The sequence below is a fragment of the Gordonia sp. NPDC062954 genome (genome assembly GCF_044543825.1).
Taxonomy (GTDB): Bacteria; Actinomycetota; Actinomycetes; order Mycobacteriales; family Mycobacteriaceae; genus Gordonia; species Gordonia tangerina.
This window is the reverse complement of sequence record NZ_JBITWL010000003.1, coordinates 57,672-170,699: the sequence shown is the minus strand read 5'-3', so window position 1 is coordinate 170,699 and position 113,028 is coordinate 57,672. Positions and strand designations below refer to the sequence as shown.

Genomic DNA, 113,028 nt, shown 5'->3' with positions numbered 1-113,028 from the left:
TCAGCTCGACCAACGTGGCGATCAGGGTGGGGATATTGCCGGCGCGGGTCGCGTCGCGCAGACGGGCGACGTCGACAGGAGCAAGACTGCGTTCGGTGACACTCGACATAAGCAATACTAACCATGGTTAGTTTAATCCCGTCAAGCATGAGGATTTGCGCAAACAGACACCTTGACACCACCAGTATCGCCGTGTCAGTGTGATCCGCATCATGCTAACTGCGGTTAGTGCAATCAAGACAAGGAGAGCTGCGGATGGAACTCAGTGACGCAATGCGGTCGACCGGGACGTGCCGCTACTTCAGCGACGAGTACGTCTCCGACGAGGTGCTGTACCAGGCGTTCGACAACGCCAGGTTCGGCCCGCAGGGTGGCAACCGACAGCCGGTGCGGTGGGTGGCCGTGCGTGACGCGGAGACCAAGAAGCGGCTCGCGGAGCTCTATCTCCCCTACTGGGAGGGTTACTACGCGGCGGTGATCGAGGGCAGCAAGGCGGTGGGCGCAGTGCCCGCGACGGTGCAGTCGGCCAACAATTTCGCACACAATCTGGCCGATGTGCCGGTGATGATCGTCGTGTGCGCGGAGGCCGAAGGTCTGCATCCGACCGATCATGAGCTCGGACGCCTCTCCGTGGTCGGCGGGGCGTCGATTTATCCGACAGTCCAGAACCTGACTCTCGCCCTGCGTGAGCAGGGCGTCGCATCGGCACTGACCACCCTTCTGTGCGCCGAGGAACCGGCCGTCAAGGAACTGCTCAACATCCCGGACGGCTACATCACCGCCGCGCACATCGCCGTGGGATATCCACGGGATGGTTTCCCGCGCAAGCTCACTCGGACGCCAGTCGAGGAAATCGCCTTCCTGGACCGGTTCGACACCCCGATGTTCGCATGAGCGCGCCCACGCGGGAACCGGTGCGCGGGCTATCGAAGGTACAGACGTCCCCGCTCGGTCGGGCGACGATCGGTGACCAACTTCGCCGACTCGCGCAGACGCAGGGAAGAAAGCCGGCAATCATCGCCTACTCCGCCGACGGTTCCCGGCATGTCACGACCTACGGCGAGCTGAACAGGCGGGCCAACCGCTTCGCGAACGCACTCACGAACCTGGGCGTCGGGCGCGGCGACGGGGTCGCGGTGATGAGCCGTAACCGTGTGGAGTCGGTGATCGCCTACTACGGGGCACTCAAGATCGGCGCGTACTACTCGGGCATCAGCGCGCTGTTCGGTGAACGTGAGATCGCGCAGCAGGTCAATCACCTCAGACCTGCCGTACTCGTGGTCGCCGCCGAGCACGCGACGGTGGCCGGACCTGTCGCCGAACACGCCGATTCACGGGTGATCGTCGTGGGCGATGCACCCGCGACGACCTGGCCGACCTTTGACGCCGTGCTGGCCGACTCCCCTGATGACGAGCCGGTCGCCGACGTCGACGAGCACGATCTCGCCATGATCGTCTACACATCCGGCACCGAATCCACACCGAAGGGTGTGGAGATCGCGCATCGTAACTACCTCATCTCCACCGCGCCGGCCTACACATGGGGGCTGCGTTGCCTTCCCGACGACGTGTGGCTCTACGTGATGCCGTTCCACACGATCGCAGGGATCGGTTCGCTGACTTCGCTGACGCTACTCGGCGCCACCCTGGTACTGCCCGCATCGGTGGATCCCGGAACGTCACTGAGACTGATTCGCGACGAGTCCATCTCGGTGCTCGCGCAGACACCGACGTTCTTCATCGCACTGGCGAACCACGAGGAATTCGGTCCGCATACCGTCGGGACCGTGCGTCGCTGCCTCACCTACGGCGGTCAGGTGTCGCCGTTCGCCATCGACGCGTGGGCAGATGCGACACCCGAATCGGTGTGGGGCACCTACTGGGGTCAGTCCGAACTCACCCAGTTGGGTTCGGTTGGCTGGTTCAAGCGGCTCGAAGATGTGCCCGACAACGACCCGACCTGGATCGGGAAGCCGGTGGGCCACCTGGAGATCCGCGTGGTGGACGCCAACGGCGACGACTCCGTGGAGGGCGAACTGCTGTGCCGGACGCCATCGGTGATGCTCGGCTACCACAAGGACCCCGAACGCACCGCCGACGCGCTGGCCGACGGTTGGGTGCACACCGGCGACATTGTCCGGGTCGATGACGATGGCAACCTCTTCTTCCGCGATCGTCGCAAGGACATGATCAAGACAGGCGGATTCAACGTGTCGTCGCAGGAGGTCGAGCGAACACTGCAGGGCCATCCTGACGTTCTGCGTGCGGCTGTCGTCGGTCTGCCCGACGACTACTGGTCTGAGGCAGTCACCGCGTTCATTGTGTTGCAGGACGGGGCGAGCACCACCGCTGACGATCTTCGGCAGTACTGTCGAAACGATCTGGCTTCCTACAAGATCCCCAAGACAGTGCACCTCGTGTCTGAGTTGCCCACCGATCCGCAGGGGAAATTGCTCAAGCGGGAGCTGCGCAGACAGTTCGGAAAGGGTTGATGGGCATGGATTCGGGTGCCGATCCGGCGCCGTCGCTCGACGAGGCCGACGCACCGGTACCCGCGCGTGGCACACGCACCCGGGTGCGTCGGGACGAGATCGTCACGGCCGCCGCCGAGTATTTCGCCGAACACGGCTACAGCAACGCCGGAATGCGCGACATCGCGCAGGCGGTCGGGATCAAGGGTGCGAGTCTGTACAACCACTTTCATTCGAAAGAGGAGATCCTGTACGCCATCGCGTTGCAGATGACCAAGGACCCGCAGGAGCATCTGCTGGTCCTCGACGCGGAGGGCTCACCCGCACAACGTCTGACCGCGTTGATCGAGGTCCATGTGCGTCATCTCGCCACACATCGTGTGGAGCATCTGGTGAGTCTGCGGGAACTGTCGGCATTGTCACCCGAACACCGGGTGGTGGTCACCGACTACCGCAAGTACTACCAGCGCCGGGTGCGCGACGTGATCGCTGCCGGCGCCCGCGCCGGCCAATTCGAGGTTCGTGATGCCGGACAGTCGGCGATCGCGGTGCTCGATCTGATGAACGGCATCAGCTGGTGGCTGCGCGACGACCAGGACGTCGACCAGCTCGTCGCCGACTATGTTGATTTCGCGATCCGGGGCATCTTGCATCACGACGGATCCGTGCGATGAGCGGACCGTTGAGTGGTGTGCGCGTCGTTGAGATGATGGGACTCGGACCGACCCCACACTCATGCATGATGCTGGCCGATCTCGGCGCCGACGTCGTTCAGATCCGACGGCCCGGCGGGTCGACCGCCCCGGATGGTGTCGCCGATGCCGACGCGGGAATGTGGCGGGGCCGGCGGGTCGTCGAGGCCGACCTCAAGAACGCCGATGACATTTCACTGGTGCGGGAGTTGATCGGCGCAGCGGATGTGCTTGTCGAAGGGTATCGGCCGGGTGTGATGGAACGGCTGGGTCTGGGTCCCGACGATTTGTTGGCGGTTGCGCCGCAGTTGATCTATGCGCGGATGACCGGCTGGGGGCAGTCCGGCTCATATGCGGCGGCCGCTGGCCACGACATCAACTACCTGGCCGTCACCGGGCTCCTGGATGCGATGGGGCCGGCCGACCGCCCACCGCTTCCGCCGCTGTCGCTGGTGGCCGACTTCGGCGGCGGTTCGATGTTCCTGGTTGTCGGAGTACTTGCGGCACTGCATGAGCGGCAGACTTCCAGTCGAGGTCAGGTCATCGATGTGGCCATGACCGACGGCGCGGGTGTCCTCGGTGCATTGCAGTGGTCGTGGAAAGCCGCGGGCCGCTGGGTGGATCGGGCCGAGGGCAATCTGCTCGACGGGTCCGCACCGTTCTACACCACGTACGCCTGCGCGGACGGCGGATACATGGCAGTCGGCGCTCTGGAAGACGTCTTCTGGCAGCGCCTGATCGATACCCTCGAGGTGCACGATCCGCCGGACCGGTGGGATCGTGCGCGGTGGTCGGAACTCACGCAGACACTGGCCGCGCGCTTCGCCTCCCGAACCCGCGCCGAATGGGAAACGGTATTCGGCAGCGTCGACGCCTGTGTCACACCGGTTCTCGACTTCGACGAGGCCGCGAAGCATCCGTATGCGGTGCAGCGCGAGAGTTACGTCGAGGTCGAGGGCATGACGCAGCCGGCGCCGGCACCGCGGTTCTCTCGCTCTGTGTCGGGGACGCCGCAGGCCGCGACAAACACGGATGTGACAGCGGTGCTGGACGAGTGGCAGCCGCCTGCGGGAGGTCGGCGCTAGAACGGCGGCGGGCCGGCGTCGGTGACGCGTTTGCGGTTTCGGGCGCGTTCGGCGCGTCTGCGGGCGTGTTTGTTCGCCACCCGTGTGTTGACGCGGGTGCTGCGTTCGATCGTGGAGCCGGTGTGTGGGGGTGGAGCCTGCGCGGGTGCGGTGAACCGGATACGGCGCAGCCCAGGGAACAGATCTTCCTGGGTTTCGGCTTCGCCGGGCAACACCAGGCCTTCGGGGGTGATGTATTCGGTGACCAGCCGCCCGTCGGCATCACGCCACTGATCATCGACCCAGTCGCCGAAGGTCTTCAACAAGTGCCCGGGACGACATTTCGCGTTCAACCCGACCTCAGTGGTCTGCCCACCGTTGTGCGGACAGGCGTGGTCGTACTCATCGACATGGTCGAGGTCGCCACGCCACGCCGAGGTCAGGCATCCCGGTTCGGTGCAATAGCCATCGCGCAGCCGGATGAAGGTGTCCAACGCCGCCGACGGCCGATACGGATCCGACGGCAGATGCGCCGGCAACGTGAACGTGCCATCGGGCTCCGGTTCGATCGTGGGCGGCACCAGATAGGAGACCCTGGTGTCCGCACGCGCGGCGATGTCGCGCACATGCTCGCCCGAGATCACACCATGGCCATCCATGAAACCGGCATGGTTCGCCATCCCTTTCACGGTGGCCTCGTCGGCGACGACGTGGAGGACGGCCTTGCAGTCCACCGGCGGCACCACCCCGGGCTCCGGGATGACCGCGGTGCAGTCGTCACTACCGCAGTCGCATTCGAACGCGGTGCCCGACAGCAGGCAGAACATCGCATCGGATTGTCGTTGCGGCTTGGTGCGCGGATCGTGTTCACACACACTGTCGGCCAATGCGGCGACCGCGGCGGCGGCGATGCGTACGTTCTCCGCCGACATCACCCCGGTGATCTCGGCGGTGCCGTCCTCGCGCGGGTGGGTCCACATCCGGCGGTCATCAAGGGCCTGCTGTCGACGTTCACGCACCGCGTCGGGGTCATGACGAAACACGATGCGGTCTATCATGTCGCGGAACCTGGCTTTGCTCCACGTCCCGCGTTTGGTGCGTAGTGTTCGGGCGATGTCGGCATCCACGAGCGGTGCCGCTGATGATTCGGCCAGCAGGTCGGTACGGCTGACCGCCTTCTGCGCGTGCCACGGCCCGATCACGCCGTCACGCAAACATTCCGACACCTCCGGCAACCGGTCCCGCAACGCGACCGCATCATTGAGCAGTGTTTCCGCGGCGCCACGAGACGTTCCGCGTAGCTTGGCGATACGTGCCGCAGCGCCCGCGAAGCCATCCACCACGAAACCGTCGGTGTCTTCACGCGCAGCGACCATCCGGTCGTAAAGCACGGCCACCGAACGATATTCGGCGTACGCGAGATAGGCACGGCCGCGGTCAAGCTCGGCCATCCCCAACAGCAAGTCGTTGGTCGGGTCCTCATCCGGGTAGGCCGCATCCACACCACCGAGAAAGTCACGCGGCAACTGCGGCCACGGCGACGGCGAGGACAACACGGACGACACGAAAGACCCCTCACGGACTCGACAACTACCCGATGCAGGATCTTCTTCGATATGCCACCCACCGTGATCAACCCGGCCCCGAGACCGGATTCAGCGAGTTCGCGCCCACCCGTTTCGCATCAACTCATCCTGCTGCAACCAAGCTACGACACAGCACCGACAAGATTTGGTCACCACAGGTCAGGAACACTTTCAAGCCCTGTTTCCGACTGGCGATATCACGACATCACACCATCAGCTGCGCTGCGATCGTGCCACCCAGCTCCCAGCACGCCTCACGGTCATCCTTGGTGGGCTTCTCCGACACCACGACGGTCTCGGCTGACTTCACCCAGCCAAGTCCGGTGGTGATCGACTCGATAGCCTTCTCGGCGCCCTCGGTCCCCTGGTTGCCATGCAGGTAGCACCCGAACGGTCGCCCCTTGGTGGAGTCGAGGATCTGGTAGTAGCAGGTGTCGAAAGCGTGCTTGAGCGCACCACTCATATAGCCGAGATTCGCCGGGGTACCGAGAATGTATCCGTCAGCTGCCAGCATGTCGGCCGCAGTAACCGAGAGTGCCGCTCGCCGAATGACTTCCACACCTTCGATCCCAGGATCGGTGGCACCGGAGACGACGGCCTCGAACATCTCCTGGCAATGCGGCGACGGGGTGTGATGGACGATCAGCAGCGTGGTCACTCTTCCCCCTTATATTGCGCGACAGCACGTTTCATCATCTCGCGCGCCCGGCCGCGGTCGCCGGCGTAGTCGTAGGCGCGGGCGATCCGATACGTGCTGTGCCAGTCGGTGGGATCGGCCTCCCATTCCTGTTTGATCTGCGCGAACAGGTCGTCGGCGGCGTCCCGTTCGATTCGACCGGACGGACGCCGTGGGAGATCGCTGACGTCGAGTTCACGGCCCTCCGCGGCCATGATCCGCGCCAACTTCTGGTGTTCGATACCGGCACGCAAGGTGGCGAAGATCAGCCATGCACCGATGAACGGCAGGATCAGCACACCGATACCCACGCCGATGCCGGCGACGGTGCCCGACGAGATGAGGTCGAATCCACGCTGACCGAGGATCACGAAGTACACGACAAGTGCGATGACGAGGAACCCGATCATCCAGACAATGGGTCGCGCGTCGCGGCGGGCGGGGTCGGCTGCCATGACTATTCGCCCTAGAGATCCATCAGTTCTTCCAGCCCCACGGTGAGCCCTGGACGCTTACCGACCTCCCGCACGCCGAGCAAGACTCCGGGTGCGAAGGACGACCGGTCCATCGAGTCGTGTCGGATGGTGAGCGTCTCCCCCTCGGTGCCGAGCAGCACCTCCTGATGGGCGACGAGACCGGCCAGGCGGACCGCATGTACATGCACATCGTCGACTACTCCGCCACGGGCACCCTCGAGTTCCTCGGTGGTGGCGTCGGGGCTCGGCCCCAGACCGGCCTTCTGCCGGGCCTCACCGATCAGCTTCGCTGTGCGATACGCAGTCCCCGACGGCGCGTCGGCCTTGTGCGGGTGGTGTAGTTCGATGACCTCGACCGAGTCGTAGAACCGTGCCGCTTGAGCCGCGAAGCGCATCGACAGCACGGCACCGATCGCGAAGTTCGGTGCGATGAGCACGCCGACTCCCGGATTGTCGCCGAGCCAGCCGCGCACCTGATCGAGGCGTTCTTCGGTGAATCCGGTGGTGCCCACCACTGCGTGAATCCCGTTGTTGATCAGGAACTCCAGGTTTCCCATCACTGCGCTCGGGTGCGTGAAATCGACGACCACGGACGTGTCAGCCGCGGTGAAGGCATCCAAGGACTCACCCTTGTCCACGCCGACGGTATACGTCAGATCATCGGCGGACTCGACCGCCGCGACGATCGCCTGCCCCACCTTGCCGGCACTACCAAGGACCCCGACCCGGATTCCGCTCGCCATCTCTTCCCTCTCATCGTCCGTCGACCTGTCAGTGTAGTTGTCGCCGCCTGCCCGACCGGCGTCCGTCACCGTCCCCGCCTGGTGGAGCGTCAGAAGATCGGAGCTCCGCCACGACGGTGTTCGAACACCAGCGATGTCGTGGTGCCGGCGACCTCCCGGCGCGAGTTGAGCATCTCGACGAACTGCCGCAGCGCCTCGGTGTCCGCGGTGGCCACATGGAGCAGGTAGTCGTCGGTACCCGCGAGGAAGAAGACGTCGATCACCTCGTCATGGCGCTCGATCTCACCGACGAAGTGACGGATCTCGCCGCGTGCGTCGGATTGCAGACTGACCGCCACCATCGCGCGTAGGGGCCGTCCGACCGCGGCGGGATCCACATCGGCGAAGAACCCGCGAATCACACCGAGATCGACGAGCCGCCGCAGTCGACCGTGGCAGGTGGACGCCGCGATACCCGCGCGCACCGCGAGTTCGCTGTTGGGCATCCGGGCGTCGGTCTGCAACAGACGCAGCAGGGTGCGGTCGATGTCGTCGAGCTGCGGATCACCGGATCGAACATCCTTCGGCTGGGCCACCATCACCTGACCTCATTTCGGAGAATTGACGATATTAACCCACCATAGAGAATTATCTGCACAGATGTTGTGTCATTTCCGACGTTCCTTCACTCTGATGACACACCAGATCGCGCCCCACCACTGACCAGGAGATCCCCATGCGCGTCGGCATCCCCACCGAAATCAAGAACAACGAGTACCGCGTCGCCATCACCCCGGCAGGCGTGGCCGAGCTGCACAATCGCGGTCACGACGTGGTGATCCAGGCCGGCGCGGGCGAAGGCTCGTCCATCCACGACAACGACTTCAAAGAAGCCGGAGCCCAGATCCTGTCGACCGCCGAACAGGTGTGGGAACAGGCCGACCTGCTGCTCAAGGTCAAGGAACCGATCGCTGCCGAGTACCCTCTGCTCCGCGAGGGCCAGACACTGTTCACCTACCTGCACCTCGCCGCCAGCCGTCCGTGCACCGAAGCACTGCTGGAGTCGAAGACGACGTCAATCGCCTATGAGACCGTGCGCGCCGCCGACGGTTCGTTGCCGCTGCTCGCCCCGATGAGTGAGGTCGCCGGGCGACTGGCACCGCAGGTGGGTGCCTACCATCTGATGCGCTCGGAAGGTGGCCGAGGTGTCCTGATGGGCGGCGTGCCCGGCACCGAGCCGGCGAATGTCGTCGTGATCGGCGGTGGCGTCAGCGGTGTCAATGCCGCGACCATCGCCGTGGGTATGGGTGCTCAGGTCACTGTGTTCGACGTGGACATCGCCAAGCTCCGCGCGATCGACGCGCGCTTCGCCGGTCGGGTGCACACCCGGTACAGCACCGCGCTGGCACTGGCCGAGGCGGTCCGTGAGGCCGACCTCGTCATCGGTGCCGTGCTCGTGCCCGGCGCGAAGGCCCCCGTGCTGGTCTCCAACAGCCTGGTCGCCGAGATGAAGGCAGGTGCCGTGCTCGTCGACATCGCGATCGATCAGGGCGGGTGCTTCGAAGACTCACGACCCACCACGCACGACGACCCGACCTTCACCGTCCACGACGCCGTCTTCTACTGCGTCGCGAACATGCCGGGCACAGTCGCGCGCACCTCCACCCTGGCGCTTACCGGCGCAACGCTGCCGCACGTGCTGCGTCTGGCCGACAAAGGGTGGGAACAGGCATGCTCCGACGACCCCGCGTTGGCATCGGGACTCAGCACCCACAACGGCAAGCTGTTCACGCCCGAGGTGGGCGCAGCGCTGGACCTGCCGGTTGCCGCATCGCCGTTCTGACATCCGGCGGTGGCCGGCGATCGCGTCGGCCACCCCGCCGTTGGCCAACGGACCCACCCGTCGGCGGTCGCCTCGGCCACCCCGCCGTCAGCCAACAGACCCGCCCGTCGATGGTCGAGTAGTCACGAGCCGCTAGGCGAGGGACGTATCGAGACCACTTGTCCCGCAAGTAACCTGGTCTCGATACGCGGGCTCGCCTAGCGGCTCGCCCGCTACTCGACCAGCGAATCGGCGCCGCCGACGTTTAACACTCGACCAGCGAATCGGCGCCGCCGACGTTTAACACCCGACCAGCGAATCGGCGCCACCGACGTTCAACACCCGACCAGCGAATTGTGCACCGACGTTCAACACCCGACCAGCGAATTGTGCACCGACGTTCGACACTCGACCAGCGATTTGTTGCAGCGACCTCGGGCAGCAGTAATCGGATGGCGCCGAATCGGGATGCCTCAGAAGCGGATCGTCGTGGTCCCGCGTCGGCGTGCACGGTAGGTGAACCGCCGCTCGGTGATGTCGCCGTGGCCATCGGCGCCCACTCGCAACACGGTCGACGCGCGCGTGCCGTAGCCGCGCACGTCGATGAACATCGGCGAGAGGTCACGTTCGCGCTCGATTGGCACTCCTGTGCTGGGCAGAGCGTCGTCGGCCGGGCGATGGCGGTCGGCAAGCAACTCGAGATACGGATCGACGGACTCCGGATCATCGAGCAGTAACTCCGACAACGCATCCCGCCCACGGTCGACCTTGGGCCAGTGACTGTCGAGCAAACCGTTGGACAATCCGTGAACGCCGTCGGGAACCTGCTGTAGCCGGGGCCGCGGCCAGTTCGTCGCCCACCAGAACTCCTCGGAATCGCCGATCAACACGTTCACCGGCGCATAATCCTGTGCACGGGTGAGGAGTTCGCCGGCGAACTCTCCCGGGCTCATCGCACCAAGCAGGAACTGCACCGGCAGTTCCCCACGCGATCTCGGACCGGTAGCGGGTATCCCGTCGCGAACATTGGTGACCATGGCCACGCGGGAAGGGGTCTCGGCGTTGACGCCCATCCAGGTGCCGCCCGCCTCCCCGTCACGACCTCCGATGATCGGTGCGTCCGGCCATCGCGACAACGCCCGGGTGCGTCGCGCGTGGAACTCGTCCCGGTTGGCCGCGACCACCAGTGGCGTGTCGGGCAGGACGTTCCAGCCGAACAGGATCAGGCACATGACAGCTCAGTCGGCGACCGGTAGATAGTGGCTCATGTTGGTCATCTTGCGCTGTACACCGGCGATCTCGCGAACCGCCTGCGCAACGAGGCTGCGATCGAGCGGCGAGAGTCGTTTCATGTCCAGGGTGTCGCCCACCGGCTCGCCACGATCGAACTGCGCCACCTGGTAGGTGAGGCGCACCCGTTGCAGCACGTCGAACACCTCGACGAGTTCGGACGCCTGCGCTTCGCTGAGCATCGTGCTGCCTGCCGCCGCACGCAGCCGCGCACGGGTGTCGAGTTCGGTGGCTCCCACGCTGAGCGCCGCCCAACGCGCAATGTTCACCAGCGGGGTGAGAGCGTGCTCCTTGATCTCGAAGGTATCTGCCCGACGGGTCAACACATCGCGCATAGACCGCAACCGGGCCTTGTACGACAATGCTTCGGCCAGCAGCAATCCCACTGTGCCGGGATGGTTGCGGAGCTCGGCGAACAACCCACCGAGCGCGTCTGCGCCCAACTCTCCCCAGATCGGCCGACTGTCCAGCAGCAAGGAGGTGAAGATCATGCCCTTGTTCTCCAGCGGCGCCTGCACCCAGCCCTGCGCAGCAGATCGCCACTGCGACCGGGTGCGAGCAAACAAGGGCTTGGATGCGATGGCACCGTTCTCGTCGATCCGGCGCCCTGCACCCAGGAGTACCTCGTTGACCTCACCGAATGCGAGTCGGTAGGAATCGATCTGCTCATCGGGGACGGCGTCGTCGAGTGCCACGGCGGAGTCGATGTCGGAGGTGAGAACCGGCTCACGCCGGGCGTTGCTGCCCAAGGACAGCCAGGTGAGCGCGCCGGGGTCGAGTTCCGGGTGCCGCTCGAGTACCAGGTCCAGCGCCCGCCGGACCACGGCGTCGTGGATCAGCGCGCCGATCGCGGTCACCTCGTGAACGGGTTGTTCCCGTCGCACCATGTCGGCCATCAGATACGGGATACGACGTGCACGGGCCGTCAGATCGCCGATATTGCCTGCCCGGGACACCTGCGCACGCAGTGACATTCCCGGTCCTGCCGGGGCCGCGATGAAGTCGACCGCGGCCACCACCCCGACCACTGCGCCGGCGGGATCCACCACCGGCATGGCCGTCAGATCGCGGTCGAACAACACGGTGAGCGCGTCCACCGCAGCGGTGCCCTGAGGCACCACCGGAACCGGCCCGGCGACCAGTTCACCGACTGGCGTGTCGATGTCTCGACCGACCGCGACGACCCCGGCCCGAATGTCGGCGTCGGTGAGCAATCCGTACGTGCCTCCGGTCAGCGGGATCACAAGATGATCCTGGCCTCGCTCGGTCATCAACGCCGCTGCCTCACGAACGGGCATGTCTGCTGAACCGATGACCGGCCGGGTGACCAGCAGATCGTCGACGATTCCCGGGCCGGAACCACTTCGATCGCGTCGACGTGCGACGGTGAGCTTGTTGCCCGATGCGCGATCCGGATCGGACACGGCGTATTCCCTCCCTGACTCGACGAATCTCATTGCTCAGATTAGCCGTGAGACGCGCGTGACCCGCCACCCGCAATCGGGTGACGGGTCACGCTGTGTGTCCGATGATCAGGCGTCGGCGGTGGCGTCTGCCTTCTCGTCGCTCGTGGCGGCGTCAGACTTGGCCTCGTCGTCGACCGGCACCAGGCTGATCTTGCCGCGGTCGTCGATGTCGGCGATCTCCACACGGAGCTTGGAGCCAACGTTGACGACGTCCTCGACCTTGTTGATCCGCTTGCCCTTGCCGAGCTTCGAGATGTGCACCAGGCCGTCGCGACCCGGCAGCAGCGACACGAACGCACCGAAGGCGGTGGTCTTGACGACCGTGCCCAGGAACCGCTCGCCCACCTTGGGCAGCTGCGGGTTGGCGATGGAGTTGACCTTGTCGATCGCGGCCTGCGCGGACTCGCCGTCGGAGGCACCGATGAACACGGTGCCGTCATCCTCGATGGAGATGTTGGCGCCGGTGTCCTCGGTGATGCCGTTGATCGTCTTGCCCTTCGGGCCGATCAGCTCACCGATCTTGTCCATCGGGATCTTGATGGTCGTGATGCGCGGTGCGTACGGGCTCATCTCGTCCGGCTCGTCGATGGCCTCGGCCATCACGTCGAGGATGGTCAGCCGGGCGTCCTTGGCCTGGCCGAGGGCACCCGCAAGCACCTTCGACGGGATCCCGTCGAGCTTGGTGTCGAGCTGCAGCGCGGTCACGAAATCCTTCGTGCCGGCCACCTTGAAGTCCATGTCGCCGAAGGCATCCTCGGCACCGAGGATGTCGGTCAGCGCCACATAGCGGGTTTCGCCGTCGACGGTGTCGGACACCAGACCCATCGCGATACCGGCGACCGGAGCCTTCAGCGGCACGCCGGCGTTCAGCAGCGCCATGGTCGACGCACAAACCGAACCCATCGAGGTGGAACCGTTGGAGCCCAACGCCTCCGAGACCTGACGGATGGCGTAGGGGAACTCCTCGACGCTCGGGATCACCGGCACCAGGGCACGCTCGGCGAGGGCACCGTGGCCGATCTCGCGACGCTTCGGCGAACCGACACGACCGGTCTCACCGGTCGAATACGGCGGGAAGTTGTAGTGGTGCATGTAACGCTTGGACGTCTCGGGTCCGAGCGAGTCGATCTGCTGCGCCATCTTGACCATGTCGAGGGTGGTCACGCCCAGGATCTGGGTCTCACCGCGCTCGAACAGGGCACTACCGTGTGCGCGCGGGATCACCGCGACCTCGGCCGACAGCGACCGGATGTCGGTGATGCCACGGCCGTCGATCCGGAAGTGGTCGGTCAGGATGCGCTGACGCACCAGCTTCTTGGTGAGCGAGCGGTAGGCCGCACCGATCTCCTTTTCGCGGCCCTCGAACTGCTCGCCGAGCTGGGCGAGGATGTCCGCCTTGAGCTCGTCGGTCTTGTCGTCGCGCTCCTGCTTGCCCGCGATGGTGAGGATTTCCGAGAGACGATCCGAACCGGCGGCGGCGACGGCGTCGTAGGCGTCCTGCGCATACGGCGGGAACAGCGGGAACTCGCCGGTCTCCTTGGCCGCCTCGGCTGCGAGCGACTTCTGTGCCTCGCAGAGGCGTGCGATGAACGGCTTGGCGGCCTCGAGTCCCTCGGCGACAATCGCCTCGGTCGGTGCCTGCGCACCACCGGCGATGATGTCGATGACGTTCTCGGTGGCCTCCGCCTCGACCATCATGATCGCGACGTCGGCGCTGTCTCCTTCACCGGAGACGATCCGCCCCGCGACGACCATGTCGAACACGGCACCCTCGAGCTGTTCGACGGTCGGGAACGCAACCCACTGACCGGCCTTGTTCTCCTCGGTCGGGATCAACGCAACGCGCACGCCGCCGACCGGCCCCGAGAACGGCAGTCCGGCGAGCTGGGTGGACGCCGATGCCGCGTTGATCGCGACGACATCGTAGAGGTCCTTGGGATCGAGCGACATGACCGTCACGACGACCTGGATCTCGTTGCGCAGGCCGTCGACGAACGACGGACGCAGCGGACGGTCGATGAGGCGGCAGGTCAGGATGGCGTCGGTGGAGGGGCGTCCCTCGCGACGGAAGAACGAGCCGGGGATGCGGCCCGCGGCGTACATGCGCTCCTCGACGTCGACGGTCAGCGGGAAGAAGTCGAAGTGTTCCTTCGGCTGCTTGGATGCCGCGGTCGTCGAGAGCAGCATGGTCTCGTCGTCGAGGTAGGCGGTGACGGAGCCGGCGGCCTGCAAGGCAAGGCGGCCGGTCTCGAAACGGATGGTGCGGGTGCCGAAGCTCCCGTTGTCGATGACGGCGGTCGCTTCGGTGATCGAGTCGTCATAGTCGGCGTCGGTGTCGACGCCGGGGGTGGTCACATCTGACATGTGGTCGGAAGAATCCCTTCGTGTAGCCACCGGTGACCGGCGGCCGGTTGGTCGGATGCGGATCAGCTCTTCGCCGAACCCACCACACGCTGCGGTGCGCGTGCACCACAGAGGTGGCGACGTCTGCGACAGCAGAGTCGACCCGGAACGGAGCCATGAGAGAAGTGCCGGTCGTGCGGATGCGCATCCGAAGCGCATCCTGAAGTAGCGCAGACGGCCTTCGATCGAAGCGGCCGGAATCAGGTCGGAACAGGTTCCGGCGGCCACTACCGAGGACCGATCTGCTCGAGTGTCACGTCCAGCAGGACTTCACGGCAACGATCAGTGGTCAGCCTATCATTACGGGCTGGCCTGCAGAAACGACTCGGCCGCCCCCGGGGATGCGGAGGCGGCCGATCATCGGAGAATCGTCGATCAGCGACGCAGACCCAGACGCTCGATCAGCGAACGGTAGCGGTTGATGTCGACCTTCGCGACGTACTTCAACAGACGGCGACGGCGACCCACCAGCAGCAGCAGACCACGACGGCTGTGGTGATCGTGCTTGTGCGTCTTGAGGTGCTCGGTCAGATCGGTGATGCGCTTGGTGAGCAACGCGACCTGCGCCTCGGGCGAACCGGTGTCGGTCTCGTGCAGCCCGTACTCGGCGAGGACGTCCTTCTTTTCGGCGGCAGTCAGTGCCATGGAGATACTCCTGGATTCTCAGTCCCGCGTTCTTCGGTTACCGCCGGACACCTACCCAGGTACCACGACAGTCGGCGCGCCACCGCGGACCGCAGCAACGCCGACCGATGACTTTACCAGCGCAAACGAACGCGGCCAAAATCGCCGACGGTCAACCCCGCTCGGCCAGCACCCGACGGGTGTCCTCGACGTCGGTGGCGATGGCGGTGATCAGGTCTGCCACGTCGGGGTAGTTCTCCATCCCGCGCAGTCGGCCCACGAAGTCGATCGCGACGTGCTGCCCGTAGAGGTCGGCGCTCTTGTCGAGGACGAACGCCTCGACCGTCCGGGTCCGACCCGAGAAGGTCGGGTTGGTCCCCACCGACACCGCGGCCTGATACCGCTGTCCCGGCTCGACCTGTCCGACGACGGGTCCGACCCCCAACACCGAGAACCACGCGGCATACACCCCATCGGCGGGAATGGCCGCGTACATCGGCGGGGCGACGTTGGCGGTCGGAAATCCGAGCTCTCGACCGCGTCCGTCGCCGCGCACCACAACGCCTTCCACTCGGTGCGGACGTCCGAGCGCCTCGGCAGCGGCCTCGACGTCGCCGGCCGCGACACACGAACGGATGTAGGTCGACGAGAAGGTCACCGCATGCTCACCGAACAACGAGATGGCCTGCACCTCGAACCCGAACATCTGCCCGAGCTCGGCGAGTTTGGTGACGTCGCCGGCCGCCTTCTTACCGAAGGTGAAATTGTCGCCGACCACGACATCAGCCGCGTGCAGGGTCTCGACCAGGATGTCGTGGGCGAAGTCCTTGGGGGAACGCGACGCCAGTTCCGGCGTGAACGGCATGACGCAGAAGACGTCGATGCCGAGCTGTTCGGCCAGCTCCGCCCGCCGGGTCAGCGTGGTGAGCTGCGGCGGATGCGTGCCGGGCCGCACCACCTCGGCCGGGTGCGGGTCGAAGGTCATCAGCACGGCGGGCACGCCGCGTTCTTTCGCCGCTGTGGTCGCGGCATGGATCAACTGGGCATGGCCGCGGTGCACTCCGTCGAACACACCGATCGTGACCACGCATCTACCCCAGTCCGCGGGGATGTCCTCGAGACCTCGCCAACGCAACACGCGCACCAGCCTACGGCCCGCCGCGACGACAAACCACATCCGGCCGTCGGTGGTGAACAGCGTGTTTCACCGGACCTCGGATGGTTGAACGCAGCGGGAACTGCCGACGACGCGACGGCTGCTGTCGCCGGCCGGGCGGGCACACCCTAAGCTCGAAGAATGCCCCAGTCCCGCGCGGCCCGAGCCGACATGCCCGCATCGGGCGGAGATGTCGACGCCCGAATCACGTCGGCCGAGCGACCGGTGACCGAACTGTCCAATGTCACCCAGGACTACCTGAAAGTCATCTGGACGCTTCAGGAGTGGGCAGACGTGAAGGTCACCACCAAGATGCTCGCCGAACGTCTCGGGGTGTCGGCATCGACTGCATCGGAGGCCATTCGCAAACTCGCCGATCAGGGTCTGGTGTCGCACGAACGGTACGGGTCGGTCACCCTCACCGACGAGGGGCAGTCCGCGGCGGTGCTGATGGTCCGCCGACATCGACTCATCGAGACCTTCCTGGTGCGCGAACTCGGCTACGGCTGGGATGAGGTGCACGACGAAGCCGAGGTGCTCGAGCACGCGGTATCGGACCGGCTGATGTCCCGGTTGGACGCGAAACTCGGCTTCCCCAGTCGGGATCCGCACGGCGATCCGATCCCGGCCCTCGACGGTTCGGTGCCCAGCCCGGACGCCAGGCTGCTCTCCGAGCTCGAGGTCGACGAATCGGGCACGGTGGCACGGATCTCCGACGACGACCCGGAGATGCTGCGCTACTTCGACGAGGTCGGGGTCGCCCTGGACCGCGTGGTCACGGTCGTGGAGAAACGACCGTTCGCCGGCACGATTTCGATCTCGGTGGACGGCAGCGAGCAGATCGACCTCGGTGACATCGCCGCCCGGGCGATCTTTTTGGTGACGCCGCCGTGATCGTGGGGCGGTCGCTGACCCCGGGGTCAGCGTAGCGTCGCCGGCCGCACCACCATCACCGAACTGGCGCGGCGCCCCTTCTCCTGTACGAGTGCGATAGCCCGACCGTCCGGGTCGATCACCACGTAGGTCTCCTTGCGGCCGATCGGGGTCAACCATCGCCCCTGACTGATCGACTCCGCTTCGTCGGCATCGATGTCGCGGTGCGGGAAGGACAGTTTCGCAGCCTCATCGATCGTCAGCGACAGACCGGGGCCTTCGCTCAGCATCTCCAGCGTGCGAGCGTTCTCGAGAGTGAACGGCCCGACGGCCGTGCGGCGCAGCGCCGTCAGGTGGCCGCCGACCTCCAGTGCGGAACCGAGATCGCGGGCCAGCGAGCGGATGTAGGTGCCGGCCGAACAATCGACCTCGACATCCACATCGACGAAGCCGTCGTCGGTTCGCCGGATGCCGACGATGTCGAACCTGCTGACCGTCACCGGCCGGGCCGCGAGATCGAACTCCGCGCCGGTACGCACCAGGCTGTGTGCGCGTCTGCCGTCGACCTTGATCGCACTGACCCGGGCCGGAATCTGTTCGATGTCACCGGTCAGAGCCGCGATGCCGGCGGCGATCTCGTTGTCGGTCAGATGTGCCGCATCAACACGCGAGATCGTCTCGCCCTCACGATCGTCGGTGTCGGTGGCCGCACCGAGCCGCATGGTCGCCACGTAGGACTTGGTGGTCAGCGAAAGCAGTCCCAGCAGCTTGGTGGCCCGTTCGATACCCACCACCAGCACGCCGGTGGCCATCGGGTCGAGCGTGCCGGCGTGTCCGACCCGCCTGGTGTTGAACAGCTTTCGGCATCTCGACACGACATCGTGGCTGGTCATGCCGGGGTCTTTGTCGACGACGATCAGGCCGGCGTTCTCAATCGATGCATCGGCCATGTCAGAGGTGCGCAATCGTCGTCGTGATGAGTCCCTGGTCGATCAACCATCGTCCGCGCAGTTCCACCAGCGGCGCCCCACCATCGACCGCGGCTGGGTCGATGAGGATTGCCGAAGTGAACGTGCCGGCCCGTTCGGACGTCTGGTCAAACGTGATGTGGGCGTCCTCGAAACCGAGCCACCGCTGCGTCAGCGGGAACCACGCCTTGTAGGTGGCCTCCTTGGCGCAGAACAGCAACCGATCCCAGTGCACTCCGGCCGGGCGGGTGGCGAGCACCGCACGTTCGGCCTCCAGGCTGGTGTGCTCGAGAACTCCGGCGGGCAGGCGATCGTGTGGTTCGGCGTCGATACCGAGAGACCGGACCTGCAGCGCGTAGGCGACCACGGCCGCCCGATATCCGTCGCAGTGGGTCAGACTTCCCACGACCCGGTCGGGCCAGACCGGCATCCCGCGCTCACCGCGCATGATGGGAGCGGGTTCGATTCCCAACTGCCCCATGGCCTGTCGCGCACAGTACCGCGCGGTGGTGAACTCGCGCCGCCGCTTCTCCACGGCCCGTTCGATCAGGGACCGTTCGGCGGGCAGCGGTTCGATGCCCGGTGGGTCCTCGAACGCCTCGGCCGCGGCGACACCGCTCGGCACGAGCTGTTCGATCATCTGTCGCCCTCCTGGGGACGTGTGGTGGGTCGTGCGGCCCGACGCTCGCGCCGCTCGGCGATGCGGCGCGCGAACTCGGCGGCGCGTTGCTCGTAGTCCGGCGGCAGTTCGAACCGTGCGCCGTGACCGGGCAGGTCGTCCTCGGTGAGCCCTGGGTCCGGAATGATCGGCCGCAGCAAGGGATCCGGTAGCCCGCGGCGCTTCCATTCGCGCGGATACCCGACCGACACCTCTTCGAAGCGTACGCCGTCGTACCAGGTGGTCCGCGGGATGTGCAGATGGCCGTACACGCAGCACGCGGCGTTGTACCGGGTGTGCCAGTCGGCAGTGAGTTCGCTTCCGCACCAGAGCGCGAACTCCGGGTACATCAGGGCGTCGGTGGGTTCCCGACGCAACGGCCAATGGTTGATCAGCACAGTGGGTTCGGCGGTATCCAGTGCATCGAGGCGCCGGCGCGTCGACTCGATGCGCGCCCGACCCCACGCATCGCGGGTGGGGAACGGCTCCGGCGAGAGCAAGAACTCGTCAGTGGCGACGACGTTTCGTTCGCGGGCCAACGCCAGCGCGGTCAGCGTGGTGGTGGTGCCCTCGGGACGGAAGGTGTAGTCGTAGAGCAGGAACATCGGCACCACCCGAACGCCCGGCGATCCGTCGCCGGGGTCGAACAACGGGTAGATGTCCTCCGGCGTCACGACACCGATGTCTCGGCAGGCCTGCACCAGATAGTCGTAGCGCGCGACGCCGAAGATCTGCAGCGGGTCCTTCGCGGTGGTGTAGAGCTCGTGGTTGCCCGGCACCCACACTACGGTGTGAAACCTCGTTCGCAGCCGCCGCAACGTGTCGATGATGTCATCGGTGCGTTCGGCGACATCGCCCGCGACGATCAGCCAGTCATCACTGCTCTGCGGCCGGATCTGGTCGACGATGTGCTCGTTGCCCCGATGCGCGACATGGAGGTCACTGATCGCCCACAACGTCGCCATCCGTTCAGCCTAACGATGTGGCCGCGGTCACCTCGGAGCAGCCCGACCGCCGCGCCTCGGTCAGCGGACCGGCGCCCCGGGGAGTGCGGACTTCTCGTAGGTGAGCACACCGTCGGGCTCGGTGACGTACTCGCCGACGCAGCGTCCCGTGATGGCCGCGACCGTGACGTCCCAGATCTTGGGGTCGAACGGTTCGAAGGTGTGCTCGAGCCCGAGCGCCGGCAGCGACTCGTTGGCCGGGATCGGAGTGACCCGGCACTGACCTCCGTCGAGGTGGCCGTCGACCCACTCGCGGGCGCTGCGGACGCCGTAGTACTGCGTGGAGCCCGGGGTGTCGTCGCCTTCGTTCAAAGCTGTCAAGAATGGGGTTCCAGGGCACACCTCGGGGGCGGCCGGTTGGCCACAGGCGCCCGGCGAGCCGTACTGCGGGCTGCCGAACGCGAGGTAGGTGGACACCTTCTGGTGTCCACCCATCTCCTTGAGATACAGGCGGGAGCTGACACCGCCGATGCTGTGACCGACCAAGGCGACCTGGACCCCGGGATGCTCGCGGTGAAGTCTGTCCACCGCGGCGCCGATCTGCTTCGCCTCGGCGGTCATGTCGGCGCCCGGGAGGTCGAGGACCGTGGTGGGATATCCGCGCGCCGTCAGGTTCTGGGCCATCGGCTGATACGGCAGGGCCCCGAGGTACTGCCCCGGGACGATCAGGACGTGCGTCGTCGCAGCCGGCGCGGCGCCGGCCGGAACGGCGCCGGCCGGAACGGCGCCGGCCGGAACGGCGCCGGTGGACAGACACATCGCGAACACGCCGCACACGACGGCGACGAGGAATCGGATCGACATGAGGTAAGGGTAACCGAAGCCGCGGCACGAACTTACCCTTTGGTCAGGTCTGCATGCCCGTGCGGCGCCAATCACCCGATCGCACACGATGGGCGACGGCGACCAACCGGAGAACCATGAACACCACCAGGCCGCTCCAGATGCCGGCGAGACCCCAATCGAACACCAGCGACAACCAGATCAGTGGCAGGAATCCGCCGAGCGCAGCGGCCAGCGTGGCAGTGCGCAGGAATCGGGCGTCACCCGCCCCGAGGAGCACCCCGTCGAGCGCGAACACGACGCCCGCGATGGGCAACATCGCGACGAAGAACCACCACGGCGTCTCGATCGCGTCGAGGATCGCCGGGTCCGAGGTGAACAGCCGCGGGATCAGTGCCGCGCCGAGCGCGAAGACCGCCGCCGCTGCGCCGGCCGCGGCCACCGACACCACGGTCACGCGACGCGCCGTACCCACCGCGGAGCCGACGGCTCCCGCACCCAGCGCAGCCCCCACCAGCGACTGCGCGGCGATGGCGAGCGAGTCGAGAAACAGCGACATGAACTCCCACAGTTGCAGCACCACCTGGTGGGCCGCGACGGCGTGAACGCCGAACCGTGCTGCCACCGCGGCAGCGGAGAGGAAACACACCTGGAAGGACAGACTGCGCAGCACCAGATCCCGCGCCATCACCAGTTGCGCCCCGATCACCCGTCGATCCGGGGCGATCCGTGGCGTGTCCGACCGACGGACCGCACGAACCACCCGGATGGCGAACAGCAGCCCCGTCAGGCCCTGTCCCACCAGGTTCGCCACGGCGCTCCCAGGCAGGCCCATCCGGGGAAACGGGCCGACACCGTGGGTCAGACCGACCACCAACACCGCCGCCACCGACAGCCCGACCACGACGTAGACAACCGGTCGCCGGGTGTCCTGCACCCCACGCATCCAGCCGTTGCCGGCCATCGACAACAGGATCAGCGGAACGCCGAACATGGCGATCCGCAGCCAGCCGGCCCCGTCGGCGACGACCTGTTGCGAATCCGCCGAGCCGGTACCGACGAGCACCCGCATCACCACCGGCGCCAGTGGGTACATCACCGCCACCAGCGCAACACCGACTCCGAGCGCGATCCAGCTCGCCTGTACCCCTTCGGATATCGCACCCGATCGGTCGCCTGCGCCGAATCGACGGGCCGACCGCGCGGTGGTTCCGTAGGAGAGAAAGGTGAGCTGGGTGCTGATCACCGACAGCACCAACGTTCCCACACCGAGCGCAGCCAGTTCGTTGCCGCCGAGGCGACCGACCACGGCGAGGTCGAGAAGCAGATACAGCGGCGGCGCGATGAGTACCGCCAGCGCCGACACGGTGAGCACCGCGATGCGCCGACCGCTCGGCGTCGACGGCGGCACGCTCGTGACGTCCGACTCTCTCAGAGGGACTCCACCAGTCGCGCGACGACGGCGTCGGCGGTGCCGGTGTCGCTGTATCCCGATGCGTGCCGATGGCCACCACCACCGCGTGCCGCGACGATAGGAACGAGGTCCACGGCGCGTTTGGATCGCAGCGACACGGCCCATTCTCCGGGCGCGGTCTCTTTGAAGACTGCGGCGACCTCGGCCTCGACGGCCGTGCGCACGATGTCGATGACGCTCTCGGATTCCTCCCAGCTCATCGCGGAGAGGACGTCGTGACCCACCACCGCATAGACGATCCCCTCGCCGTTGCAGGCGTGCGGGTCGAGACGCGCGGTCGCGAGCACCTGCGACACCAGGGAGAACCAGGCGAACGGGTGACTGTCGATCAGTGCGCGGCTCCACGCCCGTCCGTCGACTCCGGCGTCGAGCAGCCGTGCGGCCACCCGGAACGACTCGGGTCGGGCCCAGCGGAACGAGCCGGTGTCGGTGACGATGCCCGCGTAGAGGCAGGTGGCGATGTCGACGTCGAGTTCGACACCGAGTTCGTCGAGCACCGCCAACACCAACACAGCGGTACAGTCTGCCGCCGGATCGATCAGGTCGTGGTCGCCGAACCCGTTGTTGGAGGCATGGTGATCGATTGTCACCGAGCACTCCGCAGCCGAGAACACCGGCGCCAGCCCATCGAGCCGCCCCAGGCTGGCTGCGTCCACCGACACCACCACCGGATGCCCCACCACCTCGGCCGCCGGCACGAGCAGCTTGCTACCGGGAAGCTCGCCCAATACCGCCGGCAATGCCACGGTGTCGGGAAACGCGACCTCCACCTCGGTGCCGAGGTGGGTCAGTGCCAACCCCAGCGCCAGCCCGCTGCCGATGGTGTCCGCGTCCGGGCGCACGTGGCAGAGGATTGTCACGGCGGATACCCCGGTGAGAGCACCGGCGACCGCCGTGCTGGTCGCGGCCGTCACTCCGGCGAACCGTCCTCGTCGCCGGGCTCGTCGTCGCGGCTGCGGTAGGGGTCGGCCTCACCCGCGGGGGTCGCGGTCGCCGCCTGACGCGCCACCAGCTCATCGTTGGCGCGGGCGCGCGCCACCAGTTCCTCCATTTGACGCGCCGCATCGGGCACGGTGTCGAGCGCGAAGGTCAGCGTCGGGGTGAACCGAACGCCGGTGCCCGCACCGACTTTGGATCGCAGAATGCCGGTGGCCTTGGCCAAGCCGGCTGCAGCGGCGTCGTAGTCCGGTTCGGCGTCTATGGATTCGCCCATCACGGTGTAGAAGATCGTCGCGTCGTGCAGATCGTTGGTGACACGTGCGTCGGTGATGGTCACGTGTGCGAGCCGCGGATCCTTGATCTCGGTGCCGATCGCCGAGGCGACGATCGACGAGATGCGCTTCGCCAAGCGGGCGGCTCGTGCCGAATCAACCATGATGGTCCTTTCCACTGGGAAACTACTCCCCTTCGGTCCGCGCGCGCAGCGGCACGCGGACCGAAGGGGAGGTGGGTTGTCGCGGCGGACTCAGTCGCGCGGCTTCTCCTGCAATTCGTAACTCTCGATGACGTCGTCGACCTTGATGTCGCTGTAGGTGAGCGTGAGACCACATTCGTAGCCTTCGCGGACCTCGGTCGCGTCATCCTTCTCGCGCCGCAGAGAGGCGATCGACAGGTTCTCGGCGATCACCACGTTGTCGCGGAGCAGGCGGGCCTTGGCATTACGCCGCATGATGCCCGACTGGACCAGACAGCCGGCGATGTTGCCGACCTTCGACGACTTGAAGATGGCCCGGATCTCGGCGCGGCCGAGCTCCACCTCTTCGTAGATCGGCTTGAGCATGCCCTTGAGCGCGCTCTCGATCTCGTCGATGGCCTGGTAGATGACCGAGTAGTACCGGATGTCGACGCCCTCGCGGTTGGCCAGCTCGGTGGCCTTGCCCTCCGCACGCACGTTGAACCCGATGATGATCGCGTCCGACGCCGCCGCGAGGTTGACGTTGGTCTCGGTGACACCACCGACACCGCGGTCGATGACCCGCAGCGAGACCTCATCGCCCATGTCGATCCCCAGCAACGCCTCTTCGAGCGCCTCGACGGTACCCGAGTTGTCGCCCTTGAGGATGAGGTTGAGCTGGCTGGTCTCCTTGAGCGCCGAATCCAGGTCTTCCAGACTGATCCGCTTACGGCTGCGCGCGGCCAGCGCATTGCGCTTGCGCGCGTTGCGCCGGTCGGCGATCTGCCGGGCGGTGCGGTCCTCTTCGACGACGAGCAGGTTGTCGCCCGCGCCGGGCACCGAGGTGAATCCGATGACCTGGACCGGACGCGACGGTAGCGCCTCGGCGACGTCGTCGCCGTGCTCGTCGACCATGCGGCGGACACGTCCGTAGGCGTCACCCGCGACGATCGAGTCGCCGACCTTGAGGGTGCCGCGCTGCACGAGCACGGTCGCCACCGGTCCGCGACCACGGTCGAGGTGTGCCTCGATCGCGACACCCTGGGCGTCCATGTCCGGGTTGGCCCGCAGATCCAGCGAGGCATCCGCGGTCAGCAGGACCGCTTCGAGCAGCGCGTCGATGTTGTCGCCCTGCTTGGCCGAGATGTCGACGAACATGGTCTCGCCGCCGTACTCCTCGGGGATCAGGCCGTACTCGGTCAGCTGACCGCGGATCTTGGCCGGGTCGGCGCCTTCCTTGTCGATCTTGTTGACCGCGACCACGATCGGCACGTCGGCCGCCTGGGCGTGGTTGACCGCCTCCACCGTCTGCGGCATGACGCCGTCGTCGGCCGCGACCACGAGGATCGCAATGTCGGTGGCCTTCGCGCCACGGGCACGCATGGCGGTGAACGCCTCGTGACCCGGGGTGTCGATGAACGTGATCAGACGATCGTCCCCGTTGAGGTGGGTGTTCACCTGGTAAGCGCCGATGTGCTGGGTGATGCCACCGGCCTCCGCCTCACGGACATTGGCCTTGCGCACGGTGTCGAGCAGTCGGGTCTTGCCGTGGTCGACGTGACCCATGACGGTGACCACCGGCGGACGCTGCTCGAGATCCTCTTCGCCGCCCTCGTCCTCGCCGTAGGACAGATCGAAGCTCTCCAGGAGCTCGCGATCCTCGTCTTCGGGGCTGACGACCTGGACGGTGTAGTTCATCTCCGAGCCGAGCAGCTCCAGCGTCTCGTCGTTGACCGACTCGGTCGCCGTGACCATCTCGCCGAGGTTGAACAACGCCTGGACCAGCGATGCCGGGTTGGCATCGATTTTGTCGGCGAAGTCCGACAGCGAGGCACCACGAGCGAGACGGATGGTCTCGCCGTTGCCGCGCGGCAGCCGAACGCCACCGACGGCCGGAGCCTGCATGTTCTCGTACTCGGCGCGTTTTGCCCGCTTCGACTTGCGTCCTCTGCGCGGGGCACCGCCGGGACGACCGAACGCACCCGCGGCACCGCCGCGACCGCGACCGCCGCCGCCACCTGGGCGTCCGCGGAAACCGCCGGGCGCGCCGCCGCCACCGCCGGGGCCGCCACGGAAGCCGCCGCCTCCGCCGCCGCCACCACGGCCGCCACCACCGCCGGGTCCGCCGCGACCGGGACGTCCGGCGTCCGGACGCGCCGCACGGCTCGGCATCGCGCCCGGGCTCGGGCGTGGGGGCATGCTACCGGGGCTGGGACGGGGTCCGCCCTGACCGGGAGCGGGACGACCGCCACCCTGACCTGGGCGTCCACCGGCCCCGGGCCGACCGCCGCCGGGACGCGGGCCACCCTGCCCCGGACCGGGACGAGGACCCTGCGGCCGTGGAGCGGGCGCCGGCGCGGATGAGTACGGGTTGTTGCCGACACGCGGTGCGCGCGGGCCGGGCTTGGGACCGGGACGCGGGCCGGGTCGGGCCGCGGGAGCGCTGCCGGCGTCTTTCGCGGCCGGAGCTTCCGGCTTGGGAGCCGGGGCGGGCTTCGGCTTCGCCGGGGACGGCGTGGGGGCCGGGGCCGGAGACGGAGTCGACGACGGGGCCGGGGTGGCGTCGGCCGCCGCGGCCGGGGACGGGCCCGGGGTCGGTGCGCCGGGCTTGGGGCCGGGCCGTGCCGGTCCGGGTTTGGCGCCGGAGCCGTTGGCGCCGGGCTTGGGTGCACCGCCGGGCTTGGGCGCCGACTTGGCGCCTTCCTTGGACCCGGAGGACTTGGGGAATGATTCGCGGAGTCGACGGGCCACTGGGGCCTCCACCGTCGACGACGCAGATTTGACGAACTCGCCTTGCTCCTTCAGTCGCTCGAGCACCTGCTTGCTCGTCACGCCGAGTTCTTTGGCCAGTTCATGCACGCGGGCCTTGCCTGCCACTGCTCTCCTCACTTGTGAGGTCGAGCGGGCTGCCCGCTACGACCTCGGTTTACGTCCGATACGCGCTCATCGTGGGTACTTCACGGTGTGCTCATAGTCTTCTGCTACCTGTTCCGGCCGCGACGGCCATCTTCTTCGGTGATCTCGCCGATCGCTTCGGCGAGGTCGTCGGGGTCCACGGTCAGACCGGGGACCCGTAGCGCCGAGGGAAACGCCTTGCGTCGCACCGCGGCGGTCACACAGTCCCTCCGCGGGTGCAACCAGGCACCTCGTCCCGGCATGGTTCGCGCGAGGTCCACAACCAGTTGTGACGTGTTGTCGTCCTGTCGGACGGCAACCCGGACCAGATCGGCTGCTTCGGCGCGCTTGCGACAGCCGACACACATCCGGACCGGCCCGAGGTGGGCGAAACCGTCCTGCTCGCTTCGATCCGGGGGTGGCGTCAACAGTCTTCGCTGAACCATCGATCAGTCTAGCGCGCCGTAGGTGTTCTCGGACAACCGGCTGCTCAGTCGGCGTGCGACAGGCCCGGACGGCCGCTGTGCGCGGTCGGCGGCGCCGGATCGGCGTCAGAGCGGATGTCGATCCGCCAGCCGGTGAGCCGGGCGGCGAGTCGAGCGTTCTGGCCTTCCTTGCCGATCGCCAGAGACAACTGATAGTCGGGTACGACGACTCGTGCGGCCTTGGCGGCGAGGTCGACGACCTCGACCGAGACAACCTTCGCCGGCGACAATGCATTCCCGACGAACACCCCCGGGTCGCTGTCGTAGTCGATGATGTCGATCTTCTCGCCGGCCAGTTCGCTCATCACGTTGCGGACCCGCTGCCCCATCGGTCCGATGCACGCGCCCTTGGCGTTGAGTCCGCTCACGCCGGTGTGCACCGCGATCTTCGAGCGATGTCCGGCCTCCCGGGCGACAGCGACGATCTCCACCGATCCGTCCTCGATTTCCGGGACCTCGAGCGAGAACAACTTGCGCACCAGATTCGGGTGCGTGCGCGACAACGTGATCTGCGGCCCACGCGGTCCACGAGAAACGCCCACGACGTAGCACTTGATGCGGTCGCCGTGCTCGTACGTCTCGCCCGGCACCTGCTCGGCGGTCGGGATGACCCCCTCGGCGCTGTTCGCGTCGCTGCCGATCTGCACCACGATCATCCCGCGGGCGTTGGCGCGGGCGTCCGCCTGCACGACGCCACCGACGATCTCACCCTCGTGGGTGGCGAAGTCGCCGAAGTTCTTCTCGTTCTCCGCGTCGCGGAGGCGCTGCAGGATCACCTGACGTGCGGTGGTGGCGGCGATCCGGCCGAAACCCTCCGGGGTGTCGTCCCACTCGTGGACCACATCGCCGTTGTCGTCGAGCTCCTGCGCGAGCACCCGCACCGCACCGGTCTTGCGATTCACGTCGATGCGGGCGTGCGGCGCGAAGCCGTCGGTGTGCCGGTAGGCCGTCAGCAGGGCGGTCTCGATCGCGGTGATCACCGTCTCGATGGAGATGCCCTTGTCGGCCTCGATCATGCGCAGCGCATTGATGTCGATGTTCATCTGGCAGTTCTCCTATTCATTTGTGGCTCCTATTCACTTGTCTGGGCTGTTCACTTGTCTGGGCTGTTCACTTGTCTGGGCCGTCCGCTTGCGTTCGGGCGTTCTGTTGTCCGATTTGATTGTGCGCAGTTACACGCGATTTGTGAATGCGTCGGTGGTGGTGTGTCCGCTCAGGGCGCCTGGCGACGCCGCGCGATTTCGTCGGCCTCGAGGCCACACAGCTCTAGTTCGGCGGAACTCGGGCGGGAGAAGTCCACGCCCACCACGGCGTTGGTCACCGACTCCAGCATCACCCGCAGGGCACTCAGGCGACCACGGTTGTTGACGACGATCTCCACCGCGTCCTCATCGACCGATCCGACCCGACCATCGAGGTGCGCCGGGGCACCGGCGGCGTCGACGTAGTCAACCGACACCTTGCGGCCGGTGGCGCGCCGCCAATGCCGGGGCAGGGTGAGGGGGCGGTCCACACCGGGCGAGGTGACCTCGAGCACGTAGGCGGCGTCAGCGGTCTCGGGCGCCGCGTCGAGAACGTCGGAGATCTGTCGACTGAGGTCGGCGAGGACGTCGAGTTCGCCGCCACCATCGCGGTCGACGACGATGCTGACGTCGGTCCGGCCGGTGGAGCCGGTGACATGTACATCCTCGAGGTCGAAGCCCTCGGCGGTGACGACCGATTCGACGAGTCGGTGCACCTGTTCGGCGGTGAGCGGCACAAGCGCCTCCTCGTCTTCAGTTGTCGCGACGATGCTGTGGACTGATGGTCACGGCGGTGATGGACCGCTCGTGTGCAGTGGCCCATCGTAGACCATCGTGATGGCACCGACGACCAGCCGACCGGCTCGTGCTCGAAAGCGGGAAGTCTGCTGGCATCATGTCTCGCGTGACCACACCCCTCCCCCGCCGTTCGGTCCTGCGCGGCAGTCTGGTCGTCGTAGCCGGAGGTGTCGCGACATCCATGGTGGCGGCCTGCGACCGAGGCCCGACTGCCGATCAGATCACCGCCGCCGCCCTGGCACCGCTCGCCGATGCTGCGCTGGCCGATCAGGCTGCCGCGCAGGCATTGGCTCCGCAGGTGCCGGAGTACAGCAATGCCCTCGGGGTGGTCGCGAACCAACGCGGTGAGCACGCCCAGGCCCTGCGCGAGGAGATCACCCGTCTCGACGAACGCACCGCCGCACGCCTCGGCACGGCGGGAGCTGCAGGATCGGGGTCGACGCCGGGGACTCCGACGTCGGGGACGGCCCCGGCTCCGTCGGCGCCTGTTCCGACCGTCTCCACGGTTGCCGGGATGCGCGGGCTGCTACAGCAATCGGCACGCACCTCCGCGGACGCGACGGTGTCATTGAACGGTTACCCGGCCGGTCTTGCCGGCGCGATCAGCGCCTCTGTGACAAGCATGGTGGAGGTGCAGCTCGCATGACCGCCACGACTGACGCACTCGCTGCCGCCGTCGATGCCGAGGACGCCGCGATCTTCACCTACGGAGTGTCGACCGCCTACGTTTCCACCGCGCGGCGTTCGATGGTGGCGGAATACGTTGCTGCGCATCGTGTTCGACGGAATGAACTGGTAGCCGCGCTGACGGCCGCGGGCGTGGCCGCACCACAAGCGGCCGCCGGCTACACACTGCCGGTGGATGTCGATGATTCGGTGACGGCGGTCCAGGCGCTCCTCGCCGCCGAAGTCGACTGCACGGTCGCCTATCGCGCGCTCATCGAGCAGAGCGAGGATGCCACGGCGCGCCGCACGGGACTCGACGGACTCACCGAATCATCGGTGCGCGCGGCCAATTGGCGTGTAGCACTGCGTGAATCACCGGTCACCGTCCCCTTCCCCGGACGCGCCGGCTGATCCGGATGAAGGCTCGGGCCACCCACGACGCGCACCCGCTGCGCATCCGCGCATGTCGCGACGTGCGCGGATGCCGATCGCGTGCGCGGATCGATCCGTTGTCGGCGATCACCTGACCCGGCGACCGCGCCCCCGGCCTACCGGGCAGCCTCGGTCACCCGTGTCACGGCGTCGTCGACCGGCACCTCGGTGGCCTCCCCGGTGAAGCGGTCGCGGATCTCGATGGTGCCGTTGGCATATCCGCGGCCAACCACGACGACCACGGGCATCCCGAGCAGTTCGGCGTCCTTGAACTTCACGCCCGGCGAGGCCTTGCGATCGTCGAGCAGCACCGACAACCCTGCCGCGTCGAGATCCTCGGCCAACTGGTGGGCGCCGGCGATGGCGGCCTCGTCCTTGTTTGCGATCACGAGGTGGACCGCGAAGGGTGCCACCGACCGAGGCCACCGCAGGCCCTTTTCGTCGTGGCACTGTTCGGCGATCACGGCGACCAGGCGCGAGACCCCGACGCCGTAAGAGCCCATGGTGAGGCGCACCGGTTTTCCGCTCTCGCCCAGCACATCCACCTCGAAGGCATCGGTGTACTTCTGACCGAGCTGGAAGATGTGGCCGATCTCGATGCCCTTGGCCGAGACCAGCGGCCCCTTGCCGTCCGGAGACGGGTCCCCGTCGCGGACCTCGGCTGCCTCGATCGTGCCGTCCGGGGTGAAGTCGCGTCCGGCGACGAGGTTCACGAAGTGCTTGCCAGGCTGGTCGGCGCCGGTGATCCAGGAGGTGCCGTCCACCACCCGCGGGTCAACCAGGAAACGGACGCCGTTGGCCGCCAGTGCCTTCGGTCCTATGTATCCCTTCACGAGAAACGGGTTCGCGGCGAAATCCTCGTCGGAGAGGATCTCCACCTCGGCCGGTTCGAGCGCCGCCTCGAGACGCTTCATGTCGACCTCACGGTCGCCGGGCACACCGATACCGGTGATCTCCCAGTCGCCGCCCGGTTGGCGCACCTTGACCAACACGTTCTTCAAAGTGTCGTGTCCGCCGAACGTGCCGTCCAGAGTGGCGTTGGCCCACCGCACGAGTGAGTCGATGGTCGGGGTGTCCGGGGTGTTGTGGACCTCGGCCTCCGGCAGACCCTCGAACGGGATCGGTTCGGGAGCCGGGGTGACCACCGCTTCCACATTGGCGGCGTACCCGGATTCCACACACCGGACGAAGGTGTCCTCGCCCACCTCGCTCTCGGCGAGGAACTCCTCGGACGCGCTGCCGCCCATCGCCCCGGAGGTGGCCGCGACGATGACGTAGTCGACCTCCAGGCGCCGGAAGATTTTCTGATACGCCTCCCGGTGGGCGGTGTAGGCCTTCTTCAACCCGTCGTCGTCGAGGTCGAACGAATAGGCGTCCTTCATGACGAACTCGCGCCCACGCAGGATGCCGGCACGGGGCCGCTCCTCGTCGCGGTACTTCGTCTGCACCTGATACAGGATCACCGGCAGATCTTTGTAGGAGGAGTACTCCCCCTTGACCAACTGCGCGAACAGCTCCTCGTGGGTGGGTCCGAGAAGCATGTCGGCGCCCTTGCGGTCCTTGAGCCGGAACAGGTTGTCGCCGTATTCGGTCCATCGCCCGGTGGATTCGTAAGGGTCGCGCGGCAGCAGCGCCGGCAGCAGGATCTCCTGCGCCCCGATGGCGTCCATCTCCTCGCGCACCACCTGCTCGACAGCGCGCAGCACCCGCAGACCCAGCGGCAGCCAGCTGTACACCCCGGGCGCCGCTCGGCGGACATAGCCGGCCCGGACGAGGAGTTTGTGGCTGGGGACCTCCGCGTCGGCCGGGTCATCACGGAGTGTGCGCAGGAACAGCGTCGACATGCGAGTGATCACAGGTGACCAGCTTAGACGTGCCGATCTGCGGCTCGTTATGGTGTTGCGGTGCTCGTCATCCTCCCTCCCTCCGAGACCAAATCCGACGGTGGGCGTGGTGCGCCGCTCGACCTGGACACCCTGGTGTTTCCGGAGCTCAATCCCATCCGCAAACGCATCGCCGAGTCGCTCGTCGAGTTGTCGGCAGATCTCGACGCCAGCCGAGCCGCCCTCGGGTTGGGCCGTACCCAGCTGGCGGAGGTGGACCGCAACGCGGATCTGTGGCTCGCCCCCACCCGACCGGCGATCGAGCGCTACACGGGGGTGCTCTACGACGCACTCGACCACGGTGCCATGACCCGCGCACAGAAGACCAAAGCCGGCGAACGCCTCGCCATCGGTTCGGCATTGTTCGGCGTGGTCCGTGCCAGCGACATGATTCCGGCGTACCGGCTGTCGGGCGGCTCCAAGTTGCCCGGCATGTCGACGCTGGCGTCGGTCTGGAAGCCGGAGTTGTCGAACAGTCTCGCCGCTGTGGACGACTTCATCGTCGACCTACGGTCCGGGGTGTATCAGCAACTCGGCCCGGTTCGCGACGCCGTCACCGCCACCGTGGTGACCGAGGCCGCCGACGGCAGCCGGAAAGTGGTCAGCCACTTCAACAAGCACTACAAAGGGCTGATGGCCCGCGCCCTGGTGCACACTCGCCGAAACGTGCGAGACGTCGACGGTCTCGCCGCCGTGTTGTCCGACGCGGGCCAGCGGGTCGAGATCGAGGGCTCCGAGCAGATCGTGGTTATCACCGACTGACCGCAGCACTCCGCCGCCGGGCCAGCGGCCTCAGTGCTGGGTGCGCTCGTCGACGTCGAGGTTGGCGTTGGCGGCTTCCTGCGCCGCCTGACCTTCGGCCACTTCCTCCGGGGTGAACCGCATGAACAGCACCACCACGGCGGCGAGCACTGCGATCCCGGCGCAGCAGGCGAAGGCGAGACCGTAGCCGCTGGCCTGCGCGGCGAGTTCGGTCGGGTTCATCTCCTCGACGGGCCGGGTGGTGCCACCCTCCGACAGCGCCCGCGAGGTGACTGCGGCGCCCACGGCCACCAGACCGATCGCACCACCGAGGTTCTGCGCCACCTGGGCGAGCGCGGTCAGCGGGCCGATCTCGGTGGGGCCCACTCCGGCGACGACCGACAGGGTCAGCGGGATGACGGCGAAGCCGACACCGAAACCGATCACCACCACGGGCAGGCCGATGCTCGGGAAGTATCCGGGACTGCCGGTGGCGATCGACGATGCGTACAGGCAGCCGGCCAGGATGATCGCGCCACCGAGCAACACCAGCCACCGAGGCTGGATGATCAGCGCCAGCTTCGAGGCGATGGCGGCCGCGATGCCGAGGCCGAACGCGAAGGGCACCACGGCCATCCCGCTCTGGATCGGCGAGTACTTGAGAATGCCCTGCAGATACAGCGAGATGAACACCGCCATGCACATCATGATCATGCTGGCGAAGAAGATCGCGACGAGCGCGGCGACACGGCTGCGATTGTCGAACAACACAAACGGCAGGATCGGATTGGCGGCCTGTCGTTCGACGATGACGAAGGCGGTCAGGGCGAGGCCACCGAGAATGAACGATCCCACCACCAGCGGGCGCGCCCACCCGTCGGGTCCCTCGTTGACCGCCAGCACCAGCAAGGTGCAGCCGAGTGTGCCGAGGATCGCGCCGGGAATGTCGAGCGACAACCGCTCACCCTGCGACTCGCGCAGTACCGCGACCGCACCGACGGCGACGAGCACCCCGATGGGCACGTTGATGAGGAACACCAGCCGCCACGACACCTGGGTGAGGACGCCACCGAGAATGAGTCCGGCGACCGAGCCGACGCCGGTCATCGCCGCATAGATGGCGAACGCCTGACTGCGCGCCTTTCCGGGTGCGAAGGTGGTCGCGACCAGCGCCATCGCCGTCGGCGCGGCGATCGCCGCCGAGGCCCCCTGCAAGGCGCGCCCGACGATGAGACTGGCCTCGTTCCATGCGACACCGCACAGCAGCGAGGTGACGGTGAAGGCCACCACACCGATGACGAACATCCGCTTTCGCCCGAACGCGTCGCCGAGACGGCCGCCGAGCAACATCAGCCCGCCGAATGCGAGGACGTAACTACTGATGATCCAGTTGGCACCGGACTCCGAGAGCGACAGCGCATCGCGGATCTTGGGCAACGCGAGGGCGGCCACGGTGCCGTCGAGCACCATGAGCAGCTGCATTCCGCTCAGCACCAGGATCGCGGGCCCGAAGACGTTGCGGTAGGCCGGCACGCCGGCGTGCACGGGGCTCGACGTTTCGGGGGCTGACATAAAGTTCGACGGTACCGTCCGGCGCCCCGAATATGCCAATCGCCGTTGGCCCGTTTCGGTCGGTTGTGCCCGCGCTACGTCGCCAGGTCGGTGAATCCGGCCACGTCGCCGATCACGACGATCGCCGGCGGCCGCAATCCGTGCTCGTCGGCGGTGGCCGCGGCATGCTCCAGGTCGGTACGCAGGACACGCTGCGTGGGCAGCGACCCGTTCTCGATCATCGCGACCGGGGTGGCAGGCGGCTTGCCGCCGGCCAGGAGCGCATCGGCGAACACGTCGACGCGTTCGACCGCCATCATCAGCACCAGCGTCCCGCGCAGTTTACTGATCGCCGGCCAGTCGATCAGCGAATCGGGATGATCCGGGGCGACATGACCGGAGGCGATGACGACCTCGTGGGTCACGCCCCGATGGGTGACCGGGATGCCGGCCGACGCCGGGGCGGCGATCGGGCTGCTGATGCCGGGGACCACCGTCACCGGCACGCCTGCCTCGACACACGCCTGCACCTCTTCGAAGCCGCGTCCGTAGACATAGGGGTCGCCGCCTTTGAGTCGCACCACGAACTTGCCCGCCTGCGCGCGCTCCACCAGCACCGAGTTGATGGCGTCCTGTTTCATGGAGCGGCCGTAGGGCACCTTCGCGGCGTCGATGATCTCCACCTGCGGGCCGAGTTCGGCGAGCAATTGCGCGGGCGCCAACCGATCGGCGACAACGACGTCGGCCTGAGCCAGCAGTTTCTGGCCGCGCACGGTGATCAGGTCGGGATCGCCGGGACCACCGCCGACGAGCGCCACCCCCGCGGCATGCGGTGCGTCGTCCTCGACACGCAGCGACCCGTCGGCCAGCGCCCGGCCGATCGCGGCCCGCAACGCCGCCGACATCCGGTGGTCGCCACCGGCGAGCACACCGAACTGCAGATCCCGATGTCGGCCGGACGCCGGGGTGACCGCGGTGCCGAAGCGCGCGTCGTCGGCGCGGACACAGAAGGTGTGGCGGGCCTCGGCGTCGGCCACCACCTGCGCGTTGACCGCCGGGTCGTCGGTGCAGGCCATCACGTACCACGCCCCGTCGAGGTCGCCGTTCTCATAGGCTCGGTGCGACACCGAGATCCCGACGGTGGACTCGACCGCGGGTGTCGGGTCGATGGCGATCACGTGGACGTCGGCGCCGGCAGCGATCAGATTGGGCAGTCGGCGCTGGGCCACCGACCCACCGCCCACCACGACCACCCGGCGACCGACCAGGTCGAGACCGACCAGGTAGTGACCGCCGGAGCTGTCGTTCGGCGACCCGGGGGTCGGGGACGTTTCGGTTGCGGGACGGGCACCATCGGCACCGTCGGACACGCCTGAGGACATGACCCACGAGCCTACCGACCCTCCATCGGTCGGGCCGACCAGTGCCGGTCTCCCTTCCTCGCCGCCCGCTCAGGCCACCCGGTCAGCCCGGCAGCCGGCCGCTCCGCCGGGCGAGTTCCCACACGTCGGCGACCGGAACTCCGAGACGGTGAGCCGATGACCGCAGCAGCTCCGCGAGCAGCACCGATGTCGCGTACTCGCCGAGCGCCGGATCCTCGGGTTGCATACGGATCGAGTTCCACCAGCTCACGTTGCCGCAGCTGGCCGCCTCGGCCATGGCGATGGCGGTGTCGAAGCCGGCGATCGGGGCCTCGGCGATCGGGGCCGCGGTGTCGGTGTCGGTCACAGCAGCGCGTCCGAATCGACCCCGCGTGCCCGCTGTCGCTGCAAGGCCCGCTCACGCGACTCCTCGAACCTGCGGACCTTGACGTCCATCTCGTCGAGGAACCGGCCCAGCAGGTCGCGGTAGTGCTCGCCGAGCGGTCCGAAGTCGTCGCGCTCGAAGATCCGCCACTTGCGCAACACCGGCATCACTACCTCGGACAGGTGTTGCGGGAGGTCGTAGATGCCACCCTTCGCGATGAGCACGGCGTTGCGTCGGAAGTTCGGCATCGTGGCACCGGGCATCTGGAAGTTGGCGACGATCCCGTAGATCGCGGCCATCGTCTGATCGGGCAGCAGGTCGAGCGCACCGGCGACGATGTTGCGGTAGAAGAGCATGTGCAGGTTCTCGTCGGCGGCCACCCGCGCCAGCATGCGGTCGGCGACCGGGTCACCGCACGCCTTGCCGGTGTTGCGATGTGACACCCGCGTCGCGAGTTCCTGGAAGCTGACGTAGCTGACCGCATAGAGCATGTCGTAGCTGTGGTCGCGTTGCCCGTCGTCAGCGGGCAGCGGGTTGAACCCGTGGGTCATGTGGGCCATCCGGGTGTTCTCCAGCTCCACCGGATCCACCCCGCGGGTCACCACCAGGTAGTCGCGCATGACGACCGAATGCCGCATCTCCTCGGCGGTCCAGCGTCCCACCCAGAATCCCCACGCGTCGTCGAGGCTGAAGTTCTCGGCGATGACGCGGTGATACGAGGGCAGATTGTCCTCGGTGAGCAAGTTGGTGATCATCGCGGCCTTGGCGGTCTCCGACAGCTGCGATTGCGACGGGTCCCAGTCCACCCCGCCCAGCGCGGCGAAGTTGCGCCCGTCGTCCCATGGCACGTAGTCGTGCGGATGCCAGTCCTTGGTCATCTTCATGTGCCGGTCGACCTCGGTCTCGCACACCGGCAACAACTCTCGGAGCAGATCCGACCCGGACATCCGGTTGTCGGTCACCGCGGGTGGATCGATCAGACTGGTCATCGCTCTCCTCGGGGTCACACGGATATGACGCGATCAACTCTGCTCGCGGGTGGCCGTGCGTCTCGTGGGCCGAAAGTCCCGACTGCGCTGGGTCGCAGGTCGCCGGATCGGGCGACTGCCCCGGCCGGGGCGCTGCGGTACCGTCAGACCATGCCTCCCGAGGTTCCGACAGAGGGCGCCACCCGGCCGACGCCGACCCGCGTCTATCTGGTCGACGACCACGAATTGGTGCGACGCGGACTTCGCGATCTGTTGAGCACCGCCGACGATCTCGAAGTGATCGGTGAGGCGGCGACGGTGGGTGAGGCGAGGGTCGGGATCCTCGCTGCCGTGCCCGACGTCGCGGTCCTCGACGTCCGCCTCCCCGACGGCTCCGGCGTCGAACTCTGCCGCGACGTCCGGGCCGCGCAACCGTCGATCGGGTGCCTGATGCTGACCAGCTACGCTGACGACGACGCGCTGCTCGCGGCGGTGCTCGCCGGGGCGTCGGGGTTTGTGCTCAAGCAGATCCTCGGCCACAACCTGATCGAAGCGGTCCGCGCCGTCGGTGCGGGTGGATCGCTGCTCGACGACCGCAGCACATCGGCGCTGCTGGCCAAACTCCGCAACCGCAGTGCCCCCGCCCACGATCCCCTCGCCGAACTCACCCATCAGGAGCGCGAGGTGTTCAATCTGATCGGTGAGGGGCTGACCAATCGACAGATCGCCGAGCGAATGTTCTTGGCGGAGAAGACGATCAAGAACTATGTGTCGCGCATCCTGACCAAACTGGACATGCAACGCCGCACCCAGGTGGCGGTCATGGCGACCAAACTGCGTGACGGCCGGGCGCCCTGAGGCTCACCCGGTGAGCGGCACTGTCCAAGTAAGTGTGGTGCCACCGGCACCGCCGGGCGCCGTCGCGACCTCGAACACGCCATCACAGTCCTCGGCTCGGCGGGTGAGGTTGTCCAGACCGCGGTAGACCACGTCGGTTCCGATCCCGACGCCGTCGTCGCTGATCGCGACGGTGAGCACGCCGTCGTCGGCGGTCACCGACACGTCGATGTGGTCAGCGTCCGCATGTCGCAACGCATTCGACAACCCCTCCCGGAGCACCGCATCGATGTGTGGGGCCAGCCGTTCGGGGACGACGGTGTCGACCGGACCGGCAAATGCCACGCTCGGCGCGATCGGCGCCTGGGCGGCGAGTTCGGACACGATGTCGAGCACGCGCCGACGCAGCGTCGCGGTGTCGTGGTGGCCAGAAATGGTCTGCAGATCGAAGATGGACGTGCGGATCTGGGCGATGGTGCGGTCGAGGTCGGCCACCACCTGCTCCAGCCGTGCACGGGCGGCGTCGTCGGTAGCGGCCCCGGCCAACATCGTCTGCACCGACATCCCGATCGCGAACAGTCGCTGGATGACGTGATCGTGCAGATCCCGCGCGATCCGATGCCGGTCCTCGAGCACCTCGAGATCGCGAGCCACCTGCTGCTGTTCGGCGTAGGCCACCGCGAGCGAGGTCACCTCGGCGACACCGGCGAGGCCTGCCGCGTCCTCGTCATCCCATCGTGGCCGGTCGGCGTGGGTGATGACGAGGCGGCCGAAGGTTCCGGCCGCGCGTTGCAGTGGCTGCACCGTCACCCAACGGGCAGCGCGCCGGATCAGCGACGAACCGATCTCGTCTGCGGGCACCACGGTCCGCGTCGGGAAGGCGGTCACCCCGAGGTCGCCGCCGGCGATCGCTGCCCCGGTGTGTCCGACCACCTCCACCCCACCGGGTGCTCCGGTCAGCACGAAGACGTCGACGGCGGCGGTGAGGTCGGCGACGTCATCGCACAGGCGTGCCAGGGTGTCCTCCAACGCGATACCCGCCATCGGTTCCGAACCGCGCCGGGCGATGACCTGCATCCAGCGATGCCGGGTCCGGGCCTGCTCGAACAGTCGGGCGTTGTCCACCGCGACCCCTGCGGCCACGGCCAACACCGCCACCAAGGTTTCGTCGACCTCGGTGAATTCCGGGGCCGTCCGTTTCTCGGTGAGGTAGATGCTGCCGAACACGGATCTGCGGATGATGATCGGCGCACCGAGGAACGTCGACATCGGCGGATGGCCGGGCGGGAATCCCACCGATGCCGGGTGGTCGCCGAGCGCGGGAATCCGCAACACCTGCGGTTCGTCGATGAGCAGGCCGAGCACGCCGCGACCCACCGGTAGGTGATCCATCTGTGATCGCTGGGCCGGGGTGATGCCGGTGTAGACGAAGGCGCTGAGTCCGCCGTCGGGTCCCCGCACGCCGAGCGCGCCGTAGCGGGCGCCGACGACCTGCGACGCGACATCCACGATGCGCTGCAAAGCGCGGTCGAGTTCGAGACCCCGGCCGACGACGAGCACGGCCTCGAGGAGGTCACTCAGCACGCGGGGGTCGTCGACGCCGTGGCGCGCCAGCGCGTCGAGCGCCTCGCTCAACCCACGATTCATCCCGCGCGCCCCGTACGTTCCGTGCGTTCGGCGTGCGCTCGGGCGTGCTCCACGAACCGCACGACCGCCGCCGGCGAACCCGCCGGGTGCACATGTAGATAGGACGCATGGACCGCACCGGAGGCGAATCCGTGGCTGCCCGGGTGACCTCGGTGATCGCGCCACGCCCACGCCGGATCGGGCGCGTGCACCCCTGCGTGGACCGTCGAGCGGTGGAATTCGTGACCGGTCACCCGTTCACCGGCGGCGAAGGCAACTGAATCGGTGACCGCCACCGCATCGCGGTATCCGAGCGTCAACGTCGGACCGAACCGGCCCGCCACATCCAGCACCCCGGCCATCGGATGGCCGTCGAGTTCGCTTGCGAGGTAAAGCAATCCGGCACATTCGGCGACGATCGGACGACCCGACCTCGCGTGCGCCGCGAGCCCGCTGCGCAACGGTTCGTTGGCCGACAGCGCCTCAGCGTGCTCTTCCGGGAATCCCCCGCCGATCACCACCGCGTCGGTGTCCGCCGGCAGGGGGTCGACGAGCGGATCGAAACCCACCACATCGGCACCGGCGGCGGTCAGCAGTTCTCGGTGCTCGGCGTAACCGAAGGTGAACGCCGCGCCGCCGGCGACGGCCACGCGCGGTCGTGCCCCGACGTCGGCGACCCGACAGTGAGCGGCCACCGCGTCATCGGCCGACCACGGCGTCACCGCAGGCCGCAGACTGCTCTGTGCGGCCGCCACGATCGCCGGGAGATCCAGGGCCGCACCCAGGGTGGCGGTCATCGCGGCCACCGCGCGCACTGCGTCGTCGCGCCGTTCGGCCGCCGGGATGAGTCCGAGGTGACGCGACGGCACCTGCAGCCCGGGGTCTCGGCGCAGCACGCCGACCACCGGCAGCCCGACCCGACTGCACGCCTGTCGCAACACGGTCTCGTGGCGGTCGGAGCCGACCCGGTTGAGGATCACACCGACGATGCGGATCGACGGGTCATACCCGATGAACCCGTGCAACACTGCGGCCAGCGACTGACTGTGACCGGCGGCGTCGACGACGAGCACGACCGGCGCGCCGATGAGCCGGGCGACATGTGCCGTCGACCCGAAAGCCGCGGGGTCCTCGGCACCGGTCTCTTCGGGCAGGATGCGGCCGTCGAACAGGCCCATCACCCCCTCGACCACCGCGATGTCGGCACCGGCCGCCCCCGCGGCGAACAACGGTCCCACCAGCTCCGGACCGACCAGGTTCGGGTCCAGGTTGCGTCCCACCGTGCCGGCGGCGACAGCGTGATATCCGGGATCGATGTAATCGGGCCCCACCTTGAACGGCGCCACCCGATGACCCGCAGCCCGCAGGGCGCCGATCAGACCGGTGGACACCGTCGTCTTGCCGCTGCCCGAGGCAGGCGCGGCGATCACGACAGCCGGGACTGCACTCATCCGACGTTCCCGCGGCGGTGTGTCACCTGGTCACCATTCGATGCCCTTCTGTCCCTTGCGGCCGGCGTCCATCGGGTGCGCGATCTTGTGCATCTCGGTGACGAGGTCGGCGGCGTCGATCAGGGTGGCCGGCGCTCGGCGGCCGGTGATCACCACATGTTGGCGTCCGGGCCGTGCTCGCAAGGTCGCCACCACCGCGTCGGTGTCCACCCACCCCCAATGCAGCGGATAGGTGAACTCGTCGAGGACGTAGAAATCGTGCTCGTGCGCCGCCAGTCGCCGGGCTATCTCGTCCCAACCGGCGCGTGCCGCTTCGGCGTGATCGTCGTCGTGATCGGCGTTGGCTCGCAACCACGACCAGCCCTGGCCCATCTTGTGCCACTCCACCGGACCTCCGCGCCCGGTCTGTTCGTGTACCTCGCCGAGCGCGGTGAGGGCGCTCTCCTCGCCGACCCGCCATTTGGCACTCTTCACGAACTGGAAGACCGCCACCCGCATGCCGGCGTTCCAGGCCCGCATCGCCATGCCGAACGCCGCGGTCGACTTGCCCTTGCCCTCGCCGGTGTGCACCGCGAGCACCGGCTGGTTACGCCGCTGCCGGGTGGTCAGCCCATCGTCGGGGATGGTGTCGGGTACTCCTTGCGGCACGCTGCCTCCTGGCGGTCGCGGTCTGGTGCGAACAGTGTCTCAGGCGGCCCGGTCGTCGCTGCGCAGCACACCCGCCGTCAGCTCGTCCATCGGCAGGCACCGCGCACCCATCGTCGCTGCCAGTTCGGCGGCCAGGCCGAGCCGGATCATCCCCTGTTCGCAATCCACGACGACGGAATCGATCCCACGTCGGCCGATTGCGCCGGCGACCGCGCGGGCTCGTGCCGAGGCGTCGGGCCCCGCGGTGGCCCGGCCATCGGTGAGCACCACCACCAATGGTCGCCGGTGCGGCTCGCGGCGAGCGGCTCGGTCGATCAGTTCGGTGGCCGCGATCAGCCCCTCGGCGAGTGGCGTGCGTCCGCCGGTCCGGATCTCGGCGAGCCGACGGACCGCGATGTCCACCGATCTCGTCGGCGGCACCGCCACCTCGGCCGACGAACCGCGCGCCACCACCACCGCCACCCGATCACGTCGGGTGTAGGAGTCGCGCAGCAGATCGACACAGATACCGGTCACCGCCGACAGTCGACGGCGAGCAGTCATCGAACCGGAGAGGTCGACGACGAATACGACGAGGTTGCCTTCCTGACCGATGCGCTCGGCGCCGCGCAGATCGTCGGGTGCCACCCGCACCGTGCCACCGGCCGCCCGATCGGCGGCCGAGAGCACGGTCCCGAACAGGTGCACCGGTTGGCCGTGCGTGAAATCGATTGCGCGCGTGGTCTGCCCGCGACGCGACCGGGCACGCGACCGGCGCCCTGGGTCGCCTTCACCGATCCCGCGCACATCCAGGCGCGTCATGCGCGGTGCCGTCGACGTGGAGGGTACGGAACCGAAGCGCGGACCTGGGGCCGGTTCGGAGGGCTGCTCACTCTCGGACGTCGTCTCGCCCTCGGACGTCGTCTCGCCGGAGGATTGATCGACATCGGACGCCGTGGTGTCGCCCGGCTCGTCGCCACCGTCGCCGTCGTGGCCACCACCACCGCCCGGGTCGGTCGGGTCGGGGTCGGTCGGGTCGGGCGTATCGCTGCCGGCGGCGTCGGCACCGGCATCCATCGCGTCGTCGAGTTGTTGGTCGGTGAGCCCGGACTCGTCGAACGGATTACGCCGGCGCCGATGCGGCAGCGCGAGTTCGACTGCGACGCGGACGTCGTCGGCGGTGACCTCGGCGGCGAGCCGCCACGCGGCGTGCGCCGCCGCGGTCCGGGCCACCACGATGTCGCCGCGCAGACCGTCGACCTCCAGATGAGCACAGACCCCGGCGATCCGGCGCAGCTCCACCGGCGGGATGGTCACCTCGGTCAGCTGTGCACGAGCGTCGGCGATCCGTTGCGTCAGTTCGGCTTCGGCAGCCGCATGGTCGGCCACGAACGCCTCCGGATCGGCGTCGAAGGCCATCCGGCGCGAGACGATGGCCACCCGCTCGTCGATGTCGCGGCCGGCGGCGACGTCGACGGCCAGACCGAAGCGGTCCAGCAACTGCGGGCGCAGTTCGCCCTCTTCCGGATTCATCGTGCCGACGAGGACGAAGTCGGCGGCCTGTGTGTGCGACACCCCGTCGCGTTCGATGGTGACCCGGCCGCTGGCGGCGGCGTCGAGGAGGACGTCGACGAGGTGGTCGGCCAGCAGGTTGACCTCGTCGATGTAGAGGACGCCACCGTCGGCCGAGGCCAGCAGCCCGGGGGTGAACCGGGTGCGGCCCTCACTGAGCACCGCGGTCAGGTCGAGCGATCCGATGACCCGGTCCTCGGTCGCGCCGATCGGCAGCTCGACGACCCGGCCACGCACGCCGTCTCCGCCACCGGGGCGCGAGCGATCCGACTCGTCGCCGGTGTGCAATAGCGGGCCGAGTCCACGCACGATGGTCGACTTGGCGGTACCCTTCTCGCCCCGGATCAGCACCCCGCCGATACCCGGTGCGATCGCCGACAAGATCAGCGCGAGCTTGAGCCGTTCCTGCCCGACGACCGCGCTGAACGGGTAGCGGACAGGTCCGTCGATCTCGGCGCCGCGATGGTGCCGGCCGCTCATCGCGGCCCGTCGACGGTCGCCGCGGGCACGGCCGGGTCGCGACGCATGGTCACGTGCGGGATGCCGTCCTCCAGGTACTCGTCGCCCTGCACCACGAACCCGAATTTGGCATACATCTCCACAAGGTAGGCCTGCGCTTCGATGAGGCAGACATGATCGCCGATCTCGGAGAGCGCAGCGCTGATCAGCCGCGCGGTCATGCCCTGACCCCGGTGGCCGCGTTCGGTACACACGCGGCCGATCCGGAAACTCGGCTGCTCGTCGGCCGACGCAGGTTCGGTGAGCAGACGCAATGTCGAGACCACCACGTCGTCGTCGACGATCCAGAACTGACGGGTGCCCGCCTCCAGGTCGCGGCCGTCGAGTTCGGGGTACGGACAAGCCTGCTCGACCACGAAGACGTCCACCCGCAACCGCAGGATCTGGTAGAGGGTGGACGCATCCATCCGGTCGGCCGGACTCTGGTGCAACTGCCCTGCCGAAGTCATGGTCTCGTGAGTATCACACCGGTGTGGGCCTGCACCAGATGGCCGCTCAGAGGGCCGGCGCGGTCGCGCGCTCGGCGTCGACCTGTGGGGCGGCGGCCCCACGCTTGAGCTGCAGGCTCGCGCTGGTCCAGTCCCACACCTGCCGGAACAGGTCGCGGTTGTCGGAGAGCTTCTGCCCGAACGACGGGATCATCTCGGTGAGTGCCGGCTTCCACCCGGCGTACTCCTTCGGGAAGCACTTCTCCAGCACGTTGAGCATCGCGGGCACCGCGGTCGACGCACCGGGCGAGGCGCCCAACAGGCCGGCGATGGTGCCGTCATCGGCGGTCACCACCGCTGTACCGAACTCCAGCGAGCCGCCGACGCCGGTCTTGCGGATCACCTGGACACGCTGTCCGGCGGTGATGATCTCCCAGTCCGCGCCGTCGGCACGTGGGACGAACTCGCCGAGGGTGTTCACGCGGTCGGCACGGCTGGCGGCCAGCTCGCTGATGAGGTACTTGAGGAGACCGAACTCCTGGGGCGCGATGGACAGCATCGGCAGCAGGTTGTTCGGCTTGACCGAGAACGGGAGGTCGGTGATCTTGCCGCTCTTGAGGAACTTCGGCGACCACCCGGCGTAGGGCCCGAACAGCAGTCCCGGCTGATGGTTGATGACGCGGGTGTCGAGGTGCGGCACCGACATGGGCGGAGCGCCGACCGCGGCCTGGCCGTACACCTTCGCCTGGTGGTCGGCGACGAGGTCGGGGTTGGTGCAGCGGAAGAACTCCCCGGACACCGGGAAACCGCCGAAACCCTTCGCCTCGGCGATACCGGACTTCTGCAGCAGATGCAGCGCTCCGCCGCCGGCGCCGACGAAGACGAACTTCGCGTGCACGGTCACTTTCTGCTTGGTCCGCAGGTTGCTGACCTTCATGATCCAACTGCCGTCGGACTGCTTGGACAGGTTGGTGACCGAGTGACCGAAGTACACATCGGCACCGGTTTCGCCGATGTGGTTGAGCAGCTGCTGGGTCAATGCGCCGAAGTCGACGTCGGTGCCGTCGGTGAACCAGTTCAGCGCCACCGGGTCGGAGAAGTCGCGTCCGGCCGACATCAGCGGCAGACGCTCGCTGAAGGTCGCCTCGTCGTCGATGAACTCCATGCCCTCGAACAACACCTGGCCGGCGAGACGGTCATAGCGCTTACGCAGGTAGTCGACGCCGTCGCTGCCGTGGGTGAAACTCACATGCGGGATCGGATTGATGAACTCGCTGGGATCACCGAGGATGCCGTTGTCCACGGAGTAGGCCCAGAACTGACGCGACACCTGGAACTGCTCGTTGATGTTGATCGCCTTGTCGATGTTGACATCGCCGTCGGCGGTCTTCGGGGTGTAGTTCAGCTCGCACAGCGCCGAGTGCCCGGTGCCGGCGTTGTTCCACGGATCGCTGCTCTCCGCGGCCGCGGCGTCGAGCCGTTCGAAAACACTGATCGACCAGGTCGGCTCGAGTCGACGGATCAGGGCGCCGAGAGTGGCGCTCATGATTCCGGCACCGACCAGCGCGACGTCCGTCTTGATCACCGAGTGAGACACGAGGAGCTCTCCTTCGCACGGGTTGGACGATCGAGGCTGTCGCGGTGTGCCGCGAGGGTGTGCCACCATCGGTCGTCCCTGTCAACCGCCATTGTTCCCCATTCCGGCGCAAACAACGGAATCGCCTGGGCCAAAGTGTGGGCTGGGCGACAGTCACCGCCGCGCCCGGCCCCCCGCACGATATCTAGAGTGGACCGTGTGACCGCATCCTCGAGCGCCGCCCGTGATGGCGGCCGATCCGCTGCGACCTGGCAACCCGACCATCTGTTGGATCGCTACGAAGTCCTCGCCCTGCCCCTGGGTCCCGACCCGGACGGCGAGGACCCGATCACCGCGACCCTGGTGCGTAAGGCCGGCCCCGAACCGGCCGTACACGGCGCGGTGCTCTACATCCACGGATTCACCGACTATTTCTTCCACGAACCTCTCGCCGACTTCTTTCACGAACGCGGCTACGCCTTCTATGCGCTCGACCTGCGCAAATGTGGACGCTCACTGCAGCCGCAGCACACCGCGCACTTCACCACCGACCTGCGCCAGTACGACGAGGAACTCGGCCACGCACTGGAGGTGGTCATCGACGAGACGCGAGCCGCCGGTGGCCCGCAACGGGTGATCGTGGCCGCCCACTCCACCGGGGGCCTCATCACCTCGCTGTGGTTGGACCGGCTTCGGTCCGGATCGCCGGATCTGCATGCCGCGGTCTGCGGTCTGCTGCTCAACAGCCCCTGGTTCGATCTGCAGGGCAGTCCGATCCTGCGGACCCTGCCGGTCTCGCTGCTGTTGCGTGGCCTCGCCGCCGTCGGCCCGAAGGCGGTACTCCCCCAAGAACTCTCCGATGGCTACGGCCGAAGCATCCACGAGACCACCGGCGGCGAGTGGGCCTTCGACCTGGCCCTGAAACCGATGGGCGGATTTCCGGTCACCTTCGGCTTCCTCAATGCCGTGCGGCGCGGGCATGCGCGACTGCATCGGGGTGTCGACGTCGGGGTGCCGTCGTTGGTGCTGCGCTCGGACAAGACCCTGTTCAACCGGGCGCAACCGGGTTCGGTGGACGACGCCGATGTGGTTCTCGATGTGCGTCACATGTCGCGGTGGAGCGGATGTCTGGGTGACCGGGTGGCCGTCGTCCCCATCGCCGACGCCCGCCACGATGTGGTGCTGTCGGTACCACACGTCCGTGAGCACGCCTACCGTGAGATCGACAACTGGCTGCAGGGCACGCTCGGCGTGCTGGCCGCGGCACAGTCGGATTCGACCGCGGGGCCGGCATGACCGCCACCCAGATCGTCGACCTGGCGATCATCGGCACCGGCAGCGGCAACTCCATCCCCAACGAGCGTTTCGACGACAGATCGATCGCGATCTTCGAGGAGGGCGTCTACGGCGGGACCTGCCTCAACGTCGGCTGCATCCCCACGAAGATGTTCGTCTACGCCGCAGAGGTCGCCGACAACGCGGCGCGCGGAGACCGGCTCGGCGTGCACAGCCGTGTCGACTCGGTGGACTGGCCCGCCATCGTGAACCGGGTGTTCGGTCGCATCGATCCGATCTCGGCCGGCGGCCGGGAGTATCGCGAACAACGGTGCGACAACATCACCGTGTACTCCACGCACGTCGAATTCGACGGACGCGACGACGACGGCCGCTACCGCCTGGTCACCGCCAACTCGCTGGTCCTCGCCGACGAGGTGGTGATCGCCGCGGGATCACGAGCGACCGTCCCGCCCGCGATCAGCCAGTGCGGCGCACCGTATTACACGAACAACGACGTCATGCGTCTGGACCATGTCCCCGATCGGCTCATCATCGTGGGCGGCGGCTACATCGCAGCCGAGTTCGCGCATGTGTTCGGCGCGCTGGGCAGCGCGGTGTCGGTCATCGCACGTGGGCCCGCGCTGCTGCGCAAACTCGACACCGACATCTCGACACGGTTCACGACGGTGGCCGCGGAGAAATGGGATGTACGACTGAATACCGACGTGACGAACGTGGTCGAGCTCGACGGTGGCGGCGTCCGGGTCAGCCTCGGCGACGGCACGCATCTCGACGGTGACGCGCTGCTGGTTGCGACCGGACGTCGCCCCAACGGCGACCGGCTCAATCTGGCCTCGATCGGGGTCGATCTCGACGATCACGGTCGGGTGGTGTGCGACCCGCACGGCCGGACCGCGGCCGCACACGTGTGGGCGCTCGGAGATGTGAGTTCGCCGTATCAGCTCAAGCATGTCGCCAATCACGAGCAACGGGTGGTGCAGGCGAATCTGCTCAAGGGCTGGGATGCCGACGACCTGGTCTGGTTCGACCACCGGTACGTGCCGGCCGCGGTGTTCACCCATCCGCAGATCGCCACCGTCGGACTCACCGAGGACGAGGCGCGGGACATGGACCTCAACATCACCGTCAAGGTGCAGGCCTACGGCGATGTGGCCTACGGGTGGGCCATGGAGGACACCACCGGTTTCTGCAAGGTGATCGCCGAGCGGGGTACCGGTCGGCTACTCGGCTGCCACATCCTCGGACCACAGGCACCCACGGTGATCCAGCCGATCATCCAGGCCATGTCCTTCGGGCAGACCGCGCACGAAATCGCGCGCGGCCAGTACTGGATACATCCGGCGATGCCCGAGGTGCTCGAAAACGCGCTGTTGGGGCTCGAGATCTGATCGGCCGGTAGGATTTCCGCCATGGCGATCGTCAACCGCGGCTTTGTCGGCAGACGTGATCGAGATGCCGACCGGCTGCCACCCGGGCAATACCGGACGTTCGACTTTCCGGTGCTGTCGGCCGAACCGACGCCGACGGTGTCCCTCGACACGTGGTCGCTGGCCGTTCAGTCCACGCGACATCGAATCCACAAGTGGAACTGGGCCGAGTTCCAGGAGCTGCCGCACGAGGACATCGTCACCGACATCCATTGTGTGACCCGCTGGTCGAAGTTCGAAACCCGCTGGCGGGGCGTGTCCTTCGACACGATCCTGGCCGAACTGCCGTGGGACGCCGGCGACTTCGTGATGGCGCATTGCCATGGCGGCTACACCACCAACGTCGCTCTGGCCGATCTGGTCGATGGTCGCGGCTGGATCGCCGACTCCTACGACGGTGAACCACTGGCCGCCGAACACGGCGGTCCGGCCCGATTGCTCGTGCCGCACCTGTACTTCTGGAAGAGCGCGAAATGGGTGTGCCGCCTACGGTTCATGTCGAGCGACACCCCTGGATTCTGGGAGAGCAACGGCTATCACATGCACGGCGACCCCTGGACCGAACAGCGCTACTCATGACCGCGCGGACCTGGTCATGAACGACTGGCAGGTGAGCACCGTCGTCTCGCAGACGCGGCACAGCGACAGCGCACGATCACTCCGGCTCGCCCTGTCCGAACCGTTCCGCGCGGTGCCCGGCCAGCATCTCGACATCCGCCTCACCGCCGAGGACGGCTATTCGACCGCACGCACGTACTCGGTGTCGGATGCCCGCGAGTCACGCACTATCGAGGTCACCGTCGAACGGGCAGACGACGGCGAGGTGTCACCGTATCTCGTCGACGTCGTGGAGGTGGGTGAACCGCTCGAGGTGACCAGGCCGCATGGCGGGTGGTTCACCTGGGACGGCAGCCGATCGGATCCGGTGCAGCTGATCGCCGGCGGTTCGGGGCTCGGCCCCCTAATGTCGATGCTCCGACACCGCGAAATCGCTTCCCCCACATCGGTTTTCAATCTCGTGTACTCTCTGCGCTCACCGGATCGCATGCTTTTCGCCGATGACCTCCGCCAGCTCACCCAGCATCGACGGTTGCCGGTCCATCTGGTCTACACCCGACGTGGCCCCGAAACGGACCCCCGTCCGACCGGTCGACTCGGGGCCGCCGAGATCGCCGAACTCACCATCGGGCCGGAGGAGGCACCGACCGTGTTCATCTGCGGTCCCACCGCTTTCGTGGAGCATTGTGCCGCCGCGATGATCGACGCCGGCCATGCGCGCGAGCGGATTCGGACCGAACGGTTCGGCTAGCCCGACCCCGGTCGCGGGGCCCCGGTCCGATCAGAACACCGTGGAGCGCAGCGCGATCTCCGAGGCCAGTGCGGCAGCGGCGTGCTGCGGAACCCAGTGGTCAACCCCGGGCAGCTCGCAGAAACGGAAGTCGGAGTACGCGTAGCGTCCGCTGAGTTGCGCCTGTTCACGGCCGAGCGCATCGTCGGCGTCACCCCAGACCATGGTCGTAGGGATCTCGACCGGCGGGCACGCCAGAGTGGCCGCGATGTCGCCGGTGAAATTGGCGCGGTACCAATTCAGCGGTCCGGTCAGAGCGCCCGGTTCGGTGAGCGGAGCGAGTTCCTCGGCAGTCACCCCGGCGGCGCGCAGTGCGGCCCCGTCGTCGGCGAGCAGCTTGCCCTCGGCGTCGTCTGCGATGAAATCCTTGATGTAGCGCGAACGTTCACGCTGGTCCGAGGACTCCAGGGCGTCGCGCATCGCAGACGGGTGTCCGGTGCTCGCAGCCACCAGGCCGGTGAATCGGTCCGGGTGCTTGGCCGCCAGGTGCCAGGCGACGATGCCGCCCCAGTCGTGGCCGACCAGCATCGAGTACTGGACACCGAGCGCGTCGAGCAGGCCGATCGCGTCACCGACGAGCAGTTCCAGTCGGTAGGCGTCCACCCCGTCCGGGCGAGCGCCGGGACTGTACCCGCGCTGATCGAAAACGATTGTGCGCAGACCACTCTCGTGCAGGCGGGGAACGACGGTGTCGTAGCAGGAACTGTTGACCGGGAATCCGTGCAGCAGCAGCACCCATTTTCCGTCTTCGGGGCCACTGATCCGGGTGTCGAAAGTGTGCTCGCCGACCTGAACGGCGCGGTGTTGCGTGTCCACGCGCTCAGGATAGGCGACGACTCGTGGGCGTGGTCGGCCGCCGCACACACCGTCCACCGCTGAGCCGACACCCGAGGGCCGACGACGCGCGGCTCAGTGCTCGGGCAGCGTGAGGATCTCTGCGCCGTCCTCGGTCACCACCAGGGTGTGTTCGAACTGGGCCGTCCACCTCTTGTCGGTGGTCACGACGGTCCAGCCATCGTCCCAGATCTCATAGCCGAGCCCACCGAGGTTGATCATCGGTTCGATGGTGAACACCATGCCCGGCTCGATGACCGTGTCGACGTTGGGCTGGTCGTAGTGCAGGATCACCAGACCATTGTGAAATGTCTCACCGATGCCGTGGCCGGTGAAGTCGCGGACCACGGTGTACCCGAAGCGGTTGGCATAGGCCTCGATCACACGCCCGATGACGTTCAGTTCGCGTCCCGGTTTCACCGCCTTGATGGCCCGTTCGGTGGCGATCCGGGTCCGGTCGACCAGATCGGCGGCCTCGGCGGACACGTCACCGGCCAGAAAGGTGGCGTTGGTGTCGCCGTGCACCCCGTCGATGTAGGCGGTGACGTCGATGTTGACGATGTCCCCATCGGCGATCACGGTCGAGTCCGGGATGCCGTGACAGATGACCTCGTTCAGCGAGGTGCAGCACGACTTGGGAAACCCTTTGTAGCCCAGGGTCGACGGATACGCGCCGTGATCGACCATGTACTCGTGCGCGATCCGATCGAGTTCATCGGTGGTGACCCCGGGCGCCACCGCCCTGCCCGCCTCGGCGAGCGCGTTGGCTGCGATCCGGCCGGCCACCCGCATCTTCTCGATGGTCTCCGGGGTCTGCACCCACGGTTCGTGTCCTTCATTGACGGTGTCCCGCCACGCGTACTCCGGCCGTTCGATGGAATCGGGGACGGGACGCGTCGGCGAGAGGGTGCCGGGACGCAGGGCGGCGCGAACGGTCATGGTGCCAGCTTATCGAGTCCGGTTTCACGCCGGAGGCGGCGTGGGTCGCGGGTGCGAGGCGAACTAAGGTGAGACTAAGGGCAGATGAAGCGCCGACCAGGTCGGGCGGTGGGAGGAATCGTGGCGCAGGTGAGCGGGTGAGCAGGATCGGTACGGTGCGTCCGGCGCTCGCGGTGCTCGTCGTGCTCATCATCGGAACCCTGTCCGCATGTTTCGTGGAACCCATCGAGCAGCCGGCCGCGTCGGTGGCGCCCACCGCGCACTTGGCCGACGGGCCGCAGACCGCGGAGCTACCCGCCACCGACGTGACGCCGATCGCGACCGATCCGACCCCGACGCTGCCGGTCACCGTCGACTCCACGGGGCACGGGCCGGTCACGGTCACCGATGTCGACCGGATCATCGCCGTCGACATCAACGGCACTCTCGGCAACATCGTGTTCTCGCTCGGTTTGGGTCCGAACGTGGTCGGGCGCGACACGTCGACGGCGTTTCCGAGCGCGGTGGACCTACCGGTGGTCACCAACCGCGGGCACAGCCTCAACGCCGAGGCGGTCCTGGCGCTGTCGCCCACCGTCGTACTCGTCGACGAGAACACCGTCCCCGCGGCGGCCGTCGATCAGATCCGCGACTCCGGCATCCCGGTCGTCGTGTTCCCCGGTACCCGAAGCCTCGACGCCAACGACTCCCTGATGCGTTCGGTCGCCGACGCGCTCGGTGTGCCCGTGCAGGGTGAACAGCTGGTGGCCCGCACCGACCGCGAGGTCGCAGCGGCACGTGATCTCGTCCCGTCCCCGTCCGGGGACCCGGTGATGGCCTTCGTCTACATCCGAGGCCGCAATCTGATCCTGCTGGCGGGACCGGGATCCGGTGCCGACGACCTGATCGAGAACCTCGGCGGGCGCGATGCCGGCCGCGAGGCCGACCTCAGCGGGGCATTCACCGCGATCAGCGCCGAGGCGATGATCGAGGCGGACCCGAACGTGTTGCTGGTGATGACGCAGGGCGCCGACACCGTCGGTGGGCTCGATGGAGTTCTGGAGTTGCCCGGTATCGCCGAGACAGATGCGGGGCGCAACCGGCGCATCGTACAGATGGACGAAACCGAGATCCTGGCGTTCGGCCCCGACGCCGGCAAGGTACTCGGCGCCCTGGCTGAGGCGATCTACGCATGAGTGCCCCCACGTCCGAACGGGTGACGCCGGTCGCGGCCGACCACCGCAACCGCCATCGCACCCGAAACATCGTCGTCCTCGCGGTCCTGCTCGTGTCGACCGCGGCACTCGTCGTGCTCTCGGCCGGTATGGGCCGGGTGGGTGTCCCACCGATCGAGGTGCTCGGCAGCCTCGCCCACCATTTCCACCTCGAGATCGGTCCCCTGCCGTCGCACCCCAACGGTGAGGCCGCACTATGGAACGTCCGGTTCCCGCGGATCGTGTTGGGCCTGTTGGTGGGCGCCGCGCTCGGTGCCGGCGGCTGCCTGCTGCAGGGTGTGCTGGCCAACCCGCTCGCCGAACCGGGCATCATCGGGGTGTCGTCGGGCGCGGCCGTCGGCGCATGTCTGATGATCGTGCTCGGCGGCGGGGCCACCAACGACTGGGCGTTGGCGGGTGCGGCCTTCGTGTTCGCCCTGTTCACCGCCGCGTCGGTGTACGTACTGTCCCTGCGCGACGGCTCCACGTCTGCGATCATGTTGGTGCTCACCGGGATCGCGGTGAACGCCTTCACCCTCGGCATCATCGCCTATCTGACCTTCGTGGCGTCCACGGCCGCACGCGAACAGATCGTGTTCTGGCAACTGGGTTCGCTGGCCGGCACCACCTGGGATGAGGTGTGGGTGGCCGCTCCGCTGATCATCGCGGCGCTTGCTGCGTCACTGGTCCTGGTGCACAAGCTCGACCTGCTGGCCCTCGGCGAGATCCAGGCCGCGTCGTTGGGGGTCAACGTCGAGGTCGTCCGCCGTCAGGTGATCGTGCTCGTCTCCATCCTGACCGGCGCTGCGGTCGCCTTCTCCGGGATCATCATGTTCGTCGGCTTGGTGGTGCCGCACGTGCTGCGGCTCATCGTGGGTCCACGCCATGCGATCCTGCTACCTGCCAGCGTGGTCGGGGGCGCGCTGGTGATCACGGCCGCCGACCTGGCGGCCCGCACAATGCTCGGCGACGCCGACCTCCCGTTGGGGATGTTCACCTCACTCATCGGTGGACCGGTGTTCTTCCTGCTGCTGCGGCGTAGCCGACGGGCGGGGGCGGGCTGGTGACCGGGTCGGGCGGTGTCGTAGCCGAGCACATCACCGTCACCCTGGGGGATCGCGATGTGGTGCGCGACGTCTCACTACGAGTCGAACCCGGCTCGCTGCACGCGCTCGTCGGGCCCAACGGCTGCGGCAAGTCGACATTGTTGTCGGTGCTGGCCGGTCTACGCACCCCCGACCGCGGCACCGTCCACATCGACGACCGGCCGATCGCGAAGGTCTCTGCTCGGGAACTTGCCCGCATGCGGTCGTTCGTTACCCAGCACAATCGCACCGACACCCCCTTCTCGGTGATCGAGGTCATCGAAATGGGTCGCTTCCCCTGGCTGCGTACCGACGCCGCACGCCGGTCACCTGAGATCATCGACGACGCGATCCGCGCGTGCGATCTGCACGACATCACCTATCGCCCGTTCGCGCAGTTGTCCGGCGGCCAGCAGGCACGGGTGTCGATCGCGCGGGCGCTGGCCCAGCAGACACCGGTGATGCTGCTCGACGAACCGACCGCCGCGCTCGACATCCACCACCAGGAGACCGTCCTCGACATCCTGCGGGCCGCCCGCGACGACGGCTGCGCCGTCCTGCTGGTGGTGCACGACCTCTCGCTGGCGGCCGCCTACGCCGATCGCGTCGCCTTGATGAAGGACGGCCATCTGTTGGCCGATGGACCGACCCGCGAGGTGATGACCGCGCAGTTGCTGTCGGACACCTACGACCATCCGGTGGAGATCTGGGATCATCCCGAGTCGGGACAGCCGATCATCGTGCCGCGCCGGACCTGACCGGCCTGCCCGCTTGGCCGGTCAGGACCGCGCGCCGACCGCGTATCCCGGTGGCAGTCCGGCGAAGAAGTCGCGCGTCACGCCCACGGCGTTGTTGGAGTCGCCACCGCGCACCACGAGGGTGGCGAACGCCAGATCTCCGCGGTAGCCGGCGAACCAGGCATGCGAACCGCCGGCGAACTCGGCCTCACCGGTCTTGCCGAGCACTTCGCCCTCGCCGTCGATGACCGTCGCCGTGCCCTGGGTGACCACAGCGCGCATCATCGGGCGTAGTTCTTCGACCACTTTCGGGTCGAGCGTCGGTTGCGGACCTTCCACCGTGGTCTGTTTGCCCAGGATGAGCTGTGGGACCGGCGCGGTGCCGTTGTTGGCCACGGTCGCTGCGACCGTGGCCAACCCGAACGGACTGACCAGCACCTTGCCCTGACCGAAGCCATCCTCGGTACGCGCGACCAGTTCCGGAGCGATCGGCACCGACCCGGACACCACGTCGAGACCGGCGATGTCGTAGTGCTGGCCGATTCCCATCGCCGCCGCGGTGTGCGCGAGATCTGATGGGCCCATCTTGCTGGCCAGGAAGGCGAAAGTGGTGTTGCAGGAACTGGCGAAGGCTTTCAGCATCGAGACGGTGCCCAGCGAGAAGCCGTTGTAGTTCGGGATTCGGCGCGGACCGATCTCGATCTCACCCGGACACGGCACCATCGAACCGGGATGTGCGAGATCGCGGCTGATGGCCGAGGCCGCGGTGACCATCTTGAAGGTCGATCCGGGCGGGTACAGACCGGTGGTGGCGATCGGCCCGTCCCGGTCGGCCGCCTTGTTCTGCGCGACGGCCAGAACCCGGCCGGTGGACGGCTGGAGAACCACCATGGCGACCTGGAAGCGGTTGGTGGCGTCCACCGCCCGCTGCGCGGCGTTCTGCACGCGCCGCGACAGGCTGAGCGAGATCGCCGGCGCGGGTTCCGGGGCGTGATCGGCGAGGACGTCGGCGTCGAGGCCGTTGGGGTTGACGGTGACGACACGCCATCCGACCCGACCTTCGACCTCACTGTCGACGACCTTCTTCACCTCGGTGAGCAGTGCCGGGGCGAAATCCGGGTTCTTCGCGACCAGTTCGGCCTGTTCGTTGTGAACGACGCCGGGGATGGCGAGTTGATCGCGCAGGCGATCGAAATCGCGTTCCGACAGCCGGGTGATCGGGTACGGCTCGCCACTGGCCGTGGACTCCTCGGCGATCTTCTGCGCCGACAGCGACGGCGCATAGGGTCGCAGTGCCGACACCAGGCTGGTCACCGAATCGGCGACCGACCCGTGCGCCGCCGCCTCGGCGGCGTCGAAGTTGATCCCGATGACCGTGCCGTTGACCATCACCTCCGACCCATCGGACCCGTTGACGGTCGCCCGCGGGGCCTGCAACAGTCGCAACGAAAGCCGTTGGTTGGCACCGAGGTCCGGGTGGATGTCGGTGGAGGTCCAGCGCACCGACCACCCAGCATCGCTGCGGGCGAGTTTGACCCGGGCGGGATAACTCCACTCGCGGTCGCTCGGCAGATCCCAGTGGTAGGTGACGTCGATGTCGGCGATGTCGCCGGTCACTCGCGCTTTGCCGGTGCTCGCGGTGAGTTTCTCCGCGGCCAGACCGTCCCACGCGGCGTCGAGGTCGTCGCGTGCGGCCTGCGGGTTGTCGGTGAGGGCGGCGGCTGCGGCGATGTCGCGGGCGCCGTATGCAGCGAGGAAACGCTCGACCGCCTGCCGCGGACCGTCGTCGGCGGTGGCGCAACCGGCCACCCCGAGCGTCAGCGCAGCACTCAGCGACACACACGCCACACTGACTACTCGTCGTCTCATCCGCAACATCGGTGTCGATCATATGGGCGGACGAGTCGAAATCCGGTGCGCCACGCGGTGGATTCGCCGACTGCCGTCGGCGGATTCAGTCGACGAGGATGGTCGCGAAGGTCCCGACTTCGCGGAAACCGATCTGCCGGTACACCTCGCGCGCGGGAAGGTTGAAGCTGTTGACGTACAGGCTCGGGGTACGACCGAAGGCCATCACCGCGGCGGCGACGGCGGCGGTACCGGCCGCGCCGAGCCCCTCGCCGCGCCGGTGCGGCGCCACCCAGACGCCCTGGATCTGGCCGACCCGACGGGACAGCGAACCGATCTCGGCCTTGAACACGACCTCACCGCGATCGAATCGGGCGAACACCCGTTGCGCGGTGATCAGCGAGGCCAGGCGGCGGCGATAGGACCGGCCTCCGTCGCCGGCGCACGGGTCCACCCCCACCTCGCCGATGAACATGTCGATCGCAGCCGGTAGGTAGGCGTCGAGATCGTCGAGGGTGACCAGGCGAACCAGCGGATCGGGCGCCACGGCGGGCGCGTCCGTCAACGCCATCAGCGGTTGCGAGTCGCGCACCTCCCGCGCCGGACCCCAGCATGCGCCGATCCGATCCCAGAAGGCCTGCACCATCTCGGCCCGTCCGACGATCGACGAACACACGCGCGGCGCGGCGGCCGCGCGGTCGGCGAACGCCTCCATCGAGTCGGTGGACCCGACCAGAGGGATGAGGTTGGCCCCGGAAAAGCACAATGAGCTGGTCGGATCGTCGACGGTCCACAATTCTCCGCCCAACAGACGCGGGTTGATGCCGTGCGACTCGAACCGGGCCGCAACCATGCACATCGCCACCGGATCCGACGACAGCACATGCTCCACCACCGGCGCATCGCGTGCGCCCAGCGGGCGATCACCCAGTAGCTTCAGCACCACCGCTCCCTCTGCCGTTCTCGGGCGGGATGCAGACCGCGACGCGGCCGACGGTCATCGACGTCGTGATCAGCTGACCGTGACGACCGGTGAACCCGCTTCCCTGTCACCAGTGTCGCCTGACTCACCCGCGATCCGCAGCGCTTCTTCGATCAACGTCTCCACGATCTGCGCCTCCGGCACGGTCTTGATGACCTCACCCTTCACGAAGATCTGTCCCTTGCCGTTGCCCGACGCGACACCGAGATCGGCCTCACGGGCCTCGCCCGGCCCGTTCACGACGCAACCCATGACGGCCACCCGCAGCGGCACCTCCATACCCTCGAGGCCGGCGGTCACCTCGTCGGCGAGCTTGTACACGTCGACCTGGGCGCGCCCGCACGACGGACACGACACGATCTCGAGCTTGCGCGGACGAAGGTTGAGCGACTGCAGGATCGCGTCGCCCACCTTGATCTCCTCGGCGGGCGGCGCCGACAACGAGACCCGGATGGTGTCGCCGATCCCCTCGGCGAGCAGCGCCCCGAAGGCCACCGACGACTTGATGGTGCCCTGGAATGCGGGTCCGGCCTCGGTCACTCCGAGATGCAGCGGATAGTCGCACTGCGCGGCGAGCTGTCGGTAGGCCTCCACCATGATCACCGGGTCATTGTGCTTGACCGAGATCTTGATGTCGCCGAAACCGTGCTCCTCGAAGAGCCCGGCTTCCCAGAGCGCGGACTCGACGAGTGCCTCGGGAGTCGCCTTGCCGTACTTCTGCATGATGCGTTTGTCCAGCGAGCCGGCGTTGACCCCGATGCGGATGGGGATGCCGGCGGCGCCAGCGGCCTGCGCGACCTCTTTGACGCGGCCGTCGAATTCCTTGATGTTGCCGGGATTGACGCGCACGGCCGCGCAACCGGCGTCGATCGCCGCGAAGATGTACTTCGGCTGGAAGTGGATATCGGCGATCACCGGGATCTTCGATTTCTTGGCGATGATCGGCAGCGCTTCGGCGTCCTCGGGGCGTGGGCACGCGACGCGCACGATGTCACAGCCGGAGGCGGTGAGTTCGGCGATCTGTTGCAGGGTCGCGTTGATGTCGTGGGTCTTGGTGGTGGTCATCGACTGCACCGAGATCGGGTGGTCGCTGCCGACGCCGACCGAACCGACCTGGATCTGGCGCGTCGTGCGGCGCGGGGCCAGCACCGGCGGCGGTGGGGCGGGCATGCCGAGCCCGACTTGAATCGGGTCGGACGATGTGGGGGCGTTCATCTCGTTCACCTCGTCTGTAAGGAGATCTTGATGGGGCTGTGGTCGTGGGTCATACGGGTGTGGTCAGAAGATCTTGATGGGGTTGATGATGTCGGCGGTCAGTGTCAACACCATGAATCCACCCATGACGACGACGACCGCGTAGGTGATCGGCATCAATTTCAGGTAGTCGACCGGTCCGGCGGCCGCCCGCCCGAACCAGCGGCGCACGGTGTTTCGCCCCTTCTCGTAGCCGACGATGGCCATGTGCCCGCCGTCGAGCGGCAGCAGCGGCACCAGGTTGAACAGGCCGAGGAAGAAGTTGATGCTGATCAGCAGCATCAGGAACATGCTCCAGGCACCGCGTTCGGCGGCCTGCCCGCCCATCACCGATGCACCGTAGACGCTCACCGGGGTGTCGGCCGCGCGCTCACCGCCGGTCACCGCGGTCCACAGTGCGCTGACCTTCGACGGCAGCGACAACAGGGCGTCCCAGGTGGCCACGAACAGGTCGCCGGTGAACACGAACGCACCGGGGATGACAGCGAGACCGTCGTAGTGGGTGAGCGCGGGCGGCGGCGAGAAGGTGATGCCGACTTTGCGGGTCTGCTCGGTGGTCGTGGTGCCGTCGGACTGGTTGATCACCACGGTCGACGGTTGCGGATCGAGGGTCATGTCGACCGATTGGCCGGCCCGGTCGACCGTGAGCGCGACGGGTCCTGTCGCCTCGGTGATCAGCGTCGACACCTCGGAGTAGTCGGAGACAGATCGGCCGTTGACGGCCACGATGGTGTCGCCGGCCTGCATACCCGCAGCCCCCGCCGGCCCCGTCCCCGAACAGGGCGTCGACACTGGCTCGGCGTCGGCTGAGTAGGTGGTCTGGTCTGGTACGCAGGTGACCTGCGAGACGGTGGCCGGCACGGGATCCTGGCTGATGTTCGGCAGCCCCCAGATGGCTCCGACGACCACCACGAGCGCGAAGCCGAGGATGAAGTTCTGCGCGGGCCCCGCGAACAGCACGACCAGCCGCTTCCACGGCTTCTGCAGGTACATGGCGCGCGGCCGATCTTCGTCGGCGATCTCGTCATACGGGGTCATACCGGCGATGTCGCAGAAACCGCCCAGCGGCAGTGCCTTGATCCCGTATTCCGTCTCGCCCTTGCGCGTGGACCACACCGTGGGACCGAAGCCGACGAAGTAGCGGCGCACCTTCATGCCGGTCGCCTGTGCCGCCCACATGTGACCGCACTCATGCCAGGCCACCGACAACAGCAGCGCCGCGGCGAACAGCACCACGCCGAGGGCGAAACTCACTGATTCACTCCATCCGAATATGCCGTGACCAGACGCGATGCCTGTGCGCGTGCCCACTGGTCTGCGGCCAAGACGTCCTCCACAGTACCTGGCTGCGCACGCCACTGATCGGCCTCGCCAAGCACCTCACCGATGATCTCGACGATGCGCGGAAACCGGATGGCGCCGGCGAAGAAACCCGCGGCGGCCGCTTCGTTCGCGGCGTTGTACACCGCGGTCAGCGAACCGCCGCCGCGTCCGGCCTCGCGGGCCAGATCGATAGCCCTGAACACTGTGGTGTCGACGGGTTCGAAGGTCCAGGCGGATGCGGTGGAGAAATCGCACGCCGTCGACGAGCCGGGCACCCTGTCCGGCCAACCCAGCGCCAGCGCTATCGGCAGTTTCATCGACGGCGGGGACGCCTTGGCGATGGTCGCTCCGTCGACGAAGGTCACCATCGAATGCACGATCGACTGTCGGTGCACGGTGACGTCGATGCGGTCGTAGTCGACGCCGAACAGCAGGTGCGCCTCGATGACCTCGAGTGCCTTGTTGACCAGGGTCGCAGAATTGAGGGTGATCATCGGACCCATCGACCAGGTGGGATGGTGACCGGCCTGCTCCGGGGTCACGTCGAGGAGGGCTTCCCGTGTCCAGCCGAAAAAAGGACCACCCGAAGCGGTGAGCACGAGGCGGTCGACCTCCGCGGCGGTGCCGCCACGCAGGCACTGGGCGATGGCCGAGTGCTCGGAGTCGACGGGGACGATCTGCCCGGGTGCCGCCGCATCGAGGACTAGCGATCCGCCGGCGACCAGCGACTCCTTGTTGGCCAACGCGAGGCGGGCCCCGGTCCGCAGCGCAGCCAGGCTGGGTCGAAGCCCGATCGAGCCCACCACGGCGTTGAGCACCACGTCGGAGTCCACCGAGGCGATGAGGTCGCACATCGCCTCGGCGCCACCCAACACCGTCGAGCCGAGGTCGTCGGACAGGCTCCGCGCGGCAGCCGGGTCCGCGACGGCCAACCGATCCGCAGAGACCCCGAATGCGCGGGCCTGCTCACGCAGGAGATCGAGGTTGCCGCCTCCGGCGCCGAGTCCCACGACCTGGAATCGCTCGGGATGCTCGGCGATCACCTCGAGGGCTTGGACGCCGATAGAGCCGGTCGAGCCGAGGATGAGTACGCGCGTCGTCACCGGGCCATTGTCCCGCTTCGATCGACTGTGCCCCAAATCCCGCGGAGTGGGTCCGCCGCCGGGGTCAGCTCGGTGGATGCACCGACCGCCAGTGCTCGGCGATGTCGATGCGCCGGGGGATCCAGACGCCTTCGTGTGACTGGATGTGATCGAGGAAACGTTCGAGGGCGGCGAGGCGAGCCGGACGACCGACGAGACGACAGTGCAAACCGACCGACAGCATCTTGGGTGCGCCCTCGACGCCTTCGCGGTAAAGGACGTCGAAGGCATCTCGCAGGTGGGTGAAGAACTGCTCGCCCGACGGGAAACCGCCCGGTGAGGCGAATCGCATGTCGTTGGTGTCCAAGGTGTAGGGCACCACCAGGTGGTCGACGAGCCGCTCGCCGCGACGCACCTTCACCCAGTAGGGCAGATCGTCGGCATAGCTGTCGGAGTCGTAGACGAATCCGCCTTGCTCGACGACGAGCTGGCGGGTGTTGGGCGAATCGCGGCCGGTGTACCAGCCCAGCGGTCGTTGGCCGGTGATCTCGGTCAACAGCTCGATACCCGCCTGCATGTGCTCGCGTTCGATGTGGGTGTCGACGAGCTGATAACTGAGCCATCGGTACCCGTGACAGGCGATCTCGTCGCCGCGTTCGACGAATGCGGCGGCGGCGTCGGGGTTACGGGCCATCGCCTGGGCGACCGCGAAGATCGTCAGCGGCAACTGACGCCGTCCGAAGGTGCGCAGGATGCGCCACACGCCGGCCCGCGATCCGTACTCGTAGAGCGACTCCATGCTCATGTGCCGGTTCGGGAATGCCTGCGCACCGATCATCTCCGAGAGGAATGTCTCGCTGGCCCGATCGTTCTCGAGGACGTTGTTCTCCGAGCCCTCCTCGTAGTTGAGGACGAACTGCACCGCGATCTTCGCGCCGCCCGGCCACTGCGGATCCGGCGGTGCGGCACCGTAACCGATCATGTCGCGGGGGTAGTTCTCGCCGCGGTAGTCGGCCAGCTTTCGGTGCGGGGTGTCGGACATGGCGGCATTGTTTCACCCCGACGGGGTCTGCGCGTGGTGGCGCCGCGCCGCCACCGGCGCCCTACCGTTATGCTTGTCGCGTACTACTACCGGTCGTCAGACTTCTGACCGCCGGCACGCAGCGACCGGCACGCACAGTGAGGAGCCACCGTGGCAAGCACCGAGGTTGAGCAGATCGACACCGGCTGGGTTCGCGAGCCCGCGGATGCGCCGTCGGCCCGCTTCGGGTGGCACGGACAAGCCCGCAAGACGTTCATGATCGCCGGATGGTTCTGCGTGTTCGCCCTGCTGGCGATGTTCATCGGTAACCACACGGGCCACGTCGAGGACATCTACCTCGCCGCATTCGCCGCCGTTCTCGCGTTCTTCCTACTCAAGCCGATCTGGACCAGCCGCGGTCGTTGGAAGAACTGACGCCGGTCAGCGTTCTTCGGCGGCCAACTGGCCGCAGGCCGCGGCGATCTCCTGGCCGCGGGTGTCCCGGACGGTGCACGACACACCCTGTTCCCGTACCCGCCTGACGAATTCGCGCTCCACCGGCTTCGGGCTCGCATCCCATTCGGACCCCGGTGTGGGATTCAACGGGATCAGATTCACGTGGACCAGCGATCCCAGTGCCCGACGCAACTTCTCCCCCAGCATATCCGCTCGCCACGGCTGATCGTTGACGTCGCGGATCAGGGCGTACTCGATCGAGACACGACGGCCGGTGGTGTCGGCGTAGTAGCGGGCCGCGTCCAGCACCTCGGCCACCGACCATCGGTTGTTGACCGGCACCAGCGTGTCGCGCAGTTCGTCGTCGGGTGTGTGCAGAGACACCGCGAGCGTCACCGCCAACCCCTCGTCGGCCAGGCGTCGGATCGACGGGGCCAGTCCGACCGTGGAGACGGTGACCGATCGCGCGGAGATCCCGAGTCCGTCGGGCACCGGCGAGGTGATCTGCCGCACCGCACTGACCACGCGCTTGTAGTTTGCCAGCGGCTCCCCCATACCCATGAAGACGACGTTCGACAGCCGGCCCGGTTCCCCGAACTCCCCGTCGCGCAATGCGCGCGCTGCCGCACGCACCTGGTCGACGATCTCGGCGGTCGACAGATTGCGGTCCAGACCGCCCTGTCCGGTCGCGCAGAACGGGCATGCCATGCCGCAACCGGCCTGACTCGAGATGCACAGTGTGTTGCGATCGGAGTAGCGCATCAGCACGCTCTCGAGCAAAGTGCCGTCGTGCAGTCGCCATAACGTCTTGCGGGTGTCGCCGTCGTCGCAGGCGATGTGGCGCACCGGCGACAGCAGCGGCGGGAAGAGGTTTTGCCCGACGGCATCGCGGGCCGCCGACGGCAGATCGGTCATTTCGGCCACATCACCGTTGAGTCGGCCGAAGTACTGCCGGGCCAACTGATTTGCGCGGAACTTCGGTAGACCGAGTGCGGAGAGCGCGGTCACCCGGCCTGCGGTGTCCAGGTCGGCGAAGTGGGTGGGCGGACGCCCGCGCTTGGGCGCGTCGAACACGAGCGGCAATGACGTCATACCGTTATTGTCGCATGTCATGATGGCTGTATGACGACACCGGATCCGCAGCCGCACCGGCCCGTCGGCGCGGGCGAGCCGATCGAGCATCCCACCACGCCGGAGCCCGACGGCGAGCATCAGGCGCTGTTGGCCGAGCGCGATGAGCTGCGCACCAAGATCAAGAAGGTGGAGCACACCCGGACTCGGGCGACGTTCTACGGTCTGGTGATCGGCGCTGTGATCACCATCCTGCTGCTCATCTTCATCCTGCAGAACCTGGAGAGCCAGACGATCATGCTGATCTTCTGGGAGGTCAACCTGCCGCTCGGGGTGAGTCTGCTGATCGCCGCCATCGCCGGTGCGTTGATCGTGGCGTTCGCGGGCGGGCTCCGCATGCTGCAGCTCAGCCGGGCGTTGAAAAAGGCCAAACGCTGACGACGGCGCTGCTCACAGCAACGCCGTCAACACCGCCCAGACGATGAAGGCCGACGGCAGCAGCGAATCGAGACGATCCATGATGCCGCCGTGGCCGGGCAACAGCGTACCCATGTCCTTGATTCCCAGGTCGCGCTTGACCTGAGATTCGACCAGGTCACCCAGGGTGGCGCAGACCACCAATACCGGCCCCAGGATCATGCCGACCCACCAGTGGGCGTCGAGCAGGAACACCCCGCAACACACCGCTCCGCCCGTGCCGACCAGGAACGACCCGACCAGGCCTTCCCAGCTCTTCTTCGGGCTGATCGCCGGCGCCATCGGATGTTTGCCGAACAGCACACCGAAGCCGTAGCCACCGACGTCGGAGCAGACCACCACCACCATCAGGGTCGCCACCCGCGCGGCGCCATGGTCCTGGACCACCAACTGCGCACCGAAGGATGCCAGCAGCGGCAGCCAGGCGAGGATGAACACGCTGGCGGCGAGGTTGCGCAGATAATTCTCCGGCGCGTGGTGAATTCCTTGCGCCAGCAGCATCCAGACCATCAGCACCAGCACGGTCGCGACGAAGGCGGTCAGGACACCGGTGGGACCCCAGGGCCACCCGGACCAGATGATGACCTGCCCGCCGATGACCAGTGGCCAGAACGCAATCTGATAGCCACCGTCGCGCAGTCGCTTGAAGACCTCCCATGTGGCGACCGCGAATGCGACCGCCACCACCCCGTACCAGATCTTCGGCGCGAAGATCAGGATCAGGATGATCGAGATACCGAGCGAGAATCCGACCGCGAGCGCAGCCGGGAGATTGCGTCCGGCGCGCGACTTCGTGGTCTTCGGCGCGTCCGGGGTCTCCGGGCTCTCGGTCGATTCGGTGGCCATCGGCTGCGGTGACGATGCGTGGGGGCGGTCGGTGCTCACACCTCGAGCAATTCGTTCTCTTTGTGCTTCACGAGTTCGTCGACCTGGGTGACGTAACCGGCGGTCGTCTTGTCGAGTTCCTTCTCCGCGCGGTTCACCTCGTCCTCGCCGGCCTCGCCATCCTTCTGGATGCGTTTGAGCTCGTCGACGGCCTTGCGGCGCACGTTGCGGATCGCGACCTTGGCGTCTTCGCCCTTGCTCTTGGCCTGCTTCACCAGCTCCTTGCGACGATCCTCGGTGAGCTGCGGGATCGCCACCCGGATGACGTTGCCGTCATTGGTCGGGTTCACACCGAGATCGGAGTTGCGGATGGCGGTTTCGATGTCCCGCAGGGTCGAGGCCTCATAGGGCTTGATCACCACCAGGCGCGCCTCGGGGGTGTTGATGCCTGCCACCTGGGTGATCGGCGTGAGAGCGCCGTAGTACTCGATGTGGACCTTGTTGAACATCGCCGGGTTGGCGCGACCGGTACGGATGGAGCCCATGTCGTCTTTGGCGACACTGACCGCCTTCTCCATTTTCTCTTCGGCGTCCAGGAGCGCATCGTCGATCATCGTCGTCCTATATCTACTCGGTGCGGTGTGCGTGTGGGATGAGTGTCGGGTCGATCAGGTGGCGACCAGGGTGCCGATCCGTTCGCCCGCGACGGCCCGGGCGATGTTGCCCTGCTCGAGCAAATTGAACACCAGGATCGGCATTTTGTTGTCCATACAGAGACTGAACGCGGTCGCGTCGGCGACCTTGAGCTCTTTGTCCAGCACCTCGCGGTGGGTGATCTCGGTGAACAGTTTCGCGTCGGGCACCGTGCGCGGGTCGGCGTCGAAGACCCCGTCGACCCCCTTGGCCATCAGCACCACCTCGGCCTTGATCTCCAGGGCACGCTGCGCGGCGGTGGTGTCGGTGGAGAAGTACGGCATCCCCATGCCGGCACCGAAGATCACCACCCGCCCCTTCTCGAGGTGTCGCTGCGCCCGAAGCGGCAGATACGGTTCGGCCACCTGCCCCATCGTGATCGCGGTCTGCACACGCGTGGAGACGCCCCGCTTCTCCAGGAAATCCTGCAGCGCGAGACAGTTCATCACTGTGCCGAGCATGCCCATGTAGTCCGAGCGGGCGCGGTCGAGGCCACGTTGCTGCAGTTCGGCACCGCGGAAGAAGTTTCCGCCGCCGATCACGACCGCGACCTGCACACCCGATCCGACGACTTCGGCGATCTGGTCGGCGACAGTACCGACGACATCGGGGTCGAGTCCGACTCCGCCACCTCCGAACATCTCACCGCCGAGCTTGAGGAGCACCCGGGTGAAGCCGTGACGCTCGGACTCGTGCGGGGCCGGGGTTTCGCTCATCCAACTTCCTCCACTGGTCGATTCGGTGAATATCGTACGTCCCGGCGTGAGGTGTTCGATGACATGCGGCGTCACAAACCGTTCACAAGGGCACCGAAGGACCCCGACCTGCTGTTCGGTGGCGGGCTGCGGGGTGGAGGCGGCGCGGCGTCAGCGACTGCCGACGGCGGCCAGGACGGTCCGCATGGGTGGCCGGTCGTCGAGGACCGGATACGACCGACGGATGGTATGACTGCCGTCGGCCATCACGAACTGGGTCAGGGCACTTCCCGAATCCTCGACACCGACGCGAGCGAGCAGCGTCGCGACGATCTGTCGAGCCATCGGCCCGAGTTCGTGCAGGGGGCGGTTGCGATGGATGCGGGTGCCGAGGTCGATCTGACCGATGGCGTCTATGCCGAATTGCTCCACCGTGTCGAGGATGATGCCGATCTCCACCCCGTACCCGGCTGCAAACGGGATCGAGGTCAACAGTTCACGTGTGCCGGCGTACTCCCCGGCCAGCGGCTGGATCAGCGCGCCAAGCTCGGGCCGCAGCGCGGCGAGCAACGGCCGTACCACGAGCTCGGTGACCCGACCGCCTCCGGCGGGATCGACACCTGCCGCGCTCAGCAGCGGCCGACGGTAGTAGCCCTTGACGAGATGCAGTTCGGGCACCATCAGCAGCGGCGCGACCAGACGAGGGACGTACCCGGGGTCCGGCGAGACGAGGTCGCTGTCGACAAACACCACCAGGTCGCCACAGGTGGTGGCCAACGACCGCCACAAGACCTCACCCTTCCCGTCGAGCACCGGGACATCCGGGAGAGCCGACTGCCGGGTTTCGACACGTGCACCGGCGGCCGCCGCGCGCGCCATGGTGGTGTCCGACGACCCCGAGTCGACGACCACGATCTCGTCGACGAGTCCGCCGAGCAGAGGCGTGATGCTCGCGACCACCGACGCGACCGTGGCCTCCTCGTCGAGCGCGGGCAGCACCACCGACACCGTCCGGCCGTCCTTGCGGTCGATGAGCTCGTCGACGCTCCAAGGCAGGCGATCCCAGGTGTTGGTCTCCAACCAGGTGGCCGAATCCTGCATCCCCGCGATCGTCATCCCGCCAACGCCTCTCGAATTGCGGCCAGGCCCGGTGGAGTTCGTCCTGCCAGTACGGCCAGGAATGCGTGCCACCGGCATAGAGGTGGAAGGTGGCCGGCACGCCGAGGGCACGCATGCGTTGCTGGAGGTTGCGAGTGCACTGCACGGTCGCCGTCTCGATCACGGCGCCCACCGCGAGCTGATCGAAAAGCTTCATTCCGTCTCCGTCGATGCCCGGTCCGTCGAGGGTGTCATAGTTCTTCTTCGGTCAGGTCGCCTCGCAGGCCGAGACGGCGGTGTCATCGGCGCGTACCCAGCTGACCGCCGAGTTGCGCGACAGCCCGGTCGAACCCATTTTCCGCGAGCCGGTGACCCAACGCTTCGCCGACTGCGCCTCGGCACAACTCACCTCGGCCCATCCCGAACGGCCGGCCGCGGGCTGCCAACCCGGCGGCGGGGACACCACCGGTATGGCGGCCACAATCGCCGCACAAGCCGGCCCGCAGCTGCACCACGCCACTCGCACCGTCGCCGCACACAGCTTCGTGGGCGCATTCGTCGCGACCCTGTGGGTACTGGCGGGTGCCTGCGTGCTGATCGCGATTCTGTCGGGAACCCTGGGCCTGCGACGTCGACCCCGATCGGGTCGGGGTATCAGAACCGGGGCCACACAGCACGAACCCCGCGCCACTGGTAGGTGACGCGGGGTTCTGCGGTCTGCGACCGGCTCAGGCCTGGCCGACCTCGAAGCGGGTGAAACCGTTGACGGTCACGCCGGCCTCGTCGAGGAGAGCCTTGACGGTCTTCTTGGAGTCCTGGACCGACGGCTGGTCGAGCAGCACGACGTCCTTGTAGAAACCGTTGACGCGGCCTTCGACGATTTTCGGCAGTGCCTGCTCGGGCTTGCCCTCTTCCTTCGCGGTCTGCTCTGCGATACGACGCTCGTTCTCCACGATGTCGGCGGGGACCTCGTCGCGGGTGGCGTACTTGGCCCGCAGCGCGGCGACCTGCATGGCGGCGCCACGCGCAGCCTCGGCCGCGTCGTCGCCCTCACCGGTGTAGGACACCAGCACACCCACGGCGGGCGGCAGGTCGGAAGCACGCTTGTGCAGGTACACCGCGACCGGTCCGTCGTAGTAGGCGACGCGACGCAGTTCGAGCTTCTCACCGATCTTCGCCGAGAGGGCCTGCACGGCGTCGTCGACGGTGCCGTCGTCGAGCTTCGCGGCCTTCAGCGAGTCGAGGTCGGTGGTCTTCGCCGACGCGGCGACGGCGACGATCTTGTCGGCGAGTTCTTGGAACTCGGCATTCTTCGCCACGAAGTCGGTCTCGGAGTTGATCTCCACCAGGGCGCCGTCCTTGGCGGCCACGAGGCCCTCGGCGGTGGAGCGCTCGGCGCGCTTGCCGACGTCCTTGGCACCCTTGATGCGCAGCTCCTCGACGGCCTTGTCGAAGTCGCCGTCGTTGTTGGCCAGCGCGTTCTTGCAGTCCAGCATTCCTGAGCCGGTGAGCTCGCGGAGACGCTTCACATCGGCTGCGGTGTAGTTCGCCATCGTTGGCGAGCCTCCTTAGAGAGAGTGTGTCGATGCCGGTCGGGTCGCGACCCGACCGGCATCAGGACCGGGTGAGGTGATGCGACCGGTTACTGGGCGGCCGGTGCGGTACCGGCTTCGCCACCCGCGGGAGCGGTGGCCTGGGTGAGCAGCTCCTGCTCCCACTCGGCCAACGGCTCGCCGCCGCCCGCCTCCGGCTTGGAGTCATCCGACGACTGGCCGGCGCGGGCCTGCACCCCCTCGGCAACGGCCGAGGCGACCACACGGGTCAGCAGTGCGGCACTGCGGATCGCGTCGTCGTTGCCCGGGATCGGGTAGTCCACGAGATCGGGATCGCAGTTGGTGTCGAGGATCGCGATGACCGGGATGTTGAGCTTGCGTGCCTCACCGACAGCAATGTGCTCCTTGTTGGTGTCCACCACCCAAACGGCAGACGGCACCTTGGCCATATCTCGGATACCACCGAGGGTGCGCTCGAGCTTGTTCTTCTCACGCGTGAGCATGAGGATTTCCTTCTTGGTGCGACCTTCGAAACCACCGGTCTGCTCCATGGTCTCGAGTTCCTTCAGGCGCTGCAGGCGCTTGTGGACGGTCGAAAAGTTGGTGAGCATGCCACCGAGCCAGCGCTGGTTGACGTACGGCATCCCGACGCGGGTCGCCTCTGCGGCGATCGACTCCTGCGCCTGCTTCTTGGTGCCGACGAACAGCACGGTGCCACCGTGGGCGACGGTCTCCTTGACGAACTCGTACGCCTTGTCGATGTAGGTCAGCGTCTGCTGCAGGTCGATGATGTAGATGCCGTTGCGGTCGGTGAAGATGAACCGCTTCATCTTCGGGTTCCAACGGCGGGTCTGATGCCCGAAGTGTGCGCCGCTGTCCAGCAGCTGCTTCATGGTCACGACAGCCATGTCGTCACTATCCTTTGTGTGCAGTTGATGTCGACACCGGTTGATGCCGACCCTGGCGCCTGCAACCGTGGTGGACCCGGCGGCGGCGGAACCGCTCCGAGACCGCCCACCCGGCGGTGTGGACCGCGTTGTCACAGGTGACGGCGGCCGCTTCGCAGGCGCGCGAAGTCACCTCATCGATCTGCGATGAGGTGCGTGAGCGAGTTTACGCCGGTCAGCTGCAGAAAACCAAAACCCGGCAGCCGCCCCCGTGACCGGCGTCTCGCACATCCACGGGAGCCAACCGGCGCGCTCGTGCGTCTGAAAGACATGACGCCCCTGTCTTCGCGATTCCGAGGTCGATGGTCACCCATGCTGCGCGTGCTGATGACCGCCGTCGGTGAGCTCTGCGTGGTCACCCTGCTGCTGTGGCTGCTGCCCGCGATCGCATTCGGTGACGACACCCGCTTTGTCGCACCGATCCCCTCGCCAGAGGTGGTGCGCGGCTTCGACCCGCCGGAGCAACGGTGGCTTCCCGGGCATCGCGGGGTGGACCTCACGGCAACTCCTGGCGCCGCGGTACGCGCGGCCGGTGACGGCCGTGTCCGGTTCGCCGGGGAGGTCGCCGGACGCCCGGTCGTTTCGATCCGGCACACCGACGACCTGATCACCACCTACGAGCCGGTCCGGGCGTCGGTGCGCGAAGGTCAGTCGGTGCGTCACGGCACGGTGATCGGAGTGGTGGTGGCGGGTCATGTGGGGTGCCCGGCAGTCGCCTGTCTGCATTGGGGCGCACGGCGCGGCAGCGGTCGCGCGGCGGTGTACCTGAACCCGATGGCGTTGCTCGGCGCCGTCCGGGTACGACTCAAGCCGGTCGAACCGGACGGTGTCAGGCTCTCGGGTGGGCTTGGCGATGCACGGCCCGCAGGCGTTCCACGCTGACGTGGGTGTAGATCTGGGTGGTCGCCAGCGACGAGTGTCCGAGAAGTTCTTGCACGACCCGCAAATCCGCTCCGCCCTCGAGCAGATGCGTGGCGGCGCTGTGCCGCAGACCGTGCGGACCGATGTCGGGCACTCCGGCAGCCTGCACCGCGCGGTGCACCACGCTACGGGCCATCCGCTGGTCGAGGCGCCCACCCTTGACGCCGAGCAGCAGCGCATCGCCGGACCGCGTGGTCGCCAGCGTCGCGCGTCCGTCACGCAGCCATAGGTGCAACGCCCGGGCGGCGGGATCGCCGTAGGGCACCGATCGTTGCTTGTCGCCTTTGCCGATGACCCGCAGCACTCGCCGATCGGTGTCCACATCGCCGAGGTCGAGTCCGCACAGCTCACCGACTCGGATGCCGCTGGCGTAGAGCAACTCCAGGATGACTGCGTCGCGCAGGGCGACGGCGATGTGCACAGGATCGGTCTCGCCGTCGGCAGCGTCACCGCCGGTCACGGTGTCGGCCGCCGACACGGCGGCCGCGGCCTGATTCTGACCCAGCACGGTCGGCAACGTCCGGTGTGCTTTGGGGGCCTGCAATCGGGTCGCCGGGTCGTGCTCCAGCACTCCTTCACGAACGGCCCACGCGCAGAATGCCTTTGCCGAGGAGACCTGACGCGCAACAGTGGTCCGGGCCGCCCCGCGGCGGGTGTGGTCGGCGAGCCAGCCGCGCAACAACGCCAGATCCATCGCGGTGATCGCAACTCCGCGCGCACCCGCGAAGGCCACCAGGCCCCGAGTATCACCGACGTAGGCGCGAACGGTGTGCTCGCTGAGTCCCTTCTCGTAACGGAGATGGTTGGTGAAGTCGTCGAGGAGCCCGTGGCCATCCACAGTGGACGACGACTTTCGGGTGTTGGACCGGTCGGTCATGGTCCGACCCAAGCGGCTTGGCGGGCCGGGCGCAACCGGCCACGCGGGTCGTTGCCGGATCGTGGCCGCCGACGCGGCGAGCTGCAGGCGTTCAGGCAGGCGCGCCGGCCGCTTCCTCTGCGGCCCGTAGTTCCGATTTCCACTCCCGGAAACCCTCTTCTGTGCGGCCCCGGCGCCAGTACCCGGAGATCGACGCGTTGGCCGCACTCACGCCACGTTCCTTGCGGACGTAGGCGCGAAGGTTGTGCATCACCGCCTGGGCCTCACCGTGGATGAACACCTGCGGTTCCCCGTCGAGCCAGTCCGCGTTGCGGACCGCGCTGATCAGCGGCGCGTTGTCGCCGGCCCGTTCGTCTGCGACCTCACCGGCCGCGCCACCTCGATGCACCCAGACGATGTCGGCCCCGGGCGGGGCGGTCAGCTCGATCTCGTCCTCGGGTCCGGCGACCTCGACGAAGACCTTTGCGATCGCGTCCGCCGGCAGCGCTTCGAGGGCAGCGGCCACTGCGGGCAGACCCGCCTCATCGGCGGCCAGCAGGTGCCACGGGGCGTCGCCGCGCGGCCGGTAGCCGCTACCCGGGCCGAGGAAGTGGATGGTGGTGCCGGCCACGACCCGCGCTGCCCACGGGCCGGCGATACCCTCGTCGCCGTGTACGACGAAGTCGACCGCGATCTCGCGCGCCGCGAGGTCGATCGACCGGACCGTGTAAGTCCGCAGCACCGGTTGCTCGCGCGAAGGCAGCAGTCGGATCATCTTGCGGTCGAAGTCGCGTCCGCGGTACGGCTCACCGTCGGGCCCGAAGGCGAGCTTGATGTACATGTCTGTGTCCCAGCTCGCCGGCTCACCCGCTGGGACGAAGTCGTCGAAACCGTTGCCACCGAGATACAGCCGGACGATGTGCGGGGTCAGCTGCTCGCGACGTAGCACCGTCATCACGTTCAGATTCTTGGCCATGAAGCCTCCTCTCCGCGACCACAGTACGCCCTATTAGGTAAACCTAACCAGAACGGGACGTCGGGCGACGTCCCGTTGGCACCGAGCTGCCCAGCGACCTGCACCGCGCCCGCACCGGCGACGGTGGTGATCTAATCTTGGACTTCAGGTCGTTGAATATCTGTCTCACCAGTCCGAGCGAGGGAAGTCATGCCGGAGTCGTCGTCACCCAGACGAGGGTCCCGCCTCACTGTGGACGATTGGCTCGACGCGGCGATGCAGGTGCTGATGAGTGACGGTGTCGGTGCCATCAAGATCTCCCGTCTGTGCGACCGGCTCGGGGTCACCAAGGGCAGCTTCTACTGGCATTTCACCGACATCTCGGCGTTGATGACGGCGCTGTCAGATCATTGCCGTGGGATCGAGGAAGCGGCCCGGCGGACGCTCGCCAATCTGCAGGAGTTGCCGCCGGTCGAGCGAATCCAGTCGATGGGCGAACTGGTCAGCAATACCCGCCGCCGTTCGGTGGAGGCAGCGGTACGTGCGTGGGCCGAGACCGACCCCGAGCTCCAGGCGGCGGTGGTGGCGCTCGATCACACGACATTCGATGTCGCACAGGACGCTTTCGTGGAGCTGGGTTTCTCGCCGTTGGACGCGCACGCGCGCGCCACCGCGCTCGTGTACGTCGGGATCGGCTACATGCAGGGCGGCGAACGAGTCGAGGCGCCCACCGAGGATGACAAACGCATCTTCGTCGAGATGCTGATCCGTAGATAGGACGAGCAGCAACTCGCCGTCGGGTGTCTGGTCATGCCAGCCGCCACGCACCGTCGACGTTGACGACATGACCGCTGACATCCATGTGAGCCAGCGCCGACCTGACCCGGGCGGTCTCGAGGCCCGCCGAGAAGGCGATCTCTTCGATCGTCACCGACCCGCGTGCGGGTATCGCGTCATGCACCCGCTTGGCTTCCGGCGACAACGCGTCGGTGGACCGCACCGGACCCCGCCCCATGTCCCCACTGCCATCCGGGGCAGCCAGCGCGATCACCGCCTGCGGGTCGATGATGAGCGCGGCGAGCCCGTCGGCGATCAGCTGATGACATCCGACCGACGTGGCCGAGGTGACGGGCCCCGGGACCGCGCCGAGCGGACGACCGAGTTTGCGCGCCCAGGCCGCGGTGTTCGCAGCACCCGACCGTCGACCTGCCTCAACCACCACCACAGCTTTCGACATCGCCGCGACCAGCCGATTGCGGGTGAGGAACCGATGTTTCGCAGCTGTGGTGCCCGGCGGATACTCGGAGAGCACGAGCCCGTTCTCGGCGATCTGGTCGAAGAGTCGAGCATGTCCTGCCGGGTAGTCGCGGTCGATTCCGCAGGCCATCACGGCCATTGTCTGGCCGCCACAGGCCACCGCCGCGCGATGCGCCGCGCCGTCGACGCCGAAGGCCCCACCCGAGACCACCGCCCAGTTCTCCGCGACGAGCCCGCTCGCCAACGTCGAGGTGACCTGTTCGCCGTAGCGTGAGGCCGCCCGCGACCCGATCAGCGCGATGCCGGTGGACGCCACCTCGTCGAGACGGGAGGTGCCGCGAACCCACAAGGCGAGGGGTTCGCCGCCACGAAATGCGGTGTCGGCCTGACCGAGCGCCAACAAGGGCCAGGCGGGCCACTCCGGGTCGTCTCGGGTCACCAATCGGGCACCGATCCGCGCGGCAACGTCCAGATCCTGCGCCGCCAGATCGGTGTCGGCTCGGGCAGCCGTCGCCGTCAGGACCTCGTCGTGGCCGTGCGGCACCGAACGTGCACGGATGGCGGCAGCCGTCTCGATTGGACCGAGCTCATCGCACAGCGACAGCAGCGCAGCGTTGGGTGGCTCGACAACCCGGGCGAGGTAGGCCCAGGCACGCAGTTCGGTGTCGTCGGTCATCAGCACCCACCACGGTCGCGATAGAGCAATGCCTCGGCGACCTCCGTCTCGCCCGGCTGCGTCAGCCCTTTCAGGTCTCCCAGCGTCCAGGCCAACCGGATGGCCCGGTCGGCGCCGCGCGCGGTCACTCGTCCGTCCCGTAAGAACAACTCGATCGGACGCAGAGCCGCCGGTGACAGCCGAAAACGCTGCCGCAGAGCCGAACCGGGAACTTCGGCATTGGTCAGCCACCCGTGACACCCCCACCGATCCAGCGCCGCACGACGAGCGGCCGCCACACGGTCCCGGACGGCGGTACTGGATTCCTCGGCGTCCGACATCAATGCCGTATTGCCTGGCGGGTCCATCCTTACCCGTATGTCGACGCGGTCCATCAGCGGTCCGGACAGCTTCCCCAGGTAGCGTCGCCTGGCAACCGCCGAGCAGATGCAGTCGATGTCGTGCGCCGGGGCGCACGGGCACGGGTTGGCGGCCATGATCAGCTGAAACCGCGCCGGGTAGGTGGCCACCCCGTCGCGTCGCGAGACCCGGACCTCCCCTTCTTCGAGCGGTTGGCGCAAGGCGTCCAACACTTTAGGCCCCATCTCGGCACATTCGTCGAGGAACAGCACTCCTCGGTGCGCCCGGGATACTGCACCCGGCCTGGCCATCCCGGTACCACCGCCGAGCAGCGCCGTGGTGGAGGTGGTGTGGTGTGGGGCGATGAACGGTGGCTCGGTCACCAACGGGCGACCCGCACGTAGGGTACCGGCGATGCTGTGAATGGCGGTCACCTCCAGCGATTCCTCGGATCCGAGCGGCGGGAGTATCCCCGGCAGGCGTCGCGCCAACATCGTCTTACCGATGCCAGGCGGCCCGGTCATCAACACGTGATGCGCTCCCGCCGCGGCGATCTCGAGCGCGTGGCGCGCCTCGGACTGACCCACCACCTCGGACATGTCGTGATACTCGATCGGCGGCGGGAGGGATTCACTGTCGGTCACCGTGTCGAGGACCGTCTCGCCGGCCAGCCATCGCACCACTTCTGTGAGGTTCTCCGCGCCGCCGATCTCCAGGTCGGTCACCAACGTGGCCTCTGCGACGTTGGACATCGGCACGACCGCATGGGTGAAACCGTGATCGCGGGCGTGTTTGAGCGCAGGCAGCACGCCTCGGACCGGTCGGAGCCCGCCGTCGAGTCCGAGTTCTCCGAGGAACACCGTGCGTGCGGTGCGCGAGACCGTGACCTGCTTGGTCGCGGCCAGGATCGCCAGTGCCATACCAAGATCGAACGAGGACCCGGTTTTGGGGAGGTCGGCCGGTGCGAGCGATACCGTCACCTTGAGATCGGGGAACTTCAGCCCGCTGTTGCTGATCGCGGCGCGCACCCGGTCCTTGGCCTCTCGCAACGATGCGTCGACCTTGCCGTTGACGACGAAGCCGGGCAAGCCGTGTCCGACATTGGCCTGGATCTCGATCTGATTGGCTTCGAAGGCGTTGAGCCCCACCGACTGGATCGAACCCAGCCCGGTCGTCAGGCGCGGGTCGTCGGTCATTCGAACACTCCCCGGTGGTGGCGCACCCTCGCGCGGTCGAGCGCCAACGGTTCGTGCGGGTCGAGTTGCACGCTGATGATGTCGAACCGGATACGTGACCACCAGCGGTCGCGGTTGCCGGCGAGCCATTCTCGGGCCAGGCGGCGCATGCGTGCGAACTTGAGCGGTGTGACCGCGGCGACCGGATCGTCGAAGACCCGTGAGGCCCGTGTCTTGACCTCGACCACCACCAGTTCATCGGCGTCGGCAGCGATGATGTCGAGTTCCCCGAAACGGTTACGCCAGTTGCGATCCAGTACTCGCCAACCGAGTTCCACCACGAAGTCGGCGGCCAGATCCTCACCGCAACGGCCGATCTCGGCTGTGCTCGGTCGAGTCCGCGATGAGTTCCGAGCAGACGGCGGATCGGACGGCCGGGATGGGTTCTCGCTCATGAGAGCAGCATCGTCGGGTGAGGCCGCGAATCAGCCTGCACGACGATGCCCGATGCAGATCTGTGGACAGAGCACCCCTGTGGACAGCCGGTCCGGGGGCGGCACGGGTCAGAGCTTGAGGTCCCGGTCCGGGTTGTCGTCGGGTTCGGAAGACGACGCGGCATCGTCGGAGGTGGCCGGCGTGATCGGTTGTGGTGGTGCCCAATCGCCGATGACCGGGGGGCCCACCAGTGGCAGGGTGCCGACGATTTCGGCACCGTTGTCGGTGGTGTGCAGATAGTGTGCGGATTTGTGCTCGGTGTTGTTGGGCCCGCGGCCGCGGCTGCCGCCATGGGGTGCGCCCATCGGAGCCGCACCCGCTCGGCTCGGACCGGCACCGACCGGCGTCGTCGTCGCGGAGGTGCCCGACGTGGGAGCAGCTGTGGGCACTGCGGCCGACAAGCGGCGAGACAGTGCCGCTGGATTCGCTCCGCTCGAGCCGCTGGACCCGCCGGCCGAAGAACCTCCCGCGCCCCCACTGCCCGCGAGTTTTGCACCACCCGCGCCGGCGGCCGCACTGCCGGGCATCATCATCGCGGCCGGTGACACCGTGCTGCTCGACGAGTCGGGGCTGCCGAGTCCGCCACGGGTCAAGCTGTCGGGCCCATCTCCCCCACCGCCGCCGTTGCCACTGCCCTCGCCGAGGGACAGCGGGGAGTCGCCGGCGTTCGCCGATTCTGCCTGTGGCACGGGATCGGCGGAGGTACCGCCGCTCGGCGGGGCCGTCGGTTGCTTCGCAGACTGCGAACCGTAGTCACCCAGATCGGTGGCTGCGGCCGCCGAGGACCGCGCGGCCGCGCTGGAGCCACCGCTGCTACCGGCCCCGCCGGCCGATCCCCCGGCCCCTGTTCCGGCCAGTAGACCGTCGGCTCCGGTGGTGCCGGCCAGACCCAGGCCATCGCCGGCCGAACTCATCGGACCGTTGTAGGTTTCGGTCATCAACAGCCCCGCCCTCGTCATTGCGCCAAATGCGTCGCCCAACGGGTTCAGGAGCTCGCCCTGAAGTTCCATTAGCGATCCACGCTGGGCCTGCGAGGCCAGCAAGACCGACTGGGCGTTCACGAGCGCGTCGATGCCAGGCTGGGCGTTCGCCGCCGCGGACACGATGTCGCTGGAGATCTGCCGAGCCGCGTCCTCGCTGGAGCTCGCCGCGACCCCCTGCAGGCCGTCACCGCCGAACCGGTAGAGGTGTTGCGCCGCCTCGTGAGCTGCGGAGATGGCCTGGGCCAGCGCTTGGGCGTCGGCAGCCGCCGACTCGGGACCCATTGACTCCAGACGCGACAAGATCTGCTGAATCGCGACAAACCAATTGGTGTTGCCGCCCCCGACCGCCCCCGTCATCGCCCCTCCGTCCCGACTCGACCCACGGACATCCGTGCCACCGGATCTGGCCCGCTATGCTACAGACACTTGGAGCGGATCACGCCACACCGCTCGCAAGCGTTGACGCTTGGAACCACGTCGGGGGTCTGTGCGTCCAAACCAACGTGGGGAGGAAACCGTGAGCGGCGGACAAAAGGCGTCCGACTATGTCCTGGAACCCTGTGTCGCGATGCCCGAGATCACAGCAGCACCGGATCAACGGGACTGGGGGCAGGCAGTTGATGGCATCGGCGTGCTTTCCGAAGAAGGAAAGTGGAAAGCGCGCGCTGCAGACGCACGGAAGGCGGCCGCAGCGCTTGACGATTGTTTGGCTCGCATCTCGCCGATTCTCAAGGTGAGTTACCTAGGCGAAGGATGCAGCGAAGGTGCTGCCTTGCGCACGCGTGTCCTCGAAACCCTTGGAGACACCAGCGGCTGGAGCAACGCCTTGAAGGTGCAGATTCAGCAACTCGAAGCACTCGCGGAGAAATGCGAGAACGCAGCTATCCAAATATCAGCGACGGATCAGTCCTCAATGACACAGTTCCCGGGCACGGCGAGTTGACTTGAACTACCTCACTGCGCGTATGAAGCGATGCTCGATCCCTGCAGTCGCTTTGGCACTTTCGGCATGCACAGCTAGCGGGCCAGCGACAGAACAACCGTCGATGACGCTTCACAGTTCAGCTATAAGGCAGACCGACGAAGCTGGAAACGCCCTACCGTTCGAAAACACGTATCCAAAGCGCTGGAATGCTTCCAACGACGGCACGCCATACGAGCCCTGTACTGCCGTCGATCGCGAAGTTGCGGCTGAGATAGGACTTGACTTTTCAACGTCGAAAGACGCTGCCAGTGTTTCAGGCCAAACCCTGAGAGGGTGCCGGTGGCAATACATTGACGAAGATGTCAGCGGATGGCGCGCGAATCAAGTTATCGGAGACTTCGAGAGTCTAGAGTCCTACAAGGCAATGAACGAAGTATTCACTTGGCTGCCAGAGATCCAGATCGACGGTCGGCGGGTCGGAGTGGCGCACCAGAATGACTTCAGCTGCTTCACATATGTCCAATCCGGAGGATCTGGAGTAGTGACTGAAGCATTGTATACCGGAAACCCAAATCCCCCACTCACCGAAATCTGCCAACGCGCAATCGATCTCACCGAGGCAACTATCGACAAAATCCCGGAGTAGCCCGATCCGAGTGAGGTGAACGTGCCGGAAAACAGCACGTTCTACTCAGTCGCCGGGGAGGTCACGGTTCGTCGGGGAGGCGGAGTTCGGGCTTCTCGAGTTCCTCGATGTTGACGTCCTTGAAGGTGATGACGCGGACCTGCTTGACGAAGCGGGCGGGGCGGTACATGTCCCAGACCCAAGCGTCGGACATGCGGAGCTCGAAGTAGATCTCGCCCTCGGTGTTGCGCGGGACCAGGTCTACGGAGTTGGCGAGGTAGAAGCGCCGTTCGGTCTCGACCACGTAGGTGAACTGTCCGACGATGTCCTTGTACTCCCGATACAAGGAGAGTTCCATCTCGGTTTCGTACTTCTCGAGATCCTCAGCACTCATTCGTCAAGCCTATCGTGGTCGGGTCGGGGTCGGAGGTCACGCGGGAGGCGACATTCCGGTAGGACATTCGGTGTTGCTGCGACGGCCCGTGGCGGTCGAGGCAGGCCATGTGATGTGCGGTGCTGTAGCCCTTGTGGACGGCGAAATCGTAGCCGGGCAGGTCCTGATCCATCGCCACCATCAGCCGGTCGCGCGTCACCTTCGCGATGATGCTCGCGGCGGCGATGCAGGCGGCGGCACCGTCCCCGCCGATCACCGGCAGCGACGGAACGGTCAGTCCTGGCACGACGAAACCGTCGGACAACACATAACCCGGGGTCACATCCAGGCCGGCGATGGCCCGCCGCATGCCCTCGATGTTGGCGACATGGATGCCGATGCGGTCGATCTCGGCCGCGGGGATCACCACCGCATGCCAACTCAACGCGTACTTCGTGACCGCCTTGTAGAGCTGCTCGCGCGTGGCCTCGGTCAGTCGCTTGGAGTCGTCGAGATCGGCGAGCGAGGCCAGCTGCGTGGGCTTGAGTACACACGCGGCGACCACCAGCGGCCCGGCACAGGCGCCGCGGCCTGCCTCATCGACCCCGGCGACAGGGCCGAGCCCGTTGCGGTGCAGCGCGAACTCGTAGGTACGCAGACTCGCTGCCCGTCGGATCGGGAATCTCGGCGGCCACCGGCTCATCGGTCGGGCTCCCACATCACAGGTCAGCTCTCATGACTGCGGGTTGTCCGAGGACACACCACCGATCCTCGAGAAGGGATAGATGATGAACTGCACCTTGCCGCGAATGTCACTGACCGGCACCGTGCCCTGGTACTCGTCCTCCATGTGGAACCGGGAGTCCGCCGAGTTCGCGCGGTTGTCGCCCATCACCCACACGTTGCCATCGGGCACCTTGACGGGACCGAAATCCGGCCCGAAGCACGCATTGGGCTGACCGTTCGGATTCGCCGCGAACTCGTTGCCGGCCGCCACGTCTTGGGCCTGCAGCGACTTGTCTACGTAGGGCTCGTCGAGCGGCTTACCGTCGACGGTGACACCCACGTTGTCGGAGTTGCGACACTCCACGGTCTGCCCGCCGGTGGCGATCACCCGCTTGACGAGGTTGTTCTCGTCCGGCGGCGCGAAGCCGAACCACGACAGTCCGTCCTGGATCTTGTGCACCACCGCGTTGTCCGACCGCGGCGACAGCCACGCCCCGTCCCAGGATTCGGTCGGAGCCTTGAACACCACCACGTCACCGGGTTCCGGCTCGCCGAATCGATACGACAGCTTGTCGATGACGATCCGGTCGTTGGTGCACCCTGTACAGCCATGCAACGTCGGTTCCATCGATTCCGACGGAATCACGTACTGCCGTCCGACGAAGGTCTGCAGCAACCAGGTCAACAGCAGCACACAGCCGATGATGATGACGGCTTCACGCAGAAGCGAGCCACGCTTCTCCGGCTTGTCCTTCTTGCTGCGCCACGGACGCTCGTCGGGGTGCTCGCCGTCGTCATCCCAGCCGTAGTCCTCAGGACGCGAGGACGAATCGGCAGACGACCGCTGCGCATCGGGGTCGGGTTCGTTACCGGCGGAGTGAGAGTCGGCCACGTCGTCAGGGTAGACGGGTCAGCGCTTTTCCTTGATCTTGGCTGCCTTGCCGCGCAGATCGCGCAGGTAGTACAGCTTGGCGCGACGGACGTCACCGCGGGTGACGACGTCGATCTTGGCCAGGTTCGGGCTGTGCACCGGGAAGGTGCGCTCAACGCCGACGCCGAAGGACACCTTGCGCACGGTGAAGGTCTCGCGAACGCCGCCACCCTGGCGACGGATCACGACACCCTTGAACACCTGGACACGTTCCTTGGAGCCCTCGATGACCTTGACGTGGACGTCAAGGGTGTCGCCGGGGCCGAATTCGGGGATGTCGTCGCGGAGCGACTGCTTGTCGAGGAAGTCGAGGGTGTTCATCGTGGTTGATCCAATCTGGCGTATGCGCTGAACAGAGGAACCTGGCGGCCCCGCACATGTACCCCCCGACAGGTCGGGAATCATCTGTGAGGTTCGACCGGTTCGTGCTCCGAGTCGTTGGGTGCGCCCGGATCAGGTCCGTCCGGAGCTCTCCTCCGAGTCGAGACATCGTCTCCAGGCAACCCGACTATTGTGCCAGAGATACCCCGGTGGGGCGAAATCGCCGGTGGCGGCGGTGCCGGATGAACTGTCTGATTCAACCGGTCTTCGGTGGCCGCGCGCACGTGTGGCAGCACATCGGGCGTGCCGGCGATGAGATCCTGCACCAGGATCTTGGCTCGGACAAACGGTCGGCGCAAGGTGCGTTCGCGGGCAATGGCTCGCTCGAGCTTGCGGGTCCGGGACAGATACCGCCAACGCGCCCACGGCGAGGTCGGTCGCGCCAGGCGCAACACCCCGCCGATCAGCAGCGGCCAGGCGAACACTCCGATGACCCCGGTCCACACCTTTCCCTTGAGAACGACGAGCGCCGCCAACGCGAGATTCAGCGTGGCCGCCGCGACGTCGACGACGGCGGTTCGACCGACCCGCAGATCATCGAGAGCATCGAAATAGAGATCCAAGGGCCGGAAGCCCAGCAGGATCATGCCGGTCGCGGCCAGCGCGATGAAGACCGCGTCGACCGATGTGCGTCCCTCGTGTGACCAGTACACATCGCGCAGATAAAAGATCAGTGCGAACTCGTCGAGGATCAGGGCGGCGCCGACACCGAACAGCCCCGCCAACACCGTCATCACCGCTTGATCGCCACTGACTGCGAACGCGATCAGTCCGAGCCCCGACAGCAATGTCAGCACCACACCGAACACCATGTGATGGATGTGGGTATCGCCGGCGGTCACGTTCGAGAACCACCACCGCACGTCGGCGCGGATCAGGCGAACACTGATCCGAATCCCCACGAACCCGACGATCAGCCCGAAGAAGAACACCAGCAGGGGCAGCCGCCCACGATCGATGATGTCGTGGTTCAGCCAGTCCGAGGCCCCTCGGGTGAGCCAATCGTGCACATGCCCAGGCTAGCCCGCATAGCGGATCAGCACGCTGCGCACGGCGGCCGGACCGCGGCAGGCCACAGCCGCCTCGTAGGTGGCATCGCGCAGCCGATCACGAGCGGGTCGACCACCCCGATCCGCACCGATCACGTGCGCGACGCAGTTGAGCGCCCGCGCCTGGAAGAACGCTCGCTCCCGCGCCGCCTGGTCCCCTCGCCGCCGTGCGGCGAAGGCACGTTGCTCGTACTGCGAGAGCAGGCTGTTGATCTGGAGCGCACTGCTCGGCGCCACCGACCCGCGTTCCTTGAGTTCGGTGAGAGCCGCGGTCACCTCGGTGTCGTCGCCCGTATCGACGGCCGACATCACCGTGATGGCCAGAGAATACAAGCACGGTGAGAGGTCGTCGGCTCCGACGCGATCCACCAGGTCGGCAAGTCCCGCGTCCAGGCGGTCGACGCGGTGACTCACGGTTGGTCCAGCTGCGAATCGTCGGCGAAGTCCGATCCGACGTCGTCGGAGCCATGCGCGTCTGGTGCGAACAGTTGGGTGTCCGTGTCGGCCAGGGACGCCACGGTCGCAGCATCCATGGGGGTCGCGGCGGCGATCGCCTGGCACCGGATGCCGTGGCGGGCCATGTGGTCGACGATGGCGAGCTCGGCGGCCTGCCCGTCACCGACCAGAGTCTCGGCCGCGCCGATGCCGACTCCGTCGCGCTCGTAGGGATAGCACTCGTCAGTACCGACGACGAGTGTGCGGGCTCCGTCGGGACCGCGGCCGACGCCGACCGCCATCCGAACCGAACCGGTCACCGACGCCGGTAGCGCCGATTGCAGTGCCGCTGCGCGTCGCTGCAACCATTCGGCATCGGTCACGCTCATCTCCGAGGACTCGGCGCCGGCCGCGGCGGCGTGTGACCCCGCGAGCACCCCGGCCCCAGCGGCGATCGGCCCCAGCGCGGAGAACGGCATCATGCCGCTGGTGGCGGCGGGCGGGTGATCCCCACCGTGACGGCCGGCATCGGTCGCCTGGTCGGTGTAATCGTCGCCCGCCGCGGTCAGCGCCATCCGCCCGGCACCGGCCGCCACCACTCGCGCGGAATCGTCGCCGAGTGACGCCATCAGGTCCCCGCGCAACCGTTCACGATCGGCGACCGATGCGATCACCGTCATGTCGTTGTGCGTGGTGACCGTGGCTGCCGCGTAACGCTCCAGCGAGTCGGCGGCAGACTGCAGGCGCTCGGCGGTGCGGGCGAGCGCGGAGTCCGAGGAGGCCACGATGTCCCGATACCCCGCGTCGAGCCCTTCCCGGAACTGTCCGGACCCGCCCGAGCCTCGCCGATGGGCTGCATCCAGTTCGGCCACGACGGCGGCGAGCCGGGTTGCCAACCGGCGGCAGCGTGCTGCGGACTCGTACAGCGTCGCCACGTCGGCGGTCGGCCACCGACCGGGGGCGAGTTCGTCGGCCAGCGCCCGGATCTCCGGCGGTACCGGGAGCGCTACGACCCCGACGGTCACCGGGATTCCTTGGTGAGCCTCAGCGCGACATCGTGATCGGCGGCGTCGAGTTCACCGATGCCGCGGCGGATCAAATTTCGGTGACGTTCCAGCTCGGCGGCCGCCGATGCGGCCGCCCCCCGGATCTCGTGGGCCCGCGGTGCGAAGCCGGAGCGAAACGCCCGTGCGCCCTCGTCGACGCCGATCGCGGCATCGGCATCCCCGAGCACCGCATCGAGCTCATCCAGCAGACGGTCGACGTCCCGGTGGACAGCGCCCACCTGCTCGGCCAACTCGGTCAGCTCCGTGAGGTCGGCGTGAAGCCGGTTACCGCCGAATCCCGCGGCCGTTGCCTCGGTCATGTCTGCTGCCTCGGTCATGTCTGCTCCCCCGTCTGTCGCATTCATCGCCGACGATCCTCGCCGATCTCGGCATAGCCCGGTGATGGTTGGACGGCCGCGGACAGGATCTGGTTCCGCTGATCGTGCAGACGCTGGTCGGCCTCACTGACGAGCGAGGTGATCTGCGCCGACAATTGCTCGGCCCGGTACCGACGCATGGCGCGCGGATCGATGCTCAGATCCACCAACAGCCCGCGGGCGTCGACGGTGACCGACACCAACTTGTCGGCGCTCGTCGCGTGCGCCGTCACCCGTGCGACCGCCTCGCTCACACGGCTCAACTCGGCACGCTGACGTTCGAGTTCGTCGAGCATGGCCGACCATCGATCAGACATGAGCCCCCTCCCCGGTGCGATCGATCGTATCGGCAGCATCGACGGGGCGAGAACCGCCGTCGCACTCTGCGCCGTGTGTCGACCGTCCGGCGCCTCACCGGCCGTCGGTTCCGTCCTCGGCGGGCAGCAGGTCGGGACGCCGTTCCCGGGTGCGTTCGAGCGCCTGTTCGCGACGCCACGCCGCCACTTTGGCGTGGTCCCCGCTGAGCAGCACCTCGGGGACATCCAGGCCACGCCACGACACCGGCCGGGTGTAGCTCGGGCCTTCGAGTAGACCGTCGGAAAACGAATCCTCTTGGTGCGAACGAGGATTGCCCAGCACTCCGTCGAGCAGCCGGACGGTGGCCTCGATCATCGCCATGGCCGCCACCTCACCGCCGATCAGAACGAAATCCCCCAGCGACACCTCTTCGACGCGCACCCGGCGGGCCGCGTCGGCAAAGACCCGTTGGTCGATACCCTCATAGCGCCCGCAGGCGAACACGAGGTGGCGTTCGCGACTCCAACGCTCGGCCGTGTCCTGGGTGAAGGGCACGCCGGCCGGTGTCGGCACCACCAGCAGCGCGGCGTCGGGGCACACGTCGTCGAGACACGGTCCCCACACCTGCGGCTTCATCACCATGCCGGGACCGCCGCCGTACGGCGAATCATCGACACTGCGGTGGACGTCGTGGGTCCATTCACGCAGGTCGTGCACATCGACACTGATACGGCCGGCCTCGATGGCCTTGCCCAGTAGCGCAACGCGCAACGGGTCGAGGTAGTCGGGGAAAATGGAGACGACGTCGATCCGCATCGTCATCCTTCGGGGTCGTCGATCAGGCCCGGCGGCGGATCGATCGTGATGCCGTCCGTCGTCACCGACGGCACGATCTCGCGGACGAAGGGCACCAGCACCTCGCGATCGTCCGGAGTCCGCACGGCTAGCACATCGCTGCCCGGCAGGTGCAGGACGGAGGCGAGCACACCGACCTCGACGCCGTCGACGGTCGTGACGGGCAAGCCCTCGATCTCGTGGTCGTAGAACTCATCGGGATCATCCCCGGAATCGACCTCGGAACTGTCGATCACGAACAGCACCCCGCGCAGCGCATCGGCAGCAGTGCGGTCGGATGCCTCCGCCACCGACAGCAACAGCCGCCCGGCATGGTGCCGGGCGGCTGTCACGGTGAAATTCTGCTCGCCACCCCCGCGCGACAGCAGTCCACGCAGAACAGTGCCGGGAGCGAATCGTGCCGTCGGATCATCGGTGCGGATGTCGACGACGATCTCGCCGCGCACTCCGTGCGATTTGGCCACGCGGCCGATCACGAGATCCATCGCGCAGAAGTGTCGATCAGCGGTCGGTGTCGACGATGTCCACACGCATCCCGCGGCCACCGATGCCGCCGACGAGAGTGCGCAGGGCGGTAGCGGTGCGACCATTGCGGCCGATCACCTTGCCGAGATCCTCGGGATTGACGTGTACCTCGACCAGCCGGCCACGACGCCCGGTGATCATTTCGACACGGACGTCGTCAGGGTTGGCAACGATGCCACGGACGAGATGCTCGACCGCGTCGGCGACGACAGCGCTCACGCGTCACCCTGAGCGGCCGGGACCTGGTCGGCCGGAGCCTGGTCGGCAGGCGCCTCGGCCGGGCGCGCCTCTGCGGCCGCGGTGTCGGCGTCGGCCTTCTTGGCGGCCTTCTTCTTGGGAGTGGTGGCATCGGCGACCGGCTCGCTGTCCGCGGCGGCGAGCGCAGCGTTGAACAGATCCAGCTTCGACGCCTTCGGCTCCTTGGTCTTCAGGGTGCCCTCGGCGCCCGGCAGGCCCTTGAACTTCTGCCAATCACCGGTGACCTTGAGGATGGCCTCGACCGGTTCGGTCGGCTGGGCGCCGACGCCGAGCCAGTACTGGGCGCGCTCGGAGTCGACCTCGATCAGGCTCGGCTCTTCCTTCGGGTGGTACTTGCCGATGGTCTCGATCGCCCGGCCGTTGCGGCGGGTCCGAGAGTCGGCGACGACGATGCGGTATTGCGGGTTGCGGATCTTGCCGAGCCGCGTGAGCTTGATCTTGACAGCCATGTCTTCTCTTTCAGTGGTCACTGCGCAATTCAGCGGCCCGCCCGGAGCGACGGACCCGGTTTTGCGTTCTGTTTCGGTGTGACCGCCGGTCGGTACGTAACCGGTTCCGGCGAACCGACGTGCAATTCTGCCAGATGAGCGGGCCGGATCGGAAATCACGGGCCAAAGCCGCACCACTGACACGGGTGCGATTCACGGGGTAGCGGTGGAGTCTGTCGGTGGGGTCCGACATGTGGTTACCCACCCCGCTGAAGGTAACCACATGTCACGCAAACGATCGCTGAGCTTTTTCGCACCTCGGTCGACTCGGCGGCCTCCCCCGACCGTTACCCGAACCGTCGAACCGAATGCGGGCTCCGGCGTCGCGAACCCTGCTGCGCAGCGATTACTTTACCAGCCGGTAAGTTAGCACCACCAGCTCACACCGAGTGCATTACCTCACACGAATACGTCACACCAAAGGCTGCGACCTGCGATTGCTGTGAGCTACCGCTAGTGGACAGTTAGCCCCGAGCAAACGATCTCGGTGGGCCGTCGCAGCGTGGTCAGGTCGACGCGGGGATCCTCGGCGAGCACCAGGAAGTCGGCCGGGTCGCCTTCTTCGAGCACCCCAGCACCCAACCAGCGTCGAGGCGCGACCGATGCCGCGTACAACGCATCGCGCGCACCGAAGCCGACCGCGGCCATCGCGTCGATCTCGTCGACGATCCGACCGTGCTCGACGAAGCCGCCGGCGTCGGTGCCCGCGAACATCGCGACATCCGCCTCTCGCGCGGCGGCGAACACCGCACCGGCATTGTCGTAGAGCTTGCGCATGTTGGCCTGGTAGGTGGGAAACCGGTCGGCGCCGTCGGCGATACCCGGAAAGTTCTCCACCTGGATCAGCGTCGGGACCAACGCGATCGATCGCTCCACCATCGCATCCATCAGATCGGTGGTCAGCCCCGTACCGTGCTCGATGCAGTCCACACCGGCGGCGATCAGATCGGGCAGGGCATCGGCCCCGAACACATGCGCCGTGATGCGCGCGCCCTCGGCGTGGGCCGCGGCGACGGCGGCGTCGAGTTGCGCTCTGGTCCACAGCGGGGCGAGGTCGCCGACCTCCCGGTCGATCCAGTCGCCGACCAGCTTGACCCAGCCGTCGCCGTCGCGGGCCTGCCGGGTGACCTCGGCGGCCAGATCGTCGGGGTTCTCGAGGTCCACACCGTAGTCGCGCAGGTACCGCTTGGGCCGAGCGATGTGCTTGCCGGACCGGATGAACCGGGGGCAACTCGAGTCACCATCGAGCGGATGGGTGTCCAGCGGGGAACCGACCTCGCGGATCAGCAGGGTGCCCGCCCGCACGTCGGCATGCGCATACCGGCGGGCCTGCTCGATGGTCACGCCGAGTCCCGGTGCGATGCCGACATGGTTGTGCGCATCCACCAGACCCGGGATGATCCAGCCACCGTCGGCAGCCGTCTCGGCGCCGCGCACCGGCTCCCGGGTGATGAACCCGTCGACGACCCACAGGTCGATCTGTTCATCGGTGAACGGGTCGATGCCGCGGTAGTGACGAATGTCGCGGTCGGGCACGGCTTCGGTCACGTCGGCGGCCTCGTCACTTCTTCTTCGGGTTCTGGAACTGTGAGACGTCGATGCCTTCGAGCCCCGGCGGCAGTTCGTCGAGACCCGCCGGCATGTTGGACAGATCGGGGAACCCGCCCGGCATCCCGGGCATCCCGGCCATCCCGGGGAATCCACCCCGCACCTTCGGCGGTGTGGGCCCCCGACTCTTGCCCTTGCCCTTCTTGCCCTTGCCCTTCTTGCGGTTGTTCTTACGGCCGCCACCGACGCCCATTCCCATCCGGCCGGACATCTGCGCCATCATCTTGCGGGCCTCGAAGAAGCGGTCCACGAGTTGGTTGACCTCGCTGACCGTGACGCCGGAGCCATTGGCGATGCGCAGCCGCCGGGAGGCGTTGATGATCTTCGGGTTGTCGCGCTCGGCAGGCGTCATACCGCGGATGATCGCCTGCACCCGATCGAGCTGCTTGTCGTCGACCTGTGAGAGCGCGTCCTTCATCTGCCCGGCGCCCGGCAACATGCCCAAGATGTTGCCGATCGGCCCCATTTTGCGGATCATCAGCATCTGGTCGAGGAAGTCCTCGAGGGTGAGTTCACCCTGGGTGATCTTGGCGGCCGCGGCCTCGGCCTGCTGGGCATCCCAGTGCTGTTCGGCCTGCTCGATGAGCGACAGCACATCGCCCATGCCCAGGATGCGACTGGCCATCCGGTCGGGGTGGAAGACGTCGAAGTCGTCGAGCTTCTCCCCCGACGACGCGAACATGATCGGGCGCCCGGTGACCTCGCGCACCGACAGCGCCGCACCGCCGCGGGCGTCGCCGTCGAGTTTGGTGAGCACCACGCCGGTGAAGCCGACGCCGTCCTGGAATGCCTCGGCGGTGCTGACGGCGTCCTGACCGATCATGGCGTCGACGACGAACAGGACCTCGTCGGGTTCGGTGGCCTCCCGGATGTCGGAGGCCTGCCGCATCAGCTCCTCGTCGATACCGAGTCGACCTGCGGTGTCGATGACGACCACGTCGTAGTGCTGCGCCGTCGCCTCGGCCACACCATCACGAGCCACCGCGACAGGATCACCGGAACTGACCGTGCCCAGCTCACCGGTCTGTCCGATGCTGGTACCGGGGTCCGGTGCGAACACTTTGACGCCGGCACGTTCGCCGACGATCTGCAGCTGCGAGACCGCCCCGGGCCGCTGCAGGTCGCAGGCCACCAGCAACGGCTGATGCCCCTGCTTCTTGAGCCAGTTGCCGAGCTTGCCGGCCAACGTGGTCTTACCGGCACCCTGCAGGCCGGCGAGCATGATCACCGTCGGCGGCTTCTTCGCATACTCGATCCGACGGGTCTCCCCACCGAGGATGCCGACGAGTTCGTCGTTGACGATCTTGACGACCTGCTGCGCCGGATTCAGCGCTCCGGACACCTCCGCGCCCTTGGCACGTTCCTTGACCTTCGCGATGAAACCGCGCACCACCGGCAGCGAGACGTCGGCCTCCAGCAACGCCAGCCGGATCTCCCGGCAGGTGCGGTCGATGTCGGCGTCGGACAGCCGTCCTTTGCCGCGCAGGTCCTTGAGCGCACTGCCCAACCGATCGGAAAGCGAATCGAACATTCTTCTAGTCTTCCATGCTCGTCATGCGGCACTCCGGGTGTGGCCCCGACTCTTTGCCTGGCGGTCGCGCGTCAGCTGATGGGCACCCCGGACCGGGCGGTACCACCATAGGCGTCGGGACCGTTTCCGTCGTCGTCGGAACGCGGTTGGGGCGGTGGGCACACGGCGAGCACGTCGTCGGCGAGGGCGGTGCGGGCGGCTTCGCCGTCATCGGCGAGGTGCAGGCAGAACGTGTCGACCACGGTGCTGCCCAACGTGGTGACCTTGGCCCAGCGGACCTGCGCGCCGTGGCGTTCGATGACCGAGCTGACCCGACTCAACAACCCCAGTCTGTCGTCGGTGCGCAGCTCGAGGATCACCTCGCCGGGATCGGGGCCCGGATCGGGTCCCGTCGCCTCGGCATCGTGGTGCACCCACAGCACCCGCGGCGGCGCGACGGCGAACAATGCGGGCACCGCGTTCTTGGGGTGCCCGGCACCGTCGACGGCCGGATCGGTGCTGCCGGCCGACGTCGCGGCGCCCGGTGCCGACACCGAACCGATCGTCGGGATCGGCGACTCGGTCTCGCGGGCGTCGAGACGGGCCAGCACATCGATCTTGCCGTCCACCGCCGCCATCAGTTGTTGACGGATCAGCCCGGCCTCGGGTGGACTGCCGAACAGCGGCACCACCACGAAGGTGTTGACCGCGCTGCCCGCATGGCTCTGCACGGTCGCCGAGTGCGACCGCAACCCGTTCAGACTCAACACGCCGGCCATCTTCGACAGCAGGCCCGTCGCATCCGGGGCGACCATCGTGATGCGGAAGGTGTGCGGTCCGTCGGCCTGCTCGATGTCGACCGAGAAGCCGCCCGCCTCGGCGAGAGCGATCTGTTCGGAGGTGAGCGCATCGGGGCGGGCGAGTTCGTCACCGTCGATGAGGCGAAACGCCCGACGAACGAGGTCGTTGATCAACGACGCCTTCCACTCCCCCCACACACCGGGGCCGGTGGCCAGCGAGTCGGCCTCGGCCAACGCGGACAGCAATTCGAGCAGCGCCCGGTTGTATCCGAGTGTCTCCGCCACGAATTCGGCGGTGGCCGGGTCGTCCAGATCACGTCGGGTGGCGATGCTCGGGAGCAGCAGGTGATGTCGCACCATCTCCGAGAGCACCGTGACATCCTGCGGCCACAGCCCGAACCGGTTACCGATCTGGATCGCGAGGTCGGCGCCGACGATGCTGTGGTCGGCCCCGCGGCCCTTGCCGATGTCGTGCAGTAGCGCACCGAGCACCAGCAGATCGGGCCGCGACACCCGCGTGGTCATCGACCCGGCATGGGCGGCCGTCTCCACCAGATGCCGGTCCACGGTCCAGGTGTGAATCGCATCCCGCGGGGGAAGGTCTCGGACCGCACCCCATTCGGGCAGCAATCGACCCCACAACCCGGTGCGGTCGAGGGCCTCGATCGGGTCGACCATGTGGTGTCCGGCACCGAGCAACACCAGCAGATCGCTGAGTGCTTCGGCCGGCCACGGTTCACGCAGTTCCGGCGCGTAGTCGGCCAGTCGGCTCAGTGTCGACGCGCTGATCGGCAGACCCGTGCGCGCCGATGCCGACGCGACACGCAGGATCAGACCGGGGTCTTTACTCGGGATCGCGTTGCGCGCCAACACGATTTCCCCGTTGTGCTCCACCACCCCTTCGTCCAGGGGCCGTCGTATCGGCGACCGCCGTAGTTTCGCCAATCCACGGCGCGGCAAAGCGTTACCCGCGGTGCGCAAACCGACGTCGATGGAGTAGCTGATGGTGCGGGCGGCATCGCTGATCACCCGGGCGAGATCGAAACGGTCACCGATCCGCAGCGCCGCACCGATCTCGTCGGCATCCTGGGCACGCACCTGTTCGCGCGGTCGTCCGGCAATGCGGTGCAGCTCGGTGCGGATGTCCAGCAAACGCGCATACGCCACCTGCGGCCCTGCGCCCGGCGAATCCGGGCGCAGACTGGCCATGCCGTCGGTGAGTTGGGCGATCGCCAGCGCCCCCAGCAGTTGCACATCACGCAGACCGCCCCGGCCGTTCTTCAGGTCGGGCTCCGCGCGGTGCGCGATGTCACCGGCTCGTCGCCACCGGTCCTGCGCATGTGACACCACGGCCGGGAACCGATCGCGGATCTCGGTGCGCCACTGCTGGCGGACCCCACTGATCAACAGATTGGACAGGTCCTCATCGCCGGCGATGTGCCGGGCCTCGAGCAACCCCATTGCGGCGCTGACGTCTTCGGCCGCCACCTGCAACGCCTGTGGCACCGTTCGCACACTGTGGTCGAGCGCAATGTTGGCGTCCCACAACGGATACCAGAGCCCGTCGGCCACCTCGGCGACCTCGTCGTGCGGCATTCCGTCGTGCAGCAGGATCAGATCGAGATCGGAGAAGGGCAACAGCTCTCCGCGGCCGAGTCCGCCGACGGCGACGATGGCATACCCACTCTGTGGGCGCACACCGAGCTCGGCTCCCTTGCTGGTCAGCCAGAACTCGTGGAGATCGACAAGCACCTGTCGCAGGCCGGGGGCGTCGAGCTTGCCCGCCTGCCCCGACTGCAGGAGTTGCCGACGGGTCGCCGCGAGATCTGTTGCTGCCACGGAGTTCTTACACTTCCTTCGTGATGGACACGACCCCGCGCCTGAGTCGTCAGACGCGGGGTCGTGAGTCTTTTTCAAAGGGGCGGGTTGCCCCGGATCAGAGCGCGTCGCCGCCGCGCTCCCCGGTCCGAACTCGGACAACCGATTCGACCGGCGAGACCCACACCTTTCCGTCCCCGATCTTGCCCGTGCGCGCCGCCTCGACGATCACGTCGACGACCTTGTCGACGGCGGCGTCGTCCACGACCACCTCGACGCGGACCTTGGGAACGAAGTCCACCGAGTACTCGGCGCCGCGATAGACCTCGGTGTGGCCCTTCTGGCGGCCGTATCCCTGGACCTCACTGACGGTCATACCCAGGATTCCGGCCTGCTCGAGTCCTGCTTTGACGTCCTCGAGCGTGAACGGCTTCACGATTGCGGTGATCAGCTTCATCAGTTATCCCTCTCCACAGGAATCAGCGTATAGGCGAAAGTGCAGGGATTCATGCCAGTTCATAGGCCGTCTCCGCATGTTCTGCCTCGTCGATGCCGTTGTGCTCGTCCTCCTGGCCGATCTTCCAGCCGAGTGGTTTGAGCGCGAGGGCGATGATAGTGGTGAGGACACCGGTGAAGACGAGCGCGAAGGCCGCGATGACGATCTGCACGACGACCTGTTTGTAGTCGCCGCCCCAGAACAGGCCGACGTCCTTGGCGAGCAGGCCCACACCGACGGTGCCCCACAGGCCGGCGACGAGGTGCACGCCGACCACGTCGAGCGAGTCGTCGTAGCCGAACTTGTTCTTCAGACCGATGGCGAGGGCCGCCAGTGCACCGGCGATGACGCCGAGGATCAGCGAGCCGACCGGGGTCAGCGAGCCACAGGCCGGGGTGATCGCGACCAGACCGGCGACGATACCGGACGCGGCGCCCACGCTGGTGGCGTGCTTGTCGCGGATGATTTCCACCGCAAGCCAGCCGATGATCGCTGCGGCGGTGGCGGCGGTCGTGTTGACCCACACCAGGCCGGCGGTCATGTCGGCGGCCAGTTCCGAACCGGCGTTGAAGCCGAACCAGCCGAACCACAGCAGCGCTGCGCCGAGCATCACGAACGGGATGTTGTGCGGACGGTAGGCGGTACGGCCGAAGCCGGAGCGAGCGCCGACGATCAGGGCCAGGACCAACGCGGCCATACCGGCGTTGATGTGAACCACGGTGCCACCGGCGAAGTCGATCGGCGCCACGTTGGCCTCACCGTCGGTGCTGCCGAACATCCAAGCAGCGAAACCGTCTTCGCCGCCGCCCATGATGCCGCCGCCCCCGACGAGACCGCCCCACACCATGTGCGAGAGCGGGAAGTAGACGATCGTCGACCAGAGCACGGTGAAGATCAGCCAGGTCGAGAACTTCACGCGTTCGGCGAGCGCGCCGCTGATCAGGGCGACGGTGATGACCGCGAAGGTCAGCTGGAAGCCCAGGAACACGATGGCCGGGATGCTCATTCCGGCGGTCACGTACGTCGTCGCGTCCTCGGTACCCGCGGTGGCCGTCAGTTGGTCGGAACCGAACAGCGCGAACGGATTGGCGAAGATGCCGGCGATGTCACTGTTGCCGGTGATGCCGTCGGAGAACGACATCGAGAATCCCCACAACACGTAGACCACGCTGACCGTGGCCAGCGAGCCGAACGACATCATCATCATGTTCAGGACAGACTTGCCCCGAGCCAGCCCCCCGTAGAAAAAGGCGAGTCCGGGCGTCATCAGCAACACCAAACCCGCTGCGGCGAGCATCCACGCCGTATCACCGGGGTTGACTTCGCCAAAAACTTCTTCTGGCAGTGCCAAAACCACTTTGTGAAACCTCCCTCAAGTGCGCCGACGGCTCGACGCCTGCACAGAGACTCTGTCGGCAGACGGTTTCAGCTGTGGTGCCCTGAGGTTTCGGGCGTGTGAACCCGTGAACGTTTTATATTTCGTGCGCGTAACGGCCCTGGTCGCGCTTCAGCTGCTTCTCAGCCTCGCCGAAGGATGTCCGACGCCGCTTTTGTGTTGTCGGATCGCGACTGTGACTACAGCAAAGCGTCGACGAAGGCCTCCGGCTCGAACGGCGCGAGGTCGTCGGCGCCCTCGCCGAGGCCGACCAGTTTCACCGGCACACCGAGCTCCTCCTGGACGTGGAAGACGATGCCCCCCTTTGCGGTGCCGTCGAGTTTGGTCAACACCACGCCCGAGATGTCGACCACCTCGGCGAACACCCGGGCTTGGGTGAGCCCGTTCTGCCCGACGGTCGCGTCGAGCACCAGCAACACCTCGTCGACCGGCGCCTTCTTCTCGACGACGCGCTTGACCTTGCCGAGTTCGTCCATCAGCCCGGTCTTGGTGTGCAGTCGACCGGCGGTGTCGATCATGACCACGTCGACGCCGGTGTCGATGCCCTTGGCGACGGCGTCGAAGGCCACCGACGCCGGATCGGCCTGTTCCTTGCCGCGCACGACGTCGGCACCGACCCGCTCACCCCAGGTCTGCAGCTGGTCGGCGGCCGCGGCGCGGAAGGTGTCGGCGGCGCCGAGCAGCACCCGGCGGCCGTCGGCCACGAGCACTCGGGCGAGTTTGCCGGTGGTGGTGGTCTTGCCGGTGCCGTTGACCCCGACGACGAGGATGACGGCCGGTCCACCCGCATGCGGCAGCGCCCGCACCGATCGATCGAGTTCGGGCCAGAGCTGGTCGACAAGGACCCGGCGCAGTGTCGCGCGCGCCTCGTCGGCGGTGCGCACGTTGTTGGCGGCGAGTTCGGTGCGCAGACGCTCGACGACGGCCATCGTCGCGGTGGTGCCGAGGTCGGCCATCAGCAGCGTGTCCTCGATCTCCTCCCAGCTGTCCTCGTCGAGGTCGCCGGCACCGAGCAGTCCGAGCATGCTCTTGCCGATGGCGCCTTGCGACCGCGAGAGCCGGCCACGTAGTCGTCCGAGGCGTCCGGCGGTGGGCGCGATCTCCTCGACCGGGGCGGTGCTCGATGCCACGCCCGGCGCGGCTTCGGCAGGCGGTGCGGTGTCGGGTTCCGTATCGACCGGGATGGTGTCGGGCGCGGCGTCGGTGTCCGGCGCCGGCGCCTCGAACAGCTCGGCAGGCGACTCGGGAACCTCGATATCCTCGGGCGCCTCGACAGTCTCGGGCGTCGCGGCTGCGGCCTCGGGGCTGTGCGCGACGGTGTCCTCGACCCCCGTGTCAGCGCCGGCCGCGTCGTCGACCACGGTGTCCTCGGCCGGCAGCGCGACGTCCTGGATTCCGCGCTGGGCGGAGTCCCGCGGTACCGATGCGTCGTCGCCGACACCGGGCTGCCCATCGACCTCGGTGCGCTCGGTCGGCGCCTCCGGCGCCGCGGGGCCGGTGCCTGTCGGTGCCGCGGGAGCGGCCGGAGTCGTCGGCTCCGGCGGCTCGGCGAGCCCGACCCCGCCCGCGCCACCCTGGCTGAAGCTGAATCCCGACCCGGCCTTGTATCCGCCCGATTTGTCGACCTGACGGGTCGTGCCGTCGACCGCACCCTGCGATCCGGTGTCGTCCGACAGCGAGATCCGCCGGCGTCGCGACACCGCCACCCCGCCCGCGACGAGCGCGATGAGCACGATGACGGCGATGACGATGCCGATGATGATGGGGGTGTTCACTGGCGATTCGCTTTCCGTTGGTTGTCGGTCGGGTGGACGCCGCGACTATCCGGGCGCCTGGGTTTGTTGACTCACCGGGATGTCGACACCTCGCAGGCGCTGAGAGATCACCGCGGTGATCCCATCGCCACGCATGCTCACGCCGTACAGCGCGTCGGCGACCTCCATGGTCGGCTTCTGATGGGTGATGACTATCAGCTGCGAGCGCTCGCGCAGTTGCTCGAACAACGAGATCAGGCGACGCAGGTTGGTGTCGTCGAGGGCCGCCTCCACCTCGTCCATGACGTAGAAGGGCGAGGGCCGGGCGCGAAAGATCGCCACCAGCATCGCGACGGCGGTCAGCGACTTCTCGCCGCCGGACAGCAGCGACAGACGTTTGACCTTCTTGCCCGGTGGCCGTGCTTCCACTTCGATACCCGTCGTCAGCATGTCTCCCGGTTCGGTGAGTACGAGGCGTCCCTCACCGCCGGGGAACAGGGTACGGAACACCTCGGTGAACTCGCGTTCCACATCGGCGTAGGCCTCGGTGAACACCTGCAGGATGCGCGCATCCACCTCGTCGACCACCGCGAGCAGGTCGCGTCGCGCCGCCTTGACGTCCTCGAGTTGAGCCGACAGGAAGTTGTAGCGCTCTTCGAGTGCGGCGAACTCCTCGAGGGCGAGCGGATTCACCTTCCCCAGCGTGTTCAGGTCTTTCTGGGCTTTCTTCGCGCGCGCCTCCTGGGCCTTGCGATCGAAGGGCATCGGTGCGGGCGCGACCACCGACTCGCCGCGTTCCTTGGCTTGTTCGTACTCCTGCATCTCGAGGGCGGACGGAGGCATCGGGACCTCAGGGCCGTACTCGCCGATGAGATCGTCGGGTGCGATCGCGAACGATTCCAGGATCTGTTCCTCGAGCTGTTCGATCCTCAGCGCCGCCTGCGCGCGGGCCACCTCGTCGCGATGAACCGCGTCCTTGAGGCTGCCCAGCTGCGCGGTGAGGTCGTTGACCTGGCCTTTCAGGTCGTCGACAGCGGCGGTGCGTTCGATTCGCATCTGTTCGAGTTCGTCCCGGCCGGACTGTGCGGCCGCCACCGACACCTGCAGCCGGTCCGAGACGTCGCGCGCCGCGGCCGCGACGGCCTCGGCGACGGCTGCTGCCTGACGTCGGGCCCGATCCTGGCGTTCGGCCCGCACCCGCGCCTCGCGTTCGCGCACGGCCGCCCGACGCAAGGAATCGGCGCGTCCACGCACCGAGGCCAACCGTTCCTCGGCGGTGCGCAGCTGCAGCCGGGATTCCATCTCGGCCGCCCGGGCAGCGGCCACGGCCTCGGCGGCCGCGGCTCTCGGTTCCTCGTCCCCCACCTGGGCCGGCGCGGTCTCCGATTCGTCGCGGGCATACCGGAGGCGCTCTTCGAGTTGCCGCAGGTTCTCGACCATCTCGCTGCGGCCTTCTTCGGCCTTGGCGCGTTGCCGGGTGAGGCGGTCGGCCTCCGCGTGGGCGACCCGGATCTCGTGGCCCAGCCGCGCCATCTCCTCGTAGGTGCCGCCGACGTTGGCGTCGGACTCGTGCAATGCCGCGAGCGCCTCCTCAGCGGATTCGCGCCGGGTGACCTGCTCGGCGAGTGCGCCGTCGAGCGCGGCCTCGATCTCCTCGGACCGCCGGCGCGCCGCCACCAATTCCTCGGCGGCGATGTCGATCGACGACTGCACCTCGAGTGTGGACGGCCGGTGCGACGACCCGCCTTCCACCGATCCCGGGCCGATTCGGTCGCCGTCGCGGGTGACCGTGCGCAGTCGGTGGCGCTGGGCGATCTCGAGGCCCTGCTCTGCGGTGGCGACCACCACGGTGTCCCCCAGCACCAGTTCCACCGCGCCGCGGATCGAGTCCGGACACGACACGACCGTCGCCGCCCAGCGCGCCCCGGCCGGCAGCTCGATGTCGGGGGTTGGGCGCTGGCTCGGCAGACCCCCCAGGATCAGCGAGGCTCGCCCGCCGTCGCCGGATTTCAGTGCCGCAAGGGCGCTGACAGCGGCGAGCGCATCCACGGTCGCGATGGCGTCGACCGCGTTGCCCAGCGCTCCCGCGATCGCCGTCTCGTATCCGTTGTCCACGGTCAGCAGCTCCGACATCGGCGCGAGCAGGCCGTCGGGCGCGTGCTCGAGCAGCCAGGCACCGCCGTCGTTGCGTTCCAACCCGAGTTCGAGTGCCTCGATACGCGCGGTGAGCGATGCGATGCGCTGCTCGGTCTCGCGCTGCTCGGTCTGCAGCGACGCAACACGTTCGTTGGCCAGATTCAGCGCGGTGACCGAACGTTCGTGGTGTTCATCGAGCCCGTGCTCGGCAGCCTCGTATTCACCCAGGACGGTGGCCGTGGCGTCCTGGCGGGCCTGCGCGGCCTCGGCACGTTCGTTGGCCGCGGCGATGGCCGCCGTCAATCGGGCCGCCTCGGCATCCACCGACTCCGACCTGGTGCGCAGGTTGTCGACCTGACCTTCGAGTCGGGCCAGCCCTTCGCGCCGGTCGGCGATGGCTCGCACCGCGGCCATGTGGGCGCGTTCGGCCTCGGCTGCGGCCTCCTCGTGGCGCGCCAGTTCCTCCTGCGTCGCCTCGAGATACTCCGCGGCGGCGGTCACCGCCGCACCGAGCTCGGACTCCGTGGCGGCGGCCTGCTCGGCCTGCCGGTCGAGTTCCTCGGGATCGGGGCCGCTGCTGGTGGCGACGGGTTCGCTGAGATAGCGGGTGCGCTCGGCCGCGACGCGCGAAGTGGCGTCGACGCGTTCGGCCAGGGCCGACAACCGAAACCAGGTCTGGCCGGCCGCCGTGGCGGCGGGTGCGACCTCGGCCAGATGACGTTCATGCTCACCCAGTTCCTCGGTGGCCCGGTCGAGCAGTGCGGTCACCTCGTCCTGCTGGGCCCGCACCTCGTCCTCCACCGCGGTGTGTTCGGCCATCTCGGCGCGCCGGGTCACCAGGTCGTCGGCGGCCAACCGCAACCGGGCGTCACGCAGGTCGGCCTGCACCGTCTGCGCCCGGCGGGCGACCTCGGCCTGACGCCCCAACGGCTTGAGTTGGCGGCGCAGCTCGCCGGTCAGGTCGGTCAGGCGCGCCAGGTTGGCCTGCATCGAATCGAGTTTGCGGACCGCCTTCTCTTTGCGTTTGCGGTGTTTGAGGACGCCGGCGGCCTCCTCTATGAACGCTCGACGCTCCTCGGGCCGGGCCTCGAGGATCGCGGCGAGGCGGCCCTGTCCGACGATGACGTGCATCTCGCGGCCGATACCGGAGTCGCTGAGCAGTTCCTGCACGTCCATCAGGCGGCACGAGTTGCCGTTGATCTCGTATTCACCCGCGCCGTCGCGGAACATGCGCCGGGTGACCGACACCTCGGAGTACTCGATGGGCAGGGCCCCATCGGCGTTGTCGATGGTGAGGGTCACCTCGGCACGCCCCAGGGGCGGACGACCGGAGGTGCCGGCGAAGATGACGTCTTCCATCTTGCCGCCGCGCAGGGCCTTGGCACCTTGCTCGCCCATCACCCAGGTCAGGGCGTCGACGACGTTGGATTTGCCCGACCCGTTGGGGCCCACCACGCAGGTGATGCCGGGCTCGAAGCGCAGCGTCGTGGACGACGCAAACGACTTGAAGCCCTTCAGGGTCAGGCTCTTGAGGTGCACGACGGTACAGAATACTCACCATCGCGCGGTGGCGGCGCCAGCACGCGCACCCTGTGCAGAGTCGTCGGCACGCGGCTATTTCTCGACGAAACCCTGCAGGTCACCGCGTGGCGGGTCGACTCGTTCCACCACGACGTCGACCGACCCGGGTGTGTCGCCGGAACGCAACGCGGCGAGCAGAGCTTCGGTGTCGGCGCGGGAGCCCTCGGCGACCACCAGGACGCGGCCGTCGGCGAGGTTGGCGGCGTAACCGACCAGACCGAGTTCGAGCGCACGCGACCGGGTCCACCACCGGAAGCCCACACCCTGCACCAGTCCGTGGACGTGTGCGGTGAGCCGGACCGGGTCGTCGGCGTTGTCGGTCATCGCACTCAGTCCGTTTCGATACTCAGATTGACCGTCGCGCCGGCCTTGATGGTGCGGCCGACCGTGCAGACGGCGTCGACCGCCCGCTCGACCACCACCAGTAGTCGTTGCGCTGCGTCGGCGTCGAGTTCGGACAGGTCGATCTCGAGCACTTCGTCGAGGACGGGATACACCTCGTTCTCCCGATCGGCGGCGCCGCTCACGCGGACCGTGGCGTCGTAGTCATCGCCGAGGCGGCGCGACAGCGGCCGGTCCGACGACATGCCGGTGCATGCGGCGAGCGCGATCTTGAGCAACTCGCCGGGGGTGAAGACGCCGTCGACGTCCTCGGAACCGACCAGCACCTCGGCGCCGCGAGAACTGCGCCCGGTGTAGCGGCGCGTTCCGGTGCGTTCCACCCAGAGTTCGGTGTGGGGGCGTGCGGTGCTGCCATCGGTCTGGGACAGGTGTTGATCGGTGCTCATGGTCGCTTTCGTTCGCTTTTCGTTGACTGGGCTCTGATTCTCGTCGACTGGGCGCTGAACTTCGTCGACTGGGCGCTGCTTCTCGTCGAGTGGGCGGCAGACTCAGCGCTTACGTTGACACTTCGGACAGAAGTACGAGCTGCGGTTCATGAACTGCTCGCGCCGCATGATGGCGCCGCATCGTCGACACGGTTCACCGGCGCGACCGTAGGCGTTCAGCGAGCGCTCGAAGTACCCCGACTCCCCGTTGACGTTCACATACAGCGAGTCGAATGAGGTTCCGCCGACGACGAGCGCGTCACCCATGACATCGCTGACCGACGCGAGCAGGTCGATCACCTTCGCCCGGCTGAGCCCGTCGGTCAGCCGGGTGCCGTGGACCCGGCTGCGCCACAACGCCTCGTCGGCGTAGATGTTGCCGACGCCGGAGATCACCGTCTGGTCCAGCAGGGCCCGTTTGATCTTGGTGTGCCGCGACCGGATGACGGCGGTCACTCGGGCGGCATCGAAGGTCGGATCGAATGGGTCCGGGGCGATGTGCGCGATCGATTCCGGCAGCCACCGACCGAGTTCGTCGGGGGTGTCGACGTATTCGTCGACATGCCAGCCGCCGAAGGTGCGTTGGTCGACGAACCGCAGCTCGTTGCCGTCATCGAGTGTCGCCCGGATGCGCAGGTGAATGTGGTCCTCGGCACCGGCTGGGCTGATGAGCATCTGACCGCTCATGCCGAGGTGAACGACGAGCGGAAAGCTGTCGGCCGAATCGGCCATGTCGAGCCACAGATACTTTCCGCGGCGATGCACGCCGGCCACCCGCGTACCGGTCAACCGCCCGACCAGGTCCGCACCACCGCCGACGTGACGTCGGGCCGACCGCGGGTGTAGCACGTCGACCGACGTGATGATTCGGCGCTCGACGTGATCGGCCAGACCGCGCCGCACGGTCTCCACTTCAGGAAGTTCGGGCACGTCCGGGTCCGGTCAGTTCGCGGCGGCGCGGTCGGTGAGCGCCTGCCAGGCCAAGGCGGCGGCCTTCTGCTCGGCCTCCTTCTTGGTACGCCCACTCCCCTCACCCAGACTCTCGCCGGCCACCACCGCGACTGCGGTGAACTCTTTGTTGTGGTCGGGACCGGTCGAGGTGATCTGATAGTGCGGCGGCCCGTAGCCACCCTCCGCCGAGAGCTCCTGCAGCGATGTCTTCCAGTCCAGACCGGCGCCGAGATGCCCTGCGTGGCCGATGATCTCGTCGAACAATCCGAGAATGATGTCCTTGCACACGGCGAGACCGTGTTCCAGGTACAACGCACCGAAGACCGACTCGAGGCCGTCGGCGAGGATGCTGTCTTTGTTGCGGCCACCGGTGAGTTCCTCACCACGCCCGAGGTAGAGGTGACGCCCGAGGCCCCCGTCGCCGAGCCCACGGGCCACTTCGGCGAGCGCGTGCATGTTGACCACGCTGGCCCGGATCTTGGCCAGTTCGCCCTCGGATCGATCCGGGTACCGCAGGTAGAGCCGTTCGGTGATGATCACCCCCAACACCGAGTCACCGAGGAATTCCAAGCGCTCGTTGGTGGGTAGCCCGCCGTTCTCGTAGGCGTAGGAACGGTGAGTCAGCGCCAACACCAACAGTTCGGTGGACAGTTGCGCGTGCAGCGCCCGGAGCAGATCGGCAAATCGTTCCTGCGCCGGATCATCAGGTGGTGACGCGGGCGTCTGGTCGGTCACGTCGTTGTCGCCGGCCACGTCTGGGTCAGTCACCACCTTTGTCCTTCGGTGTCTCCCGGCCCTGCGGTGAGGCGTCGCCGGGCGCGCCGAACTTGTCACGCAACGCCGCCCATCGGGGATCGATCTGTTCGTGCGCGTGTCCCGGTTCGGCGACGGCGAGTCGGACGCCGCATTCGGGGCAGAGGCCCTCGCAATCCTCCGAACACAACGGCGACATGGGCAATTCGAGGGCGACGGCGTCGATGATCGACTGCTCGAGGTCGAGCCGGTCATCGACGAGTCGGTGCACGTCGTCGGCGTCGGTGGTCTGTTCGGTCTCGCTGTCGGGGTAGGCGAACAATTCGGTGAGGAACACCGTGACGGTGCCGTCGACCGGCTCCAGACACCGTGAGCACTGACCTTCGGTCTCACCGCTCACCGTGCCGGTGACCAGCACGCCCTCGGTGACCGCCTCCAGCCGCAGATCGAGGTCGACCTCGGAACCGGCGGGAATCGCGATCATGTCCAGTCCGATGCGTTCCGGCGCGACGACGGTCCGATGCACCTCCGACATAGACCCCGCTCGACGTCCCAGCGAACGGACGTCGAGCACGAACGGGTCGGCCTGTTTGCCGCCGGAGTTCGCCCCGTCAGACGCGACACTCCGGCTCATTGCTCGATCTGCCACAGTTGCACGATACGCCCGACCTGCGGACTCTTCGAACGGTCCCGGCCCTACGCTCAGACGGCCAGCGGTGAGCCCTGATTGTCGACGCGATCGTGGGTCTGCGATGCACCGCGCGGCGCAGGCGGTTCGTCGACGCTGCGCGGGTATTCGACGTAGTCGTGCATCCCCGCGCCGGTCCGCAACTGGTGCCGTCCCCGATTGACCGACCGCAAGGTGCCGGTGAGGATCTCCTCGAACTGGGCCAGCTTCTCGTCGACGTAGACGTCGCAGTCCCCGCGGAGCCGGTCGGCCTCGGCATGGGCGGCGTCGATGATCCGCTCGGCCTCCGACTTCGCGGCGGCCACCACTTCCGCCTCGGACACCAGGCGCTGCTGCTCGGCGATGCCGTCGGCTACGGACTTGTCGTAGGTGTTGTTCGCGGAGTCGATGGTGCGCTGGGCCTCGGCCCGGGCGCGACCGGTGACCGCTTCGAATTCACGTGCCGCACTCGTCGACAGCCGATGCGCGTCGGCGGTGGCCTCTTCGACCATCTGACGGCCGTGCGCGCCGGCCTCGTCGACCATCCGGTCGGCCTGGGCCTTCGCTTCGGACAGGATGCGGTCTGCCTCCGCACGTGCGTGTGCGATCACCGCCTCGGACTCCGAGTCGGCCTTGCCGATCACGGTCTCGGCGTGCTCGCGGGCGTTGCCGACCAGCGAGTCGCGCTGATCGAGCACATCCTGGGCGTCGTCGAGTTCACCCGGGATCGAATCCTTGATGTCGTCGATGAGCTCGAGGACGTCCCCTCGTGGCACGACGCAACCCGCGGTCATCGGGACGCTTCGCGCTTCCTCGACGATGGCGGCGAGTTCGTCGAGCGCTTCAAAAACCCGGTACACAGCTACCCCAATCCGGCTGGTCGCCTTCGGTTGGCATGAAACAACTGTGACTATTGTGCCGAATGGTGCGTCTGTGATTAGTGAGGCGGACGGGGCGTGTCGCGCGGGACAGTCGCGCGGGACAGTTAGGTCAGATCCGCTGCTCCCCCGCCAACCGCGCCTGCAGTCGCTCGTGGATCGCCGGCGACAAGAAGGGCGTGATGTCCCCGCCGAGCTTGGCCACCTCCTTGACCAGCGAGCTCGACACATGCGCGTAGCGCGGATCGGTGAGCAGAAACATGGACTCGACGTCGGCGAGCTCGCGGTTCATCTGCGCCATCGGCACCTCGTAGTCGAAGTCGGTGCCCGAGCGCAGCCCCTTCACTATCGTGTCGATGTTTTCCCGACGCAGGTAGTCGACCAGCAGGCCGGTCCAGCGGTCGACACGCACGTTGGCCAGATCGGCGCAGTCCTCGCGGATCAGGGCGATGCGTTCGTCGACGTCGAACATGCCCTTCTTGTTCGGGTTGACCACCACGGTGACGACCAGCGAGTCGAAGCGGGCGGCGGCACGCTCGACGATGTAGCGGTGACCGACGGTGAACGGGTCGAAGGAGCCGGGGAAGACAGCTGAGGTCATGACCGAAATCTACGCGAGGGCCGACCGGCCGAACTCCTCGACGGTCAGGGGGCGTCGAGGAACTCGGCGGCCAGCCGCGCCATCAGTTCGGCCGTAGGGCCGGCCACCACCGACCGCCAGCCGGTACCGGCCCACAGGTTGATGTCGTCGGCCACCCCGGCCGCGGCCGCCGCGGCCCGAATCGGCTTGGTCATGTGATGGACCTGTGGATACACCGCCGGCGCGTCCGGATGCCGGTCGGCGAAGCCATTACGTAGCGACCGCGCCGATCGGCCGGAGAAGGCGCGCGTCACGACCGTGTCGAGGTAGGTCTGTTCCAGCAGAGCCCGCCGATGCGCCGAACCCGTACCCGCCTCGTCGGTGCACAGGAAGGCGGTGCCCAATTGTGCACCGACCGCACCCAGGGCGAGCATCGACCGGACTCCGGCGCCATCGGAAACCCCTCCGGCCGCGACGACCGGCACCTGCGCGGATACGACCGTCGTGTCGGCACAGATCGCCCGGACGAGTTCGGCGGTGGGTGTCGCCGGGCCGCCGGCCGGCAGCGCCGGATCGTCGAACCACAGACCACGATGGCCGCCGGCCTCGATGCCCTGCGCGATGAGCGCGTCGGCACCCGAGAGCACCGCTGCGCGCGCCTCGGCCACCGAGGTGACCGTGACCGCGACCGGCGCGCCGATGTCGGTGTGGACCCGCTCGACCAGCGCCGCTTCCGGGTCGCCGAAGGTGACACTCACCAGAGCCGGATGGTGTCGGGACAACACCTCGAGCTTCTCCTCGACCGCCTCGTCGGTGAAACGGGGTTCGCCCACGTCGGCACCGTGCCGGCTCGCCTCGACCGCCAACGTCCGGCGATACGCCTCTACCGCCCCTCGCTGCCGGGCACCGTCCGGACCGGCGCAGCGGTCGACCCCGGAGAGAAAGAGATTGACGCCGTAGAGCCACGGGCCACGCGACTCGACATCGGCCACCAGATCCTCGAGGGCCTCGGCGGTGAGGTAGCCCGCCGCGAGCATGCCGAGTCCGCCGGCTCGCCCGACTGCCGCGACAAGAGCGGGCGTGGTGGGGCCACCCGCCATGGGTGCACAGATGATGGGCAGCGCGGTCTCCAGCGCACCGATGCGCATCGCCGGGTCAGCGCTCGCCGGTCTCATCTCGGCACTCCTCGCAGCCACCCCCGGCGCCGCCACACTCTTCTCGTCCGGATCGGTCAAGAACCGCCACCTCCACACGTGTGTCGCCATAGCTCTTGTGCACCAGCACTGTGAACTCGTCGGGCCAGTGTGTCTGGGGCGCACGGACGGCACGTTCGACGACCACGATGCCGCCCACCACCATCCAGTGTGCGCTCAGCGCGGCGAGGTCACCGGACATGGCCTCGTTGTCGAGGTGGTACGGCGGGTCGAGGAACGCCACATCCACGTCGCCGCCACCGCCCGCCGCCAGGTGGGCAGAGACGGATCGGGTGATGACCGACACACGCTCGGCCACGCCACACGTGCGGACGTTTGCCGCGATCACCGTGGTGGCCCGGCGGCGCGAATCCACGAAGGTGGCGCGCGCCGCGCCGCGCGACAACGCCTCCAGCCCCAGCGCACCGGAGCCGGCGTAGAGGTCCACCACAGATGCGTCGTCCAGTTCGGTCCGCGCAAGCAGGATGTTGAAGATCGCCTCGCGGACCCGATCCGAGGTCGGCCGGGTGCCGCTGTCGGGTACCGCCAGTCTGCGTCCGCGCAGTTCACCCGCAATTATTCTGGTCATCGTCCACCATTGTGCGGTACGGCTGGTGCGGAGTAGCCACCCCTTGTCCCATCTAAGTCCAGGTCGTGCAATAGTTTGTGATGCACTTCACAAACAGTGGCTGAGCAGGGGATTATGCGGGCTTTCGGTGTCCGATTTCTGAGGACGGGTGACTTCAGGTAACCGCGTTGTTAACGTCGAAAGCGTCATGAGCCCGCTCCAAACAAGTACGGCCCCAACCACTGCCCTTGCTGTCGATTACCGGCAGCCCACCGCCGACGACGGCGAACGATTGTGGGAAATCGCCTCGGACTCAAAGGTTCTCGACGTCAACTCGAGTTACTCCTACGTCCTGTGGTGCCATGATTTCTCCTCGACATCGATCGTCGCCGAGGTCGATGGGCGCCCGGTCGGATTCGTCACCGGCTATCGACGCCAGACCGACCCGTCCACCCTCATGGTGTGGCAGGTCGCCGTCGACGACTCCTGCCGCGGCCACGGTATCGCCGGCACCATGCTGCATCGCCTGTTCGACCGCTGTCAGCGGTCGGGTGTGGTCGCGATGCACACCACGATCAGTCCGGACAATGTCGCATCGCAGCGATTGTTCGAATCAGTCGCGAACGCTCGCGGCCTGCGCTTCGAGCGTCGTGATCTGTTTGCCGCCGATCAGTTTCCGGACGCGCACGAGCCCGAGGATCTCTACCTCCTCGAGCCCGAGCTCGTTGAACCCTGATCATTCCTGTCCACACGTCTCAATTCACAACTGAGTCTTTTCACAACTGAGCACTTGACCATCTCACCGGCAGTTGCGCCGACATCAGCGATGTCGGCGCACTCCGTGTGCGACCAGGTCGCAATTTCAATCGTCAATAAGTAAAGGGGGAAGTTACCCATGCAACTTCTCGATCAGTCAATCGACGATTCCGTCTTCACCAAGCACGAGTCCGAAGTCCGCAGCTACTGCCGTAGCTGGCCGACGGTGTTCACCCGCGCAAGCGGTTCTCACATCACCGATCAGACCGGTCGTCAGTACCTCGACTTCTTCGCCGGCGCAGGTTCGCTGAACTACGGCCACAACAACCCGGTGATGAAATCGGCTCTGCTGGACTACATCTCGGATGACGGGATCACCCACGGACTCGACATGGCCACCGTCGCGAAGGGTGCGTTCATCGAGGCCTTCCACGGGAAGATCCTGCAGCCGCGCGGACTGGACTACAAGATCCAGTTCCCCGGGCCCACCGGCACCAACGCCGTCGAGGCAGCACTGAAGCTCGCCCGCAAGGTGACCGGACGCGAGTCGATCATCAGCTTCACCAACGCGTTCCACGGCATGACCCTGGGATCGCTGTCGGTGACCGGCAACTCGATGAAGCGCGCCGGCGCCGGTATCCCGCTCGTGCATGCCACCCCCATGCCCTTCGACAACTACTTCGGTGGTGTCGTCGAGGACTTCCAGTGGTTCGAGCGGGTGCTCGATGACTCCGGCAGTGGGCTCAATCGTCCGGCGGCCGTGATCGTCGAGACCGTCCAGGGCGAGGGTGGCATCAACGTCGCCCGCGCCGAGTGGCTACAGGCCCTGTCGGAGCTGTGCCAGCGCCGCGACATCCTGCTCATCGTCGACGATGTGCAGATGGGTTGCGGACGCACCGGCGAGTTCTTCTCATTCGAGGCCGCCGGCATCAAGCCCGACATCGTCACGCTGTCGAAGTCCATCAGCGGTTACGGTTTGCCGCTGGCACTGACCCTGTTCCGGTCCGACCTCGACGTCTGGACCCCGGGTGAGCACAACGGCACCTTCCGCGGCAACAACCCCGCATTCGTGACCGGCGCCAAGACGCTCGAGCACTACTGGAGCGACGACGCGCTCACCCGCGACGTGCACGCCAAGGGTGACCGCATCCACACGCGCTTCAACGAACTGTGCGACAAGTTCAGTGGCATCTCCACCCGTGGCCGCGGCATGGCGCAGGGTCTCGTGTTCGAAGAAGCCGCCGCCGCCGGCAAGGTCAGCGCGTCGGCCTTCGAGGCAGGGCTGTTGGTCGAGACCTCCGGACCGTCCGATGAGGTCGTCAAACTTCTTCCCGCGCTGACCATTTCGAACGAGGACCTGGACCGTGGCCTCGACATCATTGCTGATTCCGTCAAGGAGGTGATCGGATGATCGTCCGTACCACAGAAGAAATCACGGGCACTGACCGCGACGTCAAGGATCCGCTGGGCAACTGGGTGTCCAAGCGCATCGTCCTCGGCGGTGACCGCGTCGGGTTCTCCTTCCACGAGACCACCATCAACGCCGGATCGGTGAACAACTTCCACTACGCCAACCACATCGAGGCCGTCTGGCTGGTCGAGGGCACCGGAACGTTGCTCGACAAGGAGACCGGCGAGACCTATCCGCTGGCCCCCGGCACGATGTACCTGCTCAACGGTCACGAGCGTCATCAGGTGACCGCTGACACGCAGATGCGGATGCTCTGCGTCTTCAATCCTCCCGTTGTCGGCACCGAGGTGCACGACGAGAACGGCGTCTACCCGCTGGTCGCCGTTCCCGAATCGACCGGGAAACATTCCCCAGAGGCGGTGGCCGCCGACTGACCGGCCCTCGTCGATGGTGAAACACCGGCCCGGCAGAACCTCGTGTTCTGCCGGGCCGGTGGCGTCGTCGAGCCCGCTATCCTGGGCAGGGTGCGTACGCGACTGCAGATCGGCTGGTCCCCGGCCGAGCCGACACCGCTCGACGAGGGTGTCGACGAACAGATCGACCGTGCACGCGCGTTGCTCGACGGCCGGCGGATCGTGGCGCTGACCGGCGCCGGGATCTCCACCGACTCCGGTATCCCCGACTACCGCAGCCCGGGAGCGCCGCAACGCACGCCGATGACGCTGGAGATGTTCTTGTCGTCGCCGGAGTTCCGGCGCCACTACTGGGCGCGCAACCATCTCGGCTGGCGACACATGGACGCCGCGCAACCCAACACCGCACACCATGCTCTCACCGATCTGCAACGGCAGGGCCGACTGTCCGGGGTGATCACCCAGAACGTCGACATGCTGCACACGAAGGCCGGCACCCGACGTGTGGTGGAGTTGCACGGTTGCTATGGCCGCGTGCGATGCCTGGAGTGCGGCTGGCAGATCTCCCGCCATCAGCTCGCCCACGACCTGGAACAGATCAACCGCGGATTCACCGAGCGCATCCGTGGTCGCGGGGCGATCGAGGTCGCACCGGATGCCGACGCAGCCATCGACGACACCAGCGACTTCACCATGATCGATTGCCCGCGGTGCGACGGCATCGTGAAACCCGACATCGTCTACTTTGGCGAGAGCGTTCCGAAACCGACTGTGCAGCAAGCATTCTCGATGGTGGACGACAGCGATGCACTGCTGGTCGTCGGGTCGTCGCTGACGGTGATGAGCGGCCTGCGGTTCGCTCGCCACGCACGTCGCACCGGCAAGACCCTCGTCATCGTGAACCGCGGCGCGACCCGCGCCGACGAACTCGCCGACCTGAAGATCGATCACCTGGCGTCGGTGGTGCTGCCGGCCCTGGCAGCGTGAGCCAACGGTGCGCTCAGACCGCGACGAGGTCGTCGGCGTGTACCACCGGCCGACGAAGCTCTGCCGGTAGGTCGGCGGTGGAACGACGGACCATCAGCGCCACGTCGTCGGAGGCGTAGGCGGCAACCCCGCGGGCCCGCACCACACCGCTCGTGTCGAGCAACTCCACCACGTCGCCGTCGGAAAATCGTCCGTTTACGCCCACGACGCCGGCTGCCAGCAGTGATCGGCGTCGGCGCGCCACCGCGGCCACCGCACCGTCATCGAGCACGAGCTGTCCCCGCGCGTCGGCGGCATGGCGCACCCAGAACCGCCGCGCCGACAGCCGCTCGTCGCGAGCGGCGAAGACCGTTCCCACCGACGCGTCGGCCAGCGCCTGCGCTGCCTGATCGGCGGCCGCCAGCAGAACAGGCACCCCGGCGTCGGCCGACAGTCGCGCAGCCGCGAGCTTGGAGGCCATACCGCCGGTGCCCAGCGCACCGCCCGACCCGGCGATGACCCCGTCGAGATCCTCCGGTCCGTTGACCTCCGCGATCAGCCGAGCACGGCTACCGTCGGCACCGACCTTGCGCGGATCCCCGTCGTAGAGGCCGTCGACGTCGGACAGCAACACCAGCGCGTCGGCACCCGCGAGATGAGCCACCAACGCGGCGAGGCGGTCGTTGTCGCCGAACCGGATCTCGGCGGTCGCCACGGTGTCGTTCTCGTTGACCACCGCGACGGCACCGAGCGACCGCAGTCGGTCCAGCGTGCGCTGAGCGTTGGCGTGATGCGAGCGGTTGGAGACATCGTCGGCGGTCAACAGCACCTGGCCGACGGTGCGGCCGTACCGGTGGAAGGAAGTGCCCCACGCGTGGGCCAGCGCCAATTGCCCGACGCTGGCAGCGGCCTGTTTGGTCGCGAGATCGGTGGGCCGCTTCTTGAGCCCGAGTGGGGCGATGCCGGCGCCGATGGCACCCGAGGACACCACGATCACATCCGACCCGGCACGCATCCGCGCCTCCAGCGCGTCGGCGAGACGGTCAAGACGGGTGCGGTCGAGTCCGTCATGCAGGTCAGTGAGCGCCGACGACCCGATCTTCACCACAATGCTGCGCGCACGGGCGATGTGCTCGCGGACGTCGCTCACTGGTGGTCCCGTTCGGGATCCTCGTCGCCGTCGGGCAGACCGCGCCGAAGTCGCCGCGCCTGCTTGCGTTCTGCGGCCCCGATCCGTTCGTTGCGGTCGAGGCGGATGTCGGTCCCACGGCCGGTGATGGGGACCTCGTCACCCATCGGGGTCGTCGGCTCCCAGTCGAAGGTCATGTCACCGATGGTGACCGGCGCCCCAGGCTGCGCACCCTGGCGCACCAGCTCGTCTTCGACCCCGAGCCGGTTGAGACGGTCGGCCAGATAACCCACCGCCTCGTCGTTGCCGAACTGGGTCTGGGCGATCCAACGTTCGGGCCGGGTACCCCGCACGATGAATCCGCCGTCGACCTCGGGATCGGGCACGACACTGAACTCCGCCTCATCGATTGCCTTGGGCCGGATGACCTGTCGACGAGGTTTGGGCGCGGGCTGGTTCGCCCGGTACTCCCCGACCATCCGTCCCAGCGCGAAAGTCAGCTCCTTGAGACCCTCGTGGCTGACCGCGGAGATCCGGAAGATGGGCCATCCTCGGGTGGCCAGTTCGGGTTCCACCAGATCGGCCAGTTCCGCGGCGTCGGGGATGTCGATCTTGTTCAGGATGATCACCCGCGGTCGGGATGCCAGGTCACCGAGACCGTGGTCGGCGTCGAGAGCGGGTCGGTAGGCCGCGAGTTCGGCCTCCAAGGCGTCGATGTCAGAAACCGGGTCGCGCCCGGGTTCCAGGGTGGCGCAGTCCACGACATGCGCCAGCACCGCACACCGCTCCAGGTGTCGCAGGAACTCCAGCCCCAGGCCACGCCCGGTGGACGCACCGGGGATCAGTCCGGGGACGTCGGCGACGGTGAACACGTCACCGGCCACCTGAACCACCCCGAGGTTCGGTGCCAGCGTGGTGAACGGGTAGTCGGCGATCTTCGGCTTGGCCGCCGACAACACCGAAACCAGCGAGGATTTGCCTGCCGACGGAAATCCCACCAGCCCGACGTCGGCGACGGATTTCAACTCCAGGACGAGGTCACGGTGCTGCCCTTCTTCACCCAGCAGTGCGAAGCCGGGGGCCTTGCGCGCCTTGGAGGCCAGCGCTGCATTGCCCAATCCGCCGCGGCCGCCCTGGGCGGCTTCGAAGGTGGTGCCCTCGCCGACGAGATCTGCAAGGATCGAGCCGTCCGCATCCAGGACCACCGTGCCATCGGGCACCTTCAGGACCAGGTCGTCGCCGGTGGCACCGTCACGGTTGTCGCCCATCCCGGGTTTACCGTTGGATCCCTTCGCGTGCGGACGGAAGTGGAAGTCGAGGAGCGTGTGCACCTGGGGATCGACCACCAGCCGCACCGACCCGCCGTTGCCGCCATTTCCGCCGTCGGGACCACCGAGCGGTTTGAACTTCTCGCGGTGCACCGACGAGCAGCCGTGACCGCCGTTACCCGCCGCGACGTGGATGGTCACGCGGTCGACGAACCGGGACATCGGGCTACTCCCTCTCTCCGAAGCCTCTCGGCCTCAAAACAAACAGGACGGGCGGGTACGCGATGACCCTGCCCGCCCTGTGTAGAGCTGTTATTCGACCGGTCAGACCGCTGCGGTCTCCGGGACGATGTTGACCGTCTTGCGGCCGCGCTTGGTGCCGAACTCGACCGAGCCGGTCTCCAGGGCGAACAGGGTGTCGTCGCCACCGCGGCCGACATTGACGCCCGGGTGGAACTTGGTGCCGCGCTGGCGGACCAGGATCTCGCCGGCGCTGACCTGCTGGCCACCGAAACGCTTCACGCCGAGGCGCTTGGCGTTGGAATCACGACCGTTGCGCGAGCTGGACGCGCCCTTCTTGTGTGCCATCTCTGCAGTCCTCCTGAGGTAGGTGCGGGAATCGAGTTACTTGATACCGGTGACCTTGAGGACCGTCAGGTTCTGACGGTGACCCTGGCGCTTGTGGTAGCCGGTCTTGTTCTTGAACTTGTGGATGCGGATCTTGGGACCCTTGACGTGCTCGACGACCTCGCCGGTCACCGAGATCTTCGCCAGCTTGTCCGCATCGGTGGTGAGGGTCGAGCCGTCGACGACCAGTGCCACCGGCAGGCTCACGCTGCTACCGGGCACGCTGTCGATCTTCTCGACCTTGACAATGTCGCCCTCTGCGACCTTGTACTGCTTACCGCCGGTCTTGACGATCGCGTACGTTGCCATCGAAGCTGTCCTCTTTAACTCGTCTGTCGGACCCTGGGCGCTGGTTCGCGCACCGGGGTGGGTGGGTGGTGCGT

The 113,028-nt window shown here is 67.3% G+C and carries 115 protein-coding genes and 1 pseudogene (1 of these 116 cut by a window edge); 28 read left to right on the top strand and 88 right to left on the bottom strand.

Annotation, left to right across the window (positions count from 1 at the left end; translation table 11 throughout):
- A protein-coding gene (locus ACIGKQ_RS04920) for an NAD(P)/FAD-dependent oxidoreductase (protein WP_235722210.1) crosses the window boundary here: on the bottom strand, window positions 1-109 show its beginning. Its footprint begins 1,850 nt before the window's first position; only the first 109 of its 1,959 coding nucleotides appear in the window; it begins with the start codon at window positions 107-109; the stop codon falls past the left edge of the window.
- A gap of 146 nt (window positions 110-255) precedes the next feature.
- Here ACIGKQ_RS04920 and ACIGKQ_RS04915 point away from each other — a divergent pair, with 146 nt between their 5' ends.
- Genes ACIGKQ_RS04915 through ACIGKQ_RS04900 form a run of 4 tightly spaced genes read left to right on the top strand, consistent with a single transcriptional unit; the run spans window position 256 to window position 4,248 of the window.
- A complete protein-coding gene (locus tag ACIGKQ_RS04915) occupies window positions 256-894 on the top strand; it encodes a nitroreductase family protein (RefSeq protein ID WP_235722211.1) in 639 nt (212 codons plus the stop codon).
- On the top strand, window positions 891-2,492 hold the full coding sequence (locus ACIGKQ_RS04910) for a class I adenylate-forming enzyme family protein (RefSeq protein WP_235722212.1): 1,602 nt from the start codon (window positions 891-893) through the stop codon (window positions 2,490-2,492). Before ACIGKQ_RS04915 ends, ACIGKQ_RS04910 begins: the two co-directional genes overlap by 4 nt.
- A 5-nt stretch (window positions 2,493-2,497) precedes the next feature.
- Window positions 2,498-3,145 (top strand): TetR/AcrR family transcriptional regulator, encoded by a 648-nt coding sequence (locus tag ACIGKQ_RS04905; protein ID WP_235722213.1) that lies wholly within the window; start codon window positions 2,498-2,500, stop codon window positions 3,143-3,145.
- The gene (locus ACIGKQ_RS04900; RefSeq protein WP_396572552.1) at window positions 3,142-4,248 is read left to right on the top strand and encodes a CaiB/BaiF CoA transferase family protein; all 1,107 of its coding nucleotides are present in this window, start codon (window positions 3,142-3,144) and stop codon (window positions 4,246-4,248) included. The genes ACIGKQ_RS04905 and ACIGKQ_RS04900 overlap by 4 nt, the downstream gene beginning before the upstream one ends.
- On the opposite strand, the gene ACIGKQ_RS04895 is transcribed toward ACIGKQ_RS04900, so the two are convergent.
- The 5 genes from ACIGKQ_RS04895 to ACIGKQ_RS04875 all read right to left on the bottom strand — a co-directional run bounded on the left by ACIGKQ_RS04895 (window position 4,245) and on the right by ACIGKQ_RS04875 (window position 8,286).
- A complete protein-coding gene (locus tag ACIGKQ_RS04895) occupies window positions 4,245-5,792 on the bottom strand; it encodes a DUF222 domain-containing protein (protein ID WP_235722215.1) in 1,548 nt (515 codons plus the stop codon). The genes ACIGKQ_RS04900 and ACIGKQ_RS04895 overlap by 4 nt on opposite strands.
- 226 nt (window positions 5,793-6,018) lie before the next feature.
- A complete protein-coding gene (locus ACIGKQ_RS04890; protein WP_235722382.1) occupies window positions 6,019-6,420 on the bottom strand; it encodes a flavodoxin family protein in 402 nt (133 codons plus the stop codon).
- Between the two features lie 47 nt (window positions 6,421-6,467).
- Window positions 6,468-6,944: a hypothetical protein gene (locus tag ACIGKQ_RS04885; RefSeq protein WP_235722216.1), complete on the bottom strand. Its 477-nt coding sequence runs from the start codon at window positions 6,942-6,944 to the stop codon at window positions 6,468-6,470.
- An 11-nt stretch (window positions 6,945-6,955) separates the two neighbouring features.
- A complete protein-coding gene (gene dapB, locus ACIGKQ_RS04880) occupies window positions 6,956-7,708 on the bottom strand; it encodes a 4-hydroxy-tetrahydrodipicolinate reductase (protein WP_235722217.1) in 753 nt (250 codons plus the stop codon).
- An 89-nt stretch (window positions 7,709-7,797) separates the two neighbouring features.
- Window positions 7,798-8,286, bottom strand: a complete 489-nt coding sequence (locus tag ACIGKQ_RS04875) for an Lrp/AsnC family transcriptional regulator (RefSeq protein ID WP_235722218.1) — start codon at window positions 8,284-8,286, stop codon at window positions 7,798-7,800.
- A gap of 137 nt (window positions 8,287-8,423) precedes the next feature.
- Between ACIGKQ_RS04875 and ald the strand changes: the two genes are divergently transcribed.
- Window positions 8,424-9,530: an alanine dehydrogenase gene (ald, locus tag ACIGKQ_RS04870; RefSeq protein WP_235722219.1), complete on the top strand. Its 1,107-nt coding sequence runs from the start codon at window positions 8,424-8,426 to the stop codon at window positions 9,528-9,530.
- 452 nt (window positions 9,531-9,982) lie between these two features.
- Here the strand turns inward: ald and ACIGKQ_RS04865 are convergent, their stop codons facing one another.
- From ACIGKQ_RS04865 to ACIGKQ_RS04845, 5 genes are all read right to left on the bottom strand, one after another.
- Window positions 9,983-10,741, bottom strand: a complete 759-nt coding sequence (locus ACIGKQ_RS04865) for an NRDE family protein (protein WP_235722220.1) — start codon at window positions 10,739-10,741, stop codon at window positions 9,983-9,985.
- 6 nt (window positions 10,742-10,747) lie between these two features.
- Entirely contained in the window at window positions 10,748-12,223 is a 1,476-nt protein-coding gene (locus ACIGKQ_RS04860; protein ID WP_396572549.1) for a putative nucleotidyltransferase substrate binding domain-containing protein, read from the bottom strand.
- A 108-nt stretch (window positions 12,224-12,331) separates the two neighbouring features.
- Complete coding sequence (locus ACIGKQ_RS04855) at window positions 12,332-14,629, bottom strand: polyribonucleotide nucleotidyltransferase (RefSeq protein WP_235722222.1); 2,298 nt, start codon at window positions 14,627-14,629, stop codon at window positions 12,332-12,334.
- Window positions 14,630-15,043: 414 nt separating this feature from the next.
- Window positions 15,044-15,313, bottom strand: coding sequence for a 30S ribosomal protein S15 (gene rpsO / locus ACIGKQ_RS04850; RefSeq protein ID WP_235722223.1), 270 nt, complete (start codon window positions 15,311-15,313; stop codon window positions 15,044-15,046).
- Window positions 15,314-15,464: 151 nt separating this feature from the next.
- Entirely contained in the window at window positions 15,465-16,430 is a 966-nt protein-coding gene (locus ACIGKQ_RS04845) for a bifunctional riboflavin kinase/FAD synthetase (RefSeq protein ID WP_235722224.1), read from the bottom strand.
- A gap of 189 nt (window positions 16,431-16,619) precedes the next feature.
- Between ACIGKQ_RS04845 and ACIGKQ_RS04840 the strand changes: the two genes are divergently transcribed.
- Window positions 16,620-17,342, top strand: coding sequence for a metal-dependent transcriptional regulator (locus ACIGKQ_RS04840; RefSeq protein WP_287015658.1), 723 nt, complete (start codon window positions 16,620-16,622; stop codon window positions 17,340-17,342).
- Between the two features lie 26 nt (window positions 17,343-17,368).
- Here ACIGKQ_RS04840 and truB read toward each other — a convergent pair whose 3' ends face one another.
- From truB to rimP, 11 genes are all read right to left on the bottom strand, one after another.
- On the bottom strand, window positions 17,369-18,271 hold the full coding sequence (gene truB / locus ACIGKQ_RS04835) for a tRNA pseudouridine(55) synthase TruB (protein ID WP_235722225.1): 903 nt from the start codon (window positions 18,269-18,271) through the stop codon (window positions 17,369-17,371).
- 1 nt (window position 18,272) lies between these two features.
- A complete protein-coding gene (locus ACIGKQ_RS04830; protein ID WP_235722226.1) occupies window positions 18,273-18,929 on the bottom strand; it encodes a 4'-phosphopantetheinyl transferase in 657 nt (218 codons plus the stop codon).
- A complete protein-coding gene (locus tag ACIGKQ_RS04825; RefSeq protein WP_235722227.1) occupies window positions 18,926-19,912 on the bottom strand; it encodes a metallophosphoesterase in 987 nt (328 codons plus the stop codon). The genes ACIGKQ_RS04830 and ACIGKQ_RS04825 overlap by 4 nt, the downstream gene beginning before the upstream one ends.
- Before the next feature lie 60 nt (window positions 19,913-19,972).
- Window positions 19,973-20,755 carry an esterase/lipase family protein gene (locus tag ACIGKQ_RS04820; RefSeq protein WP_396572546.1) on the bottom strand — a complete coding sequence of 261 codons (783 nt, stop codon included), beginning with the start codon at window positions 20,753-20,755 and terminating at the stop codon, window positions 19,973-19,975.
- Between the two features lie 43 nt (window positions 20,756-20,798).
- Window positions 20,799-22,145 (bottom strand): MATE family efflux transporter, encoded by a 1,347-nt coding sequence (locus ACIGKQ_RS04815; protein ID WP_235722229.1) that lies wholly within the window; start codon window positions 22,143-22,145, stop codon window positions 20,799-20,801.
- 20 nt (window positions 22,146-22,165) lie between these two features.
- The gene (locus tag ACIGKQ_RS04810; protein ID WP_235722230.1) at window positions 22,166-23,122 is read right to left on the bottom strand and encodes a bifunctional oligoribonuclease/PAP phosphatase NrnA; all 957 of its coding nucleotides are present in this window, start codon (window positions 23,120-23,122) and stop codon (window positions 22,166-22,168) included.
- A complete protein-coding gene (gene rbfA / locus ACIGKQ_RS04805) occupies window positions 23,119-23,583 on the bottom strand; it encodes a 30S ribosome-binding factor RbfA (RefSeq protein WP_396572544.1) in 465 nt (154 codons plus the stop codon). Before rbfA ends, ACIGKQ_RS04810 begins: the two co-directional genes overlap by 4 nt.
- 90 nt (window positions 23,584-23,673) lie before the next feature.
- Complete coding sequence (gene infB / locus ACIGKQ_RS04800) at window positions 23,674-26,478, bottom strand: translation initiation factor IF-2 (protein ID WP_235722232.1); 2,805 nt, start codon at window positions 26,476-26,478, stop codon at window positions 23,674-23,676.
- A gap of 104 nt (window positions 26,479-26,582) precedes the next feature.
- Entirely contained in the window at window positions 26,583-26,864 is a 282-nt protein-coding gene (locus ACIGKQ_RS04795) for a YlxR family protein (RefSeq protein ID WP_396572642.1), read from the bottom strand.
- Between the two features lie 122 nt (window positions 26,865-26,986).
- Window positions 26,987-28,024 (bottom strand): transcription termination factor NusA, encoded by a 1,038-nt coding sequence (nusA, locus tag ACIGKQ_RS04790; RefSeq protein ID WP_396572542.1) that lies wholly within the window; start codon window positions 28,022-28,024, stop codon window positions 26,987-26,989.
- A gap of 170 nt (window positions 28,025-28,194) precedes the next feature.
- Window positions 28,195-28,740 (bottom strand): ribosome maturation factor RimP, encoded by a 546-nt coding sequence (rimP, locus tag ACIGKQ_RS04785; protein WP_396572540.1) that lies wholly within the window; start codon window positions 28,738-28,740, stop codon window positions 28,195-28,197.
- Between the two features lie 158 nt (window positions 28,741-28,898).
- On the opposite strand from rimP, the gene ACIGKQ_RS04780 reads away from it, so the two are divergent.
- Together ACIGKQ_RS04780 and ACIGKQ_RS04775 are read left to right on the top strand one after the other, a co-directional pair.
- Window positions 28,899-29,447 (top strand): hypothetical protein, encoded by a 549-nt coding sequence (locus tag ACIGKQ_RS04780; protein ID WP_396572538.1) that lies wholly within the window; start codon window positions 28,899-28,901, stop codon window positions 29,445-29,447.
- Window positions 29,444-29,878 (top strand): ferritin-like domain-containing protein, encoded by a 435-nt coding sequence (locus ACIGKQ_RS04775; RefSeq protein WP_396572536.1) that lies wholly within the window; start codon window positions 29,444-29,446, stop codon window positions 29,876-29,878. The genes ACIGKQ_RS04780 and ACIGKQ_RS04775 overlap by 4 nt, the downstream gene beginning before the upstream one ends.
- 137 nt (window positions 29,879-30,015) lie before the next feature.
- Here ACIGKQ_RS04775 and ACIGKQ_RS04770 read toward each other — a convergent pair whose 3' ends face one another.
- A complete protein-coding gene (locus ACIGKQ_RS04770; RefSeq protein ID WP_396572640.1) occupies window positions 30,016-31,743 on the bottom strand; it encodes a proline--tRNA ligase in 1,728 nt (575 codons plus the stop codon).
- Between the two features lie 60 nt (window positions 31,744-31,803).
- Between ACIGKQ_RS04770 and yaaA the strand changes: the two genes are divergently transcribed.
- Window positions 31,804-32,544, top strand: coding sequence for a peroxide stress protein YaaA (yaaA, locus tag ACIGKQ_RS04765; protein WP_235722237.1), 741 nt, complete (start codon window positions 31,804-31,806; stop codon window positions 32,542-32,544).
- 30 nt (window positions 32,545-32,574) lie between these two features.
- On the opposite strand, the gene ACIGKQ_RS04760 is transcribed toward yaaA, so the two are convergent.
- From ACIGKQ_RS04760 to ACIGKQ_RS04745, 4 genes are all read right to left on the bottom strand, one after another.
- The gene (locus ACIGKQ_RS04760) at window positions 32,575-34,095 is read right to left on the bottom strand and encodes an MFS transporter (protein WP_235722238.1); all 1,521 of its coding nucleotides are present in this window, start codon (window positions 34,093-34,095) and stop codon (window positions 32,575-32,577) included.
- A 74-nt stretch (window positions 34,096-34,169) separates the two neighbouring features.
- Window positions 34,170-35,456, bottom strand: coding sequence for a uroporphyrinogen-III C-methyltransferase (gene cobA, locus ACIGKQ_RS04755; protein WP_235722239.1), 1,287 nt, complete (start codon window positions 35,454-35,456; stop codon window positions 34,170-34,172).
- Between the two features lie 82 nt (window positions 35,457-35,538).
- Complete coding sequence (locus tag ACIGKQ_RS04750; RefSeq protein WP_235722240.1) at window positions 35,539-35,802, bottom strand: hypothetical protein; 264 nt, start codon at window positions 35,800-35,802, stop codon at window positions 35,539-35,541.
- Window positions 35,799-36,809, bottom strand: a complete 1,011-nt coding sequence (locus ACIGKQ_RS04745) for an acyl-ACP desaturase (protein WP_328713263.1) — start codon at window positions 36,807-36,809, stop codon at window positions 35,799-35,801. The genes ACIGKQ_RS04750 and ACIGKQ_RS04745 overlap by 4 nt, the downstream gene beginning before the upstream one ends.
- A gap of 150 nt (window positions 36,810-36,959) precedes the next feature.
- Between ACIGKQ_RS04745 and ACIGKQ_RS04740 the strand changes: the two genes are divergently transcribed.
- Window positions 36,960-37,646, top strand: coding sequence for a response regulator transcription factor (locus ACIGKQ_RS04740; RefSeq protein ID WP_235722242.1), 687 nt, complete (start codon window positions 36,960-36,962; stop codon window positions 37,644-37,646).
- 3 nt (window positions 37,647-37,649) lie between these two features.
- Here the strand turns inward: ACIGKQ_RS04740 and ACIGKQ_RS04735 are convergent, their stop codons facing one another.
- From ACIGKQ_RS04735 to mqo, 6 genes are read right to left on the bottom strand one after another with little or no spacing between them, the layout of a single operon-like run.
- Window positions 37,650-39,272 (bottom strand): GAF domain-containing protein, encoded by a 1,623-nt coding sequence (locus tag ACIGKQ_RS04735; protein ID WP_235722243.1) that lies wholly within the window; start codon window positions 39,270-39,272, stop codon window positions 37,650-37,652.
- On the bottom strand, window positions 39,269-40,702 hold the full coding sequence (locus ACIGKQ_RS04730; RefSeq protein WP_235722244.1) for a cobyrinate a,c-diamide synthase: 1,434 nt from the start codon (window positions 40,700-40,702) through the stop codon (window positions 39,269-39,271). Before ACIGKQ_RS04730 ends, ACIGKQ_RS04735 begins: the two co-directional genes overlap by 4 nt.
- 30 nt (window positions 40,703-40,732) lie before the next feature.
- Window positions 40,733-41,350, bottom strand: coding sequence for a cob(I)yrinic acid a,c-diamide adenosyltransferase (gene cobO, locus ACIGKQ_RS04725; protein WP_235722245.1), 618 nt, complete (start codon window positions 41,348-41,350; stop codon window positions 40,733-40,735).
- Window positions 41,351-41,389: 39 nt separating this feature from the next.
- Window positions 41,390-43,381, bottom strand: a complete 1,992-nt coding sequence (locus tag ACIGKQ_RS04720) for a VWA domain-containing protein (protein WP_235722246.1) — start codon at window positions 43,379-43,381, stop codon at window positions 41,390-41,392.
- Window positions 43,378-43,869 (bottom strand): GNAT family N-acetyltransferase, encoded by a 492-nt coding sequence (locus ACIGKQ_RS04715; RefSeq protein ID WP_235722247.1) that lies wholly within the window; start codon window positions 43,867-43,869, stop codon window positions 43,378-43,380. The genes ACIGKQ_RS04720 and ACIGKQ_RS04715 overlap by 4 nt, the downstream gene beginning before the upstream one ends.
- Window positions 43,870-43,915: 46 nt before the next feature.
- A complete protein-coding gene (gene mqo, locus ACIGKQ_RS04710; protein ID WP_235722248.1) occupies window positions 43,916-45,445 on the bottom strand; it encodes a malate dehydrogenase (quinone) in 1,530 nt (509 codons plus the stop codon).
- Window positions 45,446-45,643: 198 nt separating this feature from the next.
- On the opposite strand from mqo, the gene ACIGKQ_RS04705 reads away from it, so the two are divergent.
- Genes ACIGKQ_RS04705 through ACIGKQ_RS04690 form a run of 4 tightly spaced genes read left to right on the top strand, consistent with a single transcriptional unit; the run spans window position 45,644 to window position 49,459 of the window.
- Entirely contained in the window at window positions 45,644-46,720 is a 1,077-nt protein-coding gene (locus ACIGKQ_RS04705; protein ID WP_235722249.1) for an alpha/beta hydrolase, read from the top strand.
- Complete coding sequence (locus tag ACIGKQ_RS04700) at window positions 46,717-48,111, top strand: mycothione reductase (protein WP_235722250.1); 1,395 nt, start codon at window positions 46,717-46,719, stop codon at window positions 48,109-48,111. The genes ACIGKQ_RS04705 and ACIGKQ_RS04700 overlap by 4 nt, the downstream gene beginning before the upstream one ends.
- Window positions 48,112-48,132: 21 nt before the next feature.
- Window positions 48,133-48,729 carry a molybdopterin-dependent oxidoreductase gene (locus tag ACIGKQ_RS04695; RefSeq protein ID WP_235722251.1) on the top strand — a complete coding sequence of 199 codons (597 nt, stop codon included), beginning with the start codon at window positions 48,133-48,135 and terminating at the stop codon, window positions 48,727-48,729.
- Window positions 48,730-48,745: 16 nt separating this feature from the next.
- Window positions 48,746-49,459, top strand: a complete 714-nt coding sequence (locus tag ACIGKQ_RS04690) for an FAD-binding oxidoreductase (RefSeq protein ID WP_235722252.1) — start codon at window positions 48,746-48,748, stop codon at window positions 49,457-49,459.
- Window positions 49,460-49,489: 30 nt separating this feature from the next.
- Here the strand turns inward: ACIGKQ_RS04690 and ACIGKQ_RS04685 are convergent, their stop codons facing one another.
- Window positions 49,490-50,314: an alpha/beta fold hydrolase gene (locus ACIGKQ_RS04685; RefSeq protein WP_235722253.1), complete on the bottom strand. Its 825-nt coding sequence runs from the start codon at window positions 50,312-50,314 to the stop codon at window positions 49,490-49,492.
- Window positions 50,315-50,407: 93 nt separating this feature from the next.
- On the bottom strand, window positions 50,408-51,271 hold the full coding sequence (map, locus tag ACIGKQ_RS04680) for a type I methionyl aminopeptidase (RefSeq protein ID WP_235722254.1): 864 nt from the start codon (window positions 51,269-51,271) through the stop codon (window positions 50,408-50,410).
- Window positions 51,272-51,417: 146 nt separating this feature from the next.
- Here map and ACIGKQ_RS04675 point away from each other — a divergent pair, with 146 nt between their 5' ends.
- From ACIGKQ_RS04675 to ACIGKQ_RS04665, 3 genes are read left to right on the top strand one after another with little or no spacing between them, the layout of a single operon-like run.
- Window positions 51,418-52,446, top strand: a complete 1,029-nt coding sequence (locus ACIGKQ_RS04675) for an ABC transporter substrate-binding protein (protein ID WP_235722386.1) — start codon at window positions 51,418-51,420, stop codon at window positions 52,444-52,446.
- Window positions 52,443-53,531: a FecCD family ABC transporter permease gene (locus tag ACIGKQ_RS04670; RefSeq protein WP_396572529.1), complete on the top strand. Its 1,089-nt coding sequence runs from the start codon at window positions 52,443-52,445 to the stop codon at window positions 53,529-53,531. Before ACIGKQ_RS04675 ends, ACIGKQ_RS04670 begins: the two co-directional genes overlap by 4 nt.
- A complete protein-coding gene (locus tag ACIGKQ_RS04665; RefSeq protein ID WP_396572527.1) occupies window positions 53,528-54,307 on the top strand; it encodes a heme ABC transporter ATP-binding protein in 780 nt (259 codons plus the stop codon). The genes ACIGKQ_RS04670 and ACIGKQ_RS04665 overlap by 4 nt, the downstream gene beginning before the upstream one ends.
- Before the next feature lie 21 nt (window positions 54,308-54,328).
- On the opposite strand, the gene ACIGKQ_RS04660 is transcribed toward ACIGKQ_RS04665, so the two are convergent.
- The 6 genes from ACIGKQ_RS04660 to puuE all read right to left on the bottom strand — a co-directional run bounded on the left by ACIGKQ_RS04660 (window position 54,329) and on the right by puuE (window position 61,817).
- Window positions 54,329-56,164: a penicillin-binding transpeptidase domain-containing protein gene (locus ACIGKQ_RS04660; RefSeq protein WP_396572526.1), complete on the bottom strand. Its 1,836-nt coding sequence runs from the start codon at window positions 56,162-56,164 to the stop codon at window positions 54,329-54,331.
- 76 nt (window positions 56,165-56,240) lie between these two features.
- Complete coding sequence (locus ACIGKQ_RS04655; protein WP_328714957.1) at window positions 56,241-57,077, bottom strand: DUF4081 domain-containing protein; 837 nt, start codon at window positions 57,075-57,077, stop codon at window positions 56,241-56,243.
- Window positions 57,078-57,146: 69 nt separating this feature from the next.
- Window positions 57,147-58,331: a flavodoxin-dependent (E)-4-hydroxy-3-methylbut-2-enyl-diphosphate synthase gene (gene ispG / locus ACIGKQ_RS04650; protein ID WP_235722259.1), complete on the bottom strand. Its 1,185-nt coding sequence runs from the start codon at window positions 58,329-58,331 to the stop codon at window positions 57,147-57,149.
- A 63-nt stretch (window positions 58,332-58,394) separates the two neighbouring features.
- A complete protein-coding gene (locus tag ACIGKQ_RS04645; RefSeq protein WP_396572523.1) occupies window positions 58,395-59,624 on the bottom strand; it encodes a M50 family metallopeptidase in 1,230 nt (409 codons plus the stop codon).
- Window positions 59,621-60,796 (bottom strand): 1-deoxy-D-xylulose-5-phosphate reductoisomerase, encoded by a 1,176-nt coding sequence (gene dxr / locus ACIGKQ_RS04640; protein ID WP_396572521.1) that lies wholly within the window; start codon window positions 60,794-60,796, stop codon window positions 59,621-59,623. Before dxr ends, ACIGKQ_RS04645 begins: the two co-directional genes overlap by 4 nt.
- A 64-nt stretch (window positions 60,797-60,860) precedes the next feature.
- Complete coding sequence (gene puuE, locus ACIGKQ_RS04635; protein ID WP_235722262.1) at window positions 60,861-61,817, bottom strand: allantoinase PuuE; 957 nt, start codon at window positions 61,815-61,817, stop codon at window positions 60,861-60,863.
- A gap of 150 nt (window positions 61,818-61,967) precedes the next feature.
- Between puuE and ACIGKQ_RS04630 the strand changes: the two genes are divergently transcribed.
- Window positions 61,968-62,231: a DUF2631 domain-containing protein gene (locus tag ACIGKQ_RS04630; protein ID WP_235722263.1), complete on the top strand. Its 264-nt coding sequence runs from the start codon at window positions 61,968-61,970 to the stop codon at window positions 62,229-62,231.
- A gap of 6 nt (window positions 62,232-62,237) precedes the next feature.
- Here the strand turns inward: ACIGKQ_RS04630 and rlmN are convergent, their stop codons facing one another.
- Window positions 62,238-63,344: a 23S rRNA (adenine(2503)-C(2))-methyltransferase RlmN gene (gene rlmN / locus ACIGKQ_RS04625; RefSeq protein WP_396572518.1), complete on the bottom strand. Its 1,107-nt coding sequence runs from the start codon at window positions 63,342-63,344 to the stop codon at window positions 62,238-62,240.
- A gap of 30 nt (window positions 63,345-63,374) precedes the next feature.
- Here rlmN and ACIGKQ_RS04620 point away from each other — a divergent pair, with 30 nt between their 5' ends.
- Window positions 63,375-63,761, top strand: coding sequence for a lipopolysaccharide assembly LapA domain-containing protein (locus tag ACIGKQ_RS04620; RefSeq protein ID WP_235722265.1), 387 nt, complete (start codon window positions 63,375-63,377; stop codon window positions 63,759-63,761).
- A gap of 12 nt (window positions 63,762-63,773) precedes the next feature.
- Here the strand turns inward: ACIGKQ_RS04620 and ACIGKQ_RS04615 are convergent, their stop codons facing one another.
- From ACIGKQ_RS04615 to ACIGKQ_RS04595, 5 genes and pseudogenes are all read right to left on the bottom strand, one after another.
- Entirely contained in the window at window positions 63,774-64,646 is an 873-nt protein-coding gene (locus ACIGKQ_RS04615) for a phosphatidate cytidylyltransferase (protein ID WP_396572639.1), read from the bottom strand.
- Window positions 64,647-64,681: 35 nt separating this feature from the next.
- A complete protein-coding gene (frr, locus tag ACIGKQ_RS04610) occupies window positions 64,682-65,239 on the bottom strand; it encodes a ribosome recycling factor (protein ID WP_235722267.1) in 558 nt (185 codons plus the stop codon).
- 54 nt (window positions 65,240-65,293) lie between these two features.
- Window positions 65,294-66,034 (bottom strand): UMP kinase, encoded by a 741-nt coding sequence (gene pyrH / locus ACIGKQ_RS04605; RefSeq protein ID WP_235722268.1) that lies wholly within the window; start codon window positions 66,032-66,034, stop codon window positions 65,294-65,296.
- Window positions 66,035-66,184: 150 nt separating this feature from the next.
- Entirely contained in the window at window positions 66,185-67,129 is a 945-nt protein-coding gene (locus tag ACIGKQ_RS04600; protein WP_396572516.1) for a glucosyl-3-phosphoglycerate synthase, read from the bottom strand.
- A gap of 13 nt (window positions 67,130-67,142) precedes the next feature.
- Window positions 67,143-67,367: pseudogene (locus tag ACIGKQ_RS04595) on the bottom strand (alpha/beta hydrolase-fold protein); the annotation flags it as partial.
- Between the two features lie 40 nt (window positions 67,368-67,407).
- Between ACIGKQ_RS04595 and ACIGKQ_RS04590 the strand changes: the two are divergent.
- Complete coding sequence (locus tag ACIGKQ_RS04590; protein ID WP_396572514.1) at window positions 67,408-67,812, top strand: hypothetical protein; 405 nt, start codon at window positions 67,408-67,410, stop codon at window positions 67,810-67,812.
- Window positions 67,813-67,839: 27 nt separating this feature from the next.
- On the opposite strand, the gene tsf is transcribed toward ACIGKQ_RS04590, so the two are convergent.
- The gene (tsf, locus tag ACIGKQ_RS04585; protein WP_287015615.1) at window positions 67,840-68,664 is read right to left on the bottom strand and encodes a translation elongation factor Ts; all 825 of its coding nucleotides are present in this window, start codon (window positions 68,662-68,664) and stop codon (window positions 67,840-67,842) included.
- A gap of 89 nt (window positions 68,665-68,753) precedes the next feature.
- Window positions 68,754-69,572 carry a 30S ribosomal protein S2 gene (gene rpsB / locus ACIGKQ_RS04580; RefSeq protein WP_235722272.1) on the bottom strand — a complete coding sequence of 273 codons (819 nt, stop codon included), beginning with the start codon at window positions 69,570-69,572 and terminating at the stop codon, window positions 68,754-68,756.
- 351 nt (window positions 69,573-69,923) lie between these two features.
- Here rpsB and ACIGKQ_RS04575 point away from each other — a divergent pair, with 351 nt between their 5' ends.
- Window positions 69,924-70,493, top strand: coding sequence for a murein hydrolase activator EnvC family protein (locus ACIGKQ_RS04575; protein ID WP_396572512.1), 570 nt, complete (start codon window positions 69,924-69,926; stop codon window positions 70,491-70,493).
- Here the strand turns inward: ACIGKQ_RS04575 and ACIGKQ_RS04570 are convergent.
- On the bottom strand, window positions 70,441-71,409 hold the full coding sequence (locus ACIGKQ_RS04570; protein ID WP_396572510.1) for a tyrosine recombinase XerC: 969 nt from the start codon (window positions 71,407-71,409) through the stop codon (window positions 70,441-70,443). The genes ACIGKQ_RS04575 and ACIGKQ_RS04570 overlap by 53 nt on opposite strands.
- Window positions 71,410-71,500: 91 nt before the next feature.
- Window positions 71,501-72,364, bottom strand: coding sequence for a siderophore-interacting protein (locus ACIGKQ_RS04565; protein WP_396572508.1), 864 nt, complete (start codon window positions 72,362-72,364; stop codon window positions 71,501-71,503).
- Between the two features lie 231 nt (window positions 72,365-72,595).
- Between ACIGKQ_RS04565 and ACIGKQ_RS04560 the strand changes: the two genes are divergently transcribed.
- Complete coding sequence (locus ACIGKQ_RS04560; RefSeq protein ID WP_235722276.1) at window positions 72,596-73,120, top strand: TetR/AcrR family transcriptional regulator; 525 nt, start codon at window positions 72,596-72,598, stop codon at window positions 73,118-73,120.
- A gap of 31 nt (window positions 73,121-73,151) precedes the next feature.
- Here ACIGKQ_RS04560 and dprA read toward each other — a convergent pair whose 3' ends face one another.
- The 4 genes from dprA to ACIGKQ_RS04540 all read right to left on the bottom strand — a co-directional run bounded on the left by dprA (window position 73,152) and on the right by ACIGKQ_RS04540 (window position 77,625).
- Window positions 73,152-74,276, bottom strand: coding sequence for a DNA-processing protein DprA (gene dprA, locus ACIGKQ_RS04555; RefSeq protein WP_396572506.1), 1,125 nt, complete (start codon window positions 74,274-74,276; stop codon window positions 73,152-73,154).
- Entirely contained in the window at window positions 74,276-75,811 is a 1,536-nt protein-coding gene (locus ACIGKQ_RS04550) for a YifB family Mg chelatase-like AAA ATPase (RefSeq protein ID WP_396572505.1), read from the bottom strand. The genes dprA and ACIGKQ_RS04550 overlap by 1 nt, the downstream gene beginning before the upstream one ends.
- Window positions 75,808-76,245, bottom strand: coding sequence for a YraN family protein (locus ACIGKQ_RS04545; RefSeq protein ID WP_235722279.1), 438 nt, complete (start codon window positions 76,243-76,245; stop codon window positions 75,808-75,810). The genes ACIGKQ_RS04550 and ACIGKQ_RS04545 overlap by 4 nt, the downstream gene beginning before the upstream one ends.
- A 108-nt stretch (window positions 76,246-76,353) precedes the next feature.
- Window positions 76,354-77,625, bottom strand: a complete 1,272-nt coding sequence (locus ACIGKQ_RS04540; protein ID WP_396572503.1) for a hypothetical protein — start codon at window positions 77,623-77,625, stop codon at window positions 76,354-76,356.
- 160 nt (window positions 77,626-77,785) lie between these two features.
- Between ACIGKQ_RS04540 and ACIGKQ_RS04535 the strand changes: the two genes are divergently transcribed.
- Window positions 77,786-78,211 carry a hypothetical protein gene (locus tag ACIGKQ_RS04535; protein ID WP_235722281.1) on the top strand — a complete coding sequence of 142 codons (426 nt, stop codon included), beginning with the start codon at window positions 77,786-77,788 and terminating at the stop codon, window positions 78,209-78,211.
- A gap of 22 nt (window positions 78,212-78,233) precedes the next feature.
- Window positions 78,234-78,839, top strand: coding sequence for a DUF3558 domain-containing protein (locus ACIGKQ_RS04530; RefSeq protein WP_396572638.1), 606 nt, complete (start codon window positions 78,234-78,236; stop codon window positions 78,837-78,839).
- Between the two features lie 61 nt (window positions 78,840-78,900).
- Here the strand turns inward: ACIGKQ_RS04530 and ACIGKQ_RS04525 are convergent, their stop codons facing one another.
- From ACIGKQ_RS04525 to rsmD, 29 genes are all read right to left on the bottom strand, one after another.
- Window positions 78,901-79,212, bottom strand: a complete 312-nt coding sequence (locus ACIGKQ_RS04525; RefSeq protein WP_235722282.1) for a DUF2469 domain-containing protein — start codon at window positions 79,210-79,212, stop codon at window positions 78,901-78,903.
- Window positions 79,202-79,894 carry a ribonuclease HII gene (locus tag ACIGKQ_RS04520; protein WP_235722283.1) on the bottom strand — a complete coding sequence of 231 codons (693 nt, stop codon included), beginning with the start codon at window positions 79,892-79,894 and terminating at the stop codon, window positions 79,202-79,204. Before ACIGKQ_RS04520 ends, ACIGKQ_RS04525 begins: the two co-directional genes overlap by 11 nt.
- A gap of 30 nt (window positions 79,895-79,924) precedes the next feature.
- Entirely contained in the window at window positions 79,925-80,809 is an 885-nt protein-coding gene (lepB, locus tag ACIGKQ_RS04515) for a signal peptidase I (protein WP_235722284.1), read from the bottom strand.
- Window positions 80,810-80,827: 18 nt separating this feature from the next.
- Complete coding sequence (gene rplS, locus ACIGKQ_RS04510; protein ID WP_235722285.1) at window positions 80,828-81,169, bottom strand: 50S ribosomal protein L19; 342 nt, start codon at window positions 81,167-81,169, stop codon at window positions 80,828-80,830.
- An 80-nt stretch (window positions 81,170-81,249) separates the two neighbouring features.
- Window positions 81,250-82,239, bottom strand: a complete 990-nt coding sequence (locus ACIGKQ_RS04505) for a hypothetical protein (protein ID WP_396572502.1) — start codon at window positions 82,237-82,239, stop codon at window positions 81,250-81,252.
- A gap of 9 nt (window positions 82,240-82,248) precedes the next feature.
- Window positions 82,249-82,692, bottom strand: a complete 444-nt coding sequence (locus ACIGKQ_RS04500) for a hypothetical protein (protein ID WP_235722287.1) — start codon at window positions 82,690-82,692, stop codon at window positions 82,249-82,251.
- Window positions 82,689-83,738 (bottom strand): hypothetical protein, encoded by a 1,050-nt coding sequence (locus ACIGKQ_RS04495; RefSeq protein WP_235722288.1) that lies wholly within the window; start codon window positions 83,736-83,738, stop codon window positions 82,689-82,691. The genes ACIGKQ_RS04500 and ACIGKQ_RS04495 overlap by 4 nt, the downstream gene beginning before the upstream one ends.
- Window positions 83,735-84,097, bottom strand: a complete 363-nt coding sequence (locus ACIGKQ_RS04490; RefSeq protein ID WP_287015627.1) for a hypothetical protein — start codon at window positions 84,095-84,097, stop codon at window positions 83,735-83,737. Before ACIGKQ_RS04490 ends, ACIGKQ_RS04495 begins: the two co-directional genes overlap by 4 nt.
- Window positions 84,098-84,120: 23 nt before the next feature.
- A complete protein-coding gene (locus ACIGKQ_RS04485; protein WP_235722290.1) occupies window positions 84,121-84,453 on the bottom strand; it encodes a YbaB/EbfC family nucleoid-associated protein in 333 nt (110 codons plus the stop codon).
- A gap of 94 nt (window positions 84,454-84,547) precedes the next feature.
- On the bottom strand, window positions 84,548-85,249 hold the full coding sequence (trmD, locus tag ACIGKQ_RS04480; protein WP_235722291.1) for a tRNA (guanosine(37)-N1)-methyltransferase TrmD: 702 nt from the start codon (window positions 85,247-85,249) through the stop codon (window positions 84,548-84,550).
- 2 nt (window positions 85,250-85,251) lie between these two features.
- Window positions 85,252-85,773 (bottom strand): ribosome maturation factor RimM, encoded by a 522-nt coding sequence (rimM, locus tag ACIGKQ_RS04475; protein ID WP_235722292.1) that lies wholly within the window; start codon window positions 85,771-85,773, stop codon window positions 85,252-85,254.
- Window positions 85,774-85,789: 16 nt separating this feature from the next.
- On the bottom strand, window positions 85,790-86,032 hold the full coding sequence (locus ACIGKQ_RS04470; RefSeq protein ID WP_235722293.1) for an RNA-binding protein: 243 nt from the start codon (window positions 86,030-86,032) through the stop codon (window positions 85,790-85,792).
- The gene (rpsP, locus tag ACIGKQ_RS04465; RefSeq protein WP_235722294.1) at window positions 86,029-86,520 is read right to left on the bottom strand and encodes a 30S ribosomal protein S16; all 492 of its coding nucleotides are present in this window, start codon (window positions 86,518-86,520) and stop codon (window positions 86,029-86,031) included. Before rpsP ends, ACIGKQ_RS04470 begins: the two co-directional genes overlap by 4 nt.
- 492 nt (window positions 86,521-87,012) lie before the next feature.
- Window positions 87,013-88,107, bottom strand: a complete 1,095-nt coding sequence (locus tag ACIGKQ_RS04460; RefSeq protein WP_396572498.1) for an amidohydrolase family protein — start codon at window positions 88,105-88,107, stop codon at window positions 87,013-87,015.
- Window positions 88,108-88,120: 13 nt separating this feature from the next.
- On the bottom strand, window positions 88,121-89,698 hold the full coding sequence (gene ffh / locus ACIGKQ_RS04455; RefSeq protein WP_235722296.1) for a signal recognition particle protein: 1,578 nt from the start codon (window positions 89,696-89,698) through the stop codon (window positions 88,121-88,123).
- Between the two features lie 71 nt (window positions 89,699-89,769).
- Window positions 89,770-92,394 (bottom strand): [protein-PII] uridylyltransferase, encoded by a 2,625-nt coding sequence (locus tag ACIGKQ_RS04450; RefSeq protein WP_396572496.1) that lies wholly within the window; start codon window positions 92,392-92,394, stop codon window positions 89,770-89,772.
- Between the two features lie 19 nt (window positions 92,395-92,413).
- A complete protein-coding gene (locus ACIGKQ_RS04445; protein ID WP_004572306.1) occupies window positions 92,414-92,752 on the bottom strand; it encodes a P-II family nitrogen regulator in 339 nt (112 codons plus the stop codon).
- Window positions 92,753-92,801: 49 nt separating this feature from the next.
- Window positions 92,802-94,148: an ammonium transporter gene (locus tag ACIGKQ_RS04440; RefSeq protein WP_235722298.1), complete on the bottom strand. Its 1,347-nt coding sequence runs from the start codon at window positions 94,146-94,148 to the stop codon at window positions 92,802-92,804.
- A 218-nt stretch (window positions 94,149-94,366) separates the two neighbouring features.
- Window positions 94,367-95,962: a signal recognition particle-docking protein FtsY gene (gene ftsY / locus ACIGKQ_RS04435; protein WP_396572495.1), complete on the bottom strand. Its 1,596-nt coding sequence runs from the start codon at window positions 95,960-95,962 to the stop codon at window positions 94,367-94,369.
- Between the two features lie 45 nt (window positions 95,963-96,007).
- Window positions 96,008-99,616 carry a chromosome segregation protein SMC gene (gene smc, locus ACIGKQ_RS04430; protein ID WP_396572493.1) on the bottom strand — a complete coding sequence of 1,203 codons (3,609 nt, stop codon included), beginning with the start codon at window positions 99,614-99,616 and terminating at the stop codon, window positions 96,008-96,010.
- Window positions 99,617-99,691: 75 nt separating this feature from the next.
- Window positions 99,692-99,982 carry an acylphosphatase gene (locus ACIGKQ_RS04425; protein ID WP_287015635.1) on the bottom strand — a complete coding sequence of 97 codons (291 nt, stop codon included), beginning with the start codon at window positions 99,980-99,982 and terminating at the stop codon, window positions 99,692-99,694.
- A gap of 5 nt (window positions 99,983-99,987) precedes the next feature.
- Entirely contained in the window at window positions 99,988-100,446 is a 459-nt protein-coding gene (locus ACIGKQ_RS04420) for an OsmC family protein (RefSeq protein WP_235722302.1), read from the bottom strand.
- 102 nt (window positions 100,447-100,548) lie between these two features.
- Window positions 100,549-101,415 carry a bifunctional DNA-formamidopyrimidine glycosylase/DNA-(apurinic or apyrimidinic site) lyase gene (gene mutM, locus ACIGKQ_RS04415; protein WP_396572490.1) on the bottom strand — a complete coding sequence of 289 codons (867 nt, stop codon included), beginning with the start codon at window positions 101,413-101,415 and terminating at the stop codon, window positions 100,549-100,551.
- A 12-nt stretch (window positions 101,416-101,427) separates the two neighbouring features.
- Window positions 101,428-102,111: a ribonuclease III gene (gene rnc / locus ACIGKQ_RS04410; protein ID WP_235722389.1), complete on the bottom strand. Its 684-nt coding sequence runs from the start codon at window positions 102,109-102,111 to the stop codon at window positions 101,428-101,430.
- 85 nt (window positions 102,112-102,196) lie between these two features.
- Window positions 102,197-102,823: a DUF177 domain-containing protein gene (locus ACIGKQ_RS04405; RefSeq protein WP_287015660.1), complete on the bottom strand. Its 627-nt coding sequence runs from the start codon at window positions 102,821-102,823 to the stop codon at window positions 102,197-102,199.
- Between the two features lie 68 nt (window positions 102,824-102,891).
- Window positions 102,892-103,716, bottom strand: a complete 825-nt coding sequence (locus ACIGKQ_RS04400) for a DivIVA domain-containing protein (protein WP_235722304.1) — start codon at window positions 103,714-103,716, stop codon at window positions 102,892-102,894.
- A gap of 130 nt (window positions 103,717-103,846) precedes the next feature.
- A complete protein-coding gene (gene coaD, locus ACIGKQ_RS04395) occupies window positions 103,847-104,335 on the bottom strand; it encodes a pantetheine-phosphate adenylyltransferase (protein ID WP_287015637.1) in 489 nt (162 codons plus the stop codon).
- A 44-nt stretch (window positions 104,336-104,379) separates the two neighbouring features.
- The gene (locus ACIGKQ_RS04390) at window positions 104,380-105,489 is read right to left on the bottom strand and encodes a nitronate monooxygenase family protein (protein ID WP_287015638.1); all 1,110 of its coding nucleotides are present in this window, start codon (window positions 105,487-105,489) and stop codon (window positions 104,380-104,382) included.
- Window positions 105,470-106,096: a 16S rRNA (guanine(966)-N(2))-methyltransferase RsmD gene (rsmD, locus tag ACIGKQ_RS04385; protein ID WP_396572488.1), complete on the bottom strand. Its 627-nt coding sequence runs from the start codon at window positions 106,094-106,096 to the stop codon at window positions 105,470-105,472. Before rsmD ends, ACIGKQ_RS04390 begins: the two co-directional genes overlap by 20 nt.
- A 187-nt stretch (window positions 106,097-106,283) precedes the next feature.
- On the opposite strand from rsmD, the gene ectA reads away from it, so the two are divergent.
- From ectA to ACIGKQ_RS04365, 4 genes are all read left to right on the top strand, one after another.
- Window positions 106,284-106,811, top strand: a complete 528-nt coding sequence (gene ectA, locus ACIGKQ_RS04380; protein ID WP_235722308.1) for a diaminobutyrate acetyltransferase — start codon at window positions 106,284-106,286, stop codon at window positions 106,809-106,811.
- Between the two features lie 159 nt (window positions 106,812-106,970).
- Entirely contained in the window at window positions 106,971-108,242 is a 1,272-nt protein-coding gene (gene ectB, locus ACIGKQ_RS04375) for a diaminobutyrate--2-oxoglutarate transaminase (protein WP_235722309.1), read from the top strand.
- Window positions 108,239-108,676: an ectoine synthase gene (locus ACIGKQ_RS04370; protein WP_235722310.1), complete on the top strand. Its 438-nt coding sequence runs from the start codon at window positions 108,239-108,241 to the stop codon at window positions 108,674-108,676. The genes ectB and ACIGKQ_RS04370 overlap by 4 nt, the downstream gene beginning before the upstream one ends.
- 90 nt (window positions 108,677-108,766) lie before the next feature.
- On the top strand, window positions 108,767-109,642 hold the full coding sequence (locus ACIGKQ_RS04365) for a Sir2 family NAD-dependent protein deacetylase (protein ID WP_235722311.1): 876 nt from the start codon (window positions 108,767-108,769) through the stop codon (window positions 109,640-109,642).
- A 13-nt stretch (window positions 109,643-109,655) separates the two neighbouring features.
- Here the strand turns inward: ACIGKQ_RS04365 and proB are convergent, their stop codons facing one another.
- The 4 genes from proB to rplU form a co-directional block, all read right to left on the bottom strand.
- On the bottom strand, window positions 109,656-110,771 hold the full coding sequence (gene proB, locus ACIGKQ_RS04360; protein WP_396572486.1) for a glutamate 5-kinase: 1,116 nt from the start codon (window positions 110,769-110,771) through the stop codon (window positions 109,656-109,658).
- A complete protein-coding gene (gene obgE / locus ACIGKQ_RS04355; RefSeq protein WP_328714929.1) occupies window positions 110,768-112,240 on the bottom strand; it encodes a GTPase ObgE in 1,473 nt (490 codons plus the stop codon). The genes proB and obgE overlap by 4 nt, the downstream gene beginning before the upstream one ends.
- A gap of 102 nt (window positions 112,241-112,342) precedes the next feature.
- Window positions 112,343-112,606: a 50S ribosomal protein L27 gene (rpmA, locus tag ACIGKQ_RS04350; protein WP_235722314.1), complete on the bottom strand. Its 264-nt coding sequence runs from the start codon at window positions 112,604-112,606 to the stop codon at window positions 112,343-112,345.
- Window positions 112,607-112,642: 36 nt separating this feature from the next.
- Window positions 112,643-112,954 carry a 50S ribosomal protein L21 gene (gene rplU, locus ACIGKQ_RS04345; RefSeq protein ID WP_235722315.1) on the bottom strand — a complete coding sequence of 104 codons (312 nt, stop codon included), beginning with the start codon at window positions 112,952-112,954 and terminating at the stop codon, window positions 112,643-112,645.
- Between the last annotated feature and the right edge of the window lie 74 nt (window positions 112,955-113,028).

Bases quoted from the DNA above. Each gene is read 5' to 3' on its own strand.
- frr (WP_235722267.1), bottom strand. From the start codon at position 65,239: ATGATCGACGATGCGCTCCTGGACGCCGAAGAGAAAATGGAGAAGGCG.
- ACIGKQ_RS04545 (WP_235722279.1), bottom strand. From the start codon at position 76,245: ATGAGCGAGAACCCATCCCGGCCGTCCGATCCGCCGTCTGCTCGGAAC.
- dapB (WP_235722217.1), bottom strand. From the start codon at position 7,708: ATGGCGAGCGGAATCCGGGTCGGGGTCCTTGGTAGTGCCGGCAAGGTG.
- ACIGKQ_RS04600 (WP_396572516.1), bottom strand. From the start codon at position 67,129: ATGACGATCGCGGGGATGCAGGATTCGGCCACCTGGTTGGAGACCAAC.
- nusA (WP_396572542.1), bottom strand. From the start codon at position 28,024: ATGAACATCGACATCAATGCGCTGCGCATGATCGAGGCCGACAAGGGC.
- ACIGKQ_RS04390 (WP_287015638.1), bottom strand. From the start codon at position 105,489: ATGAGACCGGCGAGCGCTGACCCGGCGATGCGCATCGGTGCGCTGGAG.
- ACIGKQ_RS04570 (WP_396572510.1), bottom strand. From the start codon at position 71,409: ATGACCGACCGGTCCAACACCCGAAAGTCGTCGTCCACTGTGGATGGC.
- ACIGKQ_RS04855 (WP_235722222.1), bottom strand. From the start codon at position 14,629: ATGTCAGATGTGACCACCCCCGGCGTCGACACCGACGCCGACTATGAC.
- ACIGKQ_RS04775 (WP_396572536.1), top strand. From the start codon at position 29,444: ATGACCGCCACGACTGACGCACTCGCTGCCGCCGTCGATGCCGAGGAC.
- ispG (WP_235722259.1), bottom strand. From the start codon at position 58,331: ATGAACGCCCCCACATCGTCCGACCCGATTCAAGTCGGGCTCGGCATG.
- ACIGKQ_RS04875 (WP_235722218.1), bottom strand. From the start codon at position 8,286: ATGGTGGCCCAGCCGAAGGATGTTCGATCCGGTGATCCGCAGCTCGAC.
- ACIGKQ_RS04820 (WP_396572546.1), bottom strand. From the start codon at position 20,755: ATGTCGATCCGATTCCTCGTCGCCGTCGTGTGCGGCGTGTTCGCGATG.
- ACIGKQ_RS04885 (WP_235722216.1), bottom strand. From the start codon at position 6,944: ATGGCAGCCGACCCCGCCCGCCGCGACGCGCGACCCATTGTCTGGATG.
- ACIGKQ_RS04865 (WP_235722220.1), bottom strand. From the start codon at position 10,741: ATGTGCCTGATCCTGTTCGGCTGGAACGTCCTGCCCGACACGCCACTG.
- ACIGKQ_RS04520 (WP_235722283.1), bottom strand. From the start codon at position 79,894: ATGAGCCGGTGGCCGCCGAGATTCCCGATCCGACGGGCAGCGAGTCTG.
- pyrH (WP_235722268.1), bottom strand. From the start codon at position 66,034: ATGAGCGAAACCCCGGCCCCGCACGAGTCCGAGCGTCACGGCTTCACC.
- ACIGKQ_RS04620 (WP_235722265.1), top strand. From the start codon at position 63,375: ATGACGACACCGGATCCGCAGCCGCACCGGCCCGTCGGCGCGGGCGAG.
- ACIGKQ_RS04530 (WP_396572638.1), top strand. From the start codon at position 78,234: ATGAAGCGATGCTCGATCCCTGCAGTCGCTTTGGCACTTTCGGCATGC.
- ACIGKQ_RS04690 (WP_235722252.1), top strand. From the start codon at position 48,746: ATGAACGACTGGCAGGTGAGCACCGTCGTCTCGCAGACGCGGCACAGC.
- map (WP_235722254.1), bottom strand. From the start codon at position 51,271: ATGACCGTTCGCGCCGCCCTGCGTCCCGGCACCCTCTCGCCGACGCGT.
- ACIGKQ_RS04915 (WP_235722211.1), top strand. From the start codon at position 256: ATGGAACTCAGTGACGCAATGCGGTCGACCGGGACGTGCCGCTACTTC.
- ACIGKQ_RS04405 (WP_287015660.1), bottom strand. From the start codon at position 102,823: ATGAGCCGGAGTGTCGCGTCTGACGGGGCGAACTCCGGCGGCAAACAG.
- ACIGKQ_RS04700 (WP_235722250.1), top strand. From the start codon at position 46,717: ATGACCGCCACCCAGATCGTCGACCTGGCGATCATCGGCACCGGCAGC.
- ACIGKQ_RS04840 (WP_287015658.1), top strand. From the start codon at position 16,620: ATGCCCGCATCGGGCGGAGATGTCGACGCCCGAATCACGTCGGCCGAG.
- puuE (WP_235722262.1), bottom strand. From the start codon at position 61,817: ATGTCCGACACCCCGCACCGAAAGCTGGCCGACTACCGCGGCGAGAAC.
- rplU (WP_235722315.1), bottom strand. From the start codon at position 112,954: ATGGCAACGTACGCGATCGTCAAGACCGGCGGTAAGCAGTACAAGGTC.
- ACIGKQ_RS04525 (WP_235722282.1), bottom strand. From the start codon at position 79,212: ATGAGTGCTGAGGATCTCGAGAAGTACGAAACCGAGATGGAACTCTCC.
- ACIGKQ_RS04830 (WP_235722226.1), bottom strand. From the start codon at position 18,929: ATGATCGAACAGCTCGTGCCGAGCGGTGTCGCCGCGGCCGAGGCGTTC.
- trmD (WP_235722291.1), bottom strand. From the start codon at position 85,249: ATGCGGATCGACGTCGTCTCCATTTTCCCCGACTACCTCGACCCGTTG.
- ACIGKQ_RS04575 (WP_396572512.1), top strand. From the start codon at position 69,924: ATGCTGCGCGTGCTGATGACCGCCGTCGGTGAGCTCTGCGTGGTCACC.
- rimM (WP_235722292.1), bottom strand. From the start codon at position 85,773: ATGGATCTCGTGATCGGCCGCGTGGCCAAATCGCACGGAGTGCGCGGC.
- dprA (WP_396572506.1), bottom strand. From the start codon at position 74,276: ATGACCGACGACACCGAACTGCGTGCCTGGGCCTACCTCGCCCGGGTT.
- ACIGKQ_RS04745 (WP_328713263.1), bottom strand. From the start codon at position 36,809: ATGACCAGTCTGATCGATCCACCCGCGGTGACCGACAACCGGATGTCC.
- ACIGKQ_RS04550 (WP_396572505.1), bottom strand. From the start codon at position 75,811: ATGACCGACGACCCGCGCCTGACGACCGGGCTGGGTTCGATCCAGTCG.
- rbfA (WP_396572544.1), bottom strand. From the start codon at position 23,583: ATGGTTGATTCGGCACGAGCCGCCCGCTTGGCGAAGCGCATCTCGTCG.
- ACIGKQ_RS04770 (WP_396572640.1), bottom strand. From the start codon at position 31,743: ATGTCGACGCTGTTCCTGCGCACACTCCGTGATGACCCGGCCGACGCG.
- ACIGKQ_RS04740 (WP_235722242.1), top strand. From the start codon at position 36,960: ATGCCTCCCGAGGTTCCGACAGAGGGCGCCACCCGGCCGACGCCGACC.
- ACIGKQ_RS04420 (WP_235722302.1), bottom strand. From the start codon at position 100,446: ATGAGCACCGATCAACACCTGTCCCAGACCGATGGCAGCACCGCACGC.
- ACIGKQ_RS04485 (WP_235722290.1), bottom strand. From the start codon at position 84,453: ATGTCTGATCGATGGTCGGCCATGCTCGACGAACTCGAACGTCAGCGT.
- rplS (WP_235722285.1), bottom strand. From the start codon at position 81,169: ATGAACACCCTCGACTTCCTCGACAAGCAGTCGCTCCGCGACGACATC.
- ACIGKQ_RS04540 (WP_396572503.1), bottom strand. From the start codon at position 77,625: ATGACGGGGGCGGTCGGGGGCGGCAACACCAATTGGTTTGTCGCGATT.
- ACIGKQ_RS04660 (WP_396572526.1), bottom strand. From the start codon at position 56,164: ATGTTGCGGATGAGACGACGAGTAGTCAGTGTGGCGTGTGTGTCGCTG.
- rsmD (WP_396572488.1), bottom strand. From the start codon at position 106,096: ATGACCAGAATAATTGCGGGTGAACTGCGCGGACGCAGACTGGCGGTA.
- coaD (WP_287015637.1), bottom strand. From the start codon at position 104,335: ATGACCTCAGCTGTCTTCCCCGGCTCCTTCGACCCGTTCACCGTCGGT.
- ACIGKQ_RS04905 (WP_235722213.1), top strand. From the start codon at position 2,498: ATGGATTCGGGTGCCGATCCGGCGCCGTCGCTCGACGAGGCCGACGCA.
- ACIGKQ_RS04825 (WP_235722227.1), bottom strand. From the start codon at position 19,912: ATGGCGACGTTGTGGGCGATCAGTGACCTCCATGTCGCGCATCGGGGC.
- ACIGKQ_RS04565 (WP_396572508.1), bottom strand. From the start codon at position 72,364: ATGGCCAAGAATCTGAACGTGATGACGGTGCTACGTCGCGAGCAGCTG.
- ectB (WP_235722309.1), top strand. From the start codon at position 106,971: ATGCAACTTCTCGATCAGTCAATCGACGATTCCGTCTTCACCAAGCAC.
- ACIGKQ_RS04890 (WP_235722382.1), bottom strand. From the start codon at position 6,420: ATGTTCGAGGCCGTCGTCTCCGGTGCCACCGATCCTGGGATCGAAGGT.
- rlmN (WP_396572518.1), bottom strand. From the start codon at position 63,344: ATGACGTCATTGCCGCTCGTGTTCGACGCGCCCAAGCGCGGGCGTCCG.
- ACIGKQ_RS04490 (WP_287015627.1), bottom strand. From the start codon at position 84,097: ATGACCGAGGCAGCAGACATGACCGAGGCAACGGCCGCGGGATTCGGC.
- rpsB (WP_235722272.1), bottom strand. From the start codon at position 69,572: ATGGCTGTCGTGACCATGAAGCAGCTGCTGGACAGCGGCGCACACTTC.
- ACIGKQ_RS04910 (WP_235722212.1), top strand. From the start codon at position 891: ATGAGCGCGCCCACGCGGGAACCGGTGCGCGGGCTATCGAAGGTACAG.
- ACIGKQ_RS04735 (WP_235722243.1), bottom strand. From the start codon at position 39,272: ATGAATCGTGGGTTGAGCGAGGCGCTCGACGCGCTGGCGCGCCACGGC.
- ACIGKQ_RS04760 (WP_235722238.1), bottom strand. From the start codon at position 34,095: ATGTCAGCCCCCGAAACGTCGAGCCCCGTGCACGCCGGCGTGCCGGCC.
- rpsP (WP_235722294.1), bottom strand. From the start codon at position 86,520: ATGGCTGTCAAGATCAAGCTCACGCGGCTCGGCAAGATCCGCAACCCG.
- ACIGKQ_RS04730 (WP_235722244.1), bottom strand. From the start codon at position 40,702: ATGAGTGCAGTCCCGGCTGTCGTGATCGCCGCGCCTGCCTCGGGCAGC.
- truB (WP_235722225.1), bottom strand. From the start codon at position 18,271: ATGGCCGATGCATCGATTGAGAACGCCGGCCTGATCGTCGTCGACAAA.
- ACIGKQ_RS04670 (WP_396572529.1), top strand. From the start codon at position 52,443: ATGAGTGCCCCCACGTCCGAACGGGTGACGCCGGTCGCGGCCGACCAC.
- ald (WP_235722219.1), top strand. From the start codon at position 8,424: ATGCGCGTCGGCATCCCCACCGAAATCAAGAACAACGAGTACCGCGTC.
- rpmA (WP_235722314.1), bottom strand. From the start codon at position 112,606: ATGGCACACAAGAAGGGCGCGTCCAGCTCGCGCAACGGTCGTGATTCC.
- ACIGKQ_RS04780 (WP_396572538.1), top strand. From the start codon at position 28,899: ATGTCTCGCGTGACCACACCCCTCCCCCGCCGTTCGGTCCTGCGCGGC.
- ACIGKQ_RS04425 (WP_287015635.1), bottom strand. From the start codon at position 99,982: ATGACCGACAACGCCGACGACCCGGTCCGGCTCACCGCACACGTCCAC.
- ffh (WP_235722296.1), bottom strand. From the start codon at position 89,698: ATGTTCGATTCGCTTTCCGATCGGTTGGGCAGTGCGCTCAAGGACCTG.
- tsf (WP_287015615.1), bottom strand. From the start codon at position 68,664: ATGGCGAACTACACCGCAGCCGATGTGAAGCGTCTCCGCGAGCTCACC.
- ACIGKQ_RS04715 (WP_235722247.1), bottom strand. From the start codon at position 43,869: ATGACTTCGGCAGGGCAGTTGCACCAGAGTCCGGCCGACCGGATGGAT.
- ectA (WP_235722308.1), top strand. From the start codon at position 106,284: ATGAGCCCGCTCCAAACAAGTACGGCCCCAACCACTGCCCTTGCTGTC.
- cobA (WP_235722239.1), bottom strand. From the start codon at position 35,456: ATGTCCTCAGGCGTGTCCGACGGTGCCGATGGTGCCCGTCCCGCAACC.
- ACIGKQ_RS04370 (WP_235722310.1), top strand. From the start codon at position 108,239: ATGATCGTCCGTACCACAGAAGAAATCACGGGCACTGACCGCGACGTC.
- ACIGKQ_RS04695 (WP_235722251.1), top strand. From the start codon at position 48,133: ATGGCGATCGTCAACCGCGGCTTTGTCGGCAGACGTGATCGAGATGCC.
- rpsO (WP_235722223.1), bottom strand. From the start codon at position 15,313: ATGGCACTGACTGCCGCCGAAAAGAAGGACGTCCTCGCCGAGTACGGG.
- ACIGKQ_RS04615 (WP_396572639.1), bottom strand. From the start codon at position 64,646: ATGGCCACCGAATCGACCGAGAGCCCGGAGACCCCGGACGCGCCGAAG.
- ACIGKQ_RS04900 (WP_396572552.1), top strand. From the start codon at position 3,142: ATGAGCGGACCGTTGAGTGGTGTGCGCGTCGTTGAGATGATGGGACTC.
- ACIGKQ_RS04795 (WP_396572642.1), bottom strand. From the start codon at position 26,864: ATGTGTGTCGGCTGTCGCAAGCGCGCCGAAGCAGCCGATCTGGTCCGG.
- ACIGKQ_RS04720 (WP_235722246.1), bottom strand. From the start codon at position 43,381: ATGAGCGGCCGGCACCATCGCGGCGCCGAGATCGACGGACCTGTCCGC.
- ACIGKQ_RS04445 (WP_004572306.1), bottom strand. From the start codon at position 92,752: ATGAAGCTGATCACCGCAATCGTGAAGCCGTTCACGCTCGAGGACGTC.
- obgE (WP_328714929.1), bottom strand. From the start codon at position 112,240: ATGTCCCGGTTCGTCGACCGCGTGACCATCCACGTCGCGGCGGGTAAC.